General features: G+C 71.6%; 96 protein-coding genes and 1 pseudogene. 65 read left to right on the top strand and 32 right to left on the bottom strand.

Going from position 1 to position 115,343, the window contains the following annotated elements:
- Positions 1–265 precede the first annotated feature (265 nt).
- From ACZ4LX_RS21830 to ACZ4LX_RS21765, 14 genes are all read left to right on the top strand, one after another.
- Positions 266–1,927, top strand: a complete 1,662-nt coding sequence (locus tag ACZ4LX_RS21830; protein ID WP_467647285.1) for a CTP synthase — start codon at positions 266–268, stop codon at positions 1,925–1,927.
- 88 nt (positions 1,928–2,015) lie between these two features.
- The gene (locus tag ACZ4LX_RS21825; protein ID WP_467647283.1) at positions 2,016–2,642 is read left to right on the top strand and encodes an NUDIX domain-containing protein; all 627 of its coding nucleotides are present in this window, start codon (positions 2,016–2,018) and stop codon (positions 2,640–2,642) included.
- Positions 2,643–2,861: 219 nt separating this feature from the next.
- Positions 2,862–4,925 (top strand): tetratricopeptide repeat protein, encoded by a 2,064-nt coding sequence (locus tag ACZ4LX_RS21820; protein WP_467647278.1) that lies wholly within the window; start codon positions 2,862–2,864, stop codon positions 4,923–4,925.
- Positions 4,926–5,068: 143 nt separating this feature from the next.
- Entirely contained in the window at positions 5,069–6,184 is a 1,116-nt protein-coding gene (gene ald, locus ACZ4LX_RS21815; RefSeq protein ID WP_467647343.1) for an alanine dehydrogenase, read from the top strand.
- A 367-nt stretch (positions 6,185–6,551) separates the two neighbouring features.
- Entirely contained in the window at positions 6,552–7,670 is a 1,119-nt protein-coding gene (locus tag ACZ4LX_RS21810; protein ID WP_467647277.1) for a ParA family protein, read from the top strand.
- Positions 7,667–8,278 (top strand): hypothetical protein, encoded by a 612-nt coding sequence (locus ACZ4LX_RS21805; protein ID WP_467647339.1) that lies wholly within the window; start codon positions 7,667–7,669, stop codon positions 8,276–8,278. Before ACZ4LX_RS21810 ends, ACZ4LX_RS21805 begins: the two co-directional genes overlap by 4 nt.
- A gap of 109 nt (positions 8,279–8,387) precedes the next feature.
- On the top strand, positions 8,388–9,638 hold the full coding sequence (locus tag ACZ4LX_RS21800) for a segregation and condensation protein A (RefSeq protein ID WP_467647274.1): 1,251 nt from the start codon (positions 8,388–8,390) through the stop codon (positions 9,636–9,638).
- Positions 9,635–10,282 carry an SMC-Scp complex subunit ScpB gene (scpB, locus tag ACZ4LX_RS21795; RefSeq protein ID WP_467647269.1) on the top strand — a complete coding sequence of 216 codons (648 nt, stop codon included), beginning with the start codon at positions 9,635–9,637 and terminating at the stop codon, positions 10,280–10,282. Before ACZ4LX_RS21800 ends, scpB begins: the two co-directional genes overlap by 4 nt.
- On the top strand, positions 10,282–11,478 hold the full coding sequence (locus tag ACZ4LX_RS21790; RefSeq protein ID WP_467647264.1) for a pseudouridine synthase: 1,197 nt from the start codon (positions 10,282–10,284) through the stop codon (positions 11,476–11,478). Before scpB ends, ACZ4LX_RS21790 begins: the two co-directional genes overlap by 1 nt.
- Positions 11,479–11,625: 147 nt before the next feature.
- Positions 11,626–12,279 carry a nicotinamide riboside transporter PnuC gene (gene pnuC / locus ACZ4LX_RS21785; protein ID WP_467647261.1) on the top strand — a complete coding sequence of 218 codons (654 nt, stop codon included), beginning with the start codon at positions 11,626–11,628 and terminating at the stop codon, positions 12,277–12,279.
- Positions 12,276–13,355, top strand: a complete 1,080-nt coding sequence (locus tag ACZ4LX_RS21780; RefSeq protein WP_467647258.1) for an AAA family ATPase — start codon at positions 12,276–12,278, stop codon at positions 13,353–13,355. The genes pnuC and ACZ4LX_RS21780 overlap by 4 nt, the downstream gene beginning before the upstream one ends.
- On the top strand, positions 13,352–14,086 hold the full coding sequence (locus tag ACZ4LX_RS21775) for an NUDIX hydrolase (RefSeq protein WP_467647254.1): 735 nt from the start codon (positions 13,352–13,354) through the stop codon (positions 14,084–14,086). Before ACZ4LX_RS21780 ends, ACZ4LX_RS21775 begins: the two co-directional genes overlap by 4 nt.
- Complete coding sequence (locus ACZ4LX_RS21770; protein WP_467647251.1) at positions 14,083–15,105, top strand: ADP-ribosylglycohydrolase family protein; 1,023 nt, start codon at positions 14,083–14,085, stop codon at positions 15,103–15,105. The genes ACZ4LX_RS21775 and ACZ4LX_RS21770 overlap by 4 nt, the downstream gene beginning before the upstream one ends.
- Before the next feature lie 3 nt (positions 15,106–15,108).
- Positions 15,109–15,888, top strand: coding sequence for a nucleotidyltransferase domain-containing protein (locus ACZ4LX_RS21765; RefSeq protein WP_467647247.1), 780 nt, complete (start codon positions 15,109–15,111; stop codon positions 15,886–15,888).
- Here ACZ4LX_RS21765 and ACZ4LX_RS21760 read toward each other — a convergent pair.
- Complete coding sequence (locus ACZ4LX_RS21760) at positions 15,885–16,598, bottom strand: nucleotidyltransferase domain-containing protein (protein WP_467647243.1); 714 nt, start codon at positions 16,596–16,598, stop codon at positions 15,885–15,887. The two genes, ACZ4LX_RS21765 and ACZ4LX_RS21760, sit on opposite strands and share 4 nt — an antisense overlap.
- A gap of 157 nt (positions 16,599–16,755) precedes the next feature.
- Here ACZ4LX_RS21760 and aroH point away from each other — a divergent pair, with 157 nt between their 5' ends.
- The 5 genes from aroH to der all read left to right on the top strand — a co-directional run bounded on the left by aroH (position 16,756) and on the right by der (position 21,379).
- Entirely contained in the window at positions 16,756–17,118 is a 363-nt protein-coding gene (gene aroH / locus ACZ4LX_RS21755) for a chorismate mutase (protein ID WP_467647240.1), read from the top strand.
- The gene (locus ACZ4LX_RS21750; RefSeq protein ID WP_467647237.1) at positions 17,115–18,200 is read left to right on the top strand and encodes a prephenate dehydrogenase; all 1,086 of its coding nucleotides are present in this window, start codon (positions 17,115–17,117) and stop codon (positions 18,198–18,200) included. Before aroH ends, ACZ4LX_RS21750 begins: the two co-directional genes overlap by 4 nt.
- Positions 18,201–18,424: 224 nt before the next feature.
- The gene (gene cmk / locus ACZ4LX_RS21745; RefSeq protein WP_467647233.1) at positions 18,425–19,141 is read left to right on the top strand and encodes a (d)CMP kinase; all 717 of its coding nucleotides are present in this window, start codon (positions 18,425–18,427) and stop codon (positions 19,139–19,141) included.
- Entirely contained in the window at positions 19,138–19,845 is a 708-nt protein-coding gene (locus ACZ4LX_RS21740) for a lysophospholipid acyltransferase family protein (protein WP_467647230.1), read from the top strand. Before cmk ends, ACZ4LX_RS21740 begins: the two co-directional genes overlap by 4 nt.
- 64 nt (positions 19,846–19,909) lie before the next feature.
- Positions 19,910–21,379, top strand: a complete 1,470-nt coding sequence (gene der / locus ACZ4LX_RS21735) for a ribosome biogenesis GTPase Der (RefSeq protein ID WP_467647228.1) — start codon at positions 19,910–19,912, stop codon at positions 21,377–21,379.
- Positions 21,380–21,581: 202 nt separating this feature from the next.
- On the opposite strand, the gene ACZ4LX_RS21730 is transcribed toward der, so the two are convergent.
- Both ACZ4LX_RS21730 and ACZ4LX_RS21725 read right to left on the bottom strand, forming a co-directional pair.
- Positions 21,582–21,911: a hypothetical protein gene (locus tag ACZ4LX_RS21730; RefSeq protein ID WP_467647225.1), complete on the bottom strand. Its 330-nt coding sequence runs from the start codon at positions 21,909–21,911 to the stop codon at positions 21,582–21,584.
- A gap of 137 nt (positions 21,912–22,048) precedes the next feature.
- Positions 22,049–22,831: a hypothetical protein gene (locus ACZ4LX_RS21725; RefSeq protein ID WP_467647221.1), complete on the bottom strand. Its 783-nt coding sequence runs from the start codon at positions 22,829–22,831 to the stop codon at positions 22,049–22,051.
- A 710-nt stretch (positions 22,832–23,541) separates the two neighbouring features.
- Here ACZ4LX_RS21725 and ACZ4LX_RS21720 point away from each other — a divergent pair.
- Complete coding sequence (locus ACZ4LX_RS21720) at positions 23,542–23,757, top strand: I78 family peptidase inhibitor (RefSeq protein WP_467647218.1); 216 nt, start codon at positions 23,542–23,544, stop codon at positions 23,755–23,757.
- Positions 23,758–23,881: 124 nt separating this feature from the next.
- Here the strand turns inward: ACZ4LX_RS21720 and ACZ4LX_RS21715 are convergent, their stop codons facing one another.
- Positions 23,882–25,015 (bottom strand): phosphatase PAP2 family protein, encoded by a 1,134-nt coding sequence (locus tag ACZ4LX_RS21715; RefSeq protein WP_467647214.1) that lies wholly within the window; start codon positions 25,013–25,015, stop codon positions 23,882–23,884.
- Between the two features lie 554 nt (positions 25,016–25,569).
- Here ACZ4LX_RS21715 and ACZ4LX_RS21710 point away from each other — a divergent pair.
- Positions 25,570–27,291, top strand: coding sequence for an MFS transporter (locus ACZ4LX_RS21710; RefSeq protein WP_467647211.1), 1,722 nt, complete (start codon positions 25,570–25,572; stop codon positions 27,289–27,291).
- A gap of 93 nt (positions 27,292–27,384) precedes the next feature.
- Positions 27,385–28,596: an acyl-CoA dehydrogenase family protein gene (locus ACZ4LX_RS21705; protein ID WP_467647209.1), complete on the top strand. Its 1,212-nt coding sequence runs from the start codon at positions 27,385–27,387 to the stop codon at positions 28,594–28,596.
- A 40-nt stretch (positions 28,597–28,636) separates the two neighbouring features.
- On the opposite strand, the gene ACZ4LX_RS21700 is transcribed toward ACZ4LX_RS21705, so the two are convergent.
- The gene (locus ACZ4LX_RS21700; protein WP_467647205.1) at positions 28,637–29,080 is read right to left on the bottom strand and encodes a cell division protein SepF; all 444 of its coding nucleotides are present in this window, start codon (positions 29,078–29,080) and stop codon (positions 28,637–28,639) included.
- A gap of 308 nt (positions 29,081–29,388) precedes the next feature.
- On the opposite strand from ACZ4LX_RS21700, the gene ACZ4LX_RS21695 reads away from it, so the two are divergent.
- Positions 29,389–30,621 carry a DUF5685 family protein gene (locus tag ACZ4LX_RS21695; RefSeq protein WP_467647336.1) on the top strand — a complete coding sequence of 411 codons (1,233 nt, stop codon included), beginning with the start codon at positions 29,389–29,391 and terminating at the stop codon, positions 30,619–30,621.
- 34 nt (positions 30,622–30,655) lie between these two features.
- Here the strand turns inward: ACZ4LX_RS21695 and ACZ4LX_RS21690 are convergent, their stop codons facing one another.
- Complete coding sequence (locus ACZ4LX_RS21690; protein WP_467647202.1) at positions 30,656–31,597, bottom strand: ABC transporter substrate-binding protein; 942 nt, start codon at positions 31,595–31,597, stop codon at positions 30,656–30,658.
- A 488-nt stretch (positions 31,598–32,085) separates the two neighbouring features.
- Here ACZ4LX_RS21690 and ACZ4LX_RS21685 point away from each other — a divergent pair, with 488 nt between their 5' ends.
- The 8 genes from ACZ4LX_RS21685 (at position 32,086) to ACZ4LX_RS21650 (ending at position 40,994) form a co-directional block, all read left to right on the top strand.
- A complete protein-coding gene (locus ACZ4LX_RS21685) occupies positions 32,086–32,952 on the top strand; it encodes an amino acid ABC transporter permease (protein ID WP_467647199.1) in 867 nt (288 codons plus the stop codon).
- Positions 32,949–34,793, top strand: a complete 1,845-nt coding sequence (locus tag ACZ4LX_RS21680) for an FAD/NAD(P)-binding protein (protein WP_467647195.1) — start codon at positions 32,949–32,951, stop codon at positions 34,791–34,793. The genes ACZ4LX_RS21685 and ACZ4LX_RS21680 overlap by 4 nt, the downstream gene beginning before the upstream one ends.
- Positions 34,794–34,905: 112 nt before the next feature.
- A complete protein-coding gene (locus ACZ4LX_RS21675) occupies positions 34,906–35,658 on the top strand; it encodes an amino acid ABC transporter ATP-binding protein (RefSeq protein WP_467647333.1) in 753 nt (250 codons plus the stop codon).
- 210 nt (positions 35,659–35,868) lie between these two features.
- Positions 35,869–36,936 carry an LLM class flavin-dependent oxidoreductase gene (locus ACZ4LX_RS21670; protein ID WP_467647191.1) on the top strand — a complete coding sequence of 356 codons (1,068 nt, stop codon included), beginning with the start codon at positions 35,869–35,871 and terminating at the stop codon, positions 36,934–36,936.
- Positions 36,933–38,315 (top strand): LLM class flavin-dependent oxidoreductase, encoded by a 1,383-nt coding sequence (locus ACZ4LX_RS21665; protein ID WP_467647187.1) that lies wholly within the window; start codon positions 36,933–36,935, stop codon positions 38,313–38,315. Before ACZ4LX_RS21670 ends, ACZ4LX_RS21665 begins: the two co-directional genes overlap by 4 nt.
- A gap of 4 nt (positions 38,316–38,319) precedes the next feature.
- Complete coding sequence (locus ACZ4LX_RS21660; protein ID WP_467647183.1) at positions 38,320–39,120, top strand: DUF1684 domain-containing protein; 801 nt, start codon at positions 38,320–38,322, stop codon at positions 39,118–39,120.
- A 264-nt stretch (positions 39,121–39,384) separates the two neighbouring features.
- Complete coding sequence (locus ACZ4LX_RS21655) at positions 39,385–40,284, top strand: S1 family peptidase (protein ID WP_467647180.1); 900 nt, start codon at positions 39,385–39,387, stop codon at positions 40,282–40,284.
- A gap of 230 nt (positions 40,285–40,514) precedes the next feature.
- Positions 40,515–40,994 (top strand): hypothetical protein, encoded by a 480-nt coding sequence (locus ACZ4LX_RS21650; protein ID WP_467647175.1) that lies wholly within the window; start codon positions 40,515–40,517, stop codon positions 40,992–40,994.
- Positions 40,995–42,158: 1,164 nt separating this feature from the next.
- Here ACZ4LX_RS21650 and ACZ4LX_RS21645 read toward each other — a convergent pair.
- Complete coding sequence (locus ACZ4LX_RS21645; protein ID WP_467647171.1) at positions 42,159–43,055, bottom strand: DUF4231 domain-containing protein; 897 nt, start codon at positions 43,053–43,055, stop codon at positions 42,159–42,161.
- A gap of 255 nt (positions 43,056–43,310) precedes the next feature.
- Between ACZ4LX_RS21645 and fxsA the strand changes: the two genes are divergently transcribed.
- The 4 genes from fxsA to fxsT all read left to right on the top strand — a co-directional run bounded on the left by fxsA (position 43,311) and on the right by fxsT (position 51,288).
- On the top strand, positions 43,311–43,478 hold the full coding sequence (gene fxsA, locus ACZ4LX_RS21640; RefSeq protein WP_467647168.1) for an FxSxx-COOH cyclophane-containing RiPP peptide: 168 nt from the start codon (positions 43,311–43,313) through the stop codon (positions 43,476–43,478).
- 75 nt (positions 43,479–43,553) lie between these two features.
- Positions 43,554–45,800 (top strand): radical SAM/SPASM protein FxsBH, inactivated beta-hydroxylase extension form, encoded by a 2,247-nt coding sequence (gene fxsBH, locus ACZ4LX_RS21635; protein ID WP_467647166.1) that lies wholly within the window; start codon positions 43,554–43,556, stop codon positions 45,798–45,800.
- 213 nt (positions 45,801–46,013) lie between these two features.
- Positions 46,014–47,369, top strand: a complete 1,356-nt coding sequence (gene fsxC, locus ACZ4LX_RS21630; RefSeq protein WP_467647330.1) for an FxsC protein — start codon at positions 46,014–46,016, stop codon at positions 47,367–47,369.
- A complete protein-coding gene (gene fxsT / locus ACZ4LX_RS21625; RefSeq protein WP_467647164.1) occupies positions 47,353–51,288 on the top strand; it encodes an FxSxx-COOH system tetratricopeptide repeat protein in 3,936 nt (1,311 codons plus the stop codon). Before fsxC ends, fxsT begins: the two co-directional genes overlap by 17 nt.
- 53 nt (positions 51,289–51,341) lie before the next feature.
- Here fxsT and ACZ4LX_RS21620 read toward each other — a convergent pair whose 3' ends face one another.
- Positions 51,342–52,217 carry an alpha/beta fold hydrolase gene (locus tag ACZ4LX_RS21620; protein ID WP_467647162.1) on the bottom strand — a complete coding sequence of 292 codons (876 nt, stop codon included), beginning with the start codon at positions 52,215–52,217 and terminating at the stop codon, positions 51,342–51,344.
- 175 nt (positions 52,218–52,392) lie between these two features.
- Here ACZ4LX_RS21620 and ACZ4LX_RS21615 point away from each other — a divergent pair, with 175 nt between their 5' ends.
- A complete protein-coding gene (locus ACZ4LX_RS21615; RefSeq protein WP_467647159.1) occupies positions 52,393–52,545 on the top strand; it encodes a hypothetical protein in 153 nt (50 codons plus the stop codon).
- 66 nt (positions 52,546–52,611) lie between these two features.
- Here the strand turns inward: ACZ4LX_RS21615 and ACZ4LX_RS21610 are convergent, their stop codons facing one another.
- Positions 52,612–53,109, bottom strand: a complete 498-nt coding sequence (locus ACZ4LX_RS21610) for a phospholipase (RefSeq protein ID WP_467647155.1) — start codon at positions 53,107–53,109, stop codon at positions 52,612–52,614.
- Positions 53,110–53,330: 221 nt separating this feature from the next.
- A complete protein-coding gene (locus tag ACZ4LX_RS21605; protein ID WP_467647153.1) occupies positions 53,331–54,377 on the bottom strand; it encodes a DUF3533 domain-containing protein in 1,047 nt (348 codons plus the stop codon).
- A 164-nt stretch (positions 54,378–54,541) separates the two neighbouring features.
- Here ACZ4LX_RS21605 and ACZ4LX_RS21600 point away from each other — a divergent pair, with 164 nt between their 5' ends.
- The 4 genes from ACZ4LX_RS21600 (at position 54,542) to ACZ4LX_RS21585 (ending at position 61,877) form a co-directional block, all read left to right on the top strand.
- Positions 54,542–58,009 (top strand): DNA polymerase III subunit alpha, encoded by a 3,468-nt coding sequence (locus ACZ4LX_RS21600; RefSeq protein WP_467647150.1) that lies wholly within the window; start codon positions 54,542–54,544, stop codon positions 58,007–58,009.
- Between the two features lie 37 nt (positions 58,010–58,046).
- Positions 58,047–59,075 carry a DNA polymerase Y family protein gene (locus ACZ4LX_RS21595; RefSeq protein WP_467647146.1) on the top strand — a complete coding sequence of 343 codons (1,029 nt, stop codon included), beginning with the start codon at positions 58,047–58,049 and terminating at the stop codon, positions 59,073–59,075.
- Positions 59,076–59,263: 188 nt separating this feature from the next.
- Positions 59,264–60,157: an esterase/lipase family protein gene (locus tag ACZ4LX_RS21590; RefSeq protein WP_467647143.1), complete on the top strand. Its 894-nt coding sequence runs from the start codon at positions 59,264–59,266 to the stop codon at positions 60,155–60,157.
- Between the two features lie 241 nt (positions 60,158–60,398).
- Complete coding sequence (locus ACZ4LX_RS21585) at positions 60,399–61,877, top strand: methyltransferase domain-containing protein (RefSeq protein ID WP_467647141.1); 1,479 nt, start codon at positions 60,399–60,401, stop codon at positions 61,875–61,877.
- Between the two features lie 105 nt (positions 61,878–61,982).
- Here the strand turns inward: ACZ4LX_RS21585 and ACZ4LX_RS21580 are convergent, their stop codons facing one another.
- Together ACZ4LX_RS21580 and ACZ4LX_RS21575 are read right to left on the bottom strand one after the other, a co-directional pair.
- The gene (locus ACZ4LX_RS21580; protein WP_467647138.1) at positions 61,983–62,480 is read right to left on the bottom strand and encodes a ribonuclease FAU-1 family protein; all 498 of its coding nucleotides are present in this window, start codon (positions 62,478–62,480) and stop codon (positions 61,983–61,985) included.
- A complete protein-coding gene (locus tag ACZ4LX_RS21575; protein WP_467647134.1) occupies positions 62,461–63,381 on the bottom strand; it encodes a GNAT family N-acetyltransferase in 921 nt (306 codons plus the stop codon). Before ACZ4LX_RS21575 ends, ACZ4LX_RS21580 begins: the two co-directional genes overlap by 20 nt.
- 69 nt (positions 63,382–63,450) lie before the next feature.
- Here ACZ4LX_RS21575 and ACZ4LX_RS21570 point away from each other — a divergent pair, with 69 nt between their 5' ends.
- A complete protein-coding gene (locus tag ACZ4LX_RS21570; RefSeq protein ID WP_467647130.1) occupies positions 63,451–63,825 on the top strand; it encodes a GntR family transcriptional regulator in 375 nt (124 codons plus the stop codon).
- A 96-nt stretch (positions 63,826–63,921) separates the two neighbouring features.
- Here ACZ4LX_RS21570 and ACZ4LX_RS21565 read toward each other — a convergent pair whose 3' ends face one another.
- Positions 63,922–65,037, bottom strand: a complete 1,116-nt coding sequence (locus ACZ4LX_RS21565) for a DUF5925 domain-containing protein (protein WP_467647127.1) — start codon at positions 65,035–65,037, stop codon at positions 63,922–63,924.
- A 310-nt stretch (positions 65,038–65,347) separates the two neighbouring features.
- On the opposite strand from ACZ4LX_RS21565, the gene ACZ4LX_RS21560 reads away from it, so the two are divergent.
- From ACZ4LX_RS21560 to ACZ4LX_RS21550, 3 genes are all read left to right on the top strand, one after another.
- Positions 65,348–66,157, top strand: a complete 810-nt coding sequence (locus ACZ4LX_RS21560; RefSeq protein WP_467647121.1) for an SGNH/GDSL hydrolase family protein — start codon at positions 65,348–65,350, stop codon at positions 66,155–66,157.
- Between the two features lie 311 nt (positions 66,158–66,468).
- On the top strand, positions 66,469–66,732 hold the full coding sequence (locus ACZ4LX_RS21555; RefSeq protein WP_467647113.1) for a hypothetical protein: 264 nt from the start codon (positions 66,469–66,471) through the stop codon (positions 66,730–66,732).
- A 195-nt stretch (positions 66,733–66,927) separates the two neighbouring features.
- Positions 66,928–67,536 (top strand): TetR/AcrR family transcriptional regulator, encoded by a 609-nt coding sequence (locus ACZ4LX_RS21550; RefSeq protein WP_467647108.1) that lies wholly within the window; start codon positions 66,928–66,930, stop codon positions 67,534–67,536.
- Between the two features lie 42 nt (positions 67,537–67,578).
- Here ACZ4LX_RS21550 and ACZ4LX_RS21545 read toward each other — a convergent pair.
- From ACZ4LX_RS21545 to hmgA, 4 genes and pseudogenes are all read right to left on the bottom strand, one after another.
- Positions 67,579–68,025: pseudogene (locus tag ACZ4LX_RS21545) on the bottom strand (ABC transporter permease); the annotation flags it as partial.
- A gap of 181 nt (positions 68,026–68,206) precedes the next feature.
- The gene (locus ACZ4LX_RS21540) at positions 68,207–69,424 is read right to left on the bottom strand and encodes a type ISP restriction/modification enzyme (protein WP_467647102.1); all 1,218 of its coding nucleotides are present in this window, start codon (positions 69,422–69,424) and stop codon (positions 68,207–68,209) included.
- Positions 69,425–69,631: 207 nt separating this feature from the next.
- Positions 69,632–70,417 (bottom strand): GntR family transcriptional regulator, encoded by a 786-nt coding sequence (locus ACZ4LX_RS21535; RefSeq protein ID WP_467647096.1) that lies wholly within the window; start codon positions 70,415–70,417, stop codon positions 69,632–69,634.
- A gap of 41 nt (positions 70,418–70,458) precedes the next feature.
- Complete coding sequence (gene hmgA / locus ACZ4LX_RS21530) at positions 70,459–71,787, bottom strand: homogentisate 1,2-dioxygenase (protein ID WP_467647090.1); 1,329 nt, start codon at positions 71,785–71,787, stop codon at positions 70,459–70,461.
- Between the two features lie 142 nt (positions 71,788–71,929).
- Between hmgA and ACZ4LX_RS21525 the strand changes: the two genes are divergently transcribed.
- The 8 genes from ACZ4LX_RS21525 to ACZ4LX_RS21490 all read left to right on the top strand — a co-directional run bounded on the left by ACZ4LX_RS21525 (position 71,930) and on the right by ACZ4LX_RS21490 (position 84,032).
- Complete coding sequence (locus tag ACZ4LX_RS21525; protein ID WP_467647083.1) at positions 71,930–74,083, top strand: right-handed parallel beta-helix repeat-containing protein; 2,154 nt, start codon at positions 71,930–71,932, stop codon at positions 74,081–74,083.
- A gap of 86 nt (positions 74,084–74,169) precedes the next feature.
- Positions 74,170–74,940, top strand: a complete 771-nt coding sequence (locus ACZ4LX_RS21520) for a hypothetical protein (RefSeq protein ID WP_467647327.1) — start codon at positions 74,170–74,172, stop codon at positions 74,938–74,940.
- Positions 74,941–74,963: 23 nt separating this feature from the next.
- Entirely contained in the window at positions 74,964–76,247 is a 1,284-nt protein-coding gene (locus ACZ4LX_RS21515; RefSeq protein ID WP_467647078.1) for a hypothetical protein, read from the top strand.
- Between the two features lie 96 nt (positions 76,248–76,343).
- A complete protein-coding gene (locus ACZ4LX_RS21510) occupies positions 76,344–76,964 on the top strand; it encodes a TetR/AcrR family transcriptional regulator (protein WP_467647072.1) in 621 nt (206 codons plus the stop codon).
- 263 nt (positions 76,965–77,227) lie between these two features.
- Positions 77,228–79,480: a molybdopterin-dependent oxidoreductase gene (locus ACZ4LX_RS21505; RefSeq protein ID WP_467647069.1), complete on the top strand. Its 2,253-nt coding sequence runs from the start codon at positions 77,228–77,230 to the stop codon at positions 79,478–79,480.
- Between the two features lie 508 nt (positions 79,481–79,988).
- The gene (locus tag ACZ4LX_RS21500) at positions 79,989–81,347 is read left to right on the top strand and encodes an ABC transporter ATP-binding protein (RefSeq protein ID WP_467647065.1); all 1,359 of its coding nucleotides are present in this window, start codon (positions 79,989–79,991) and stop codon (positions 81,345–81,347) included.
- Positions 81,348–81,500: 153 nt separating this feature from the next.
- Complete coding sequence (locus ACZ4LX_RS21495) at positions 81,501–82,895, top strand: aldehyde dehydrogenase family protein (protein ID WP_467647061.1); 1,395 nt, start codon at positions 81,501–81,503, stop codon at positions 82,893–82,895.
- Positions 82,896–82,952: 57 nt separating this feature from the next.
- Complete coding sequence (locus tag ACZ4LX_RS21490; protein WP_467647058.1) at positions 82,953–84,032, top strand: Zn-dependent alcohol dehydrogenase; 1,080 nt, start codon at positions 82,953–82,955, stop codon at positions 84,030–84,032.
- An 87-nt stretch (positions 84,033–84,119) separates the two neighbouring features.
- Here ACZ4LX_RS21490 and ppk2 read toward each other — a convergent pair whose 3' ends face one another.
- The 3 genes from ppk2 to ACZ4LX_RS21475 all read right to left on the bottom strand — a co-directional run bounded on the left by ppk2 (position 84,120) and on the right by ACZ4LX_RS21475 (position 86,718).
- A complete protein-coding gene (gene ppk2, locus ACZ4LX_RS21485) occupies positions 84,120–85,049 on the bottom strand; it encodes a polyphosphate kinase 2 (RefSeq protein WP_467647055.1) in 930 nt (309 codons plus the stop codon).
- A complete protein-coding gene (locus ACZ4LX_RS21480; protein ID WP_467647052.1) occupies positions 85,015–86,001 on the bottom strand; it encodes a DMT family transporter in 987 nt (328 codons plus the stop codon). The genes ppk2 and ACZ4LX_RS21480 overlap by 35 nt, the downstream gene beginning before the upstream one ends.
- A 66-nt stretch (positions 86,002–86,067) precedes the next feature.
- Complete coding sequence (locus tag ACZ4LX_RS21475; RefSeq protein ID WP_467647048.1) at positions 86,068–86,718, bottom strand: TetR/AcrR family transcriptional regulator; 651 nt, start codon at positions 86,716–86,718, stop codon at positions 86,068–86,070.
- Between the two features lie 95 nt (positions 86,719–86,813).
- Here ACZ4LX_RS21475 and ACZ4LX_RS21470 point away from each other — a divergent pair, with 95 nt between their 5' ends.
- From ACZ4LX_RS21470 to ACZ4LX_RS21460, 3 genes are all read left to right on the top strand, one after another.
- Positions 86,814–87,965, top strand: coding sequence for an acyl-CoA dehydrogenase family protein (locus ACZ4LX_RS21470; protein WP_467647044.1), 1,152 nt, complete (start codon positions 86,814–86,816; stop codon positions 87,963–87,965).
- A 125-nt stretch (positions 87,966–88,090) separates the two neighbouring features.
- Entirely contained in the window at positions 88,091–88,381 is a 291-nt protein-coding gene (locus ACZ4LX_RS21465) for a YiaA/YiaB family inner membrane protein (RefSeq protein ID WP_467647041.1), read from the top strand.
- A gap of 111 nt (positions 88,382–88,492) precedes the next feature.
- Positions 88,493–89,116: a TetR/AcrR family transcriptional regulator gene (locus ACZ4LX_RS21460; RefSeq protein WP_467647038.1), complete on the top strand. Its 624-nt coding sequence runs from the start codon at positions 88,493–88,495 to the stop codon at positions 89,114–89,116.
- 180 nt (positions 89,117–89,296) lie between these two features.
- On the opposite strand, the gene ACZ4LX_RS21455 is transcribed toward ACZ4LX_RS21460, so the two are convergent.
- Positions 89,297–89,758, bottom strand: coding sequence for a MaoC family dehydratase (locus tag ACZ4LX_RS21455; protein WP_467647035.1), 462 nt, complete (start codon positions 89,756–89,758; stop codon positions 89,297–89,299).
- A 120-nt stretch (positions 89,759–89,878) separates the two neighbouring features.
- Between ACZ4LX_RS21455 and soxR the strand changes: the two genes are divergently transcribed.
- A complete protein-coding gene (gene soxR, locus ACZ4LX_RS21450; protein ID WP_467647030.1) occupies positions 89,879–90,361 on the top strand; it encodes a redox-sensitive transcriptional activator SoxR in 483 nt (160 codons plus the stop codon).
- Between the two features lie 126 nt (positions 90,362–90,487).
- On the opposite strand, the gene ACZ4LX_RS21445 is transcribed toward soxR, so the two are convergent.
- Complete coding sequence (locus ACZ4LX_RS21445; protein ID WP_467647027.1) at positions 90,488–91,099, bottom strand: hypothetical protein; 612 nt, start codon at positions 91,097–91,099, stop codon at positions 90,488–90,490.
- 230 nt (positions 91,100–91,329) lie between these two features.
- Between ACZ4LX_RS21445 and ACZ4LX_RS21440 the strand changes: the two genes are divergently transcribed.
- Positions 91,330–94,176 carry a penicillin acylase family protein gene (locus ACZ4LX_RS21440; RefSeq protein ID WP_467647023.1) on the top strand — a complete coding sequence of 949 codons (2,847 nt, stop codon included), beginning with the start codon at positions 91,330–91,332 and terminating at the stop codon, positions 94,174–94,176.
- Positions 94,177–94,286: 110 nt separating this feature from the next.
- Here ACZ4LX_RS21440 and ACZ4LX_RS21435 read toward each other — a convergent pair whose 3' ends face one another.
- Entirely contained in the window at positions 94,287–95,564 is a 1,278-nt protein-coding gene (locus ACZ4LX_RS21435) for an exo-beta-N-acetylmuramidase NamZ family protein (protein WP_467647020.1), read from the bottom strand.
- Between the two features lie 184 nt (positions 95,565–95,748).
- Between ACZ4LX_RS21435 and ACZ4LX_RS21430 the strand changes: the two genes are divergently transcribed.
- From ACZ4LX_RS21430 to ACZ4LX_RS21420, 3 genes are read left to right on the top strand one after another with little or no spacing between them, the layout of a single operon-like run.
- Entirely contained in the window at positions 95,749–96,513 is a 765-nt protein-coding gene (locus tag ACZ4LX_RS21430) for an SDR family oxidoreductase (RefSeq protein WP_467647016.1), read from the top strand.
- Positions 96,510–98,177, top strand: coding sequence for a class I adenylate-forming enzyme family protein (locus ACZ4LX_RS21425; RefSeq protein ID WP_467647011.1), 1,668 nt, complete (start codon positions 96,510–96,512; stop codon positions 98,175–98,177). Before ACZ4LX_RS21430 ends, ACZ4LX_RS21425 begins: the two co-directional genes overlap by 4 nt.
- A gap of 28 nt (positions 98,178–98,205) precedes the next feature.
- A complete protein-coding gene (locus tag ACZ4LX_RS21420; RefSeq protein ID WP_359136016.1) occupies positions 98,206–98,799 on the top strand; it encodes a TetR/AcrR family transcriptional regulator in 594 nt (197 codons plus the stop codon).
- A gap of 19 nt (positions 98,800–98,818) precedes the next feature.
- Here ACZ4LX_RS21420 and ACZ4LX_RS21415 read toward each other — a convergent pair whose 3' ends face one another.
- Entirely contained in the window at positions 98,819–99,697 is an 879-nt protein-coding gene (locus ACZ4LX_RS21415) for a LysR family transcriptional regulator (RefSeq protein ID WP_467647007.1), read from the bottom strand.
- A gap of 74 nt (positions 99,698–99,771) precedes the next feature.
- On the opposite strand from ACZ4LX_RS21415, the gene ACZ4LX_RS21410 reads away from it, so the two are divergent.
- Together ACZ4LX_RS21410 and ACZ4LX_RS21405 are read left to right on the top strand one after the other, a co-directional pair.
- Positions 99,772–99,936 carry a hypothetical protein gene (locus ACZ4LX_RS21410; RefSeq protein ID WP_467647004.1) on the top strand — a complete coding sequence of 55 codons (165 nt, stop codon included), beginning with the start codon at positions 99,772–99,774 and terminating at the stop codon, positions 99,934–99,936.
- 72 nt (positions 99,937–100,008) lie between these two features.
- Positions 100,009–104,763, top strand: a complete 4,755-nt coding sequence (locus tag ACZ4LX_RS21405) for a HEAT repeat domain-containing protein (protein WP_467647001.1) — start codon at positions 100,009–100,011, stop codon at positions 104,761–104,763.
- Between the two features lie 115 nt (positions 104,764–104,878).
- Here ACZ4LX_RS21405 and ACZ4LX_RS21400 read toward each other — a convergent pair whose 3' ends face one another.
- Positions 104,879–106,093: an acyl-CoA dehydrogenase family protein gene (locus ACZ4LX_RS21400; RefSeq protein ID WP_467646998.1), complete on the bottom strand. Its 1,215-nt coding sequence runs from the start codon at positions 106,091–106,093 to the stop codon at positions 104,879–104,881.
- A gap of 8 nt (positions 106,094–106,101) precedes the next feature.
- Positions 106,102–107,130, bottom strand: a complete 1,029-nt coding sequence (locus ACZ4LX_RS21395) for a phosphotransferase family protein (protein ID WP_467646995.1) — start codon at positions 107,128–107,130, stop codon at positions 106,102–106,104.
- Positions 107,131–107,284: 154 nt separating this feature from the next.
- Here ACZ4LX_RS21395 and ACZ4LX_RS21390 point away from each other — a divergent pair, with 154 nt between their 5' ends.
- Positions 107,285–108,574: a glucarate dehydratase family protein gene (locus ACZ4LX_RS21390; protein WP_467646992.1), complete on the top strand. Its 1,290-nt coding sequence runs from the start codon at positions 107,285–107,287 to the stop codon at positions 108,572–108,574.
- 59 nt (positions 108,575–108,633) lie between these two features.
- Complete coding sequence (locus ACZ4LX_RS21385; protein WP_467646989.1) at positions 108,634–109,578, top strand: NADP-dependent oxidoreductase; 945 nt, start codon at positions 108,634–108,636, stop codon at positions 109,576–109,578.
- A 57-nt stretch (positions 109,579–109,635) separates the two neighbouring features.
- On the opposite strand, the gene ACZ4LX_RS21380 is transcribed toward ACZ4LX_RS21385, so the two are convergent.
- The 6 genes from ACZ4LX_RS21380 to ACZ4LX_RS21355 form a co-directional block, all read right to left on the bottom strand.
- Positions 109,636–109,947, bottom strand: coding sequence for a DUF202 domain-containing protein (locus ACZ4LX_RS21380; RefSeq protein ID WP_467646986.1), 312 nt, complete (start codon positions 109,945–109,947; stop codon positions 109,636–109,638).
- Positions 109,944–110,339, bottom strand: coding sequence for a YidH family protein (locus tag ACZ4LX_RS21375; protein WP_467646981.1), 396 nt, complete (start codon positions 110,337–110,339; stop codon positions 109,944–109,946). The genes ACZ4LX_RS21380 and ACZ4LX_RS21375 overlap by 4 nt, the downstream gene beginning before the upstream one ends.
- Before the next feature lie 43 nt (positions 110,340–110,382).
- Positions 110,383–110,895: an NUDIX domain-containing protein gene (locus ACZ4LX_RS21370; protein ID WP_467646977.1), complete on the bottom strand. Its 513-nt coding sequence runs from the start codon at positions 110,893–110,895 to the stop codon at positions 110,383–110,385.
- Between the two features lie 33 nt (positions 110,896–110,928).
- Complete coding sequence (locus ACZ4LX_RS21365; RefSeq protein ID WP_467646974.1) at positions 110,929–111,702, bottom strand: glucose 1-dehydrogenase; 774 nt, start codon at positions 111,700–111,702, stop codon at positions 110,929–110,931.
- A 71-nt stretch (positions 111,703–111,773) separates the two neighbouring features.
- Positions 111,774–112,412: a TetR/AcrR family transcriptional regulator gene (locus ACZ4LX_RS21360; RefSeq protein WP_467646971.1), complete on the bottom strand. Its 639-nt coding sequence runs from the start codon at positions 112,410–112,412 to the stop codon at positions 111,774–111,776.
- A 70-nt stretch (positions 112,413–112,482) separates the two neighbouring features.
- Positions 112,483–113,376, bottom strand: coding sequence for a DMT family transporter (locus ACZ4LX_RS21355; RefSeq protein WP_467646968.1), 894 nt, complete (start codon positions 113,374–113,376; stop codon positions 112,483–112,485).
- 220 nt (positions 113,377–113,596) lie between these two features.
- Here ACZ4LX_RS21355 and ACZ4LX_RS21350 point away from each other — a divergent pair, with 220 nt between their 5' ends.
- A complete protein-coding gene (locus ACZ4LX_RS21350) occupies positions 113,597–115,252 on the top strand; it encodes an FAD-binding dehydrogenase (RefSeq protein WP_467646965.1) in 1,656 nt (551 codons plus the stop codon).
- Positions 115,253–115,343: the final 91 nt, after the last annotated feature.

The following is a 115,343-nucleotide window of genomic DNA, read 5'->3' as shown; positions in this document are numbered from 1 at the left end:
GGGTGATCCGCGCGACGCACTTGACAACAGAGCTGAGCCGAATGAGTGGGGCGTGAGGAACGTGCGGCGATCGTGTGTGGTGGCTGTGCCGGGAGTGGCCGGAAGCAGGCTCCCCTCGTCGCTGTTACCCTGGTAGCCCGTGGACCGGTGGTCGTCCGCAACAGCAGACGAGGCCCCCGAACCGCAGCGACGGCACCTCCGGACTCTCCGGACGGGAACGCCGGTACGCACCTCACGATCGCGACCACGGGAGCCCCCTTTGGCTATGCAGCCCACATCCACGACGACCAAGCACATCTTCGTCACCGGGGGTGTCGCCTCTTCCCTCGGCAAGGGTCTGACTGCCTCCAGCCTCGGTGCCCTGCTCAAGGCGCGTGGCCTTCGGGTCACCATGCAGAAGCTCGACCCCTACCTGAACGTCGACCCGGGCACGATGAACCCCTTCCAGCACGGTGAGGTGTTCGTCACCAACGACGGCGCCGAGACCGACCTGGACATCGGCCACTACGAGCGCTTCCTCGACGTGGACCTCGACGGTTCCGCCAACGTCACCACCGGCCAGGTGTACTCGCAGGTCATCGCCAAGGAGCGGCGCGGCGAGTACCTCGGTGACACCGTGCAGGTCATCCCGCACATCACCAACGAGATCAAGCACCGCATCCGCCGCATGGCCACCGACGACGTCGACGTCGTCATCACCGAGGTCGGCGGCACGGTCGGCGACATCGAGTCGCTGCCGTTCCTGGAGACCGTCCGCCAGGTCCGCCACGAGGTCGGCCGGGACAACGTCTTCGTCGTGCACATCTCGCTGCTGCCCTACATCGGGCCCTCCGGCGAGCTCAAGACCAAGCCCACCCAGCACTCGGTGGCCGCCCTGCGCAACATCGGTATTCAGCCGGACGCCATCGTGCTCCGCGCCGACCGCGAGGTGCCGACCGCCATCAAGCGCAAGATCTCGCTGATGTGCGACGTCGACGAGGCCGCCGTGGTGGCCTGCCCGGACGCCAAGTCGATCTACGACATCCCGAAGGTGCTGCACTCCGAGGGCCTGGACGCCTACGTCGTGCGCAAGCTCGACCTGCCGTTCCGCGACGTCGACTGGACCACCTGGGGCGATCTGCTGGACCGCGTCCACAACCCCGACCACGAGGTCACCGTCGCCCTGGTCGGCAAGTACATCGACCTGCCCGACGCCTACCTCTCGGTCACCGAGGCCATCCGGGCCGGCGGCTTCGCCAACAAGGCCCGCGTCAAGGTCAAGTGGGTCGCCTCCGACGACTGCAAGACCCCGGCCGGAGCCAAGAAGCAGCTCGGTGACGTCGACGCCGTCTGCATCCCCGGCGGCTTCGGCGAGCGCGGCGTCATCGGCAAGGTCGGCGCCATCCAGTACGCTCGTGAGAACAAGGTGCCGCTGCTCGGCCTCTGCCTGGGCCTCCAGTGCATCGTGATCGAGGCGGCGCGCAACCTCGCCGAGATCCCCGACGCCAACTCCACCGAGTTCGACGCCGCCACCGCCCACCCTGTCATCTCGACGATGGAGGAGCAGCTGGCGTACGTCGAGGGCGCGGGCGACCTCGGCGGCACCATGCGGCTCGGCCTGTACCCGGCGAAGCTCGCCGAGGGCTCGCTGGTCCGTGAGGCCTACGACGGCCAGCCGTACGTGGACGAGCGTCACCGGCACCGCTACGAGGTCAACAACGCCTACCGCGCCGAGCTGGAGAAGAAGGCCGGTCTGGTCTTCTCCGGCACTTCCCCGGACAACAAGCTCGTCGAATACGTCGAGTACCCGCGCGAGGTCCACCCCTACCTGGTCGCCACCCAGGCGCACCCGGAGCTGCGCTCCCGCCCGACCCGCCCGCACCCGCTCTTCGCGGGCCTGGTGAAGGCGGCCGTCGCGCGCAGGACGGGCACCGCGCCGGGCAAGTAACGGCATCCCCGCAGGCGTTACGGTTGACCGGGGTACCCGTCCTTCGAGGACGGGTACCCCGGTCACTGCTTTTTGTGGGAGGACGTAGATGGGTTTCCAGGACACGCCCGAGGAATGGCCGGTCACCGCGACCGAGACTCCGTTCCGGGGCAACAAGACCAGCGTCCGCACCGATGAAGTGGAGATGCCCGACGGCACGGTCGCCCGCCGCGACTACCAGGTCCACCCCGGCTCGGTCGCCGTGCTCGCGCTCGATGACGAGGACCGTGTCCTCGTGCTGCGCCAGTACCGTCATCCGGTGCGCCAGAAGCTGTGGGAGATTCCGGCCGGACTCCTCGACATCCCCGGTGAGAACCCGCTGCACGCCGCGCAGCGCGAGCTCTACGAGGAGGCGTACGTCAAGGCCGAGGACTGGCGGGTGCTGACGGACATCTACACGACGCCCGGCGGCTGCGACGAGGCGGTACGGATCTTCCTCGCCCGGAACATCTCCGAAGCGGACGGCGAGCGCTTCGAGGTCTCCGAGGAGGAGGCCGACATGGAGCTGGCCCGGGTACCGCTCCAGGACCTGGTACGAGGTGTCCTCGCCGGGGACCTGCACAACAACTGCCTGGTGGTGGGCGTGCTCGCGCTCACGGCGGTGCTCGGGGGCGACGGGGCCGACTCACTGCGGCCCGCCGAGGCGCCCTGGCCCGCCCGGCCGTTCGAGGCCTGACGGCCTGACGGCCTGACGGCCTGACGGATCCGCGGGGGAGCGGCGCGCGCGGCCCCGCGCCGTCACTCCCTTGCATCCCCCGATCGGAAAAAATGCTGATCCGATCGGAGGATCTTCCCGCCGCGCTCCCCCTGATCCGCCCACCCGCCTGAACTACGCTCGGAACGCCCTGACCGGAGTCCCGGCGGGCGACGCGTGCAGCGAAGTGGAGCGTGGCCCGTGACGGATCAGGCGGTGGACACCAGCGACCCGGCCGAGGCAGCGGGGACCGAGGGGCCGGCCGCCGTCGAACCACCCCGATTCTTCGGGCGCGAGCGCGAGTTGAAGGAACTGCGGGCCGATATCGAACGGGCCGGTCTTGACACCATGGCCGGTCGCAGGAGCGGCCGGGCCCGGGTCCTGCTGATCGCCGGACGCCCGGGCTCCGGCCGCAGCGCACTGGCCGCTGAACTCACCCGCCGGCTGCTCGGCACGGGCGACTATCCCGACGGGCTGATCCGTGTCCGGCTCACCGAGCCCGGCGGCACCCCCGTCTCCGCCGAGTGCGCCGCGCGCGAACTGCTGCGCGGGCTGGATGTGACCGGTCCACCCGGCGCCGACGCCGACGAACTGTCCGAGATGGTCCGCGAGGCGCTCGCCGTCCGCCGCGTCCTGCTTCTGCTCGACGACGCGTCCGACGCCGAGCAGGTCGACCCGCTGCTGCCGGACAACCCGGACTGTCTTGTCGTCGCCACCGCACAGGGACCGCTGACCGGCATTCCCGGTGTCCGGCCGTGCACCATCGGCGGCCTGGACGCGGGTTCCGCCGTGGAACTGCTCGCCCGTGTGATCGGCCAGGTCAGGATCACCGTCGACCCGCTGACGGCCGAGACCCTGGCGGAGGAGTGCGGCGGGCAGCCCGCCGCACTGGTCATGATCGGGGGCTGGCTGGCCGCCCACCCGATGGCCTCGGTCGCCGATGTCACCAAGCAGCTGCGGGAGCTGCCGGAGGACACCGAACAGCCCGCCGGCGCCCGCCCGCTGGCCCGCGCCTTCCGGCTGGTCCACGACTCGCTGCCGCCGACCGCCGCCCGGATACTGCGGCTGCTCTCCCTCGCCCCGGCCGGGCTCGCCGACGCCCACACCGCGTCGGCCCTCGCCGGCTGTTCCGTCTCGGCGGCCCGGACCACCCTCGACGACTTCGTACGGCTGGGGCTGCTGCGCGGCGACGGGGCCGAGCAGCAGCAGTACGAGGTGCCCGGCTGCCTTGCCGCGCTGCTGCGGGCACTGCTGGAGGACCGGGACCGGCAGGCCGAGATCCAGCTCGCCAGGGCTCGGATGCTGGAGCGCACCGTGCGCCTGCTCCAGTCCTGCCGCGCGGTCACCGAACCCGAGGGCTCCCCGGCACGGCGCAAGCTCGCGGGGCTGCCGCGGTCCTTGCGCTTCCCCGGCCCCGAGGCGGCGGCGGCCTGGCTGCGGATGCGCAGGCCGGCTCTGGTCGCCTCCGCCCGGATCGCCGTAGAGGACGGTGAACTCGACACCCTGGCAAGGCGGTTGGTGGCCGCTCTGGTGCGGGCACTGGCGGTGCACGAGGGCACGGAGGCGGCCGCTCCCGAGCTGTACGGACTGCACAGCCTGGTGCTGGCCGTCGCGGAGCGGCGTGACCTGCCCCGGGAGCGGGCGGCCGCGCTGCTCAACCTCGCCGATCTGGACGCCGGGACCGGACGGACCCGCGAGGCGCTGGCCCGCTACCGGGCCGCGCTGGACGCGGGCCGGGCCGCCAGGGATCCGTACGCCACCGGCCGTGCCATGGAATCGGTGGGCGGCGCCTACGCGGAGCTGGGCGACTTCCAGCGGGCCTCGGACTGGTACGGGCGGGCGCTCGCCCAGCGGCTCACCCAGGGGGAGCGGGCCGACGAGGCGCGGCTGTACGGGCGGCTCGGCACCGTTCACACCTACGCCGGACGGTACGGCGAGGCGCTGCGGAACTGGCGGGCGGCCGCGGCCGGCTACCGCAGGCTCGGCGATGTGCCCGCGCAGGCGCGGGCGCTCAGCGAGGCCGCCAGGGTCCAGGAGTACGCGGGCCGTCCGCAGGAGTCGCTGCGGACGTGCCGGGAGGCCGTGGAGTGGGCGCGCCGGGCGAAGGACGTGCGGCTCCAGGCCGCGCTGGAGCTCCGGCTGGCCGACACCCTCGACCGGCTCGGCGACCCGGCGGCTGCGGGTCTTCACAGGGGTGCGGCCGAGAGACTGCTGGGCGAGGAGAGCGCAGCCTACGAAATCCGTAGTGCGACGACAGAAAAATAATGCTTTGTAAGGCTAGACAGCGAGAAGTCCTTCATTAAACTGGCTGTGCCGCGGGTCTTCGCGGTGTCTCCATTTATGCTGTGTTTGTCCGGGTATCTATCGCTATGCCCGGATGCCCCTCCGAGCCAAGGACCGTGATCGACGTGAAGGTCGGCATCCCCCGCGAAGTCAAGAACAACGAGTTCCGCGTGGCGATCACGCCTGCCGGTGTGCACGAGCTCGTCCGCCACGGCCACCAGGTCGTCGTCGAAGAGAACGCCGGTGCCGGCTCCTCCATCGCGGACGAGGAGTACCTCGCCGCCGGGGCGCAGATCCTGCCCACCGCCGACGAGGTGTGGGCCACCTCGGACCTGCTGCTGAAGGTCAAGGAGCCCGTCGCCGAGGAGTACCACCGCCTCCGCAAGGACCAGACCCTCTTCACGTACCTGCACCTCGCCGCCTCCCGCGCGTGCACGGACGCCCTGCTGGAGTCCGGTGCCACCGCCATCGCCTACGAGACCGTCGAGACCGCGAACCGCGCTCTGCCGCTGCTCGCCCCGATGTCCGAGGTCGCGGGCCGGCTAGCCCCGCAGGTCGGCGCCTACCACCTGATGCGTTCGGTCGGCGGCCGCGGTGTGCTGCCCGGCGGTGTCCCCGGCACGGCCGCCGGCCGGGCCGTCGTCATCGGCGGTGGCGTCTCCGGCTGGAACGCCACACAGATCGCCGTCGGTCTCGGCTTCCACGTCACACTGCTCGACAAGGACATCAACAAGCTCCGCGAGGCCGACAGGATCTTCGGCACCAAGGTGCAGACCGTCGTCTCCAACGCCTTCGAACTGGAGAAGGCCGTCGTCGAGGCAGACCTCGTCGTCGGTGCCGTGCTGATCCCCGGCGCCAAGGCCCCGAAGCTGGTCACCAACGAGCTCGTCGCCAAGATGAAGCCCGGAAGTGTACTTGTCGACATTGCAATTGATCAGGGTGGCTGCTTCGAGGACTCGCACCCGACGACGCACGCCGAGCCGACCTTCATGGTTCACGACTCGGTCTTCTACTGCGTCGCGAACATGCCGGGCGCGGTCCCGAACACCTCGACGTACGCCCTCACCAACGCGACGCTGCCCTACATCGTGGAGCTCGCGAACCGGGGCTGGGCCGAGGCGCTGCGCCGTGACGCCGCACTCGCCAAGGGGCTCAACACCCATGACGGGCAGGTCGTTTACCGTGAGGTGGCCGAGGCGCACGGCCTCGACCACGTCGAACTGGGCACGCTTCTCGGCTGACGGGTCAACGCTTTCCGTCAACCTTGTGCGAACGGCCGGACCTTGCCTGCGAGGTCCGGCCGGACGTATGCCTGGACCCCTGCGGGGCCCGTGCAACTCGCCTCGAACGTAACCCTTTAACCGATTCGTGCACCCGCGAAAAGTGTGCCCGAGGGGCTGCGCACCCTTGACAGCGGGGTGTTCGATTGCCGACACATCGGGCCGGGTCCGTCGGATTGTGTTGCTGCGGACCGGTGACACGCCATAGAGTCGCCAATCGTCGGCATGGTGCCACGCTGACCTATCGATAAGTTTCCTGGTCACGTCCAAGGAGGTAAGACGACTTGTGAATGAGTCGACATTTACTCCCGGGGGTGTTCATCCAGGGATGCCGGCGCGGGGCCAGAGCCCGAACGGGCTGGAGGCTGTCGGCTCCGTCGCTGTCCGCACCTTCACCACCCACCAGCACATGACGACAGCCCCCCAGATGATGGACGGCCTACACGTGAACGCCATGGCCGGCAACGAGAGTGGCCGGGACACCGCCCACTTCGCCGACTTCGACGAAGCGCCCCAGGGGCACTTCTACGACCCAGACGCCGAGTACGAGCCCGATCCGGAGTACGCGGCCACCCTCGCGCCCGACGCCGCACGGCAGCGCCGCGAGCGGATCGGCCCGACCGGCCGGCCCCTGCCCTACTTCCCGATCCCGGGCCCGCTGACCGATCACGGTCCCGCGAAGATCATCGCGATGTGCAACCAGAAGGGCGGCGTCGGCAAGACCACGTCGACCATCAACCTGGGTGCCGCGCTCGCGGAGTACGGCCGCCGCGTCCTGCTCGTCGACTTCGACCCGCAGGGAGCCCTTTCGGTCGGCCTCGGTGTGAACCCGATGGAGCTCGACCTCACCGTCTACAACCTGCTCATGGAGCGGGGCATGGCGGCCGACGAGGTGCTCCTGAAGACCGCCGTGCCCAACATGGACCTGCTGCCGAGCAACATCGACCTGTCGGCCGCCGAGGTCCAGCTGGTCAGCGAGGTCGCCCGCGAATCCACGCTCCAGCGTGCCCTGAAGCCGCTGATGGCCGACTACGACTACATCGTGATCGACTGTCAGCCCTCGCTCGGCCTGCTGACCGTGAACGCCCTCACCGCCGCGCACAAGGTGATAGTGCCGCTCGAGTGCGAGTTCTTCGCGCTCCGCGGTGTGGCACTGCTCACCGAGACCATCGAGAAGGTCCAGGAACGGCTCAACCCGGAACTGGAGCTGGACGGCATCCTCGCCACCATGTACGACTCCCGTACGGTGCACAGCCGCGAGGTCCTCGCGCGAGTCGTCGAGGCCTTCGACGATCACGTCTACCACACGGTCATCGGCCGCACGGTCCGCTTCCCGGAGACCACGGTCGCCGGTGAGCCCATCACCACGTACGCCTCCAACTCGGTCGGTGCCGCCGCCTATCGCCAGCTCGCCAGGGAGGTGCTCGCCCGGTGTCACGCCGAGTGAGTCTGCCCGGGGCCGACGAACTGTTCCGTACCACCGGAGGGATGGGGCTTCAGTCCTCGTCTCCGGCGGAGCGGCGGCGCAAGGCGAACGGCGAGACCCGGGTACCGGCTCCGGCCGGCGAGGGGGACTCCGGGGACGGCACACCGGGGGAGGGCGCCGGCTCCGGCGGCGCCTCCGAAAGTGCGGCACCCTCCTCGCAGGAGGAGCACTCCGCGGCGGACACCGACTCCGGCGCCGCCGGCTCGCGCAGCCGCGGCGGTGAGAACGACCGCGTCGCGGTGGCCGCACAGGCCGGCCGCCGCCCGCAGCCGCCGTCCTCGCAGGAACCGGTTCCCGCCCCCGTCGTGCAGCAGCAGCGCCGACGGGGCGGCGGACGCGGCGCCAACCGGCGGCCCAGCGGCCGGGAGCGGCACGACGAGAAGATCACGGTCTACGTCTCCGCCGAGGAGCTGATGGACCTCGAACACGCGCGTCTCGTGCTGCGCGGCGAGCACGGCCTCGCCGTCGACCGGGGACGCATCGTCCGTGAGGCCGTCGCCGTGGTTCTCGCGGACCTGGAGTCACGGGGCGACGCGAGCATCCTCGTACGGCGGCTGCGCGGCCGCTGAGCGGTGCGGCGCCGGTAGCCTGCCCGGAGGGCGGCCGCCGCCGGGCGGCGCGGCCCGTCCCGAACGGGCCGCCGCCCGCTGCCCGATTCCCGTCGCACCCTGGATCTCCATGCCCCCACCCGACCGCCCCGCCCGCACGTCCCGCCGCCCCCTGGGCCGTGGGCCGGGCGGCGGACCCGTTCCCGGGGACGGGCCGCCGGACGCGGTGGGTGTCTCCCCGGCTCCCGTGGCGTCAAGGATCTCCGCGGACGGTGTTCCCGCTGTCGGGGCCCCCGCGGTGGGCGAGGGGCCGGCTGCGGACGCGGGCCCGGCGGTGGACGAGGGCGTGGCGGCGGAAGGGGATGTGGCGGCGGATGAGGCCCCCGCTGCCGCATGCGATGCCGCGGACCCCGCCCCCGAGCCCGGCACCCCCGCTGCCGGCACCCCTGCTCCCGACGACGGGCGCTTCACCGTTCGGCTGGCGAACTTCGAGGGGCCGTTCGATCTGCTGCTCCAGCTCATCTCCAAGCACAAGCTGGATGTGACCGAGGTCGCCCTGTCCAGGGTCACCGACGAGTTCATGGCGCACATCCGGGCCATGGGACCGGACTGGGACCTCGACCAGACCACGGAGTTCCTTGTCGTCGCGGCGACGCTCCTGGATCTGAAGGCCGCCCGGCTGCTGCCCGCCGCCGAGGTGGAGGACGAGGGCGACCTGGCGCTCCTGGAGGCCAGGGACCTGCTCTTCGCGCGGCTGCTGCAGTACCGCGCGTACAAGCGCATCGCCGAGATCTTCAGCGCCCGCCTCGCATCGGAGGGCCGCCGCTTCCCCCGTACCGTCGGGCTGGAACCGCACCACGCGGAGCTGCTGCCCGATGTCGTCATCAGCATCGGGGCCGAGGGCTTCGCCCGGCTCGCCGTGAAGGCCATGCAGCCGAAACCCAGGCCGCAGGTCTACGTCGACCACATCCACGCCCCGTTGGTGAGCGTGCGCGAGCAGGCGGCGATCGTGGTGGAGCGGCTGCGGGAGGCGGGCGAGATCAGCTTCCGGGAGCTGACCGGGGACGCCCCGGACACGCTCACCGTCGTCGCACGGTTTCTCGCCCTGCTGGAGCTCTACCGGGAGAAGGCCGTCGTCCTGGACCAGGACGAGGCGCTCGGTGAGCTCACGGTGCGCTGGGCGGGCGGAGAAGGGGCCGGGCCCACCGTGACGGACGAGTTCGACCAGGAGGCACAGAACGTGCACGACGGGCAGCAGGACGTAAAGGCACAGAGCGTGCGGGACACACAGCGGGACGTGAGGGCGCCTGACGTGCGGGACACGCAGCGGGACGTGAGAGCGCAGAACGTGAACGATGCGCAGCGGGACGTGAAGGCATGAGTGAGCAGGACGCCACCGGCTCCGCCGTCGCGGGTCTCGAACTCAAGCCGGCCCTGGAGGCCGTCCTCATGGTCGTGGACGAGCCCGCGACCGAGGAACACCTGGCCAAGGTGGTGGAGCGGCCCCGGCGGGCCGTCGCCGACGCGCTGCGGGAGCTGGCCGACGAGTACACCGTGCAGCGCCGGGGTTTCGATCTCCGGCTGGTCGCGGGCGGCTGGCGCTTCTACACGCGCCCCGAGTACGCGGCCGCGGTCGAGGGCTTCGTCCTGGACGGCCAGCACGCCCGGCTGACCCAGGCGGCGCTGGAGACCCTGGCGGTGGTCGCGTACCGCCAGCCGGTGAGCCGGTCGAGGGTCTCCGCGGTGCGCGGCGTGAACTGTGACGGGGTCATGCGGACCCTGTTGCAGAGGGGGCTGGTAGAGGAAGCGGGCGCGGAACCCGAAACAGGTGCGATCCTGTACAGGACGACGAACTACTTTCTGGAGCGGATGGGCCTGCGTGGCCTGGATGAGCTCCCGGAGCTCGCGCCCTTCCTCCCCGAGGCGGACGCGATCGAGGCCGAGACGCTAGAGGGTGTGCCGTCGTTCGATCCGGACGCACCGGACACCCCGGATACTCACGCAGACGACAAGACGGACTTTTGATGCGAAGCAGTGGCAGGAACAGCGGCAGCAGCAGCGGTGGCGGCGGCAGGAGCGGCGGCAACAGCGGCGGCAGGAACAGCGGCGGCGGCAGGAGCGGCGCCGGCAGGAACAACAGCGGCACCGGCCGGAACAGCAACCCGAACGCCCGGGTTCCCGGATCCGAGCGCGACGACAAGCAGGACCAGCGCCCCCGCCGCCCCAGGCCCGAGGAGCGGCGCTACGACGTCGGCAACGACAAGCCCGGCGGCGACGGCGGCACCCGCAAGGGCCGCGGCGCGTCCGCCCGCGGTGGCGCCAAGGGCGGCCCGAAGGCGGCGACGCCCGGCTCCGCCAGGAGCGGCGGCCAGCGGCGTGCACCGTACGGCGCCGCGTCCCGCCCGCGTGAGCTCGACGCCAAGATCGAGCAGCGCAACCGCGACAGGTACGCGGACAAGCCCTCGGTCAGCACCCCCAGGACCCACCCGGGCGCCGAGCAGGAGGGCGAGCGGCTGCAGAAGGTCCTCGCCCGGGCCGGCATGGGCTCGCGCCGCGCGTGCGAGGAGCTCATCGAGCAGTCCCGCGTCGAGGTGAACGGCCAGATCGTCGTCGAGCAGGGCATGCGTGTCGACGTGCACAAGGACGAGATCAAGGTGGACGGCCTCACCGTCGCCACCCAGTCGTACCTCTTCTTCGCGCTGAACAAGCCCGCCGGTGTCGTCTCCTCCATGGAGGACCCGGACGGCCGTCAGTGCCTCGGTGACTACGTCACCAACCGTGAGACGCGTCTCTTCCACGTCGGCCGGCTGGACACCGAGACCGAGGGCATCATCATGCTCACCAACCACGGCGAGCTGGCCCACCGTCTCACCCACCCGAAGTACGGCGTGAAGAAGACCTACCTCGCGGCGATCCAGGGTCCGCTCCCGCGCGACCTGGGCAAGCGGCTCAAGGACGGCATCCAGCTGGAGGACGGGTACGCCCGCGCCGACCACTTCCGCGTCGTCGAGAACACCGGCAAGAACTACCTCGTCGAGGTGACCCTCCACGAGGGCCGCAAGCACATCGTGCGCCGGATGCTGGCCGAGGCCGGCTTCCCCGTCGAGCGGCTCGTGCGCACGTCGTTCGGGCCGATCCCGCTGGGCGACCAGAAGTCGGGCTGGCTGCGCCGGCTCACCAACACCGAAGTGGGCATGCTGATGCGCGAGGTCGGTCTGTAGGCCACCCCGCCGGGTCCGAGGACCCCGCACACCGCTCACGGCCCGCGGCCGGTTCCTGGATTTCGATTTTCGGACAGGAACCGGCCGCGGGTCTTTCGCTGTCCCCGTTCCTTCTTTATAGTCAGAGTGACTATTAAGGAGGCGGGCGTGAGCCTCGCGGACATACTCGATCCCCTGCGGCAACCCCTGGTGACGGTGCTGGACACCCCGGTCAGCTGGACCGAGGTGCTGGGCTTCGGCAGCGGGGCGCTGTGTGTATGGCTCGTCGCCCGCCAGCACCTCGCCAACTGGCCGATCGGCATCGCCAACAACGTCTTTTTCATCCTGCTGTTCACCCAGTCCGGTCTGTACGCCGACGCGGGCCTCCAGATCGTCTTCATCGCCCTTGCCGCGTACGGCTGGTGGACCTGGACCCACGGGGGCGGACCAGGAGCCGACGGCCTGCCGGTGCGTCACACCACCCGCGCCGAATGGACCGCGCTGCTCGCGGCGGGGCTGGTGGGGACTCTCGCGCTGACCGCCCTGCTCGACCGGGCCACCGACTCGACGGTGCCCTTCTGGGACGCCCTGACGACCGCGCTGTCGCTGGCGGCGACGTACGGGCAGTGCAGGAAGCTCGTCGAGTCCTGGTGGCTGTGGATCGCGGCCGACGTGGTCTACATCCCGCTGTACGCGTACAAGGAGCTCTATCTGACCTCGCTGCTGTACGCGGGCTTCCTGACGCTGTGCCTGATCGGCCTGCGCAACTGGAAACGGGATCTCACCGTCCGTCACCCGGAGCCTGTGGAGGCCACGGCATGAAGCGATTCGCCCACGGGCTGGTGCTCGGGAAGTTCTATCCGCCGCACGCCGGCCACCACCACCTCGTCCGTACCGCCCGGGACCGCTGCGAGCGGCTCACCGTGCTCGTCTGCGCCGCCTCGGTGGAGTCCGTGCCGCTCGCCGACCGGGTCGCCTGGATGCGTGAGGCGCACCCGGACGTGACGGTGGTGGGCGCCGTCGACGACACCCGGATGGATCTCCACGACCCGGCGATCTGGGACGCCCACATGGCCGTCTTCACCGGGGCCGTGCCCGAGCCCGTGGACGCCGTCTTCACCTCGGAGCCGTACGGGGACGAACTCGCCCGTCGCTTCGGTGCCGAGTCCGTCTGCGTGGACCCGGGCCGCACGGTCTTCCCGGTCTCCGGTACCGCCGTCCGCGCGGACCCCGTCGCCTGCTGGGACTTCCTCGAACCCCCGGTCCGGGCCGCCCTCACCCGCCGGGTCGTCGTCCTGGGCGCCGAGTCCACCGGCACCACCACCCTGGCCCGCGACCTCGCCGGTCACTACCGGCGGCGCGGCGGCGTCTGGGCGCACACGGGCTACGTCGCCGAGTACGGGCGCGAGTTCAGCGAGCGCAAGCTCGCCGGTCTGCGGGCCGAGTGGCCCGGGGCCCAGTGGGAGGACGTCTCCTTCACCACCCACGACTTCCCCCTCATCGCCGAGACCCAGAACACCCGCGAGGAGGCCGCCGCCCGCACCGGCTCCCCGCTCCTCGTCTGCGACACCGACTCCTTCGCCACGACCGTGTGGCACGAGCGGTACGTCGGCGGCCGCAACCCGCTGGTCGAGCGGATCGCCGACCGGGTCACCCATCACCTGTGGCTGCTCACCGACCACGAGGGCGTCGCCTTCGAGGACGACGGGCTGCGCGACGGCGAGGAGCTGCGGCCCTGGATGACGGACCGTTTCCGGGCCGAACTCACCCGCACCGGGCGCACGTTCACCGAGATCACCGGCAGCCGCCGGGACCGCCTGACCGCCGCTGTCACGGCCGTCGACGCGCTGCTCGCCACCGGCTGGGACTTCGCCGCACCGCTGCCGGAGCGACGATGAGCGATGCCGCCCCCGAGGGGTACGACCCGCACGCCTTCGAACCCTTCGCCGTCACCGTGGACCTCGCCGTCTTCACGGTCCGCGACTCACGCCTGCACGTCCTGCTCGTCGAACGCGGCGAGGACCCGTACAAGGGCCGCTGGGCGCTGCCCGGCGGATTCGTGCTGCCCCGGGAGTCCGCCGGGACCGCGGCCCGCCGGGAGCTGGCCGAGGAGACCGGGCTGACCGAGGACACCGTCTCGGCCCTCCATCTGGAGCAGCTGCGTACCTACACCGACCCGGACCGCGACCCGAGGATGCGGGTCGTGTCCGTCGCCTACGCCGCCCTCGTGCCGGATCTCCCGGAACCGCACGGCGGCGGCGACGCGGCCAGCGCCCGGTGGTGGGACACCGGGCGGCTCGGCGCGCTCGCCTTCGACCACGACCGCATCCTCGCCGACGCCCGCGCCAGGATCGGCGCCAAACTCGAATACACCTGCCTGGCCACCGCGTTCTGCCCGCCCGAATTCACCCTCGGAGAGCTCCAGCAGGTGTACGAGACGGTCTGGGGCGTCGAGCTGGACCGGCCCAACTTCCGGCGCAAGGTCCTCGCCACGCCCGGCTTCGTCCAGGCGGCGGAGGGATCACCGCGCCGCACCGGCGGACGGGGAAAACCCGCCGCCCTCCACCGGGCGGGCGCCGCCACCGCTCTGCACCCTCCCCTGCTGCGACCGGAAGGAAGAAGCACATGATCGTGACCAGGACCCTCACCAAACACGCCGCCACCGGCGCGCTCACCGGGCTGGCGCTCGGCGACGCGCTGGGCTTCCCGACCGAGTTCAACAATGTGCCCTCGATCCTCGCCAAGTGCGGTCCGTGGCGCCAGATGCGGCTGCCGAAGCCCGCGATCGTCACCGACGACACCCAGATGACCCTGGCCCTCGGGCGCGGTATCCGCACCGCCATGGACCGCGGGCTGCTCACGCCGCTGCGGCTGGCACGGCCGGTGCGCGAGGAGTTCGTCGACTGGTACCACTCACCCGACAACAACCGTGCCCCCGGCCGCACCTGCATGACCGCCTGCCGGCTGCTCGACAGCGACCGTCTCTGGCAGGAGGCCAGCCAGACCGGATCCAAGGGCTGCGGCGCCAACATGCGGGTCGCGCCCGTCGGACTCGTCCCCGGCCTCAGCGAGGAACAGCGCGCCGGCGCCGCCCAGCTCCAGGCGGCCCTCACCCACGGACACCCGACCGCCCTGGCGGCGTCCGACCTCATGGCCCGCGCGGTGTACCTGCTGGCCCAGGGCACGGAGCCGATGGGCCTGATCGGGCAGCTGCGCAGCTACGCCTACGAGAACAGCCACCGCTACCTCACCCGCTGGCTCGGCGACCTCTGGCGCCACGCGGGCGACTCGTCGCCGGAGCTGTACATCCAGCGCGGCTGGGACGAGTGCCTCACCGCGCTGGGCCGGGTCCAGGACGCCCTGAGCCACCCGTCCCCGGAGACCGACCCCTGCGAGACCACCGGCGACGGCTGGATCGCCGAGGAGGCCCTCGCCACCGCCCTGCACTGCTTCCTGCTCTTCCCCGACGAACCCGTCACCGCCCTGCGCCGCGCCGCCTGCACCCGGGGCGACTCGGATTCGCTCGCCTGTCTGACCGGTGCGCTGGCCGGGGCACACCTGGGCTCGGCGGCCTGGCCCAAGGAATGGTCGGAGCGGATCGAGTACCGGAGCGACCTGCTGTCCCTGGGGGCGCTCTGGGACGCTTGAGCCATGCCCACACACGCCACGCTCCTGCGGGAAGCCGGACTGCCGGTCACCGACCTCGGCCCGGTCGTCGCCGGCGAGACTTGTCCGCTGCTGTTCGCCACGGTCTCCGGGGCGCACCTGTACGGGTTCCCTTCCCGGGACTCCGACGTGGACCTTCGGGGGGTCCATGTCCTGCCTGCCGAGGACCTGCTGGGGCTCCGGCAGCCCGAGGAGACGCGCTCGCGGATGTGGGACGGCGACGACGGGGTGGAGATGGACCTCGTCACCCATGATCTGCGCAAGTTCGTCCGGCTGATGCTGAAACCGAACGGCTACGTCCTGGAGCAACTGCTCTCGCCGCTCGTCGTGCACACGACCGATCTGCACACCGAACTGGTGGCCCTCGCCCCGGCTGTCCTCACCCGTAACCACGCCCACCACTACCGGGGATTCGCCAACACCCAGTGGCGGCTCTTCGAGAGGAGCGGCGAACTGAAGCCGCTCCTGTACACCTTCCGGGCGCTGCTCACCGGCGTCCATCTCATGCGCTGCGGTGAGGTGCTGGCCCATCTGCCGTCGCTGCTCGACCGGGTTCCCGCGCCCGCGTATCTCCCCGGCCTGATCGAGGCCAAGGCCGCTGCCGAGCACGGGGGAGCGGACGGGACGGACCCGGCGAGGGCGGCCCGGGACGTGGAGTCGCTGCACCGGGCGCTCGACGCGGCGCAGGCGGAATCGGGGCTCCCGGACACTCCGGGCGGCTTCGACGCACTCCATGAACTGGTGGTACGCGCCCGGCTCGCCTAAGCCGCTCCGTCCGGCGGCGAGGCCAGGGCCGAGGCCCGCCGGGCGCGGATCAGGAAGTCCTCGATCCGTGCCCGGTCGGGGTGCGCAGGCAAGGGCGAGCGGGGGGCCGCCTCGTCGTTCTCGGCGGCCAGCCGGTCCATCCGCCGCTCCACCTCGGACCAGGGCACCTCGCCGCGCCTGACCGACAGCAACGCCTCACGGTCCGCTCCCACGTCGATGGCGAGCTCCCCGGTGCGCAGCAGGTCCCGGGCGGACGTCAGCAGCCGCAGCAGATGCATGGCGTGCTTCCAGCGCGGCGCCCCGTGCGTCCGGACATCGGCCTCCAGCTTGCGGCGCTGCCCCAGCGCGTACCGGGCGAACGTCTCGTGGACCCGCCGGGACAGGAACGCCCCGCGCAGTGCGAGCAGCTCGCGCCCGGTCGCGTCGATCCGCTCCACCAGGGGCGAGTGCAGGCACTCCAGCACGTTGGGGTTGGCCCGCAGCGCCAGTTCGCAGAACCGCTCCAGCTCCCAGGAGAACTGTTCGTCCGCCGGGCCGTCGATGTGCGTCGGGGGCTTGTCGAACCGCCAGAACAACGGGGTCGGGGCCAGGAACACCCCGCGCCGGTCGGTGTCGCTGCCCTCCGTGGCCAGCCCGAAGGCCCGCGAGCCCATCACACAGGAGTAGACCGTGTGGTCGCGGACCAGTGCCTCGTCGCCGGGGGAGATCATGCGGGGAGGGTACGCCCGTCCGTCCGGCGGCTCCGGTCCGGGCCGGGGGTACGCCACCGCCCCGTCTCACGGACAGGGCGGCCCGGCGGCGCACGCCCCGGTCCCTCTAGGCTGAAACGCAAGCGCAGACGCGGCAGGCACAGGCAAGGAGCACGACGTGGCGGTACGAGCGGTCCGCGGAGCCGTCCAGCTGGAGCGGGACGAGGCCGGGCACATGGACGAGCAGGTCAGCGCCCTGCTCACCACCGTCCTGGAGCGCAACAGCCTGGTCGCGGACGATCTGATCAGCATCTGGTTCACGGCCACACCTGACCTGCGCTGCGACTTCCCGGCCGCCGCGGCGCGCGGGATCGGTATCGTCGACGTACCGCTGATCTGCGCGCAGGAGCTGGACATCGAAGGGGCCATGCCCCGGGTGGTCCGGATCCTCGCCCACGTGGAGACGTATCTCGCCAAGTCCGAGATCGCCCACGTCTACCTCGGCGCCACCGCCTCCCTTCGCAAGGACATCGCCCAGTGAGAACCGCCGTCGTCATCGGAACCGGCCTCGTCGGCACCTCCGCGGCCCTCGCCCTCGCCGGGCGCGGCATCAAGGTCCACCTCGTCGACCACGACCCGGAGTCGGCCCGCACGGCGGCCGCGCTCGGCGCCGGTACGGACGAGCCGCCCGAGGGCCGCGTCGATCTGGCGATCGTCGCCGTGCCGCCGGCCCACACCGCTGCCGTGCTCGCCACCGCCATGAACGACGGCGTCGCCCGCGGCTACCTCGACGTCGCGAGCGTCAAGGGCGGACCGCGCCGCGAGCTGGAGGCGCTCGGCACCGACCTCACCCCGTACATCGGTACGCACCCCATGGCCGGCAAGGAGCGCTCCGGCCCGCTCGCCGCCACCGCCGACCTCTTCGAGGGCCGCCCCTGGGTCCTCACGCCCACCCGCGACACCGACACCGAGGTCCTCAACCTCGCGCTGGAGCTGGTCGCGCTCTGCCGGGCCGTTCCGGTGGTCATGGACGCCGACGCCCACGACCGGGCCGTCGCACTCGTCTCCCACACCCCCCAGCTGATCTCGTCGATGGTCGCCGCCCGCCTGGAGGAGGCCGACGAGACCGCGGTACGCCTGTGCGGCCAGGGCATCAGGGACGTCACTCGGATCGCGGCATCCGATCCCCGGATGTGGGTGGAGATCCTGTCCGCCAACCCCGGACCCGTCGCCGATGTCCTCGCCGGCGTCGCCGCCGACCTCGACGAGACCGTCACCGCGCTGCGCGGGCTCCAGTCCGCCGACGAGGACAAGCGCCGCGCGGGCACCGAAGGCATCCAGGACGTCCTGCGCCGGGGCAACGCCGGCCGGGTCCGGGTGCCCGGGAAGCACGGCGCCGCCCCCTCCGCGTACGAGGTCGTGGCCGTCCTCATCAGCGACCGCCCCGGCGAGCTGGCCGGGATCTTCGCGGACGCGGGCCGGGCCGGGGTCAACGTCGAGGACGTACGGATCGAGCACGCCACCGGCCAGCAGGCGGGGCTCGTCCAGCTGATGGTCGAACCGAGCTCCGCTCCGGCCCTGAGCGCGGCCCTGCGCGAACGGGGCTGGTCGATCCGGCCGTAGCCGCAGCTGTAGTAGCAGCTGTAGTAGCCGCAACGGCCGGCCCGCCTCCCCGGCCCATGGGGCGCCTCGCGGTCTCCGCGGTCCTGGCCGTCGTCCGCGGCCCTTGGGGCGCCTGGCCGGGAGGCACTTGTCCACAGGGGTGGTCGGGCTTGCCCCGGCACTCGGTAACCTTGTGCGGGGCGGGTTTCACGCGCCCCGTCCCGCCAGCCCCGTGTACCAGGAAGGTGTCCACCACCGTGGAAACCGTAAGCGCCGCCGCCCGGACCGCCCCGGCCGCAGTGATCGTCGCCATCGACGGCCCCTCCGGCACCGGCAAGTCGAGCACGTCCAAGGCCGTCGCCGCCCAGCTCGGCCTGAGCTACCTGGACACCGGTGCCCAGTACCGTGCCATCACCTGGTGGATGCTGAACAACGGCATCGACGTGCACGACGCGGTGGAGGTGGCGACCGCGGCCGCCAAGCCGGTCATCGTCTCCGGGACCGACCCCGCCGGCCCGACGATCACCGTCGACGGCGAGGACGCCTCCGGCCCGATCCGTACGCAGGAGGTCACCTCCAAGGTCAGCGCCGTCAGCGCCGTCCCGGAGGTGCGCACCCTGATCACCGAGCTGCAGCGCTCCATCGCCGCCGGAGCGGAGCGGGGCATCGTGGTCGAGGGCCGGGACATCGGCACCACCGTGCTGCCCGACGCCGACATCAAGATCTTCCTGACGGCGTCGCCCGAGGCACGTGCCGCCCGCCGCAGCGGCGAGGTGAAGGGCTCCGACCTCACCGCCACCAAGGAGGCGCTGATCAAGCGGGACGCCGCAGACTCCGGCCGCAAGACCTCGCCGCTCGCCAAGGCGGACGACGCGGTCGAGGTGGACACCACGGAGCTGACCCTCCAGCAGGTCATCGAGTGCGTCGTCACCCTCGTCGGGGAGAAGCAGGCCGCGAAGTGACACCTGCCACGGGCGCGCCCACGCTGCGCGGAGCGGCGGTCGGGCGCTCCATCGGGATCGGGCTGATGTACGGGCTCTTCAAGCCCCGTGTCCTCGGCGCATGGCGGGTCCCCGCCTCCGGACCCGTCATACTCGCGGTGAACCACTCGCACAACATCGACGGGCCGATGCTGATGGGCACCGCGCCCCGGCCCGTCCACTTCCTGATCAAGAAAGAGGCGTTCGTCGGCCCCCTGGACCCTTTCCTGCGCGGAATCGGTCAGCTCAAGGTGGACCGTTCGATCGCCGACCGCACCGCCATCACCCACGCCCTCGGCGTGCTGGGGGACGGCGGGGTGCTCGGGATCTTCCCCGAGGGCACCAGGGGCGAAGGAGACTTCGCCTCGCTGCGCGCCGGACTCGCGTATTTCGCGGTACGGAGCGGGGCGCCGATCGTGCCCGTGGCGGTACTGGGAAGCACCGAGCGCCGCGGACGGTTGATATCAGCACTGCCGCCGATGCGCAGCCGTGTCGATGTCGTCTTCGGGGAGGCGTTCGCCGCGCAAGAGGGCGTGCGAAGCTCGTATACGGGTGACGGCGGGCGATGGACGGGCGGCAGCGGCCGCCGGACGCGAGCCGCGCTCGACGAGGCGACCGCGCGGATCCAGGGACGGCTGACCGGCCACCTGGAGCAGGCCAGGCGCCTCACCGGGCGCACCGGGTAAGACATGAGTAGTGGACCGCGTGCTGCGTGGTCCATCGATGATGATGCAAAGAGGAACGGACTTCATGAACGACCAGATTCACTCCGGCGGCTCGGACCACGAGCACGGAGCGCTTGGCGATGCCGAGTACGCGGAGTTCATGGAGCTCGCCGCGCAGGAGGGGTTCGACCCCGAGGACGTCGAGGGTGCCATCGGTGAGGCCGGTCACGGCCCGCTCCCCGCGCTCGCCGTCGTCGGCCGTCCCAACGTCGGGAAGTCGACGCTGGTGAACCGCATCATCGGCCGTCGCGAGGCCGTGGTCCAGGACAAGCCAGGCGTCACCCGTGACCGTGTCAGCTACGAGGCCGAATGGGCGGGCCGCCGCTTCAAGGTCGTCGACACCGGCGGCTGGGAGCAGGACGTCCTCGGTCTGGACGCCTCCGTCGCGGCCCAGGCCGAGTACGCCATCGAGATGGCCGACGCGGTCGTCTTCGTGGTCGACTCCACGGTCGGCGCCACCGACACCGACGAGGCCGTCGTCAAGCTGCTGCGGCGGTCGGGCAAGCCCGTCGTGCTCTGCGCCAACAAGGTCGACGGACAGAGCGGCGAGGCCGACGCTGCCGCGCTCTGGTCGCTCGGTCTCGGCCAGCCGCACCCCGTCTCCTCGCTGCACGGCCGAGGCACGGGCGACATGCTGGACGCCGTGCTGGAGGCGCTTCCCGAAGCCCCGGCCCAGTCGTTCGGCACGGCGGTCGGCGGCCCGCGCCGCATCGCGCTGATCGGCCGTCCGAACGTCGGCAAGTCCTCGCTGCTGAACAAGGTGGCCAACGAGGACCGGGTGGTCGTCAACGAGCTGGCCGGCACCACCCGTGACCCGGTCGACGAGCTGATCACCCTCGGCGGCATCACCTGGAAGTTCATCGACACGGCCGGTATCCGGCGCCGGGTCCACCTCCAGGAGGGCGCGGACTACTACGCCTCGCTGCGCACCGCGGCCGCCGTGGAGAAGGCCGAGGTCGCCGTGATCCTGATCGACTCCAGCGAGTCGATCAGCGTCCAGGACCAGCGCATCGTCACCATGGCCGTCGAGGCCGGGCGTGCGATCGTCGTCGCCTTCAACAAGTGGGACACCCTCGACGAGGAGCGCCGCTACTACCTGGAGCGCGAGATCGAGACGGAGCTCGCGCAGGTCGCGTGGGCCCCGAGGGTCAATGTCTCCGCCCTCACGGGCCGCCACATGGAGAAGCTGGTCCCGGCGATCGAGACCGCGCTGGACGGCTGGGAGACCCGCGTTCCGACAGGCCGGCTGAACGCGTTCCTCGGCGAGATCGTCGCGTCCCACCCGCACCCCATCCGTGGTGGCAAGCAGCCGCGCATCCTCTTCGGCACCCAGGCGGGCACCAAGCCGCCGCGCTTCGTGCTCTTCGCCTCCGGCTTCCTGGAGCACGGTTACCGCCGCTTCGTCGAGCGCCGGCTGCGTGAGGAGTTCGGCTTCGAGGGCACTCCCATCCACATCTCGGTGCGGGTCCGCGAGAAGCGCGGCCGCAACAAGTAGGCAACCGAGCGGCCGCCGTCCCGCGCGTGAGGCGCCGGGACGGCGCCCTGGCGCCTCCCGGGAGTCCCGGGGGTTCCTTGGGAGGCCCTTGGCTCCCCTTGGGGGCAGGGCAACGACGACGGCTGTTCCTCGGAGCCCTGGACTGTACGACGGAGCCCCGGACCACTCGCCTGAGTGAGTGGTCCGGGGCTCCGTCGTACAGTCAGGCGTCCCGTGAGCCGGGTGGCAGTGCCGCAGGCGGTACGCGGCCCGCGTGCCGGCCGACCCGCTGCCACGAGCCCAGGCTGCCGCTGTGCCCGCTGGGACCGCTGCTGGCCGTACTTCCCGCCCCGCCGTGCCCGGAGTGCGTCGAGTGGACGCTCAGCGGGGTGCGTGAGCCGAAGAAGCCGGCACCGAAGGACGGCAGGCCCAGACTCTCCTCGCCGCTCCGATCGCCCGGCAGCGCCCTGAACGACCTGCGGTACTCGGAGTACAGCGCGTCGTAGATCGGGGTGTTGGACGGGCCGCCCGAGGGGTCCTGCGCGGGACGCATGGCAGGGATCGGGCTCGGACGCTGGTGGGAGGGGTCGTATGAGTGCACGTATGTGCCAACGACCTCGCCCTCTGTCGGATGCGGGCGCGCGGGAGAATTAGCTGTTCGCCGCGGGTGCGCCGGGTGTCCGGACATGATCAGGTCCCGGCCAGCGGCATGGCCGCGGCGACCAGGAGACCACCGGCGGCGGCCTTCTCCAGGGCGTCGCGCAGCAGGTCCTCCCGGGGCTGCTGGCCGATCGAACCGGCCGGAGCGGCGTAGACCAGCACGGTCTGGGACTTGTTGGCCGCGGTCCGCCAGCCCTCTGTGACCTGAAGGGGCGCGTGCGCCTGCCACCAGGCCACCGGGGCGCCGCCACCCGTGCCCGGCTGAAGCACCGCGTGCAGCTGCCCCATGGCGAGCAGGATGGACCAGCCGTGCAGCACCTCCGGGACCTGGTCCATCCGGTGGACCGGCCGGAAACTCTGCTCCAGGAGCAGCTGGAGGAACTCGTCGCCGCCGCTGCCGTCGGTGCCGGGGCGGGCGATCGCCCCGGTCGGCTCGACGACCAGGGCGGGGTGGAGTTCGTCGTCGATCAGGACGAGGCCGCTGGTGATGCCGAGCACCGCCTGTTCCGGGACCGCCCGGTCCAGGGAGTCCTGCTCACTGCCGGTGATGCTGCGTACGGCCCCCTGCAGCTGTTCCTCGGCCACCTGGACCACCTGTGACGGGATGCAGGTCGCGTGGGCGAAGGCGAGGACGGCGGTCTCGTCGCCCACGAACAGCACCGTGCTGGTGCGTTCCTGGTCGGAGTCGCCGGGGGTGCGGCAGGAGGTGCAGTCGTAACTGCCGGGGGTGTTGTCGCCGACGAGCAGCCGGTCGGCTTCGGCGTCGCCGATCTCGGCGCGTACGTCCTCGCTGACGTCGAGCATGCGCGGCACGGGGTGGCTCCTCGAACTCGGTACGTGCGCCGGGGCGGTTCCCGGCTCCTGAAGAGACAACGGGTGAGCCGCTGCCGGGGTCACGCGAGAAGGGGAACGGAATCGAACCGCGCGGGACGGCAGGGGCTGGCTATATCCGGGCAAACGCGGCAATGGCGAAACGTGCCCTGTGCATCCCGGCCGCTTGCCGCAAGGGGGTCCGGTGGGCGGTGGTCGTGCTCCCGTGGGCCCCGCGGAGGAGTGGTGGTCATGGATACGGAGGGGTGGCGGCTCCGGACGTCTCCTCGCCGCACGGGCCGGAATGCGGTCGGCCCGGATGTCCGCTATACGGGCAGAAGGGGGGCAGGGGCAGGTTGGTGGTGGGATGGTGTGGATATCATCACCTCCGGATAAGTCCGCGATAAGGAGGGATTAATTCCCGGTGGTGTGTTCATTTGCGAGTGGCCGTTCCGGTGTTGAATCGACGTCACTCGGTAGTGGGTATTCCGCTTGATTCCTCGGATATTTCGGCCCGTTTTGGCGATTGTTTTCGCCCCTGTGTGATTACTGTGCGTCCGATGCCGAATCGTGCGTCCGAACGAATGACTTCGACGGGAACACCTGTGGTGATCCTGTGACACAAGCGTGACCGGCGAGGTACGTGAGGATGCGGTGTGACCGGGTGGTGCCCGGGCTTCCGCCGCTGCTCGGGGCCACCTACGGTGGGAGACATGGCACCTGTACCGACTCCCCCCGCCCAGCCGGACGACACCCCCGCCGCCTATGTCGGCCTCGCCGCCGAGGCCGCCGAACGGCGTGCGCGGGAGCGTGGCTGGGCCACCGTCAGAGCCCTGCCGCCGGGCATGGTCATCACCATGGAGTTCCAGAGCGGCCGGATCAACTTCGAGGTCGACGTCGGCGTCGTCAGGCGCTGCTGGACCGGCTGAGGTCCCGTACCGCCCTACCGTCCTGCCGCGCATCCCGTGGACGGCTGAAGGCCCCGACCTCGGTCGGGGCCTTCAGCCGTCCACGGGATGCGGCGGTGCGCGCCGTTACGGCTGCTCCGGGGGGTCAGCCGCCGGCCACCGGCCGGGCCGGAGCCGTACCGCTGCGCGGTGTGCGGTCCGCGTGCGGGCGGCGGCTGCCGGCCGGGGTGACCGGGGTCCGCTCCGAGCGTGCCGGGTGACCCTGGTGGGAGGCCGGTGCCGGATGGGCGCGCGGGCGGCCGCCGGCGCCCGTGGCCACCGCTGTCTGGTGCCCGTTCACCCCGGCAGCGGCCCCCGACGCGGTCCCGGACGTCGCTCCTGAAGCGACTTCGGGTGTCGCCCCCGACGCGGCCCCGGACACCTCGCGGGCCGGGCTCCGGGCCGTTTCGACGGCGGCCTGCCGGCCTGCTGCCACGGGCTGGGGGGTGTCGCCCGCCACGGGCTGGGGAGCACCCTCCGTGACGGGCGTCGGCGGTGCCGGGGTCCTGCCGCGCGCGCTCAGCCACTCGCGGGCGGCGAAGATCCAGTTCTCGGCCCGGGTGATCAGCGGCTCGACCCAGGGCAGCCCCAGGAGGATCAGCAGCCCGGCCGCCCAGCCGAGGACGACATCGCTGAGCCAGTGCGTGCCGAGGTAGACCGTGGTCAGGCCGACCCCGAGGGAGACGATCGCGGACATGGCCGACAGATAGCGCCTGGCTCGCGGGGTGGCGGCCAGGTAGGCGAGGATTCCCCAGGTCACGACGGCGTTGGCGGTGTGTCCTGACGGAAATATATCGCCGCCGGCGAAGAGCTCCGCCGATCCGATCTGCGTCGCGTAGTGCGGGCCCAGCCGGCCGAGGCCGATCTTGACCGCACCCACCGTCACATTGAGCAGCAGGAGTGAGGCGCCCAGCGTCAGCAGGGGCCGCAGGGTGTGCTGCCGCCAGGAACGCCAGCCCAGCCAGCAGGCGACCATGACCGCCGTCGGTCCGCGCTGGCCGAGGACGACGTAGTAGTCGAGGAAGGCGTGGACGCTGGGCCACTGCTGGTACGGCCGGAAGAGCATGACCTTCCAGTCCAGGGTCACCAGCCAGGACGACATGAGCACGGCAATGACGATGGCCAGATAGAACGCCAACGTCCCGCCGAAGAGAGCGATGCGGTGAGGACTCATCCGCGGTGTCTCTATCTTCGGCGGCTCCGGCTCCCGGTCCAGACGGGCAAAGATGTCGGTACGCACACAATCGACGTTACAGCGAGTGAGTGGGTGCCCCGGCCGATCCAGCCGCTTTGTGATGACGATGTGATGTGGACTATGTCTCAGCGCGGCCCTTTCTTCTGCGCGTCCGGAGCCTCCGGGGTTCTTCTTGTTCCATTTTCTCGGCGGATATTCCGCAAGCCCATTCGCATATCGCTGGGAAAGTGCGCCGAATGGCGGAGTCCATTTGCCGCGAGCGCCCGAGGGGTCGAACGGACGGTATCGGTCCGGTTACTGGATGGCGCCGGCCGGTGTGTCGCGGAGGGGGCGCGCGGCCGTCCGGGTGCACTGCCCGTGCGGCGGGACGGCCGGTTGTCGCAGGTCCGGGTCGAGTCCGGAACGGACCCGGCGCGGGTGGTCGCAGTGGCGTACGCCACACTCGACGGCCTCGGCGGGTATGAGATGGGCCACGTGTGGCCCTGTCGAACTCGCGTACGCTGACGGATCACTCGCCCGTCGATGCCGGGCCCGGAGGGACAGCGACGCTGAATCCCCGGGGGCCCGCCGAGCGCGAGGGACTTTTGGGAGGCAGCTGCATGTCCGGGACGACCACAGCCCGATTCCGTCTGCGCGAAGCCGCCGGCGGGGCCAATCGATGGGTCGTCCTGGTCGTCCTCTGCCTCAGCCTGCTGCTCGTGGCACTCGACGCGACCGTCCTCCATGTCGCTGTCCCCGCCGTCACCGAGGATCTGCGGCCCAGCGCCGTCGGTCTGCTGTGGATCGTGGACGTCTACCCGCTGGTCTGCGCGTCCCTGCTGATCCTCTTCGGCACGCTCGGTGACCGGGTCGGGCGCCGGCGCATCCTGCTGCTGGGCTACGCGCTCTTCGGGATCGCCTCCGCGGTCGCCGCCATGGCCGACAGCGCGGGCGTACTCATCGTGGCGCGGGCCCTGCTCGGCGTCGGCGGCGCGATGATCATGCCGGCCACCCTGTCGATCCTCCGGCAGGTGTTTCCCGACCGCCGCGAGCGGGCCGTGGCCATCGGAGTGTGGTCCGCGGTCGCAGCCGTGGGCGCGGCCACCGGACCGGTCATCGGCGGCTTCCTCGTCGAGCACTTCTGGTGGGGCTCGGTCTTCCTGATCAACATTCCGCTGATGGCCCTGATCCTGCCGTTCGGCCGTCTCCTGCTCCCGGAGTCGCGTGGCAGCAGCGACGGGCCCTGGGACGTGCTCGGTGCGCTGATGGCCGCCGCCGGTGTGCTCGGTGTCGTCCTCGGCGTGAAGCGCGCGGGCGCCGGTGAGGGGCTGCTCGAACCGGCCACGCTCGTGCCGCTGCTGGCCGGGGCCGCGCTGCTGGTCGCTTTCGTCCGCCGTCAGAAGCGGCGGACGCATCCGCTGATCGACATCGGGATGTTCTCCAGAGCCGCCTTCACCACCGCGGTGGGCTGCATCGTTCTCGCCATGCTGGCCCTGGTCGGCCTGGAGCTGATCGCCGTCCAGTACCTCCAGCTCGTACTGGATCTCAGCCCGCTGGAGACCGGCCTGAGGCTGCTGCCGCTCACCTTCGCCGCCATGGCCGCGGGCGCCACCGGTTCGTACACCCTGCGCCGGGTCGGCCCCCGCCGGATGGTCGGCTGGGGCTTCGTGCTGACGGCGGCGGCGGTGCTGACGCTGACCGTGATGGGGCAGCACGACCGGCCCGGTCTGCTGACCGTGTCCTTCGTCCTGCTGGGCTTCGGCCTGCAGTCCACGCTCTTCGGGGCGTACGAGTCCATGCTCAGCGAGGCACCGGCGGAGCGGGCCGGAGGGGCCGCCGCGATAGGCGAGACCTCCTATCAGCTGGGTGCCGGGATGGGCATCGCCCTGCTCGGCAGCGTGATGAACGCCGCGTACGTTCCCGGCCTGGCCGGACTCCCCGACAAGGGGGTCCCCGCCTCCGCCGGTGCCGCGGCCTCGCACTCCCTCGGTGAGGCGTACCAGGTCGCCTCGCGGCTGGGCGGTCCGCTCGGCGCCGTACTGCGCGACACTGCCCGGAACGCCTTCGTCGACGGGCTGCACGTCACCCTGCTGGTCAGTGCGGGCCTGCTGCTGCTCGGCGCCCTTGCCGCGCTGAAGCTGCCGCGTGCGATGGACTGCCCGCCGCTGCTCCGCGAACCCCACGAGCCGCCGGACGGCCCCGAGGTGCCCCGGGTCCGGGACCCGCAGGAGCCCTCCGGCCCCTGCGAGGTCCCGGCCCAGGAGCGGCCCGAGGTGCTGCTCCGGCTGCCCGCGCGGCGCAGGCCGGCGGAGGCCACGGGCTCTGGACGCGCGGCACACTGAGTCGTAACGTCGGCACGACGCCGTAACTAACACTGCTAGTTTTCGGCCCCCCACCGACATCGGTACCGTGCGAGCCGCCGGAGGCAATCCCTCATGTCCACCGCTCCGTCCCCGAAACTCCCGCCCTTCGACCCCCGCGACCCGATCGGCATCGACGACCTCCTGGGCGCCGACGACCTCGCGATCCGGGACACGGTCCGGGTCTGGGCCGCCGACCGGGTCCTGCCGCACATCGCCGAGTGGTACGAGAACGGCGAGCTGCCCGGTATCCGCGAGCTGGCCCGTGAACTCGGCGCGCTCGGCGCGCTCGGCATGTCCCTCCAGGGGTACGGCTGTGCCGGCGCCACCGCGGTCCAGTACGGACTGGCCTGCCTGGAGCTGGAGGCCGCGGACTCCGGGATCCGCTCACTCGTCTCCGTACAGGGCTCCCTCGCCATGTACGCGATCCACCGCTTCGGCTCCGAGGAGCAGAAGCGGCAGTGGCTTCCCGGCATGGCGGCGGGCGAGATCATCGGCTGCTTCGGCCTCACCGAGCCGGACCACGGCTCCGACCCGGCCGGTATGCGGACGCACGCCAAGCGGGACGGCGACGACTGGGTGCTCAGCGGACGCAAGATGTGGATCACCAACGGTTCTGTCGCCGGTGTCGCCGTCGTATGGGCGCAGACCGACGAGGGGAGCGCGGGCAGCGGCATCCGCGGATTCGTCGTGCCCACCGACGCCCCCGGCTTCTCGGCGCCGGAGATCAGGCACAAGTGGTCCCTGCGCGCCTCGGTCACCAGCGAGCTGATCCTGGACGAGGTGAGGCTGCCGGCCGACGCCGTGCTGCCGGGCGTCACCGGACTGCGTGGCCCGCTCAGCTGTCTCAGCCATGCCCGCTACGGCATCGTCTGGGGGGCCATGGGGGCGGCCCGGTCCAGCTTCGAGGCGGCCGTCGACTACGCGAGGACGCGTGAGCAGTTCGGGAAGCCGATCGGCGGCTTCCAGCTCACCCAGGCCAAGCTCGCCGACATGGCCGTGGAACTGCACAAGGGCATCCTGCTCGCGCACCACCTCGGCCGCCGGATGGATGCGGGCCGGCTCCGGCCGGAGCAGGTCAGTTTCGGGAAGCTGAACAACGTACGGGAGGCGATCGAGATCTGCCGCACCTCGCGCACGGTCCTCGGCGCCAACGGGATCTCGCTGGAGTACCCGGTGATGCGCCACGCGACGAATCTGGAGTCGGTGCTCACCTACGAGGGGACCGTGGAGATGCACCAGCTGGTGCTGGGCAAGGCGCTCACCGGTCTGGACGCGTTCCGGTAGTTCCGGAGGGGCCGCGACCGGACCGCCGTGAGCGCCCCGCTCAGCTCTGGTTGAAGAAGCCGTCGGCCGGCCGGCCGACGGCTTCGCCGGTGACGACCTGGGTGTCGGCGGGGCTCAGCAGGAAGACCCGGGTGGCCACGCGCTCGATCGAGCCGCGCAGTCCGAAGATCAGTCCTGCGGCGAAGTCCACCACGCGCTTGGCGTCGGCGGAGTCCATGGACGTGAGGTTCATGATCACCGGGACGCCGTCCCGGAAGAGCTCTCCGATAACGCGGGCGTCCCGGAAGCTGTCCGGGGTCACGGTGGCGATCCGGCGGCCCGTCTCCTCGGCCGTCTCCGTGGCCACCCGCACCCGCGGATCGGTCACCCAGGCCTGACCGGTCCCGGTCCGTGCACCCTCGGCGTACTCGTCGTCGTCGTAGTACCGCTCGTCGTTGTCCTCTACGAGGCCCAGCCAGGCACTCGCCTTGCGCACCGATCCCATGGACGCCTCCTCTCACCGCGGTTCCTTGGTGTTCCGCATGTCTTTCGTATCCCTATGGTCGTCCATGATGCGGATCGTGCGCCAAGGGGATAGGCGGCGCGCAGGGCATTCGTGACGGTACTGGTGCAGAAGAAGTGGCGATTCGTCAAGGTTCCTCCTGCATAAGGGGGCTGATGGCAAGAAAATGCGCACCTCCGGTCCGTACGGGTGACATGGGGGACGTACGGGTGAACGAGTCACTCGATACGATGCACACCGCGCAGGCGTCCGAGTGCCGCGCACAGCTGAACGACTCCCGGGGGATGGCCGTGTTCGGAATCGTCAGGCCCTGCACGCACCGATTGTCGGAGGGGCTGAAGGCCGAGTGGATGGCCCATCTCTGCGGGCTCTGTCTGGCACTTCGCTCCGACCACGGGCAGTTCGCCCGGATCGTCACGAACTATGACGGTCTGATCGTCTCGGTCCTGACGGAGGCTCAGACCGAACGCACCCCCGGGCAGCGGCGCACCGCCGGGCCCTGCCCGCTGCGCGCCATGCGCACCGCACCCGTCGCACGCGGTGAGGGGGCCAGGCTCGCGGCCGCCGTCTCCCTGGTGCTGGCCTCCGCCAAGGTGCGGGACCACGTGGCCGACCGGGACGGGCTGTTGGCCCGCCGCCCGGTGGCCGCGGCTGCCCGCCGGGTGGCCGCGGGCTGGGACCGGGCAGGGGCGCGCACCGGCGCGCGGCTCGGCTTCGACACGGCCCTGCTCGTCGACGCCGTCGACCGGCAGACCGGCATCGAACTGCTCGCGGGGCCCGGCACCCCGCTGCTGACGGTCACCGAGCCCACCGAGACCGCCACCGCCGCGGCCTTCGCGCACACCGCCGTACTCGCGGGCAGGCCGCAGAACGCCGAGCCGCTGGCGGAGGCCGGACGGCTCTTCGGCCGCCTCGCGCATCTGCTGGACGCCGTGGAGGACCAGGAAGCTGACGCCGCGTCGGGTGCGTGGAACCCGCTCACGGTGACCGGCACCTCGCGTGCCGAGGCCCGGCGGCTGTGCGACGACGCACTGCGCGGCGTGCGGCTGGCGCTGCGCGACGCGGAGTTCGCCGACGACCGGCTCGCCCATGTGCTGCTGGCACACGAACTGCGGCGCTCGGTGGACCGGGTGTTCGCCACGGACGTCTGTTCGCATCGGAGTGGCGGGCTCCTGACGGAAGCCGGCCATCCGTCAGGAGAGGGACACACAGCGGCCTTCGGGCCGCAGCCGGGTCATCCGTACGCCCCCTCGGGCCCGTCGGGCCCCTTCGGTCCGCCGCAGCCGCCGGAGCCCCCGCGCAACCGGCGGGGGCTCGTCATGGGATGCCTGGTGTGGGCGGGTCTCGCCTGCACCTGCCAGATGTGCTGCGGCACCTTCGAGGACCCGTGGAGCCGTCAGCGCCGTGAGGGACTGTGCAGTCAGTGCGACTGCGGGGACTGCTGCGACGCCTGCGACTGCTGCAGCGACTGCGGGGACTGCTGTGACGGCTGCGACTGCTGCGGGTGCGACTGCAGCTGCTGACCCGGCCGTGCGTGCCGCCGGAACCTGCCCTGTGTCACTTGATCTCCGGCGGCGAGATCTGTGAGGTCTCGACCGCCGAGGCGGAGACGCCCCACTTCTTCAGGATCCGGTCGTAGGTGCCGTCCGTCCTGAGGCGGTTGACGGCGGCCTGGAAGGCCGGTGCCAGCGGGGTGCCCTTCCTGAAGGCGAATCCGACGTCCAGACGCTTGAACTCGTTGAGGAAACGCACACCCTCCTGCTGGGTCACGGCATACCGCAGTCCGTTGATGGTCGACATCACGACATCCGTCCGCCCCTGCTGGAGCGAGCTCCAGACCGCGGCCGGATCGGAGTACGTCTTCACGTCGTACGCCTTCTTGCCGGCCTCGGCGCACCGGTGCTTGTTCTCCTCCAGCGTCACCTCGAACGTGGTGCCCGCCGCGGTGCCCACCGAAAGCCCGCAGAGCTGGGTCAGATCCGTGACCTCGCGCAGGTCGCTGTCGTCGCGGACCGCGAAGCCCTGGCCGTCGTTGAGGTAGGTGACGAAGTCGATCGTCCTCCTGCGTTCGTCGGTCACGCCGAAGTTGCCGGTGCCCACCGCGTACTTTCCGCTGCCGAGCGCGGGCAGGATCGCCTCGAACGCGGCGACCTCCCGCCTCGGCCGGAGTCCGAGCACCTTGGCCACGGCGTCCCCGAAGTCGATGTCGGTGCCGGCCAGGGTCCTGCCGTCCGCGAGGTAGGTGGCACTGGGCGGGGTGCCGACACTGGAGGCGATGTCCAGCGTGCCGGAGGAGCGGACGTCCGCGGGCAGCAGAGCGGCCGCGGCCTCGTCCTTCTTCACCCCTGACACGACGTCGGTGGTGGGGACCGCCCCCTTCACGGCGGAACCGGCCGCACCCGCGGGGGCGGCCGCCGGATCGCCGGACCCGCACGCGGTCAGCGTCAGAGCGGCGGCGGTGATCAGTGCGAAGGCAGCGGTGTGCCGGGTACGGGGCATCAGGGATCGTTCTCCAGTTTCGTCGGCCGTGGACGGGCGCGGGACAGCGCGCGACGGCCCACGGACGGGGCGGAGGAAGGCGGAACACGACGGGAAGACCGGTGCGAGGGGAGGGGTGGTGCGGCGTTGTGTACGCGAGGGCACGCGGGGAAGAGCTCAGACGCCGTTCGCGGCGCGAGCGGGAAAGCGGGGCGGAGCAGGGCGTCGGCTCAACAGGAACAGGACCACACGCGACCGAAGTCGATGTGGGAGCGCTTGACCAGCCACTGCTGCGAATACATGGCCCAAGTGGAACAGGCATCCGGTGGTCCGTCAACTGACTTGAGACGTAAGGCTCACAGTGTGGACAGGGTTGACAAGCCGGAGTGAACAGCGCTTACCTCGGAGGTGTGACCGGGCTGAGGGGCCCGGTTCCCGTTGTGTTCCATGGTTGTGTTCCGTGCCGAGGGCGCGCCCGTGTTCGATCGCCGCATCCACGGAGCCCTCGCATGTCCGCTCAGACAGACACCCTCCCGTCGGCCGCCCCGGCCGAACCCCTTCAGGACAACGACGCCGGCCGGCTGCGGATCGTCCCCGTGCGCCGGACCGGCCAGTGGACGGCTGCCGTCGCCGTACTGATCCTGCTCGCCCTCGCCCTGAACTCCGTCGTCCGCAACGAGGCCTTCCAATGGGGCGTCGTGGGCGACTACTTCACCACCACCGCGGTCCTGCGCGGCCTCGGGCTCACGCTCTGGCTCACCGCGCTCGTGATGGCGCTCGGCTTCGCGCTGGGGACGCTGCTCGCCATTCTCAGACTCTCCGCCAACCGTGTGCTCCAGGCGGTCGGCTGGGGGTACGTCTGGCTCTTCAGGTCCACCCCGATCCTGGTCCAGCTGCTGTTCTGGTTCAACATCGGGGCGCTCTACCCGGAGATCCTGGGCGTGCGTACGGTGAACCTCCTCGGCCCCGTCACGGTCGCCGTCATCGGGCTGACACTCCACGAGGCCGCGTACGCGGCGGAAGTCGTCCGCGGCGGCATCCTGTCCGTGGAACGCGGACAACTGGAGGCGGCCCAGTCCCTCGGCCTCGGTCCGTGGCGACGGCTGTACCGGATCGTGCTGCCGCAGGCGATGCGCTCCATCGTGCCGCCCGCCGGGAACATGCTCATCGGCACCCTCAAGGGCACCTCGATCGTCAGCATCATCGCCGTGCAGGACCTGCTCTACTCGGTCCAGCTCGTCTACCACCGCACCTACCAGGTGATCCCGCTGCTGCTGGTCGCCACCCTCTGGTACGTCGTCGTGACCTCGCTGCTCAGCGTCGGCCAGCACTACGTCGAGCGGTACTACGCACGCGGCACCGGGGACCCCCGGTGAGCGCCGCGCCCGCACTGGTCGTGATCGGGGCCGGACCGCGCGGTACCGGTCTCATCGAACGCATCGCCGCCAACGCTCCCTCGCTCTACGGCGACCGGCCGCTGGACATCCATCTCGTCGACCCGTTCCCGCCGGGCGGCGGCCGGATCTGGCGCCACGACCAGTCGCCGCTGCTGTGGATGAACTCCATGGCCGAGGACGTCACCATGTTCACCGACGACACCGTCCGCCTGGACGGCCCCGTACGGCCGGGGCCGGCGCTCGACGCCTGGGCGGCCGAGGTGCGCGAGGGGCGGACCGATCCCGGCCCGGAGGCCGCCGGTGATCCCGGACTCCACCGTGAGATAGAGGAGTTGTCGGGGGATGACTTCCCGAGCCGGCGGCTGCAGGGCGCCTATCTGCGCTGGGTGTACGAGGAGTCGGTGGCCGCACTCCCGCCCACGGTGAACGTCCACGAACACCGCGGCCGGGCCCTGCGCGTCACCGGCCCCCGAGGCGGCCGCCAGTCCGTCCATCTGGAGGGCCGCGCCGAACCGCTCACCGCCGACCTCGTGGTCCTCACCCTCGGCCACCTCGACGCCGAACCGGACGACGAACAGCGCCGGCTGTCCCGCTTCGCGGACCGGCACGGCCTTCTCCACCTGCCGCCCGACTTCACCGCCGACAGCGACCTCAGCGCCCTGCCCGCCGGTGAACCCGTCATCGTCCGGGGCTTCGGACTCGCCTTCATCGATCTGATGGTGCTGCTCACCGAGGGCCGCGGCGGACGGTTCGAGAACGGTGCGTACCTGCCCTCCGGGAAGGAACCCGTCCTGTACGTCGGATCGCGGCGTGGCGTCCCGTACCACTCCAAGATCGGATACGTACGCCCCGGCGAACGGCCGCCGCTCCCACGCTTCTTCGGTCCCGAGCGGGCCGAGGAGCTCCTGAACCGGCCCGAGCCGCCCGATTTCCACCGCGACGTCTGGCCCCATATCGACAAAGAGCTCGGCTACGCCCACTACCACCGCCTCTTCGCCTCCCGCCCCGAGCGCACCACGGCCGACTGGACCGCCTTCGAGGAGAAGTACGCGGCCGCCGAACCGGGCAGTGCCGAACTGCGGGCCGTGATCGCGGCCGCTGTCCCCGACCCCGCCGACCGGCTCGACCTGGCCGCGCTCGACCGCCCGCTGGACGGGGTACGCCACACCTCGTCCGCCTCCTTCCAGGAGGCGACCCGTGCCTACATCACCGCGGACCTGGCACGCCGGCACGATCCCGGACACAGCGAGGACCTCGCCGTCTTCCTCGGACTGCTCTCCGTATACGGCCAGTTGACCCGGTTCGGCGATATCGGCGACTGGTGGAACGGCTTCTTCAGCTACCTCGCCTCCGGGCCGCCCGGCCCCCGGCTGCGGCAGCTGCTCGCGCTTTCCCGGGCCGGGGTCGTCCGCTTCCTCGGCGCGGGGACGACGGTCGAGACCGACGAGGAGCGGGGCCTCTTCCGGGCGGGCGGTGCCACCGTGCCGGAGGAGCGGATCGAGGCCCGCGCCCTCGTCGAGGCCCGGCTGCCGGACCCCTCACCGGTACGCACCCGCAGCACCCTGCTCCGGGCGCTGTACGAGGACGGGGCCGCCGCCACCGTCACCGGACTGCTCGCGGTCGACCCCGGCGACGGCCGCGTCCTGGACCGCGACGGGGTGCCGCACCCCCGCCGCTTCGCCCTCGGCCCGCACACCGCCGCGCGCACCAGCGGGGCCTTCACCCGGCCACGCACCGGAGGCCCGGCCTTCGGGCAGAACGACGCCACCGCACGCGCCGCCCTCACCTTCCTGAGCGGCCTCGACGGCACCCATGACTGACCGGCCCGCGCCCTTCCGATCCGAACCGTCCGAGGACATCACCATGAAGACGACCAGCCGTTCCCCGAAGAGTGAACCGGCCACCACGCCCGTCCCCGTGCCCGCCGCGCCCATGGTGGAGATCCGGGGCCTGCACAAGAGCTTCGGCTCCCTCGGCGTACTGCGCGGCGTCGACCTGTCCGTACGCACCGGCGAAGTGACCGTGATCCTCGGCCCCTCCGGCTCGGGGAAGTCCACCCTGCTGCGCACCGTCAACCACCTGGAGAAGCCGGACCGGGGCTCGATCACCGTGGACGGGGACTTCGTCGGCTACCGGAGGAAGGGCGACAGGCTCTACGAGCTTCCCGAACGTGAGGTCCTGCGCCGGCGCACCCGTATCGGCTTCGTCTTCCAGAACTTCCATCTCTTCCCCCACCTCACCGTCCTGGACAACGTCACCGAGGCCCCGGTCTCCGCGCTCGGACGTACGAAGCGTCAGGCCGCCGACACCGCGCACCGGCTGCTGGCCCGCGTCGGACTCGACGACAAGGCGACGGCGTATCCGAGACAGCTCTCCGGCGGCCAGCAGCAGCGCGTCGCCATCGCCCGCGCCCTCGCCGTCGAACCGAAACTGCTGCTCTTCGACGAGCCGACCTCCGCGCTCGACCCCGAACTGGTCGGCGAGGTCCTGGACGTGATCAAGGACCTGGCGCAACAGGGGACCACGATGATCGTCGTCACACACGAGATCGGGTTCGCCCGCGAGGTCGCCGACACCGTCGTCTTCATGGACGAGGGCCGGATCGTCGAACAGGGCCAGCCCGCCGACGTACTCGACCGGCCGCGCCACGCACGCACGCGCGCCTTCCTCTCCAAGGTGCTGTGACCCGCCCGCCCTCCAGCCCGTCGGGCCCGCCGTCCCGCCCGTCGGGCCCGCCGTCCCGCCCGTCGGGCCCGCCGTCCCGGAACTTGTTGTTCCACACGGGTCTCGCGCCCCGGGACCCGCTGTTCCCTACAGGTCTCGCGTCCCGGATCCCGGGGCCTGCCCCGTCCGGGCCCCGAAGCCCGCTCCCGAACTCGTCCGAAAGAGCCCCCCATGTCTTACCTCCGCCCACTTCACCTGGCAGCAGAGATCGGCGGCCCACCCCGCTACGACCCCGCTCACTACACCGGCCTCGCCCGTCTCGCCGAGCGCGGGGCACTGGACTTCGTCACCCTCGGCGACTCGTTCGCCCGGCCCGGACCGGACGCGCTCGCCGTGCTGTCCCGGGTCGCGCCGGACACCCGCAGGATCGGGCTCGTGCCGACGGTCACCACCACCCACACCGAGCCCTTCCACGTGTCGTCCGCCGTGGCCACCCTGGACTGGGTCAGCGGTGGCAGGGCCGGCTGGTGTGTGGATGTGTCGAGGACGGCGGCCGAGGCCCGGCTGTTCGGGCGCCGCCCCGCCGCGCCCCCCGCCGAACTGTGGCAGGAGGCCTCCGAGGCCGCCGACGTGGGAGCGCGGCTCTGGGACAGCTGGGAGGACGGGGCCGAGATCCGGGACGCGGACACCGGGCGCTTCCTCGACCGCGACAAGGTGCACCGCACCGACTTCGAGGGCGCCGCCTTCGGCGTCCGCGGACCCGCCGTCGTGCCCCGCCCCCCGCAGGGCCGCCCGGTCACGGTCGTCGACGGTACGGCGGACCCGGCCAGGGACACCGCCGCCCGCCACGCCGACGTGGTGCTCGTCCGGGCCACCACACCCGAGCGGACCGCGGAGATCCGCGACGACGTGCACCGCCGCGCGGTGGCGCACGGACGCGACCCCGGGGCACTACGGGTGCTCGCCGCGCTCACCGTCGACCTCGGCGACGCCGAATCGGCCCCGGAACCGGGGCTGGCGAGCGGACCACCGCTCGCCGGGCACGGCACGTACTACCGCGGCGGTCCGGTCGACCTCGCCGACCTGATCACCCAGTGGCACCGGGCCGGAGCGGTCGACGGCTTCCACCTCACCCCGATCACCCCCGGGCGCGACCTCGAACGAATCGTCAACGGCACGGTGGCCCTGCTTCAGCACCGCAGCCTGTTCCGCACCTTCCACCCCGGCGGCACCCTCCGCGAGCACCTGGGCCTGGCCCGGCCCGCGAACCGGTACACCCCGCGAGGAGCACGGGTATGAAGGCCGCGCCGAAACAGCTGCATCTTGCCGCGCACGTCACGGGTTCGGACGGGACCACCGTGTGGAACGACCCCCGCTCCGGCAGCCAGATCGAGTTCTCCTCCTTCGAGCACCTCGCGCGGACGGCCGAACGCGGGCTCTTCGACTTCCTTCTCCTCACCGAGGAGTTGCGGCTGCGCGAGCACAACGGTCTGATCCACGATCTGGACGTGGCCGGCCGTCCCGAGCCCCTCACCGTGCTTGCGGCGCTGGCCGCCGTCACCGACCGGATCGGCCTCGCCGCCACCGTCGGCGCCACGTTCAACGAGCCCTGCGAACTGGCCCGCCGGCTCGCCACCCTCGACCACCTCAGCGCCGGCCGGGCCGCGTGGGACATCGCTTCCTCGTCCGACGACTCCACCGGCGGCTCGGCAGGCGACAACTTCCGGCGCGGCGGCCGACCGGACCGGGCCGGCCCTTTCCCGACTCCAGGCCCTGGTCCAGGTCGCGGCCGAGCAGAGGGGACTTCACCGGCGCGCGCCGCCGAGTTTCTCGCCACCGCCCGCGGACTGTGGGACTCCTGGACACCCGACGGCACCCCACGCCCCTTCGCCCGTCGCGGCCGGTACTACTCGGTCGAGGGCGAGTTCACCGTCCCGCGCTCGCCGCAGGGGCACCCCGTCATCATCCGGACGGGGGACTCGCCGCAGGACCGCGAGTTCGCCGCGTCCGCCGCCGACATCGTCCGCACCCGGCACGGTTCCCCGGAGGAGGGCCGCGCCTTCTGCGCCGACATCAAGGGACGGCTCGCGAAGTACGGCAGGGAGCCCGGCGAACTGAAGGTGATGCCCGGCGTCGGCGTGGTGCTCGGCGACAGCGATGCCGAGGCGCGGGAGCGGGCGGCCGGTATCCGTCGTCAGCAGGTCTCGCCCCAGAACGCGATCCTGGCACTGGAGCGGGTCTGGGGCCGCGACCTCTCCTCGTACGACCCCGACGGGCCGCTGCCCGTGATGGACCCGGACCCGAACTCGGCCCCGGACCTCGCGCCGTCCCCGGGCCGGCCCCGGCCCGGGGACGGCGACTGCCACGCGGTCGCGGCGCGCTGGCGCGCACTGTCCCGGGAGAAGGGCCTGTCCATCCGGCAGACCGTCATCGAGGCGACTGGCCGGCAGACGTTCGTCGGCAGCCCGCACACCGTCGCGGCCGAGATGGCCGAATCCTTCGCCACGGGAGCCGCCGACGGCTTTGTTCTCGTTCCCCATCTCATCCCCGGCGGCCTCGACGAATTCGTCGACCAGGTCGTTCCGCTCCTCCAGGAACGGGGGGTGTTCCGCAGCGCGTACACCGGCTCCACATTGCGGTCGCACCTCGGGATCGCCGAGCCGGTATGGAAAGGTTGACCACATGAGCACGGACGCGCAGCAGCAGGCAGCACGGGACTGGAACCACTGGCACCAGGAGCGGACCGCCACGGTCGCCGCACCGTACGGGCCGCTCTCCCTCACCGGCACCCACTGGCTCTCCGACTACCCGGACGGTCGAATTCCGGCCGTTCCCGGCCACTGGCAGGAGGACGGCGACGAGGTCGAGCTCACCGCCGGCCCCGAGGACGGTCTGAGCATCGACGGGAAGCCGTTCACCGGCCAGGTCCGGCTCGGCGCCGACCGGGGCCCGATCGACGAGTCCCGGGTGACCGCGGGCGCACGCCGGCTCGTCGTGCTGAGCCGTGAAGGTCTGTGGGCGGTACGGGACTTCGACCCGGATTCGGCGGCGCGGCGCGCCTTCCGCGCCATCGAGGCCACCCCGTACGACCCGCGCTGGGCCGTGCCGGGAACCTTCCGTGCGTACGACACCTCCCGCACCGTCCGGGTCGAGAACGCCGACGGGGTCGAGCGCGGGCTGGGGCTCGGCGGGGAGATCGCCTTCGAGCTGGACGGCGCCCGGCACACCCTCCAGGTCGCCGTCGAGAGCGACGGCTCGCTCTGGGCGGTCTTCGCCGACGCGACCAGCGGGGACACCAGTTACCGCTTCCGGTTCCTGCGGCCCGCCGCCCCGGCGGACGACGGTTCGGTGACGGTGGACCTCAACCGTGCGCTGCTGCCGCCCTGCGCTTTCGCCGACCACTTCATCTGCCCCTTCCCGCCGCCCGGCAACACCCTTCCCGTCGCCGTCGCGGCAGGGGAGCGCCGGCGGACCGACAGCTGAACCGGTACCTCCGCCCGCCCGCGTCCGGCCCCGGCAGACCCTTCCGCACCGGGGCCGGACGCCTGCCCGCAGTCACCCGGGCCCGGGGGAGCTCAGGCCAGAAGGCGGTCTTGCGCGAGAAGTTGACGCCTTGAATACTCCCGAGCAGCGCTTGTCAGGGGCACGGCACATCCGCACTGCGGACACGCGTCTGTGTCCCTGACTGCGCCTCACGGGTCCGACCACCCCACAGGCGGACCCCCGACCCCCCTCGGGAGGGAACAAGTGAGGATCAAGCGCACCACCCCCCTCAGCACGGTCGCGAGACGTACCAGGGCCGTCGCCATTGCCGCAGGTCTTGTGGCGGTTGCCGCGCTGGCCGTCCCCAGTGCCCAGGCCAGCTCCACCGGAACGTACAGCGCCAGCAGGCTTGCCGCCGCGAGCGACGCCGTCCTCGGCGCCGACGTGGCCGGCACGGCCTGGAACATCGATCCCGTGACGAACAAGCTCGTGGTCACGGCCGACAGCACGGTCTCAGCAGCGGAGATCCAGCAGATCAAGGACTCCGCGGGCGTCAACTCCGGCGCCCTGCAAATCGAGCGCACCCCCGGGAAGATCAGCAAGCTGCTCTCCGGCGGTGACGCCATCTACGCGCCCGGCTGGCGCTGCTCCCTCGGATTCAACGTCCGCAGCGGCAGCACGTACTACTTCCTGACCGCCGGTCACTGCACCGACGGCAACCCTCCCTGGTACACCAACTCCTCGAACACCACCTACATAGGCCCGACGGTCGGCTCCAGCTTCCCGACCAACGACTACGGCCTGGTGCGCTACGACAACGCCGCCGTCTCCCACGAGGGAACCGTCGGCAGCGTCGACATCACCAGCGCGGCGAACGCCACGGTGGGCATGTCCGTCACCCGCCGGGGCTCCACCACCGGCACGCACAGCGGCACCGTCACCGCGCTCAACGCCACGGTCAACTACGGCAACGGTGACATCGTCTACGGCATGATCCAGACCAACGTGTGTGCCGAGGGCGGTGACTCCGGCGGTCCGCTCTACTCCGGCTCCCGGGCGATCGGGCTCACTTCGGGCGGCAGCGGAAACTGCAGCTCCGGTGGGACGACCTTCTTCCAGCCGGTCACCGAGGCGCTCAGCGCGTACGGCGTCAGCATCTACTGACGTACGGGGTGGCCGGATCTGACCCCCGGATCCGGCCCGCCTCTCGAAAGCGCGGCTCGAACATGCCGAGCCCCCGCCCGAATTACGGGCGGGGGCTCCCGCTGGGGCCGCGGCTTTTGAGAGGATGTGACACAGGACGGTCACGCAGGAGCAACGGGGGCGGACGCTGCGTCTTCCGGAGGGGCGCCCTCCGGTAGCCCCCGGCAGACACCCCAGGGGGTTCCAGGTCCGTGAAACGCATCGGAGTGACCGGTCACCGCAGCATTCCGCAGGAAGTCCATGACCATGTGCTGGCGTCGATGCGCGCGGCGTTCCGGGGATTCGACGGCTCGGTGGAGGCACTGTCCAGCCTGGCCGTGGGGGCGGATCAGCTCTTCGCGGATCTTGCCCTCGCCCACGGCGCCCAGCTGACCGCGGTCATCCCCAGCGGCGACTACGAGGAGTGCTTCGCCGACGGAGCCGAACTGGCCCGCTACCGGGCACTCAAGGCCCGCGCCGTGCGCGAGGTCAGACTGGACTACCCGCACTCCACCGACGAGGCGTACTACGCGGCCGGCGCCTACATCGCCGACAACTGCGACCGGCTGCTCGCCGTGTGGGACGGCCACCCCGCCCGCGGCCTCGGCGGCACGGGCGACATCGTGACGTACGCCCGCGGCCTCGGCCGCCCGGTCACGGTGATCTGGCGCGAAGGGGTGGAGCGCGCCTGACCAGCCGTCATGGAGGGTTGCCGACCATACGCGTGTGGTCCACCGGGGCACTTTCAGGCACCTGCGGTACCAGCTCCGCTGTTCGTCCGGCCGGTCACGCCCAAGGTGTCCGGGTGCGGTGTGCCGGCATTGAAGAGGAGCCGTGCACACGGAGGAGCGCCAGCTCATCAACTTGTTGAACTCTGCTGTTCAGCAGTCGAGTTGCCAATGCATCTGTGCTCCCCGCAGGGAGATGGGGTAGGTGGCGACCGGGATGCCTGGTCAGGCCGGCACGCCCTGTTCGCACTGGAGTGTGTCCACGGGCTCCGTACATCAGGGCGGTGCGGCTGTGACGTGCCTTTGACGAGCAGGATGAGCTGACGGCGGGTGATGTTCACGGCCTCGCGCTGACGGGCGACCGCGATGGCGTCCGTGTGGCGAGTTCGGGCAGATCGGCCTTCCTGAAGACCATGCTCTGCAGCGGTCCGGGAACCGCCGTCATGATGATTCCCATCTGCGGTTATCTCGCTGCTTCCTGATGGCAGAATCCAGTGTTCCGTTCGATCGGGCCACCCATGTGGCGCTCTCGTTCCAAGTGGGCGTCAGTCAGTTGCGTGCCGAGTTCATGAGAGTAAAGTCGTGCCGCCGGACACTGCAACGGACTGTCCAAGGTCTTTTTCTGCGCCAACTGACCTCTCAGCAAAGAAGTTGAAGGTCAGTCAGCCTTGTCCTAGGTATCAGTCACCGGTGTGGCGCATGAGGCGTTCGGGCTCCGATTTCCAGCTGGGCGCCGAGTAGAATCCCGGTAACGCGAAAGGAGCTCTGCCTCGACTCCGGTTCCTAGGCCAAATGAGTCGAGGCGAGCTCCTCGCGCGGTGCCATGTCAAGCGGAAGCATGAAAGGACACCACGTGAAGAATAGCTCGGAAGGCGAGGAGCGCAGTGCTGTTTGGGAGAGGGTGTCCCGGCGCGCCCGCCACTACCTGCGGGTTTGCCGGAAGTGTCGTGGGCGCCGATCCCTCGATCTGGGGTACGAAGCCCTCCGCGGGGCGGCCTACAAGGCGGGAAGCGGGCTGGTGACAGTGCTCGTCCTCTGGATGAGCACTCGCCGCTGATCCCTCGCGAAGAGAGCGATGGGCACGCCACCCTTCCGGTGGCGGGCCCGTCTCCGCTTCGGGAAGCGGCGTCACATCTGGTGCCGGGCAAGCCAGTCGGTGTGCTGGGGGGAGACGATGCGCTCGGTCTCGAACACCGCACGCGGCCACTGGCGCTCGTTCAGTGTGGTCTCCATCGCTATCTGCATCGACTCCAGATCCTTCTCCACCAGGGAGTGGGCGGAGATCAGCGGGTGGTGCCGGCGCATCTCGCACCAGGCGAGACAGGCGGCTGCCGCTGCGGAGAGCACTCCGGTCAGCGCGAACGACTGGCCGACGGAGAAAGCCCTGAGGAGGGCGAGGATCAGAGCGAGTGCCGTCAGCGCGGCGATGGTGGTCGACCAGACCAGGGTGGCTCGCCGGGATACCTCCTGGCGCCTGCGGTACCAGCTCCTTTGTTCGATCAGCCGGTCGCGCACATAGGTTTCCTTGCGCACGGTAAAGGCCTTGTCCCGCAACGCGCGCATGGAATCGGTGATGAGCCCGCCGGAATCGGCCGTCTGATCCCTGGGGTCCGACCAGCCCACCTTGCGGAGCTCCTGAAGCCCTTCTTCGAGCCGGTTGGCGAACACAGCTTCGGGGTGCTGGGTGCCGGTATCGAAAGGTGAGCCATGCACGGAGTAGCGCCAGCACATCGACTTGATGAACTCTGCCGCGGAGCGGTTGAGCTGCCAGTGCGACTTCGCTTTGCGATGCGACGCGAGGTAGGTGGTGACCAGGACGCCGAGGTAGGCCAACACTGCGACACAGTCCGTGAGTTGGAGCGTACCGGCAACCTCCGGACGCCAGGGCAGTGCGGCAGGGACCGTGCCCGCAACGAGTAGGATGAGCTGCCAGCGGGTGGTGTTCACCGCCTCCCGCTGACGGGCGACCGCCACGGCGTCCGTGTGATGAAAGAGTTCGGGCAGATCAGCGTTCCTGAAGACCATGCTCTGCAGTGGCCCTGGAATCGCCGTCATGTTCACTCCCATCTGCGGTTATCTCATCACCCTGATGGTGGAATCCAACATTCCGCCATCAGTGCAGGTCCCATGTGACGCTCTCGTTCCAAGTGGGCGTCAGTCAGTTGCGCACCGAGGTCATGAGAGTAAAGTCGTGCCGCCGGACACTGCAATGGTGCAGGTACCGGCGATGGTTTCCTGTCTGGAACCATTCCATTGGAACGAATCCCCTCAAGGATGGCCGTGAAGACCACTGAATCCTCCCTCTCCTTCTCCGGCACGAAGAAGAGCCGTGTGCCGCTCGCCGCGATCGACGCGCGTGGTGGCGAAGCAGCCAGGAAGCTCGGTCGGGTGCATGTTGCCTCCGCCGGTCGCCCCAGCCAGGCATCCACCTTCAACTCGTCTCTCTGATCCCGCGTTACGGATCACTCCTCCGAGAAGGCCGGTTTGTCGGATCACCCCCTCCGTGCTGGCTAGACTGGTGGAATGACAGGACCCCTGGTCCCTTTCCGTGAAGTAGTCCTCAAGGTTCACAGCAGGTGCGATCTTGCCTGTGACCATTGCTATGTCTATGAACATGCCGATCAGAGCTGGCGAACCCGTCCAAAAACAATCTCTGACGAAGTCATCTTCCGGACTGCTCAGCGCCTGGCTGAGCATGCCAAGACACACGCACTGCCCTCCGTGTCAGTAATCCTGCACGGAGGGGAGCCTCTGCTGGCGGGCCCCGCCCGGCTGCGGCGCATCTGCGAAGAGCTCACCTCCGCCTTCGACGGCATCGCCGCCCTCGATCTCCGGATCCATACCAACGGCCTGCAGCTCAGCCCGCGCTATCTCGACCTCTTCAGCGAGTACGACGTCAAGGTGGGCATCTCCCTCGACGGCGACCGCGCGGCCAACGACCGGCACCGCCGATTCGCCGACGGGCGCAGCAGTCACCCCCTGGTGCTCAAGGCCGTCGAGCTGCTCCGGCAGGAGCGCTACCGCCATCTCAACCTCGGCCTCCTGTGCACCATCGACATCGAGAACGACCCGGTCGCGGTCCTCGACGCGCTCACGGAACTCGAACCGCCACTCATCGACTTCCTGCTGCCTCACGCCACCTGGGACGACCCGCCGCCGCGGCCGGACGGCTCGCCCACCGCCTACGCCGAATGGCTCCTCGCGGTCTTCGACCGCTGGCAGGAGCAGGGGCGTCCGGTGCCGGTGCGGATCTTCTCCTCGGTTGCCTCCACGCTCAACGGCGGCCCCAGTCTCACCGAGTCGCTGGGCCTCGCGCCCACCGACCTCGTTGTCGTCGAGACCGACGGCCGGCTGGAGCAGGTCGACTCACTGAAGAGCGCGTACGAGGGCGCGGCAGCCACCGGATTCGACGTCTTCGCGCACGCCTTCGACGAGGTGGCGGCGCACCCCGGGGTGCGGGCCAGGCAGCTCGGCCTGGAGGGCGTCAGCGAGACGTGCCGCCGTTGCCCCGTCGTACGTTCGTGCGGGGGAGGTCTGTATACCCACCGCTACAGCTCCGCGGGTGACGGCGAAAGATTCGACAATCCGTCCGTCTACTGCCACGACCTCGCCGCCCTGGTGCGCGGCATCGAGGCCCGTACGCCGGTGGACACCGTGGCGCCCGAGGTGGCCGATCCGGCCGAACTGCTCGCGGCCCAGGAGGACCTCACCCGCACCCTGTTGGCCCGGCTGCACGCGGATCTCGACGGCAGGGGCGGTGAGCGGTGGGCGGCGGCGTGGGAGCTGGCGGCCGCTCTGGAGGGCTCGGAGGAGGGTGCCAGGGGGCTGGACGGCGTACTCGCCCATCCGTACACACGTACCTGGCTGCTCGGCGCGCTGGACGCCCTGCACGAGGACCGGACGGGAGCGGCCCCCGCGGCCGCGGACGGTCTGCGGACCCTTCTCGCCGCGGCCGTCGTGCGGGCGGGCCTCGATCTGCGGGTGCCGGTGCCCTACCGGGACGGCGGGCTCGTCCTGCCCACCCTGGGGCGGCTGACGGTCGCCGGGCCGGGGGAGCACGGCACCGTGCTGGTGCGTGCGGCCGGGGACGGGTTCCTGGCGGGTCCAGCCACCGGATCGGCCGAGCGGCGGATCCGGCGGTCCGGGGCGGCGGAGCCCGGCTGGCTGCCGGTGCGCGGGTTCACCCTGCCGGATGCTCCGTTCCCGGGCCACAGCTTCGTGATCGACGATCTCGACCCGTACCGGGACTGCTTCGACGCACCCGCCGCCGCCAGGCTCGACGCGGCGAAGGCCGGCCGTCTGGGCGGCGCGCTCACCGAGGCCTGGGCGCTGATCGAGCAGCGGGCTCCCGCTTACGGAGCGGCGGCGGCAGACGGCCCGTTCACCCTCACCCCGCTCACCGGCGTGGCACCGGGCGAGGCCTCGGTGGGGCGGCACGGATACGGCGCGCTCGGCATCGGGGCGGACGAGAACGCCGGCACGCTGGCCCTCGCGCTCCTGCGTGGAGTGCGGCGGGCAAAATTCCGGGCACTTGTGGACGTCGCGGATCTTTACGCGGCGGACGGCTCCTGGGAACATCGAATGCCCTGGCGGGAAGAATTGGTTCCGTTTTCCCGTCTGCTGGCCGACGTCTTCGAGCGGTTGGCGCTCGCGGCATTCGATTCCCGGTACCGGGACGGTGTGGCGCAGGCGCTCGATACGCTCGAAGGGGCGGCCGAACTCACCGTCGGTGGGAAACGCCTGCTGGCTCTGATGCGAAAAGAGTTCTGAATCCAGAATTCCGGTTCGATGGCGAAGTGGGCTGCCGACCCGGGTCAACCGGGAGGAACGGCGGCAGTCCGCATGCGCGCAGAAGTTCGATCGACGGGTTCCGGGAACAGATGACTGAAAAGTGACGTTGATTGACCGAACGTCATGGGGGTGGAGCAAGGTCCGCTCCGGAATGATGAATTCGCTCGCATTCTCTTCACTCCTCGGGTGCGGGTGCTCACACAGGACGGGGGTCGTGTGCACGCGACGACGCAGCAGCGAGCGGCGGACCATCGGCCGTACTTCTTCTTGAGTTACGCCCATACACCGGGGTACGGCGGTGGCACGGACCCCGATATGTGGGTCGAGCGGCTCTTCCAGGATCTCTGTGGCCATGTGATGGCCATGACCGATCTGCCCGCGGGCGCTCCCGCAGGCTTCATCGACCGCGAGATACGTTCCGGCGAGGGCTGGTCGGAACGGCTCGGCGAGGTGCTCGCCACCTGCCGGGTGTTCGTACCACTGTTCTCGCCGCGTTACTTCGCCAGCGAGATGTGCGGCAAGGAGTGGTACGCGTTCGCCCAGCGCGCCATCCACCACCGGGCCCGCTCCAACCAGCCCGCCGAAGCGATAGTCCCGGCGCTCTGGGTGCCGGTGCCACCCAGCCAGCTGCCCGGGCCGGCCGAGCGATTACAGTTCAACCACCGTGATTTCGGGGACCGTTACGTCAGCGACGGGCTGTACGGGCTGATCAAGCTCAAACTCTTCAACGAGGAGTACGAGCGTGCGGTGTACGAGCTCGCCAAACGCATCGTCAGCGTCGCCGACTCGGTAAGGATCGGCACCGGCCGGCCTGTCGACTACCGGCTGGCCCCCAGCGCCTTCGGCTCGACGGGAAGCGTGGCCGGCGGCCCCCGCCCCATGCAGGTGACCATCGCCGCCGCCACCCGGCACGACCTGCCGGACGGGCGCAACGCCGACTACTACGGCGACAACCCGCAGGACTGGAACCCCTACCACCCGGACGCCGCACGGCCCCTGGCCTATGTCGCCGAGGACCTGGTGCGCTCCCTCAACTACCAGGCCACCGTGACCTCCTTCGACGAGGAGGCCGGCCTTCCGGTCGGAAAACAGCCCACCACGCCGGAGATCCTCCTCGTCGACCGCTGGGCGCTCAGGGACGAGGACCGGTGCAGACGGCTCGCCGCCTTCGACGCGGAGCACCGACCCTGGGTCACGATGGTCGTTCCGTGGAACCGTGACGACCACGAGAGCAGAGCAGCGGAGGCCGAACTGACCGCCAAGCTCGAACAGACCATGCCGACCAAGATGCGCCAGGGCCGGGCCTACTGCCGGGCCGCCGCCAAGGGCGTACCGAGCATGGAGGCCTTCGGCCAGATCCTGCCGCAGGTGGTCGAGGTGGCCGCCCAGCAGTACCTGAGACACGCGGCCGTCTATCTGCCCGCCACCGGCGGCGGCGGACCCACCGAACGGACGCGCCTGATGGGACCGATGGCGCAGACCCAGTACATCCCCCGAACACTCGACGCTGCGACGGATGCGGAGGACACGGATGACGGCCAGTCGTGACGGGCGCATCGTCACCTTCTACTCGTACAAGGGCGGCACCGGGCGCACCATGGCCCTTGCGAACACCGCCTGGATTCTCGCCGCCAACGGCAAGCGGGTACTGGCTGTCGACTGGGACCTGGAGGCGCCGGGACTCCACCGGTTCTTCCACCCGTTCCTCGACCCGTCGACCCTCGGCGCCACCACCGGTGTCATCGACCTGATCACCGAGTACGCCTGGGCCGCGACCAGCCCGGTGCAGCGGGCCGACGACTGGCACCGGGAGTACGCCCGGATCCAGCCGCACGCGGTCTCGCTCACCCCCGAGGCACTCGGCTGGGAGTTCCCGCAGGGCGGAACGCTCGACTTCGTCTCCGCCGGACGGCAGAACCGCGAATACTCCGCGACCGTCTCCACCTTCGACTGGGACAACTTCTACGACCGGCTCGGCGGCGGCCACTTCTTCGACGCCCTGCGCGACGACATGAAGGCCAACTACGACTACGTCCTCATCGACAGCCGCACCGGCCTCAGCGACATCGCCGACATCTGCACCGTCCACCTGCCCGACGTGCTGGTCGACTGCTTCACCCTGAGCGACCAGTCCATCGACGGCGCCGCCTCGGTCGCACGGCAGATCTCCGAGCGGTACACCGGCCGTCCCATCTCCATCTTCCCCGTCCCGATGCGGATCGACGAGGGTGAGAAGGAGAAGGCCGACGCCGGCCGGGCCCTGGCCCGGCTGAAGTTCGACCGGCTGCCGCGTGACCTGTCGGGGGACGAACTCACCGCCTACTGGGGCGCGGTGGAGATTCCGTACCGTCCCTACTACGCGTACGAGGAGACCCTCGCGACCTTCGGGGATGAGGCGGGGCTCACCAACTCCCTGCTCTCCGCCTTCGAACGGCTCACCTCCGTCATCACCGACCGGCAGATCACCTCGATGCCGGCGGTCGGCGAAGAGGTGAGGCTGCGCATCCGGGACGCCTTCACCCGGCGCAGGCCCGCGCTGCCCGCCGATCTCCTGCTCAGCTATGTGGCCGAGAACCGGATGTGGGCCGACTGGATCGAGTCCGTCCTCACCCGGGCCGGGTTCCGCGTCGTGCCCCGCGACGTGTCCGCCGAGCGGGGACCCGATGACGCGGCCACCATCACCTCGGAGAACGCGGTCCGCACCGTGGTCCTGCTCTCCAGCGCGTACCTCAAGTCGCAGCGTGCGGTGAACCTCTGGGACCGGGCCGTCGCCGAGGACCCGGGCGGCGGGCGACGCCAGCTGCTGCCGCTCAGGGTCGGTGACGTACGGCTGTCCGCAGCCTTCATCGACCGCAACCCCGTCGATCTGTTCCGGCTCGACGAGGTCCACGCCACCGCCGCACTGTTACGCGCCCTGGACCGGCCCGTGCAGCTCACCGACGCTGTCTCGCCCGGCCCCCGCTTCCCCGGCACCGTCCCCCGCATCTGGAACGCGCCGCCGCGCAACCCCGGCTTCACCGGCCGCTCCCTGGTCCTGGAGCGGATGCGCGACCAGCTCGGCGGCGGCATGGCCGTCGTACTGCCGCAGCCGCAGACCCTGTACGGACTCGGCGGCGTCGGCAAGACACAGGTCGCCCTGGAGTACGTGCACCGGTTCATGGCCGACTACGACCTGGTCTGGTGGATATCGTCCGAACAGACCGACGACGTCGTCGCCGGTCTCGCCGAACTCGCCGTCCGGCTCGGCGCCCAGGGCGGCGACGACATGGCCGCCGCGTCGCAGGAGGCCGTCGACCTGCTGCGCCGCGGTGTGCCCTCGGACCGCTGGCTGCTGGTCTTCGACAACGCCGATGATCCGGAACGCCTCCGGCGCTACTTCCCGCAGGGCGGCTCCGGGCACATCCTGGTCACCTCCCGCAACCAGGCCTGGTCCCAGCACGGCGACGCACTGCCGGTCGACGTCTTCCTGCGTGAGGAGTCCATCGAGCACCTCCAGCGCCGGGCGCCGGGGCTGAGCGACGAGGACGCGGCCCAGGTGGCCACCGCGGTGGGTGACCTGCCGCTCGCCGTCGAACAGGCGGCGGCGTGGATCGCGGAGACCGCCACTCCGATCGACACCTATCTGGAACAGCTGGCCCAGCAGGCCCCGGAGGTCCTGGCGCTCAACCAGCCGGCCGGATATCCCGAGCCGGTCGCCGCGACCTGGAACATCTCCATCGAACGGCTCAAGGAGCGCTCGCCCGCCGCGGTGCGCCTCCTCCAGCTCTGCGCCTTCTTCGCCCCTGAGCCGATCTCGGGGAACCTGCTGTACAGCAAGGAGATGATCGAGGCACTGAAGCCGTACGACGCCTCGCTCCAGGAGAAGCTGGTGCTGGGCCGCGTCATCCGGGAGATCGGCCGGTTCGCCCTCGCCAAGGTCGACCAGGTCTCCAACTCCATCCAGGTGCACCGGCTCGTCCAGGCCGTCATCCGGGCCCAGCTCACCGAGGAGGAGCAGCGGGATGCCCGGCACGCCGTCCACCGGATCCTCGCGGGCGCCAGGCCCGATGACGACGAGCCGATCGACAATCCGGCCAACTGGCCTCAGTTCGCGACGATATGGCCGCACCTGGGCCCGTCCGACGCCCGTAACTGCAAGGAGCCGGAGGCGCGCAGGCTCCTGATCGACCGGGTGCGCTACCTGTGGAAGCGCGGTGACTTCAGGACGGCGACCACGCTCTGCGAGGAGCTGCGTGAGATCTGGCGCGAGACGCTGGGGGAGCGGGACATCCAGTACCTGTACCTCTGCTTCCACCTGTCCAACATCTACCGCTCGCGCGGGCGCTACGTGGAAGCCATGGATCTCGACGAGATCACCCTGGCGACGCAACGGGAGGTGCTGGGACCGGAGCATCCGCACACGTACATGAGCACCAGCAGCCTGGCCACCGACCTCGGCACGCTCGGCGAGTACACCAGGGCGATCGAACTGGCGACGGAGGCCACCGACGGGTTCAACCAGATCTTCCACGAATCGCACCCCAGGGCCCTGGCCGCGGCCAACAACCTGGCGTTCACCCTGCGGTCCATCGGCCAGTACGCCAAGGCCCGCGAGATCGACCAGGACGTCTTCGACCGGCGCCGCGAGGTGCTCGGCGAGGAACACCCGTACAGCCTCTCCTCGGCCATGAACCTGGCCCGTGACCTGCGGGACGTCGGCCGGTACGAGGACTCGGTCGGCATCCTCAGCCGTACGTACGACAGCTACAAGGCGACCCTCGGCCGCTCCTTCCCCGGCACGCTCAGCGCGGCCAAGAGCCTCGCGGTCTCGCTGCGCAGGGCGGGAAGGCTGGAGGACGCCCGTCGGCTCACGGTGGCGACCAGGGCCCGGTACCGGGCGAAGTACACCTCCGCCAACCCGGAGTGGCTGGCCTGTGACCTCAATCTGGCGGCCGACCTGTTCGCCGCGGGCGAGACGTCCGAGGCCAGGGACGCGGCCCAGGAGGTCGTCGACCAGTATGTGAAGGTGCCGGGGGAGAAGCACCCCTACACCCTGGCGGCGCTGAACAACCTGGGGGTCTACCTCTGGGGGACAGGCGCGGCCGAGGAGGCGGAGCAGGTGCTGACCCGGGTCGTCGCCCTGATGCGCGAGGTCTACGGGCGGAACCACCCCAACACGCTGTTCAGTGTGATGAACCTGGCCAACGCCACGGCGGAGCGGGGCGATTTCGACCTGGTGCTGAAGACCGAGCGGGGGCTGGCGGTGCAGTTCCGGGACGTACTGGGCGCACACCATCCGGAGACGCTGGCCATGAAGTCGAACATGGCGGTCACGCTCGACGCGATGGGGCGCAAGGACGAGGCGCTCCAGGTCAGAGTGGAGACGGTCGAGGAGCTGTCCCGGCAGCTCGGTGACGACCATCCGCTCACCCGGATCGCCCGGGACGAGCGGCGGTTCCAGCGCGAACTGGAACCGCAGGCGGTGTGAGACACCGTACGGGGAGTGCCCGGCAGGCGCCGGACGCTCCCCGTACCCGCTGCTCAGCCCTCGGAGTCGTCCAGCAGCCAGTTGAGGATGCGGGGGAGCGCGTGCAGCGCGTCGAAATGCGCGGCCGCAGGTTCCACCACGACGGTGGCGCCCGGAATCCGGCTCGCCAGCCAGCGGGTGTGCCCGACCGGTGAGAAGACGTCCTTCTCGCCGTGCCACAACAGCACCGGACCGGTGATGTCGGCCGGATCGAAGCCCCACGGGTGACTGAACGCGAGCGCGTCGTCGATCCAGCCGTATGCCGAAGTGCGCAGTCCCTCACTGTAGTTGCGCAACAGCATGGTGCGGAGGCCTGCGTCGTTGACCACCATCCGGTCGGATTCGGTGAGCTCCCGGCGCAGATCGTCGATCAGACGTACCGGATTTCTTCTGATCACCGCGGACCGCGAGATGAACGACTGCGCGAGCCCGTCGGGATCGGACGTTGCCGTGGTGTACGCCAGTACGTTGGACGGGGCCATCCCCTCGAACCAGTCGAGGCCCTCGGCGTCCCGTGGGGCCAGCCCGACCAGGGCGGCGGTACGGGTGACCCGCTCGGGCATCAGCGCGGCGCAGGCCAGGGCGTGTGACGCGCCGCCCGACCGGCCCACGACGGCGAACCGTTCGATCCCGATGTGGTCCGCGATGGCCCGTACGTCCTGGACGGCGTCGGCCACGCTTCTGCCCGGCAGGCGGTCGGAGTCGCCGTATCCCGGCCTGTCGTAAGTGATCAGCTGCGTCTTGCGCTGGTACAGCACCATGCCCCGCGGCGCCGGACCGAGCCTGCTGCCGGGCATCCCGTGCAGCAGGAAGACCGGTCTGCCGCGCGGATCCCCCAGTCGCTCCACCACCAGTTGCCGCCCGTCGACCCCGCGCACCCGACTGCGCACTCCGTGCCTCCTCGCGATTCCTGCGGACACGATGTGTCCGGCTTTCCCCGTACCATTCGATGATGACCCATCAGAGCCGTTACGGGGATGGCGCGTTGAGAGAATTCGGGAGGCTCCGGGAGTAGTGTTCCGGAGTGGGCGTCCCGGGGATGCGCCGGGAGGGGGATCCGCAGAGGTGAATCCAGAGCAGGGCCGGTTCCCGCAGGCTGCCGACGACTCCCCGCTGCTCTGTGTCGAAGGCATGATGAGCTGTGGCGCCACGCACGCGGAGGCCTTCGGCGGCTACCCCGGTCGCCCCGGTTGCGACCGGCCCGGCGGCGGCCGCTGAGCGTTCGCTCCCAGGACGGGGGAAGCCCGGGCCGCGACACGGCCCGGGCCTTTGAGCGGAGGCCGGTCAGGCGGACCGGGACAGTCCGGCGGTGCCCGCCTTCGCCGGTGCGACTCCGAAGATGTCCACCGCGTGGTAGTACGTCCAGGCTGTGGCGTTGCACGAGGTCAGCTTCGCGCCGGAGTAGGCGGCGCAGACGCGCTTGAGATCCGCGTAGAGGGCGGAGTCCAGGCGGGCCTTGTTGGCGGAGAACGTGCCGGCGGCCTTGTAGTTGCGGTAGCCGAAGTCATGGCGTGCGCAGGCCGTTTGGAAGGGGAAGCCGAACGGGTTGTCGGGCGAGCTGCTGCAGTAGTCGGTCGTCCAGTCGAAGCCGTACGCGGTCCAGGCGCCCCGGTTGTTGCGGGCGGCGTTCCAGGAGTTGTAGCTGGCGGCGCTCGTCTGGGTCCATGAGCTGAGGACCTGGGGCTTGTCCGCGGGGGCGGCCGAGGCGGATGAGGCAGGCAGCAGGGCGAGCGGGAGCGAGAGGGCGACGGTACCGAGCAGCATGGCGGCGTGGCGGCGCATGGCGATTCTCCGTGGGGTGAGAAGGAGCTGGGGCGGCCGGGCACCTCGTGGGTTCATGAGGTCGCCCCAGAATGCCGCCATGCACCTGCCATGCATAGCCGTTGCGCCGACTGAACGCCGGGAGTTGAAGCGTTGGTCGTGCGACGGTCATGAGAACGCGCCGCTGCCGCCCCCCTCTCGTGGGCGGGGCGGCAGCGGAGAGTTGCGGGGCCGTCCCGCCGTCACGCCATGGCCGAGCCCTCGCCGGCCGGCCTCGGGGCCGGGGCTTCCTCGGTGTCCGGCCTCCTTCGCATCGCCATCAGCAGGGTGATGACCGTGCCCACCACCGCCCACGCGGACAGCACCAGCAGCGGTCCGGTCACCGCGTTGCCCTTGAAGTAGGCGATCGAGCGCGCCACCCAGGTCCCGGCCCCCGGCGGCAGCGCGGGGCCGATCGCCCGCCAGAAGTCCGGGAGCATCGGGAGCGGGAAGGCGCCGCCCGCGCTCGGGTTGCCCGCGATCACCACGAGCAGCACGGCCAGGCCGATGCCGACGATGCCGGTGAGCGCCTCCAGGGCGAGGGTGATCATGCCGACCGCGAAGACGGTCAGCGCGCCCAGGCCGGACAGCCCCCAGAAGGATCCGGGGAGGGCTCCGAGGATCGGGCCGATGATGATCGCGCCGCCGATTCCGCCCGCGACCGAGTACAGCGCCATGACCCCGGTCCGGATCACCGCGCGCTGACGGTTGGCGGGGCGGGTGCCCGCGCTGATCGCCAGGATCGAGGCGCAGAGGTAGCCGCCCACGCACCAGCCCACGACCAGGTAGAAGGACGAGAGCCCGTCGAAGTCCTCGTCCGAGGCCGGGGCCACGTCCACGGTGCGTACCGAGCGCTGCTGGGTGAGGTCGGCCGCCGTGATGATCTTCGTCAGGGAGGTGGCCAGGACGGTGCCGCCGCCGGATGCCACCAGCAGGGTGTCGGTCGTGCCCCTGGGGGAGACGATCAGGGCGCCGTCGATGTCGCGGTCCAGGATCTGCTGCCGGGCGGTGGACGCGTCCTTGACCGCGCGGGGGTCCAGGGGGCCGCCGGGGAGGCCGTCCAGTTCGCTGACGAGCTGGGCGGACACCTGCTGGGGGGCGACGACACCGAAGGGGACGTCCGTCGGCTTCGGCTTGTGGAGCGCTCCGACATAGGACGCGATGAACAGCAGCTGCAGTGCCAGCACGCCGATGACGAGCAGTGCGGCCCGTGGAGTGACGGCGTTCTTCATCTCGTCGGCAAAAGTCATGACCCCACGGTCCGGGGTGTCCGTCGTTCACGCAGTCGGGACCGGGCCGAATGGCTGAGGGGCCCGGAGATGGCCCCCGCACTGGATATCGTACGAATGTTCGAAACTTGGTCTATGGTGGAGAGCGAGGGGGTGGTGAGTACGGATTGGTTCAGGAGGCGCGGGTGCCCGGGTTCACGCATCTGCATACCGTTTCCGGGTTCTCCCTGCGGTACGGGGCCTCGCACCCGGAGCGGCTGGCGGAGCGTGCCGCGGAGCGCGGGATGGGTGCTCTCGCGCTGACCGACCGCGACACCCTGGCGGGTGCGGTCCGGTTCGCCAAGGCCTGTGAGCGGGCGGAGATTCGGCCGCTCTTCGGGGTGGAACTCGCCGTGGCTCCCGCCGGGCGCCCGGAGGGTGACGGATACGCGCACCGGCCGCGGACCCCGGTCCGCGGAGGTGCCTTTGTCGATGAATCCGCACCCCGGGTCACCTTCCTCGCGCGTGACGGCGCCCTGGGCTGGGCCGGGCTGTGCCGCCTGGTCACCGCCGCCCACGCGGCCGTGCCCGACGGCGGCCGGCCCCTGCTCGACCGCTCCGCGCTGCCCGCCGAAGGGCTCACCGTGCTGCTCGGCCCCGCCTCCGAGGTGGGAGCGGCGCTGGCCGCGGGCCGCCCCGACCGGGCCGCCGCGCTGCTCGCACCCTGGCGGGAGGCGTACGGCGACGGCCTGCGGCTCGAAGCCGTCCACCACGGCCGGGACGGCACCGGGCCCGGTTCGCTGCGGCTCGCCGCCCGTACCGTCGGCTTCGCCGCCGAGCAGGGGGTACGGGCCGTGCTGACCAACGCCGTCCGGTACGCCGATCCGGGTCAGGGCCCCGTCGCCGATGTGCTCGACTCCGCCCGCAGGCTCGTACCCGTCGACCCGCGCCGCGCCCCGCTCGACAGCGGTGAGCGCTGGCTCAAGGACGCCCGCGCGATGGCGGAGACCGCTGAGCGGATCACCTCGGCCGCCGGGCTCGGTCCCGGCGCCGGGGCACGACTGATCGCGGAGACCGGGCACACCGCCGACGCCTGCGTGGTCGACCCCCAGGGCGACATCGGCCTCGGCTCCGTCCACTTCCCCGAACCGCACCTCGTCGGCGCGGACCGGCGCACCGCCCAGCGGGCGCTGGCCTCGCGGGCCGCCGCGGGCATGGTGCTGCGCGGCTACGACCGCAGGCGCGAATACTGGGACCGGATGCGTCACGAGCTGGACATCATCGCCCACCACGGCTTCGCCTCGTACTTCCTGACCGTCGCCCAAGTGGTCGACGACGTAAGGAAGATGAAGGTCCGGGTGGCTGCGCGAGGCTCCGGCGCCGGCTCCCTGGTCAACCATCTCCTCGGCATCGCCCACGCCGACCCGGTCGAGCACGGGCTGCTGATGGAGCGCTTCCTGTCCAAGCGCCGCTTCGTGCTGCCCGACATCGACATCGACGTCGAGTCGGCCCGCCGTCTCGACGTCTACCGCGCGGTCATCGGCCGCTTCGGCGCCGAGCGGGTCGCCACCGTCGCCATGCCCGAGACCTACCGGGTGCGCCACGCCATCCGCGACGTCGGTGCCGCGCTCTCGATGAACCCGGCCGAGACCGACCGGCTCGCCAAGGCCTTCCCGCACATCCGGGCCAGCGACGCCCGCGCGGCGATGGAGGAACTGCCCGAGCTGCGCGGGGTGGCGAGGGCGAAGGAGAAGTACGGACGGCTGTGGGAGCTTGTGGAGGCGCTGGACGCGCTGCCGCGCGGTATCGCCATGCATCCGTGCGGGGTCCTCCTCTCGGACGCCTCGCTGCTGCGCCGCACCCCCGTCGTGCCCACCAGCGGCGAAGGTTTCCCGATGGCGCAGTTCGACAAGGAGGACGTGGAGGATCTCGGGCTGCTCAAGCTCGACGTGCTCGGTGTACGGATGCAGTCGGCGATGGCGCACGCGGTTGCCGAGGTGAAGCGGGCCTCGGGCCGGGAGGTGGACCTGGACGCCGTGGAGCCGCGCGACCCGGAGACGTACCGGCTGATCAGGACCGCCGAGACGCTGGGCTGTTTCCAGATCGAGTCGCCCGGCCAGCGCGATCTGGTCGGCAGGCTCCAGCCGGCGGACTTCCACGACCTGGTGGTCGACATCTCGCTGTTCCGGCCCGGTCCGGTCGCCGCCGACATGGTGCGCCCGTTCATCGAGGCCCGGCACGGCCGGGCGCCGGTCCGCTACCCGCACCCCGACCTGGAGGGGCCACTGCGCGGGACGTACGGAGTGGTGGTCTTCCACGAGCAGATCATCGAGATGGTCGACATCATGACCGGCTGCGGCCGGGACGAGGCCGACCGCGTCCGGCGCGGGCTCTCCGACCCCGAGTCGCAGGGCCGGATCAGGGTCTGGTTCGCCCGGCACGCGGCGGCGCGGAAGTACGGCGCGGACGTGATCGCTCGTGCCTGGGAGATCATCGAGGCCTTCGGCAGCTATGGCTTCTGCAAGGCGCACGCGGTGGCCTTCGCCGTACCGACGTACCAGTCGGCCTGGCTGAAGGCGCATCACCCGGCGGCCTTCTACGCCGGGCTGCTCACCCATGACCCCGGGATGTACCCGAAGCGGCTGCTGCTCGCGGACGCGCGGCGCCGCGGGGTGCCGGTGCTGCCGCTGGATGTGAACCGGTCGGCGGCCGCTCATCGAATCGAACTGGTGTCTGATGGGGAAGGGGGGAGGGAATCCTGGGGGCTGCGGCTGGCGCTCTCCGACGTCCATGGGATCAGTGAGGCCGAGGTCGCCCGGATCGAGGCCGGACAGCCCTACACCTCACTGCTGGACTTCTGGCAGCGGGCCCGTCCGGGAAAGCCCGCCGCCGAGCGGCTGGCCCAGGTCGGCGCGCTGGACGCGTTCGGCGCCAACCGCCGTGACCTGCTGCTGCACCTGTCCGAACTCCACCGGGCCCAGCGCGGCGCGGGCTCCGGCGCCCAGCTTCCCCTCGGCGGCGGGCACCGCACCGGCTCCATCGGCCTGCCCGACCTCAACGAGGCGGAACGGCTCAGCGCCGAACTGGGCGTGCTGAGCATGGATGTGTCGCGGCATCTGATGAGCGATCACCATGCCTTCCTCGAGGAGCTCGGCGCGGTCTCGGCCAAGCGGCTGCGCGAGGCTCGGCACGGGGACACCGTGCTGGTCGCGGGCGCCAAGGCGGCCACCCAGACCCCGCCCGTCCGCTCCGGGCGACGGGTCGTCTTCACCACCCTGGACGACGGTACGGGTCTGGTCGACCTGGCCTTCTTCGACGACAGCCACGCCGCCTGCGCGTACACGGTCTTCCACTCCTGGCTGCTGCTGGTACGCGGAGTGGTGCAGCGGCGCGGGCCGCGGAGCCTGAGCGTGGTCGGCGCCGCCGCCTGGAACCTGGCCGAGCTGGCCGAACTGCGGCGCACCGGCGGGCTCGACGCGGTCGCGGCCCGGCTGGCGGAGGTGCCCGCCGAGCCGGCCGCTCCGGAGGAGAAGGCATCCGCTGCCGACGACGGCCGCCGGATCCGGATGCCCACCGGCTACGAGATGAACCCCTGGTCCGACCTTCAGCCGCCCGGCGAGGGAGTGCCCACCGGAAGGAAGCTGTGGCACCAGAGCCCGGGGAGCGCGGGATGAGCGGGTGAGCGGGATGAGCGGAGCGAGTGGGGTGATCATGACGACTGGGGTGAGTGGGGTGGCCGGGGTGAGTGAGCAGCCCGGAATCCTCTGCCTGCGGTTCCGCCGGATCGGTGGTGGCCTCCCGGACGGCGCCGGCTACGCGGGGCTGCTCGCCCTGCTCGGTTCGTTCACTCCGGTCGTCGAGGCGGCGCCGCCCGATGGTGCGCTCGCCGATGTGCGGGGCGCGCTGCGCTACTTCGGGCGGGATGTGGCGGGTCTCGCCTCGGTGATCCGGGTCCGTGCACTGGCCCTGCATGGTGCGGACTGCGCCATCGGGGCCGCCGAGAACCCGATGCTGGCCCGGATGGCTGCACGGCAGGCCGCGCCCGGGACGACCTTCGTGGTGCCCGTCGGAGGGGCCGCCGCCTTCCTCGCGGACCGGCCGGCCGCCGCACTGGACGGCGTCGGGGCGGCGACGGCCCGCACCCTGTGCGGATACGGGCTCGACTCCGTCGGCCGGATCGCGGCCGCCCCGCTCGGCACGCTCCAGCGGATCACCGGGGTGCGGACCGGGCGCGAGCTGTGGGAGCGGGCGCACGGCATCGACCGTACGGCGGTCGTGCCGAACGCCGCGGCCCGCTCGATCGCCGCCGAACGGACCTTCCCCCGCGACGAGCTGGACCGGGAGCGGCAGCGGCGTGCCCTCATGTCGCTCACCGAGGAGCTGGGGGCGAGGATGCGCGGCGAGGGGCGGGTGTGCCGTTCGCTCGCGGTCTCCGTGCGCTATGCCGACCGGACCGGCTACTCGACGCTGACCCGCAGCCGTACGCTCCGCGAACCCACCGCACACTCCGCGGAACTCACCGCGCTCGCCTACCGGATCCATGACTCGTTCGCCCTGCAACGGGCCCGGGTGCGAGGCATCGCGCTGCGGGCCGAGGGGATCGGCGACGCCGGGCGTGCCGCGCACCAGCTGACCTTCGACCCGGTCGACGAACGGGCGCGGCGGATCGAGGCGGTGGCGGACCGGCTGCGGGAGAAATTCGGGGAGCGGGCCGTGATGCCGGGGCGGCTCGCGGCCTGACCTGCCCGCCGGAGGCTGCCCCGGGGCTACGGTTGGTACCGCGTCAGTTTTTACCGACGCGTAACTTCCCACACAACATTACTCGTGCGTAAGTTGGCATGAGCACCTAGAAAGTCGTCAGAACTTGTGGTCCGGGCCGCAGGGTGCACAGACATCGCAACTCCCTTGAGCCGCAAGGAGACCCCACGATGCTGCCCTGGACCCGTGCGTCGCGCGCCCCACGTGCGCGGACAGCCCTCGCCGCACTGCTCCTCGCCGTAGCCGCAGCCGCCACCCCCACGGCCACTGCCGCTGCAGCCACCCCCACCGCCGCCACGGCCACCTCCCGTGGCTGGAACGACTACTCCTGCAAGCCCTCCGCAGCCCACCCCCGGCCCGTCGTGCTGGTCCACGGAACCTTCGGGAACTCGGTCGACAACTGGCTCGTCCTCGCTCCCTACCTGGTCAACCGGGGCTACTGCGTCTACTCGCTCGACTACGGGCAGCTTCCCGGAGTGCCGCTCTTCAACGGTCTCGGCCCGATCGACAAGTCGGCCGGACAGCTCGCCACGTTCGTCGACAAGGTGCTCGCCTCCACCGGGGCCCCCGAGGCCGACCTCGTCGGCCACTCCCAGGGCGGCATGATGCCGAACTACTACCTGAAGTTCCTCGGCGGAGCGGCCAAGGTGAACGCCCTGATCGGACTCGCGCCCGACAATCACGGAACCACCCTCCTCGGCCTGACCAAGCTGCTGCCGTACTTCCCCGGCGCCGAGGACCTGCTCGACGCCGCTACGCCCGGACTCGCCGACCAGGTCGCCGGATCGCCCTTCGTCACCAAGCTCAACTCGGTCCCCGACACCGTGCCCGGCGTGCACTACACCGTCATCGCGACCCGGTACGACGAGGTGGTGACCCCGTACCGGACACAGTTCCTGGACGGGCCGGACGTACGTAACGTGCTGCTCCAGGACCTGTGCCCGGTCGACCTGTCCGAGCACGTGGCGATCGGGACCATCGACAGGATCGCCTTCCACGAGGTGGCGAACGCCCTGGATCCGGCGCACTCCACCCCGACCACCTGCGCCTCGGCCGTCGGGTAGGGCCTCCCGGTCCGGTCCGGTCCGTGCCGGGCTGGCCGAAGTCCGTGCCGGGCCGCTGCGGCGGTCCGGCGCCGGACCGAGGCCGGCAGCGCGGCGGCGCCCACGGTGACCGCGGCCGCGCCGCCCATGGCCCGGTAACGCGTGGCGGCGCCGGCCCCGTCCCGGCGAGGGTGCCTGCTTCCGCGACCGCTTCTCCGCGACACCGCACACCACTGTCAGTGCCAGCTGGCACGATCGGTGCATGACGACGATCGACTGGGATTCAGCTGCCGGTTCCTTCGACGAGGAGCCGGACCACGGTCTGCTCGATCCCGTGGTCCGGCACGCCTGGGCGCGGCGCCTGGAGAGCTGGCTGCCCCGGGAGCGCTGCGAGGTGCTCGATCTCGGCTGCGGCACCGGAAGCCTGTCCCTGCTCGTTGCCGGTCAGGGGCACCGCGTCACCGCCGTCGACCGCTCGCCCCGCATGGTGGAGCAGGCGCGCGCCAAGCTGGCCGGTACCGGCACCGAGGTGCTGACCGGTGACGCCGCCGCGCCACCCGTCGGCAAACAGCGGTTCGACGTGATTCTGGCCCGGCACGTGGTGTGGCTGCTCCCTGATCCGGCGGAGGTCCTGCGCCACTGGTTCGGCCTGCTGCGGCCGGGCGGCAGACTGGTGCTGATCGAAGGCGTGTGGAACGGGGTGGGGCTGTCGGCCTCGCAACTCACCGCGCTGCTCGCCCCCTTCACCGAGCGCGTCCACCACGAACCGCTCTCCGGCGACCGCGATCTCTGGGGCAAGGAGGTCGACGACGAGCGCTACGCCCTGGTGGCGCGGGCCGAGCCCCCGCGCCGGCACACCGAGGTCGTCGACGTGCATCTGATCCTCCGCCGCGGCTCCGACGTCCTGCTCGCCCGCCGGGCCGGTACGGGGTACGCGGACGGACTGCTGCACGCTCCGTCCGGGCACGTGGAGGACGGCGAGGACGTCCGGGAGGCGGTGATCCGCGAGACGGCCGAGGAGATCGGTGTGATGCTCGAACCGGAGGAGCTGCGCATGGCCCTGGTCATGCAGCACCGGGGGCCGGGCGGCAGCCCCAGGACGGGCTGGTTCTTCGAGGCGGCGTACGACCCGGACCGCCCGCCGTACAACCGGGAACCCGACAAGTGCTCCGAGCTGGAGTGGTTCCCGCTGGACGCCCTGCCGGACGACATGGTCGCGTACTGCCGTGCGGGCCTCGACGGCTACCGGGCGGGGGAGCACTTCCTGATCCACTGGCACGAGGACGGCGACACCGTCGCGTTCGAACCGAGAGGGGTGCGACGCGCCGTCCCGCTGCCGGCCGGCGGAGCCCGCACCGGGCGGCTGCACCACATCGAGCTGTGGGTGCCCGATCTGACGGCGGCCGTGGCCGGCTGGGGGTGGCTCCTCGGAGAGCTGGGCCATGTCCCGTACCAGCAGTGGGCGCATGGGCGCAGCTGGCGGCGGGGCGAGAGCTATGTGGTGATCGAGCAGTCGCCCGATCTGGCCCCCGGGGCGCACGAACGACGGCGCCCCGGACTCAACCATCTCGCGTTCCACGTCGAGGACCGGACCGCTTTCGACGCGCTGGTGGCCCGCGCCCCGGAGCACGGCTGGCGGCTGCTCTTCGAGGACCGTCATCCGCACGCGGGCGGCGGCGGGCACGTGGCCGCGTATCTGGAGGACGCGGCGGGGTACGAGGTGGAGCTGGTGGCGAGCTGAGGGAGCGGGGAGCGAAGCGGGGCAACGGAGCGGAAGAGAGGGGCCGGAGAGCCGGGCGGGGTGCCGGGCGCCCTCGGCCCGGCAGCCCGGCACCAGCCCGGAGCCTCAGCCCAGCAGCCCGGCGAACCCCTCCGCCGTGCGGGCGATCCGTTCCAGCTCGTCCAGGGCCGCCACGGCGGCCCCCGCCGCCTCCGGGTCGCGTCCGGCCAGGCCGCTCTCCTCGAACTCGTCCTCGTCCAGCCGCAGTACGGCGGAGCGGTCCGCCGGCACCCACAGGTCGAGATCCAGGTCCTCGACGAGCAGTTCGCCGTCCCGCAGCACAGCGGGGCGGGTCACATCGCAGTACCAGCCCTTGAGCTGACCCGTGCCCGTGCGGACCTCCTTCACCGCGAACCAGGCATCGCGCCAGTAGTACTCGGTGAAGACATCGCCGGGCTCGAAGCGTTCGAAGCCGAAGTCGCGCACGCCGGGCGCCGCCCAGGGCGCCCGTACCGTCACCCGGGTGCCGTCGTCGGCGACCAGCGCGGCGGGATAGCGGATCTTGGTCTTTCCGGCCTTGACCAGGACGACGGTCAGTCCGGCGTCAGCCGATCCTGCGGACATGGCGTACCTCCGTGGCGCAGATCTCGTAGCCGAACCAGCGGTTGATCGCCAGCATCGGACCGTTGCCGGCGTCATTGCCGGTGTAGGCATCGGTGTACCCGGCATCGCGCGCCCGGTGCAGCGAGTCGTTCTTGGCGAGCTTCGCCAGCCCGCGATCGCGGTAGGCCCGGCGGGTGCCGGTCATCCCCGACCAGTAGCGGTTCACGCCGTCGGTCTCCGCCGCGCTGAACGCCGCCACCTCGCCGTCGGCGACCACGACCGTGGTGAGGCGGTGGTCGAGGCCGGGACTGCGCCAGGTCTCCGTCAGCCATTCCTCGTAGTCCGACAGCAGGGCCGGCGTGTCGCTGGGCTCGTCCGCGGTGGTCTCGGCATCCGCCTCGAAGAGCGGGCGCGGGTCGTCGTCGAAGTCGGCACCCGTACGCAGCTCGACACCGGCCGGGAGCTCCTGACGGGGCGGCAGCGTGCCGCGGGCCAGGTCGAGATGGAGGAAGTGGGCGGGCCGGCTCGGCTCATATCCGTGCTTCCCGGCGAAGGCCCGGTTGCCGGGGGTGTCCAGGACCCAGGTGTAGAAGGAGGTCGCGCCGGCGAGGGCCAGATATTCCTCGGCCGTGCGCAGCAGCAGCGTGCCCGCTCCCCGGCCGGTCCGCTCCGGGTGGGTGTACGGATTGCAGAACGCCTGGCCCGGCTCAGGACTCTCGTATGCCAGCCCCACCTGAGCCGTTCCGATGATCTCGCCGTCCTCCTCCGCGACCAGCAGCCGGTAGCGCTTGTCGGGATGGGCGGTGGCCAGATCGAAGAGGACCAGCTCCGGTGTGGTGACCATGTACGGGAGAGCCGCACGCCTCACCCGCACCCAGTCCTCGGCGTCGGCGGGCCGGAAATCGCGCACGATGACAGTCATGCGCCGGACCGTACCCGCAGGTCCGGCCGGGCCGCCCCCGAATTTCCGGCGGTGGGGCAGAATCGGCCCGTGACTCTGAAGATCGCCGTTGACCCGGATGCCGGCACCGCCCCGTACGAGCAGTTGCGCACGCAGATCTCCGAACTGGCCCGTTCGGGGACGCTGCCGGTCGGCTACAGACTTCCCACCGTGCGCGGCTTCGCCGAGGAACTGGGCCTCGCCGCCAACACCGTCGCCAAGGCCTATCGCGCGCTGGAGGCGGACGGAGTGATCGAGACGCGGGGGCGCAACGGGACGTTCGTCGCCGCCGCCGGCGACGCGGCCGAACGCAACGCGGCCTCCGCCGCACGCGAGTACGCGGAGCAGGCCCGGCGGCTGGGGGTGTCCCGGACACGGGCACTGGAGCTGGCCCAGGACGCGGTGCGGGCGGTGTACGCGGGGTGAGGTGAGGTCAGATGAGGAGACGGTGCGGGATGCCGGGTGCCCCGGTGGGCCCGCGCTCGGAGACACGGCCCGGGTCCGTCCCCTGGCGGTCCGCGCTCAGAGGTACAGTCCCGCATCCGCCCCCGAGTCCTGTTGGGGGACCGATGCGGGGCCCGTGCCGCGGCGCAGGGCGTACAGCTCCGCCAGAGTCGTTCCCTCACCGGCCGCGTCACGGCTCAGTCCCTCCGCCGTGCCGAGCCAGGCCACCGACTCGCTGCGGGTCAGCGGGCCCACATCGATCCGGGCCAGGCAGCGGCCGGGCCTGACGACCGCAGGGTGCAGCCGTTCCAGGTCCTCGTTGGTCGTCACGCCCACCAGTACGTTGCGGCCCTGGCCCAGCAGCCCGTCCGTCAGGTTCAGCAGCCGCGACAGCGCCTGGCCGGCCGTGTGCTTGGCCTCGCCGCGGATCAGCTCGTCGCAGTCCTCCAGGAGCAGCAGCCGCCAGCGGCCCTTCGCACTGCCGTCGTCCTCGCCGATCGCGATGTCCATCAGATAACCGACGTCGTTGAAGAGCCGCTCGGGGTCGAGCACGCAGTCGACCTGGCACCAGTCCCGCCACGACCGGGCCAGCGTACGCAGGGCGGAGGTCTTGCCGGTGCCGGGGGGCCCGTGCAGCAGGAGCAGCCGGCCCGCGATGTCGTCCGGGGTGACCTTCATCAGCCGGTCCATGGCCACGGCCACGGGCGCGGTGTAGTTGGGCCGGATCTCCTCCCAGGTGCCGGCCGAGATCTGACGGGTCGTGCGGTGCGGCCCCCGGTGCGGCGAGACGTACCAGAAGCCCATGGTCACGTTCTCCGGCTGGGGCTCCGGCTCGTCCTGGGCACCTTCCGTGGCCTCGTCGAGCACCTTCCTGGCGAGTTCGGCGCTGGTCGCGGTGACCGTGACGTCCGCGCCCCGGCTCCATCGCGAGACGAGCAGCGTCCAGCCCTCGCCCTCGGCGAGCGTGGCGCTTCGGTCGTCGTCGCGGGCGGCGCGCAGCACCCTCGCGGCTGCGGGGAGGAGGGTGGCACCCGTTCTGACACGGTCGAGGGACGAGCTGTGCGCGTACGGCTGCTCGCCCGTCGCGAAGCGGCCGAGGAGCAGCGCGTCGACGACGTCGGACGGGGAGTCGCTGTCGTCGACGGTGAGCCGGATCGGCAGAGCGGCCTCGGGGTTGGCAGACATGCCGCCCATGATCCGGCACCGGCGTAGGCGGCGCACCTGTGTTTCGGCAGCCGCCCTTGCCCGCCGGGGGCGGTCCACCCATGGCCCCGCCCGGGGTCATGGCCCGGAGTCCGCCACGGGGAGCGCCCTGCGCCGAGGTGATGTGTACGCGGATGTGACAGGTACTCCGACGGCACGCGTACCCCGATGTGACACGTTCTCAGCGCATTGCCGGCGAGACCGCGCCCGATGGACTTGGCATGCACACTTCCGAAAAGGCCTTCGCTGCTGCTACCACGGACGTGGCAGAGATCCTGCCGTTCGGTCCATGGGAGGTTCCATGAAAATTTCCAGAATTGTGGCGTTCTCGTCCTCGCTCCTGCTCGGTGCCGTCATCGCCCTGACCGGGGCGGCCACCGCGAACGCCGCGCCCTCCGTACAAGCCGTCGACTACGTCGCGCTGGGCGACTCCTACTCCTCGGGGGTCGGTTCCGGCAGCTACATCGGCTCCAGTGGTGACTGCAAGCGCAGCACCCTCGCCTACCCCTCCCTCTGGGCGGCCGCCCATGCGCCCGCCTCATTCGCCTTCACCGCCTGCTCGGGTGCCCGTACAGGTGATGTGACGGCGAACCAGCTCGGACCGCTCAGCTCCGCGACCGATCTCGTCTCGATCTCCATCGGCGGCAACGACGCGGGATTCGCCGATGTCATGACGACCTGTGTCCTCCAGTCGGAGGCCACCTGCCTCAACCGGATCGCCACCGCCCGCGGCTACGTGGACTCCACGCTCCCCGGCAAGCTCGACTCGGTGTACGACGCGATCAGCGCCAAGGCCCCGTCCGCCCATGTCGTCGTCCTCGGCTACCCGCGCTTCTACAAGATCGGCGGCAGCTGCGTCGTCGGTCTGAGTGACAAGGTGCGCACCGCCATCAACGGTGCCGCCGACTACCTCAACGCGGCCACCGCCAAGCGTGCCGCCGACCACGGATTCACCTTCGGTGATGTCGCCGGGCAGTTCACCGGCCACGAGATCTGCTCCGGGAGCGCCTGGCTGCACAGCCTCAACTGGCTCAACATCGGTGAGTCGTACCACCCCTTCGCCGCCGGGCAGTCCGGCGGCTATCTGCCCGTGCTCAACGCGCTCGACTGACCGGCGCGTACGTCCGTTCACCGCGTTCGCCCGCTGTATTCGTCCGCCGCTTCCGGGCGGCGTCCTGCCCGGCCGCCCGCCGGTGCGGGGCCTGCGGGCCGGGGTCCTGTCCGGCCGGCTGCCCCGACCGGCCTGCGGAGTCCGGACGCTGACGGTCTGTCCCGCTCGCCCGGGGGCGGGCAGCCGCACGGACAGATCGTCAACCTCCGTATGTGTGTGCTCAATCCTGCGCCCGGGATACACGTGTGTCGCCGAGGAGGGATAGGGTTAACCTGCCCGGGCCGGGTGCCCTCGTACGGGTGGGGAGTGACATGGAACAGATAACGGTGCGCAGCAGGGCTCGTGTGCCTGCCATTACCTGCGGAAGCAGCGCGACGAGTTCGCGCCTCGACCGCCATCTCGCAGTGCTGGGCGGTCCCGCCGTCCCGCAGCGTGAGTCCGCGGAGGCGACGTTGCTGATGCGTGAGCTGACCTCGCGCGATGCCGCGCACACCCGCCGGAGCAAGAGCGCGCGCGTCTCGCTCTTCGCCCCGCTGCGGCGACTGCGGCGCTCGCTCTTCGGCAGCCGCCACTGATCCGACCCCCGGTCCCGGCGCCGCGCCGCTGCCCGCTCTTCCGTCATCCCCGGAGCCGGCAGTGGCGCTTCGCCATGTCCGCGTGGATTCCCGGGCCTCTCACCCGGGGAAGGCCGGGTGCGTAGCCGCAGGTGTGATTTCTGGTGAAGTGGGTACCGAGGTAATTCGGCGCCGAAGTACTTCTACACTGTCGGCATGCCCGAGAAGCGAGCCGTGCGCCTGAGCCCCGACGAGCGAAGGGCGCAATTGGTCGCGATTGGCGTGGACATGCTTTCCGACTGCTCGCTGGACGAACTCTCCACCGACGATGTGGCGCGCCGGGCCGGCATATCCCGGGGGCTGCTCTTCCACTACTTCGACTCCAAGCGCGACTTCTACCGCTGCGTGGTGCGGCAGGAGTGCGACGACTTCGCCGCAGCCACGGAGCCGGACCCCTCGCTGGAGCCCGTTCCCTGGCTGCGGGCGTTCATTGCCGGCTTCGCGGCGTACGTCACGGAGCACCGCAGGGTCTATCTCGCCCTGGTCCGCGGTGCCGCCGGCAGCCATCCCGTCGTGGAGGACGTCGTCGAGTCCACCCGCGACATCCTGGCCCGGCGGGTGCGGGAGGGGCAGCGGCGTCTCGGGATGCCGGATGCGCCGAGGCCGCATGTCGCCGCCCGCGCCTGGATGGCCTTCGCCGAGGAGGCCGTCACCAGCTGGCCGCTCGACGGGCCGGACGCCCTCGACGAACTCGGCGCGTTCCTGGAGTCGAGCTTCGTCTCGCTGCTGGGCGCCCTGGACCGGCCGGTCGTGCTGCCCGGCTGAGTGCGGCACCCTCTTCTCGTCCGGGTGCGGTGCGCCCGGTTCTCATGCGCCGCCGCGCGAGTAGGGGCGTACGGACAGCGGGACGGCGACCGCGAGCAGCGGCGCCGACCAGAGCAGCGTCCCGGCCACCGGGTGGGCGACCGGCCATGCCGCGTCGGCCGCCGGTGCGGCGTTTCCGAAGAGATCCCGGACGGCCGCGGCGGCGGCGCTGATCGGGTTCCGTTCCGCCAGTGTGCGCAGCCATCCGGGCAGGTTGCCGGTCGGGATGTACGCGTTGGACAGCAGCGGCAGGATGAACGTCGAGGCGCCCAGCTGCCCTGCGGCCTCCTCGTTCCGGATCAGCAGTCCCAGCCGGCACCCCACCCACGAGGTGGCGAACCGGAACAGCAGGAGCAGCCCGAACGCGCCCAGTGCGGCGGCCGGACCGCCCTCGATCCGCCGGCCCACGGCGAGTCCGACCAGCATCAGGGGTACCAGGCCGGCCGCTGCCGAAGACGTAGCCGGATCAGGGCCGGGAAGTACCCGCGGATGGCGGCGGGGTTCGCCGAGGACCCCGGGCCGATCGACCTGGACGCCGTGTTCGACCGGGCGCCGGCCCGCGTGCTGGACTCCTCCGGCCGCTCGTAGGACGGTCCGCCCCCGCCGGGGCCGGGCCGGAGCCGGACGGGGGTCAGAGCAGCGCGAACTGCCCGTCGGGGCCCTCCTCCCGGTGGTCGAGCACGGAGGCGGGCCGCCGGGCGGCTGACGGTACCGGCAGCACGCCCGCCGCCCGCAGCTCGGGTACGCCGATCTCCGGTCCCTCCGCCAGTTCGTCCTGCCGGGGCCGTACTTCGGCGAGCAGGGCGAGCAGCGTGATCAGTTCCAGCAGCTCCGAGGTCCACTCCCGCGGCCAGGCGCGGGGGCGTACGGCCTCCAGTCCGTCCGCCCCGGCCACCGCGGTCCGGCGCCCGAACCACAGCTCCAGCATCCGCACCCCGCCCACCTGGAACTCCCACGCACCGGCGGGCACCGGGGAGATGCGGCCGGAGCCGATGGCCAGCACCTGCGCATCGGCGTCGTACGACAGCTCCGACGGGGCGGGCGGTACCGCGGCCCGCACATAGGGGCGGCGCCCGCCCGGCAGCCGAGGTCGCTCGCCGCCCCGAGCCCCGCGCAGCTGGAGCCGCAGCAGCTCATGCCCCAGCGCCACCCCCGCCGACCAGCGCGCGGTGTCCGAGGGAAGTGGCACGATTCGGCCGGCCGGGGAGTCGCGGGCCGCCGCGAGGATCCAGGCCAGGACCGACCCGGCCGTGACCGTGTCCCCGTGGCGGGCGCGCAGCAGGCCGAGCAGCCCCGGGGCCAGATTGGGTTCGGTGCCCAGGGGGCGCCGGTACAGCGGGCGGATCCGGCCGGGCCGGCCTGCGGGGGAGTGGCCGTCGGGGAGCAGCGCGGTCACCGAGAGGGCGGGGCCCGTGTCCTGGGGGACCCGGCCGTGCTCGACCAGGAAGAGCTGGTGGTCGTCGGCGACCCGCCACAGTTCGGGCCGGGCCACGTCGATCAGGCGGTGGTCGGGGAGCAGCCACTGCTCGTCGAACGGTCCGTGCAGGATCCGTACCGGATCGGGGCACGGCCCCGGCTCACGGGCGAACCGGCCGGTCCCGGTGGACTGTCCGGGCAGGGCCGCCACCGGAGTCTGCGGGGTACGCGCACGGGTGGGCCCGAACAACCGCTCGCGCTCGGGTTCCGGAGCGTGCGCCAGCCGCTCCCAGCGGGCCCTGAGCGATGCCGCGTCCGGGGCGGTCACCCAGGGGCGCCCGGTCCTGAGCGGCCGTACGGACCAGGGCATGAGGTCGTCGAGGAGCGGGCTGTGCGGGCCCTCACCGGAGCCGGCCGCCGCCGGAGCTGCCACCGTGTCGTCCTCCCCGTCGCCACACCTGCCGCTTCCCCCGGCATCGTAACGGCGACGCCGGGGCTGTCGGCAGGGCGCCCGCCGGGGCGTGCGGGGCGCAGCGGGCGCCCGCCCTCGCGGAGGCTGTTGGGGCGGCCGTCGCCCGGTGGGTCTCCACGATGGCGGTGGCCGTTGGCCGGGGGCCTTCCCCGTGACCGAGGCCGTTGCTCAGTGGGCCTCCAGCGTGACCGAGAAGGAGAACCGGTCGCCCCGGTAACGGATCTGCGCCACATCGACCACCCGGCCGCCCTCGTCGTACGTCACGCCCGTGTAGTACAGGATCGGGCTGAGCAGCGGGACCCGGAGGAGCTCGGCCGTGGACGGGTCGGCGAGCCGGGCCTCGACCGTGTCGGTGATCCGGGAGATGGGCACACCGACGCGGTCGCGCAGCACCTTCGTCATCGGCCAGCGTTCGAGGTCGGCGGGGTCGAGCCCGGCCGCGATCTCCGGATGGACCCAGTTCTGCGCCCAGTTGGTCGGCTCGCCGGATTCCTCCTCGCACCGCAGCCGCTGATAGCCGGTGACCTCGTCGCAGCCGGGAAAGTACTCCGCGACATCGCCCGGCACCGGGCACGGGCCGTGGCCGAGCACGGTGGTCCGCTCGCCCGACTGCTGGGCGACGATCGCGTCGACCGAGCCGAGCAGCCGCACCGGCGAAACGCGGCGGGCGCGCGGCTCGATGAAGGTGCCGCGCCGGCGGTGCCGGCTGATCAGCCCCTCCGTCTCCAGCTCCTTGAGCGCCTGGCGCATGGTGAGGACGCTGACGCCGTAGTGCGCGGCGAGTTGTTCCTCGGTCGGCAGCCGCAGCGTGGCGTCCGCCGTGCGGCCCAGTATCGAGGCCCGCAGCGACTGCGAGACCTGGTACCACAGCGGGAGCTTGCGGTTCAGGACCAGTGAGTCGGGTGCGAAGGCGGCCCCCGGGACCGTGGGGGGTTTCGGAGGGGACTGCGGCACCTGGGTCACCTGCGTTCGTCGTCGCTGCGGCACGGGGGCCGCTACGGCCTGAAGTTGCGGCTCAGACCCTGCCACACGTCGTCGTAGCCGTGCTGCAGATGGCCGGCCGTCGCCGCCTGACCGGTCGCGGTGACCGGCCAGCGGGTCTCGAACATGAAGGCCAGACCGTCGTCGATCTTCTGCGGCCTCAGCTCCGCCGCGCTCGCCCGCTCGAAGGTCTCCCGGTCCGGGCCGTGCGCCGACATCATGTTGTGCAGGGAGCCGCCGCCGGGCACGAAGCCTCCCTTGCCCGCCGTCTTCGCGTCGTACGCGCCCTCGATCAGGCCCATGTACTCGCTCATGACGTTGCGGTGGAAGTACGGCGGCCGGAACGTGTCCTCGCCCACCAGCCAGCGCGGCGCGAACACCACGAAGTCGACGCCCGCCAGTCCGGGGGTGTCCGTCGGCGAGGTCAGCACCGTGAAGATCGACGGGTCCGGGTGGTCGTAGCTGATCGAGCCGATGACATTGAAACGGCGCAGGTCGTAGACGTACGGCGTGTGGTTGCCGTGCCAGGCGACGACATCGAGCGGTGAGTGGTCGTACGTCGCCGACCAGAGGTTTCCGCAGTACTTGTTGATCACCTCGACCGGTCGCTCCACGTCCTCGTACGCGGCGACCGGCGCGAGGAAGTCCCGTGCGTTGGCGAGGCCGTTGGCGCCGATCGGGCCGAGATCGGGGAGGACGAACGGCTGGCCGTAGTTCTCGCAGACATAGCCGCGGGCGGTGGCGTCGAGCAGTTCGACCCGGAAGCGGACACCGCGCGGGATCAGGGCGACATGGCCGGGTTCGGCCCGCAGCAGGCCCAGTTCGGTGCGCAGCAGCAGGCCGCCCTGCTCGGGGACGATGAGGAGTTCGCCGTCGCTGTCGCTGAACACCCGGTCGGTCATGGCGGAATCGGCGGCGTACAGGTGCACGGCCATGCCGGTGCGCTCGGCGGCGTTGCCGTTTCCGCCCAGCGTCCACAGCCCGGACAGGAAGTCCGTGCCGGGCGCGGGCTCGGGGAGCGGGTCCCAGCGCAGCCGGTTGGGATCCGGGACGGTCTCGGTGAAGGGCGCGGTGCGCAGGGCGCCGTTGTCGGTCCGCGTGAACGGCGGGTGGGCGGCCGAGGGGCGGATCCGGTAGAGCCAGGAGCGGCGGTTGTGGGCGCGCGGCTCGGTGAACGCCGAGCCGCTGAGCTGCTCGGCGTAGAGCCCCAGCGGTGCGCGCTGGGGGGAGTTGCGGCCGTGCGGCAGTGCCCCCGGCACCGCTTCCGAGCTGTGCTGATTGCCGAATCCGGCGGAGTGCGCGAGCCCTTCCGCCGTCTTCCGTGCCTGCTCGATGCCGCTCATGTGTGTGCTCCCTGTGCATGAGGAAGAGTTCGGAATCCTGGAATCCTATGGTCAACCGTAGGAATTGGACCGTGGCGAGTCAACGGCATTCGTGCGGCACAGGGGGGTTCCAAAAGTTGAACAATGCTCTACTCTCCGGCACATGTCGTGGACACGAAGACTTCTGGTGGTTCTGGCGGCGCTCGCTGCCGCCCTTCTCGCGGCCCCGGCCGCCCAGGCGCACGAGGAACGGCCGGTCACCCTGCCCGACGGCACCGGCAGTGTCCCCGTGTACCGCGCGGGCGAGCCCGATCTGCTGGTCTGCAAGAGCGACCGGGCCGACTTCGAGCGCCGGATATCCGGCTTCCCGGACGCCCTGCGAACCAGGAACCTGAAGCTCTTCGACCGGTGCCAGAAGTCCGGCTACCGCCACCTCCAGCAGGCCGTCGACGCCGTCACCCGGCCCGGGAGGAACATTGCGATCCTGCCCGGCCTCTACGAGGAGGAGCCCTCGCTCCCCGCGCCGAAGGGGGAGTGCGCCCGGCTGAAGGCCCCCAACTCCCAGCTCGGCTACCAGATCCTGAGCTACGCCCAGCAGGCGAAGTGCCCGCACAACCAGAACCTCGTGGCGATCCTCGGCAAGAAGGACCTCCAGATCGAGGGCACCGGAGCCGAGCGCACGGACGTCGTCATCGACGCCAAGTACCAGAAGCTCAACGCGGTGCGGGCGGACGGCTCCGACGGGGTCTACTTCAAGAACTTCACCGCCCAGCGCACCACGTTCAACTCGCTGTACATCCTGGCCCAGGACGGATTCGTCATCGACGACGTCCTGACCCGGTGGAACGACGAGTACGGCTTCCTGACGTTCGCGAGCGACCACGGCCTGTACAAGAACTGCGAGTCGTACGGCAACGGCGACTCCGGCATCTACCCGGGCAGCGCGTCGAACATCAACGACGGGTACGGCTACCGGGTCCCGCGCTACTCGATCGAGATCACCGGCTGCCGCAGCCACCACAACATGGTCGGCTACTCCGGCACCGCGGGTGACTCGGTGTACGTCCACGACAACGAGTTCGACCACAACATGGGCGGCGCCTCGATGGACAGCGCCTTCCCCGGCCACCCCGGCCTGCCGCAGAACCACGCCCGCTTCGAACGCAACCTGATCCACGACAACAACGCCGACTACTACCCGTACGTCGCCGACGGCACATGTGCCAAGCCGCCCGTCGAGCGCGGTTACGAGGACGGGGTGGTCTGCCCGCAGATCTCCATGCCGCCGGGCTCCGGCATCATCACCGCGGGCGGCAACTGGAACCTCTACGAGAACAACTGGGTCTACGGGCAGAAGCGTGCCGCCTTCTTCCTGAGCGCCGTACCCGCCTTCATCCGGGGCGAGGACGCGCTCGGCAAGCAGACCGACACCTCGCACCACAACCGGTACGCGAACAACCACCTCGGCACGGACAAGCAGGGCAGATCGCGCCCCAACGGCGCCGACGTGTGGTGGGACGGCCAGGGGGCGGGCAACTGCTGGCAGTCGGACGCGGGCGCCTCCACACCGCGTTCGCTGCCCGCGTGCGGGTCGAAGCGGGGTGAGGTCACCGGCGGCACCGACCGGCTGGTGGGCGAGCCCGTCAAACTCGCCCAGCTGCTGGTCTGCGCCGACTACAACGTGCAGGCACGCCGCCTGCCGGCGGGCTGCGACTGGTACGGGGCACGCGGCATCGAGCGCGTCGAGGTGCAGGCGGCCCTCGGTATCGCGGTGGTGCTGGTGCTGGTCGGCGGGGTGCTGTGGTGGCGCCGGCTGCGGTCCAGCCGGCTCGCCGCGGCCGCCACGGTTCTCGGTCTCATCGGCCTCGGTCTGGACGTGGCCGGCTCGACCACGGGCCTCGCCTCCACCTACGTACCCGCCCTCGCGCTCCTGCTGACCGGAGTCTGGTGGACGGGCATCGGGCTGGTGCTGCGACGGGAGCGGCCGTGGCTGGGCTGGACCACGGTGGTGCTGGGCGGTCTGACCCTTCTCGACGCGCTGGACAAGGGCGTGTTCATGATCCCGTGGATCCCGCTGAGCCCGGCCTGGGTACGGGGGCTGCTCGGCCTGGTCTGGGTGATGTGGGCCGTGGTGGCCGCCGCCCGCCACGGAGAGCCCGAGAAGGGGACGCCGGGCGCGACGGGGGGCCGGGGAGGGGACGGGGCGTCCGCTCCGGATCCGGCCACCGGTTCGGACGGCGGGGCGGATCCGGAAGTCCCCGCTCGACCCGCCTCGTCCACCCCGCAGACCGCCGCCCCGGACGGAGAGCCGTCGTGAACCAGCACCTGCACCGGCATCAGCACCAGTACGAGCACCAGCACCGGAACCGGGGACCGGTCCGAGGGCGCAGGTCCGCCGCCGCCCTGCTCGTCGCCGCAGCTCTCCTGTTCGGCGCGGGTGCCTGCGGAGGGCGGGCCACCACGCACCACAAGCCGGGCACCAGCCATGAGCAGGCCACCGGCGGCAACGGCCGGCTCCTGAAAGCGGACGACGGTTCCGGGAACCGGCTGCGTCGGATCGACGCCCAGGGCGCGCCCGAGGTGGCCCTGGCCGTCCGGCCCGACTCGGAGGACGGCTGGAACGTCCACCTCTCGGTACGGAACTTCCGGTTCACCCCGGACAGCGTCGGCGGCGCCGCACTCCTGGGACGCGGTCACGCCCGCCTCTTCCTCGACGGTCACCCCCTGGCCCGTGTCTACGGCGCCTGGTTCCACCTTCCGCAGTCGCTCCTGCGCGGCGCCGGGGGCGGCACCCGGCTCACGGCCCGTCTCTACGCCGACGACCACACCGCGTGGGCCGTCGGCTCCACCCCGGTCCAGGCCACCGCCACGCTCGGCGGGGCCACTTCGGCCGGCCGCCCCACGCCCGGCTCCGCCACCACCGTGGAGATCTCCGTCCACGACGGCAAGGTCAGCCCCGCCCCCGGGCGCACCGAGGTCAAGAAGGGCCGCACCGTGCGCCTCCAGGTCCGCAGCGACCGCGCCGACACCCTTCACGTACACGGCTACGACAAGGAGGCGCGGCTGCCCGCAGGAGAGACCGTCACCCTCACCTTCACCGCTGACCGCACCGGGCTCTTCGAGGTCGAGACACATGAGTCCGACCTGCTCCTGACCCAACTCGTCGTACGGTGAAGGGCGTCGGCGATCCCGGCGCCGTGAGCGTCCTCGCCCACGGCATCGGCGCCCAGCACGACCTGCCCCTCTCGCCCTTCTACGCCTTCGCCGGGGCCTTCGCCGCGCTCTTCGTCTCCTTTCTCGCGCTCGGCCTGCTCTGGTCCGCCTCCCGGTTCCGAGGCGACCGGGCGGGCCGGCCGCTGCCGACGGCCGTCCAGCGCGCGGCCGACGCCCGCCCCATCCGCCTCGCTGCCCGCGCGCTCGGCCTGGGCGCCGCGCTCCTGGTCGTGGCGTACCTGCTCCTCGGGCCGGCCGGCCCGGACCGCAACCCGGCCCCCGGCGCCGTCTACGTACTCCTGTGGGTCGGGCTCGTCCCGGCCTCGCTGCTGTTCGGGCCCGTCTGGCGGCTGCTCAACCCGCTGCGCACCCTCCATCTCCTCGGCTGCCGTGCGCTCGGACGTGATCCGGCCGCAGGCCGCGCCCTGCCCGCACGCCTGGGGATGTGGCCCGCTGCCGCCGGGCTCCTCGCCTTCACCTGGCTCGAACTCGTCGCCCCCGACCCCGCCTCGCCCACTGCCCTGCTGCTCTTCCTCGCCCTCTACTCCGCCGCTCAACTGGCGGGCGCCGCCGCGTACGGCGCCCGCTGGTTCGACCACGCCGATGCCTTCGAGGCCTACTCGGGCCTCCTCGCCCGGCTCTCCCCGCTCGGCCGCCGCCCCGCGGACCGCCGCCTCGTCCTGCGCTCCCCGTTCAACGGACTCGACGCGACGCCCCGGCTCGCCGGTCTCGTCGCCACCGTCTGCGTGATGCTCGGCTCCACCGCCTACGACGGCTTCTCCGACGCGCCGTCCTGGATCAACACCGTCCAGACCTCGGCCCTGGGCCGTACCACCACGGCCACGCTCGGCCTGCTGGGCGCCGTCGCCCTCGTCGCCGGGCTCTACGGCCTCTGCGCCGGTGCCGCCCGGCTCATCTCCGGTCAACTGCCGCACCCCCTCACCGCCTTCGCGCACTCCCTGGTTCCGATCGCCCTCGGCTATCTCGTCGCCCACTACTTCACACTCTTCGTCACCGAAGGTCCGCGCACGGTCATGGTGGCACTCGGCGCCGACAATCCCGTACCGCCCGAACCGCCGCTGGGGCCGGGCGGCATCGCCACACTCCAGGTCGTCGCGATCGTTCTCGGCCATGTCCTCGGTGTCATTGCCGCCCATGACCGTTCCGTCCGGCTCTTCCCGCCCGGGCGTGCCGTCGCCGGCCAGCTTCCGCTGCTGGTCCTGATGGTCGCCTACACGACCGGCGGACTGGCCCTGCTCATCGCCTGAGACCGAGCGGGGCGGCGCCCGCACCGGCAGAGCCGGGCACCGGGCCGGGGCGGCGGACCCCGGCCCCCGCTCCCGGCGGAGGAGCCCCACGGCATCATGGAACCCGTGCCCCACGCGAACACGAACCTCCGCCGCGCCCCCGTGCAGCAGCGCAGCGCCGAGCGCCTCGCCCGGATACTCGACGCCTGCGCCGAACTCCTCGACGAGACCGGTTACGAGCAGCTCTCCACCCGGGCGGTGGCCGTACGCGCCGGGGTGCCCATCGGTTCCGTCTACCGGTTCTTCTCCAACAAGCGGGCGCTGGCCGACGCACTGGCCCGCCGTAACCTGGACCGGTACGCCGAGCGGATCGCCGCCCGGCTGGCCGCCATCCCGGCGGGCGACTGGCGCCGCGCCATCGACGCCGTGCTCGACGAGTACCTGGCGATGAAGACCTCCGTCGCCGGCTTCTCCCTCATCGACTTCGGTGCCCCCGCACCCGGCGACGACCCGGCCGACGATGCCAACCAGCGCGTCGCGGGCCGGCTCACCGATCTGCTGGCCCGCCATCTCGACCGGGACCCCGACGAGGACCTTCTGCGCGCCATCCTGGTCTGCGTGGAGGCCGCCGACGCCCTGCTCCAACTCGCCTTCCGCACCGACCCGTCCGGCGACCGGGCGATCGTCGCCGAGACCCGGGTGCTGCTTCAGGCCTACCTCGCGCGCGTGCTGGGCTGACCCCGAGGAGGACCCGAAAGCAGGCCTTGGGAAAGGGTCTTGAGGGGACGGGGCGGGCCTTGGGGGCGGGCTTTGGGGGCAGGATCCGGGAACGGAGTCCGGGAACAAGCCCTGGGAACAGGCCCTGGGAACAGGCCTTGGAAACAGGCCCTGGGAACAACCATCTTCGCCGCGCGCCTCCCCAGCATGCGTACCGGTCGGTATGCTCGGCCGTGCTTGCGCATGCCCGCGTGTCACCGCTGCCGCCGCCCCGGGAGGGCCCCATGCCGCACGACCCCAGCAGCTCTCGTACCGCCCTGCGCATCTGCCCCCTCTGCGAGGCCACCTGCGGGCTCAGCCTCACCATCGAAGGGGGCAGGGTCACCGGCGCCCGGGGGGACCGGGAGGACGTGTTCAGCAAGGGCTTCATCTGTCCGAAGGGTGCGTCGATCGGCGGTCTGGACGAAGACCCCGACCGGCTGAGCACCCCTCTCGTCCGGAAGGGCGGCGTGCTGACGGAGGCGAGCTGGGGCGAGGCGTTCGAAGCGATCGCCCGCGCCCTTCCCGCCGTCGCGCGGGAGCACGGGCCGCAGGCCGTCGGCGTCGTCCTCGGCAACCCCAATGTGCACACCATGGCCGGAGCGCTCTACCCGCCCGCTCTGCTCGCGGCCCTCGGCACCCGGGCGCTGTTCACCGCGAGCACCCTGGACCAGATGCCCAAGCACGTCTCCAGCGGGCTGCTCTTCGGCGACCCGAACACCATCCCGGTGCCGGACCTCGACCGCACCGGCCATGTGCTGATGCTGGGCGCCAATCCGCTCGAATCCAACGGCAGTCTGTGCACCGCCCCGGACTTCCCCGGCAAGCTCAAGGCGCTGCGCCGGCGCGGTGGCAGCCTCACCGTCGTCGACCCGCGCCGCACGCGCACCGCGCGCCTGGCCGACCGGCATGTGGCCATCCGGCCCGGCACCGACGCCCTCCTGCTCGCCGCGATGGCCCACGTTCTCTTCGAGGAGAAGCTCACCGATCCCGGCGTGCTCGCGGACCACGTCGAGGGGATCGGTGAAGTCGCCGACGCCGTAAGTGACTTCACGCCCGAGGCCGTCGCCGCGGCCTGCGACGTGGACGCCGGCACCATCCGTACCCTCGCCCGCGAACTCGCGGCCGCCCCCACCGCCGCCGTATACGGCCGCATAGGCAGCTGCACCGTCGAACACGGCACCCTCGCCAGCTGGCTCGTCGACGTACTCAACGTCCTCACCGGCAACCTCGACCGCCCCGGCGGCGCCCTCTTCCCGCTCTCCGCGACCGCCCGCGCCCCCCGCCCCGCCGCCCCCGGGAAGGGGTTCACCCTCGGCCGCTGGGCGAGCCGCGTCTCCGGCCACCCCGAGGCCAAGGGCGAACTGCCCATCTCCGCACTGGCCGAGGAGATCGGGACGCCGGGCCCGGACCGGATCCGCGCCCTGATCGTCCTGGCGGCGAACCCCGTGCTCTCCGCACCCGACGGCAACCGGCTCGACGGTGTGCTCGCGGACGGGCTCGACTTCATGGTGAGCGTCGACCCCTATCTCAACGAGACCTCCCGCCACGCGGACGTGGTGCTGCCCCCGCCGCCGCCCTCGCAGAGCGCCCACTTCGACTTCGCGTTCAACACCCTGGCCGTGCGCAACCAGGTCCGCTACACCCGCCCCGCCCTCCCTCTGGACGACGGCCGGATGGACGAGGCCGAGATCCTCGCCCGGCTCGTCCTCGCCGTGTCCGGGATGCACGGTGCGGAGCCGGACGCCGTGGACACCATGATCATCGACCGGGCCCTCGGCAAGGCGGTGGCCGACCCGCTGTCGCCGGTGCACGGCCGGGACCCCGTCGACGTCTCCGCCGCGCTCACCGGCCGCACCGGGGCGGAGCGGCGCCTCGACCTGATGCTTCGTCTCGGCCCGTACGGTGAGGGCTTCGGTGCCGACCCCGGCGGCCTGACCCTGGAGCGGCTGCTCGCCCACCCGCACGGCATCGACCTCGGTCCCCTCGCTCCGCGCGTCCCCGAGGTGCTCACCACCCGCAGCGGGCGCGTCGAGCTGTTCCCGGCCCCGATCGCGGCCGACCTGCCGAGGCTGCGCCGCGCCCTCGAAGGCCGCGGGGACCCCGGGGCGCTCGTCCTCGTCGGCCGCCGGCATCTCCGTTCCAACAACAGCTGGCTGCACAACGTCGCCGCACTGCGTGGCGGGTCGAACGTCTGCACCCTCCAGATCCATCCCGAGGACGCGGCACGGCTCGGACTGGCCGACGGGGCGTCCGCCACGGTCACCGCGGACGGCGGTGCGCTCACGGTCCCGGTCGAGGTCACCGACAGCGTGCGCTCCGGCGTGGTGAGCCTCCCGCACGGCTGGGGGCACGACCGCCCCGGCACCAGGCTGTCCGTCGCCGCCGAGCGGCCCGGCGTCAACGTCAACCAGCTCCTCGACGGCAGCCGCCTCGACCCGCTGTCCGGCACCGCCGTGCTCAACGCGATCCCCGTCACGGTGACACCGTCCCCTTGAGCGGGGGCGGTTCCGCGCGTATCGCCGCTATGCCGACGTCCCGCTGACGCCACCCGGCACGCCCCCGGCGCCGGCCCGGGGGCATTCCGTACGTTCCGGCGCCGGCCCGGCGTCATTCGGTACATTCCGGCGCCACCCGCCACCCGCCACCCGCCACCCGCCACCCGCCACCCGCCACCCGGCACGCGCTGCCGCCTGCCCGGCGCGCCCTGACGCCGTTCGCTGCGCCCTGACGTCATCCGGCGCGCCCCGAAGCCGTCCGCCCGGCCGGCAGGGCTGCCGCCGCACACCGCCCCGCGACCGGGCTGCGCGACGGGATCCAGCCGTCCCCGGTGCGGGCCCGGCGCGAGCCGGCCCGACCGGAATCCCACCTGACACTTACGTCTCCGCAGCCCCTGTACGGTGCAACCTTTGCGCGAGTCATTCCCTCACCCTGCGCAGTGGGTTAATTTCAGGCCATTGCTGCCGCTCCCCACCGCTCCACCTTCTTCCTTCCAGGCGGAACCACATGACTCGCGCCATCACGCTCAACAACGTAAGCAAGGCCTACGGACGCTCCTCGCGTGCTGTCGACCGCCTCTCGCTCTCCATCGACCCGGGCGAGTTCGTCGTCCTGCTGGGACCGTCGGGGTGCGGCAAGTCGACCGTGCTCCGCATGATCGCCGGTCTGGAGGAGGTCACCGACGGCGAGATCCTGCTCGACGGTGAACCGGCCAACGACCTCACGCCCCGCGAACGCGGCATGGCCATGGTCTTCCAGAACTTCGCGCTCTACCCGTCCATGACCAACCGGGCCAACATCGGCTTCCCGCTGAAACTGGAGAATCCGCGCCAGGACCACAACGAGCGCATCGAGAACACGGCCAGGATGCTCGGCATCGAGAGTGTCCTGGACCGTCTGCCCGGCCAGCTCTCCGGCGGTGAGCGCCAGCGGGTCGCGATGGGACGGGCTATTTCGCGCCAGCCCTCGGCCTTCCTGATGGACGAGCCGCTCTCCAACCTCGACGCCAAGCTGCGCAACCACCTGCGGGCCGAGATAGCCCTGCTCACCAAGGAACTCGGCGTCACCACGGTCTACGTGACACACGACCAGGCCGAGGCGATGTCCCTGGGGCACCGGGTCGCCGTGATGCGCGGGGGAGTGCTGCAGCAGGTCAGCCCGCCGCGCGAGGTGTACTCGCTGCCGGAGAACGTGTTCGTCGCCGCCTTCATCGGCACCCCTCGGATCAATCTGCTCCAGGCCGTCGTGCACGCGCCGCTGGACGGGCGGATGTCGATCGACCTCGGCCGCCAGCGCCTTCCGCTGCCCGAGCCCCTGAGCCCCGACCATCAGTTGCTGCGCATCCAGCAGGGCCGGCACATCATCGTCGGGCTGCGCTCGGAGGCGGTCCGGATCGCCCCGCCCAGCCAGGCCCGTCCCGGCGAGGTCGCGCTCAGCGGCATCGTCGAGCATGTCGAGTACCAGGGGCACGAGGCACTGGTCCACCTCAACACCGGGTCCCGGCCCGCCGTGGTGCCGGACCTGGAATCGGCCCGCCCGGACCGGGGCACCCAGCGCAGACGCCGGGGCGCCGGGGGCGCGGCCGGCGTCCTGGAGCGGCTCAAGGGGCGGGCCACCGGACAGGCCGGCGCATCCGTCGCGGTCCTCGACGAACCGGGACTCGACCCGTTCCCGCCGGGCGTGCACAGCCCCGACCGCCCCGCGGTCACCTCCAGCGACCTCGTCGTACGCACCGGACCCGACATGCGGCTGCGCACCGGGGGTCAGGTTCCGCTCCTGGTCGACCTGGCGCACCTGTACGTCTTCGACCACCAGGGCCGCAGGATCTGCCCGTTGCCGAAGGACGTGCCGGGCCTGGAGGTGTAGTACCCGGAGACGCCGGGGCCCGTCCGCCGCTCGCCTCCCCCGGGCGGCGGACGGGCCCCGGTACGTGACCGACGTCTCTGGCGCCAGAAAACTAACGGCGCTAGTTTAGGCGGCGGACGACCTCGTCCGTCACCGCGTCCGGGAGGAACAGCCATGAAGGCCCATGACGGTATGTACATCGGCGGCGCATGGCGGCCCGCCGCCGGAACGGACACCGTCGCGGTGGTGAACCCGGCGGACGAGCAGATCATCGCGCAGGTCCCGGCGGGCACGGCCGAGGACGTCGACGCCGCGGTACGCGCCGCACGCGCCGCCTTCCCGGGCTGGGCCGCGACCCCGCCCGCCGAGCGGGCCGCCCGGATCGGCGCCCTGCGCGACGTGCTGGCCGCGCGCAAGGACGAGATCGCCGAGACGGTCACGGCCGAACTGGGTTCGCCGCTGCCGCTGTCGCAGACGGTGCACGCGGGTGTGCCGGTCCTGGTCGCCGGTTCGTACGCCGAACTCGCCGCGACGTACGCCTTCGAGGAGCGCCACGGCAACTCCACCGTGTTCCTGGAGCCCGTCGGCGTGGTCGGCGCGATCACCCCGTGGAACTACCCGCTGCACCAGATCGTCGCCAAGGTCGCCCCCGCGCTCGCCGCCGGCTGCACCGTCGTCCTCAAGCCGGCCGAGGACACCCCGCTCACCGCGCAGCTGTTCGCCGAGGCCACCGAGGAGGCCGGGCTGCCCGCCGGTGTCTTCAACCTCGTCACGGGCCTCGGCCCGGTCGCCGGACAGGCGCTCGCCGAGCACGAGGACGTCGACCTCGTCTCCTTCACCGGCTCCACCGCCGTCGGCAGGCGGATCGGAGCCACGGCGGGCGGCGCCGTCAAGCGCGTCGCACTCGAACTCGGCGGCAAGTCCGCCAATGTCATCCTGCCCTCGGCCGACCTGGCCAGGGCGGTCAACGTCGGCATCGCCAACGTGATGTCCAACTCCGGCCAGACGTGCAGCGCCTGGACCCGGATGCTGGTGGACGCCGAACGGTACGAGGAGGCCGTGACCCTCGCCGCCGCGGCCGTCGCCAAGTACGTTCCCGGCGAGCGCGTCGGTCCGCTCGTCAACGCCAAGCAGCAGGAACGGGTGCGCGGTTACATCGAGAAGGGCATCGAGGAGGGCGCCCGCCTGGTGGCCGGCGGTCCCGAGGCGCCGCTCGCCACCGGCTACTACGTCAGCCCCACCGTGTTCGCCGATGTCACCCCGGAGATGACCATCGCCCAGGAGGAGATCTTCGGGCCGGTCGTCTCGATCCTGAAGTACGAGGACGAGGCGGACGCGCTGCGCATCGCCAACGGCACCGTCTACGGGCTCGCCGGCGCCGTCTGGGCGGCCGAGGACGCGGAGGCCGTCGCCTTCGCCCGCCGGATGGACACCGGCCAGGTCGACATCAACGGCGGCCGCTTCAACCCGCTCGCCCCGTTCGGCGGTTACAAGCAGTCCGGCGTCGGCCGCGAACTCGGCGAGCACGGCCTCTCCGAGTATCTGCAGACCAAGTCCCTCCAGTTCTGAACCGCCCGCCTGAACCGCCCGCCGATTCCGCGTCCCCGATCAGCAAGGAGCCGTTCCGTGATCCGCGCCGCCGTACTGCCCGCCGTCGGAGCTCCGCTGGAGATCACCGACATCAGCCTGCCCGAGCCCGGCCCCGGCCAGGTCCGGGTCCGCCTCGCCGCCGCCGGGGTCTGCCACTCCGACCTCTCGCTGTCCAACGGCACCATGCGGCTGCCCGTCCCCGCCGTCCTCGGCCACGAGGGCGCGGGCACCGTCGTGTCGGTCGGTGAGGGCGTGGGCCACCTCGCCCCGGGCGACGGTGTCGTGCTCAACTGGGCGCCGTCCTGCGGCAGCTGTCACCACTGCGGGATCGGCGAGGTATGGCTCTGCGTCAACGCCCTGGCCGGAGCGGCGAACATCCACGCCCGTACCGCCGACGGCACCGAACTGCACCCAGGACTCAACGTCGCCGCCTTCGCCGAGGAGACCGTGGTCGCCGCGAACTGCGTCCTGCCCGCCCCGGACGGCATTCCGCTCACCGACGCGGCCCTGCTCGGCTGCGCGGTGCTGACCGGGTACGGGGCGATCCACCACAGCGCCCAGGTCCGCGCGGGCGAGTCCGTCGTGGTGTTCGGTATCGGCGGCGTCGGCCTCGCCGTGCTCCAGGCCGCCCGGATCGCGGGCGCCTCGAAGATCATCGCGGTGGACGTCTCCCCCGAGAAGGAGGAGCTGGCACGCGGGGCCGGTGCCACGGAGTACGTGATCGCCTCCGCCACCACGCCCCGCGAGATCCGGGCGCTCACCGGCGGCCAGGGCGCGGATGTGGCCGTCGAGTGCGTCGGCCGGGCCGACACCATCCGCGGCGCCTGGGAGTCCACGCGGCGCGGCGGGCGCGCCACGGTCGTCGGCATCGGCGGCAAGGACCAGCAGGTCACGTTCAACGCCCTGGAGATCTTCCACTGGGGCAGGTCCCTCACCGGCTGTGTGTACGGCAACAGCGACCCGGCCCGCGATCTGCCGGTGCTGGCCGACCACATCCGGGCCGGCCGCTTCGATCTCTCGATGATGGTCACGGAACGGATCGCGCTGGACGGTATCCCGGCGGCGTTCGACAACATGATCGCCGGCAAGGGCGGCCGGGCCCTGGTGGTCTTCTAGGACCTTTCGTCCGGATCAGGCGCGAGCCCGCCACGATCCGGACGAGAGGTCCTGAGGGCTGTCCCGCCAGGAACCGCGGGACGGCCCTCAGGCACGTTCCGGTCCGTTCTCCGACCGGAACGAGGTGAGCAGCCGGGCCTCCGTCTCGCCCTCTTCGAAGAGCCGCGAGGCCGGGCCCACTATCAGCGGGTCCGGCTCCCCGGCCACCGTCGCGTCCTTGTCCGGGTAGTCGAACCGGTGCAGGACGTGCCGGATCGCCTCCAGACGGGCCCGCTTCTTGTCATTGCTCTTCACCACGGTCCACGGAGCGTCCGCCGTGTCCGTGTGGAAGAGCATCAGCTCCTTGGCCTCGGTGTACGCGTCCCACTTGTCGAGCGAGGCCAGGTCGACCGGGCTGAGCTTCCACTGCCGCACCGGATCGGTCTGTCTGCGCACGAACCGGTTGCGCTGCTCGTCGCGCGAGACGGAGAACCAGAACTTCACCAGGTGGATGCCGTCGCGCGCCAGCATCCGCTCGAAGCCCGGGGCCTGGTGCATGAATTCCAGGTACTCGGGGGTCGAGCAGAAACCCATCACCCGCTCCACACCCGCCCGGTTGTACCAGGACCGGTCGAACAGCACGATCTCCCCGGCGGCCGGCAGATGTGCCACGTACCGCTGGAAGTACCACTGGGTGCGCTCGCGCTCGGTGGGCTTCTCCAGCGCCACCACCCGCGCACCACGCGGATTGAGGTGCTCGGTGAACCGCTTGATGGTGCCGCCCTTGCCCGCCGCGTCGCGCCCCTCGAAGAGGATCACAAGCCGTTCGTCGTGCTCCTTGACCCAGTGCTGGAGCTTCAGCAGCTCGATCTGCAGGGCACGCTTGGACTTCTCGTACGCCTTGCGGCCGAGCTTGGACGTGTACGGATAGTCCTCGCGCCAGGCGTCACGGGCCCGGATCTCGGGCGTCACCAGGACCCGGGCGCCGGCTCCCCCCGGCTTCTTACGGCCGGTCCGCCGCTTGGCGCTCCGCGTCATGAGAGGGTCCTTCCGTCTGCGGGGCAGGATTCTTGCGCGTCGCACCAGTCTGCGGACGCATCCGGGAGACCGCCACCCCGGCCAGGCAGAGCAGTCCGCCACCGACGGTGAGCGGCGCGGGAACCTCGTCCAGCAGCAGCCATGCCATCAGCACGACCAGCGCGGGCACCGCGTAGGTGGTGGCGCCCATCCGGCCCGCCGTGGTGCGGGCGAGCGCGTACCCCCAGGTGGTGAAGGCCAGCGCGGTCGGGAAGACGCCCAGGTAGACCATGTTCAGGGTGGCCGGCAGGGGTGCGTCGGCCGCGTCGGAGACCAGCGCACCGGCGAACGGCAGGCACGCCACCGTGCCGGTCAGACAGCCGAACGTGGTGATCTGGAGCGCCGAGCCGTGCCGCAGCGCGGGCTTCTGGCCGACGACTCCGCCCGCGTACGCCACCGCCGCCAGCAGGCAGAGCAGCACGCCCAGCACCGAGGAACCTCCGTCCCCGGACATGGAGAGGCCCACCACCGCGGCGCCCGTGAAGGACACCCCCATGCCCAGCATCAGCCGCCGGGGCAGCCCCTCACCGAGCAGCCGGGCACCGAGCAGGGCGATCAGCAGGGGCCCGATGTTCACGACCATCGCGGCGGTGCCCGCGTCCACCTGCTGCTCGCCCCAGTTGAGCACCACCATGTACAGACCGAACCACAGCAGTCCCGACCAGAGGATCCCCGGCCAGGCGGCCCGCGAGGGCAGCCCCTCCCGTCGTACGAGCAGGAGGGCGCCGAGCACCAGGGATCCGGCGAGCAGCCGCCCGAGAGCCAGCGCGCCGGGGGAGTAGGCCTCGCCCGCGCTGCGGATGGAGACGAAGGCGGAGGCCCACAGCACCACGGTGGTGCAGGCGGCGGCGGTGGCGCGCCGGTCGCGGTGGAGCAAAGGCGCGGCCGGGGAGGGGAGCGGGAGTGTCGTCATGGCCCTGACCGTAGGGCCAGGACGGTTCGGTGCCCACCGAATAGTCGGCGGTCGGGCCGGGCGGCCCTATCGCGCGTTCTGCGCGGGAGGGGCGTACTGGAGGGCGAGCCCGTCGATCAGCGCCCGCAGGCCCGTCTCGAAGGCTCCCTCGTCGACCTGCTGGCGGCGCTCCGCCAGCAGGTGCGCCTGGCCCAGGTGCGGATAATCGGCCGGGTCGTACGCCGTCTCGTCGTCGACGAAGCCCCGGGCGAACGAGCCGAGAGCCGATCCGGTGATGAAGTAGCGCATCAGGGCGCCGATGTAGGTGGCCTGGGCAGGGGGCCAGCCCGCGCGGACCATCGTGCCGAACACCGCGTCGGCGACCCGCAGACCGGCCGGGCGGCGGCCGGGGCCCTGGGCGAGCACCGGGACGATGTGCGGATGTGCGCTGAGCGCCGCACGGTAGGAGACGGCCCAGTCGTGCAGCGCGGCCCGCCAGTCCCGGGTGTCCGCCTCGTCGAACATCGACAGATCGACCTGTGCGGAGACGGTGTCGGCGACCGCGTCCAGGATCTCGTCCTTGTTCCGGAAGTGGTTGTAGAGCGACGGCCCGCTCACCCCGAGCTCGGCCGCCAGCCGGCGGGTCGAAACGGCGTCGAGCCCCTCGGCGTCCACGAGGGCGCTCGCCGTCTCGACGATGCGGTCTCTGCTGAGGAGGGGCTTGCGCGGGCGGGCCATGCCGCACATAGTAGGCCCTGCGCAACTAAAACTAGCAGTGCTAATTAAAGTCGGCCGCCCCCCGTGCCGGCCGGTCTGAAGTGGAGAGTCGAAGGATGAACCTCGAACTCAGCGAGGAGCAGGAAGCCGTCCGGCGGCTCGCCAGGGACTTCGTCGCCCGGGACATAGCCCCGCACGTCGTCGAGTGGGACCGAGCCGAGAACGTCGACAAGTCGATCGTCAAGAAGCTGGGCGCCCTCGGCTTCCTCGGGCTGACGGTTCCGGAGGAGTACGGCGGTTCGGGCGGTGACCACCTCGCCTACTGCCTGGTGACGGAGGAGCTGGGCCGCGGTGACTCCTCGGTCCGGGGCATCGTCTCGGTCTCCCTGGGGCTCGTCGCCAAGACGATCGCCGCCTGGGGGGACGAGGACCAGAAGCGGCAGTGGCTGCCGAGGCTGACCTCCGGGGACGCGGTGGGCTGCTTCGGCCTCACCGAACCGGGCACCGGGTCGGACGCCGGCAGCCTGACGACGAAGGCCGTCCGGGACGGCGGCGACTACGTCATCAACGGCAGCAAGATGTTCATCACCAACGGCACCTGGGCCGATGTGGTGCTGCTCTTCGCCCGTACCGGCGACACCCCCGGCCACAAGGGCGTCTCCGCCTTCCTGGTGCCCGCGGACACCCCCGGCCTCACCCGGCGCACCATCCACGGCAAGCTCGGGCTGCGCGGCCAGGCGACCGCCGAGCTGGTCCTGGAGGACGTCCGGGTCCCCGCGTCCGCCCTCATCGGTCCCGAGGGCAAGGGCTTCTCCCTCGCCATGTCGGCGCTGGCCAAGGGGCGGATGTCGGTCGCCGCCGGCTGTGTGGGCATCGCACAGGCCGCGCTGGACGCGGCCGTCGGCTACGCGGCCGAGCGCGAGCAGTTCGGCAAGTCCATCGCGAGCTACCAGCTCGTCCAGGAGCTCATCAGCGACATCGCCGTGGACGTCGACGCCGCCCGCCTGCTGACCTGGCGGGTGGCCGACCTGATCGACCGGGGCGAGCCCTTCGCCACCGCCGCGTCCCAGGCGAAGCTCTTCGCCTCCGAGGCCGCCGTGCGCGCCGCCAACAACGCGCTCCAGGTCTTCGGCGGCTACGGCTACATCGACGAGTACCCGGTCGGCAAGCTGCTGCGCGACGCCCGCGTGATGACGCTCTACGAGGGCACCAGCCAGATCCAGAAGCTGATCATCGGCCGCGCCCTGACGGGGGTCTCCGCCTTCTGAGACGGGCGCGCGGACCCGGGTCCGGACCTGACCGGTTGCCGGGCCCGCCCCGGGTGGGCGTCTGAGTACCTGTCTGAGTACGCGCACGGATGTGGTGTGTGTCACCCCGTCGGACGCTGAGCGGCATGAGTGAGACGACATCGGTCAAACAGCAGAACACCGCGGCCTTCTACGGTCAGGCCGTCGCGTCCTTCGGGGTCGCGCTGGGGGCGGTGGCCGTCGGGATCTACTCCCTCGACGCCGACGCCTGGGTGCGCGGATTTCTCGCCATCTGCGTTCTCTACCTTGTCACTTCCGCCTTCACGCTGGCCAAGGTGATCAGGGACCGGCAGGAGGCCGGGCAGATCATCAGCCGGGTCGACCAGGCCCGGCTGGAGAAGATCCTCGCGGAACACGACCCCTTCCAGAAGCTCTGACGTCCTCGGACGCCCGGCCTGCCCCGCGTGATCTGCGCGAAAGAGCCCCTAAGCGCTTGCTCAGGGTCGGGGTATGGTGTTCGTCCTGCCGACTGAGAGGGGCGACCGACGATGAGCACGGCGGAGGAGACCGACGGCGAGAACACGCCGTGGGCCGAAGTGACGCCCGAGGCCGCCCGGCGGCTTCTCGTCGCGGCCGTCGACGCCTTCGCCGAGCGCGGGTACCACGCGACCACCACCCGGGACATCGCGGGCCGCGCCGGGATGAGCCCCGCCGCGCTGTACATCCACTACAAGACGAAGGAAGAGCTCCTTCACCGGATCAGCAGGATCGGCCACGACCGGGCCCTGGCGCTCCTGGAGTCGGCGGCCGACGCCGAGGGCACGGCCACCGAGCGGCTCGCCGGTGCTGTGCGGGCCTTCGTCCGCTGGCACGCCGAGCGGCACACGACCGCGCGCGTGGTCCAGTACGAGCTCGACGCGCTCGGCGAGGAGCACCGCACGGAGATCGTCGAGCTGCGCCGCAGGAGCGACGCGGCGGTACGCCGGATCATCGGCGAGGGCGTCGCGGCGGGGGAGTTCGACGTCCCCGACGTGCCCGGCACCGCGCTCGCCGTGCTCTCGCTCTGCATCGACGTGGCGCGGTGGTTCAACGCGCAGGGCAGCCGTACGCCGGACGAGGTGGGCGAGCTGTACGCCGGGCTCGTGCTGCGGATGGTGGCGGCCGGGCGCTGACGGTGCCCATGGTCCCGGCTGTCGTACGGGTGTTGGCTCCCGGCCCGAGGGGGTCGGGGGCCAACACCCTTGTACGGGGCAGGACATGAAGCTCCGGCCCGGAAAGGAAGCCCCGGCGGGAAGAGGCGCCGGCCCGGAACGGGAAGCGCCGGCCCGGAACCGTGGCCCCGGAACCCCGGCTCAGAAGTAGAAGCGGGACACCGACTCGGCGACGCACGCCGGCTTCTCGCTGCCCTCGCGCTCGACCGTGACGACTGCCGTGACCTGCACGCCGCCGCCCGCTTCCTCGACGCTCTTCAGGACGGCCGTGGCCCGCACCCGGGAGCCCACGGGCACGATGGTGGGGAAACGGACCTTGTTGGTCCCGTAGTTGATCCCCATCGTCGTGTTCTCGACCTGCATGACCTGCGGTACGAGCGTCGGCAGCAGTGAGAGCGTGAGGTAGCCGTGCGCGATCGTCGCGCCGAACGGCCCGGCGGCGGCGCGCTCGGGGTCCACATGGATCCACTGGTGGTCGCCGGTGGCGTCGGCGAAGAGGTCGATCCGCTTCTGGTCGACCTCCAGCCAGTCGCTGTGCCCCAGCTGCTCGCCCACTCCGTCACGCAGCTCCTGCGCGGACGTGAAGATCCTCGGCTCTGCCATGTCCCTGGTCCCTGCCTTCCCGTTCTCGACCATCTGTCTAAGCGCTTGCTCAGCATGGTTGGCGGGTGCGTTCCTGTCAACGACGGACCGGCCGCGAGCGGGCCACGTAGGGTTCGATGAGTGCCCCAGATCCCACAGACACTCCATGAACTCACGGTCGGCCAGCTCTCCGCGCGCAGTGGCGCCGCCGTCTCGGCTCTGCACTTCTACGAGACCAAGGGCCTGATCACCAGCACTCGCACCAGCGGCAACCAGCGTCGCTACACCAGGGACGCGCTGCGCCGGGTCGCGTTCGTCCGCGCGGCGCAGCGGGTCGGCATCCCGCTGGCCACCATCCGTGACGCGCTGGCCGAGCTCCCGGAGGAGCGCACCCCGAACCGCGACGACTGGGCCCGGCTCTCCGCCGCCTGGCGCTCCGAGCTGGACGAGCGGATCCATCAGCTGGCCAGGCTGCGCGACCACCTCACCGACTGCATCGGCTGCGGCTGCCTGTCGCTGGACACCTGTGTGCTCTCCAACCCGGACGACATCTCCGGTGACCGGATCAGCGGTTCGCGTCTGATGCCCGAGGGTGAGGCCGCGCACCGGCCCGCGGGGAGCTGACGGGCGTCCGGGCCGCCGCGCAGGTCCGTCCGGCCGCCGCGTCGGTCATCCGGCTCCGTCATCCGGCTCCGCCGTCCGGCCGTCCGCCGGACGGCCGGGGCCGGACGGGCCGCTCCGCCCCGCCTCTCAGGCGACCGACGCCAGGTCGCCGAGCCGGTTCTGCCGGGCCTTCGCCAGTGCGCCCGGGGTGAGTACGGGCTGCGGGACCACGATCCCGCACGCCGCGCAGACCGGCCCGGACCAGGGTTCGCTGCCCAGGTCCTGCCGCCACACGATGCGGGCCTGTGCGCACACCGGGCAGTCCGTGCCCGGCTCCGACTCCAGGGCCGAGATCAGCCGGGTCAGTACGTCCGCGAGCGGCGCCGCCGGATGGACCGCCGGGTCCTCGCACCGCGCCACCCCGTTCCCGCCCCAGGTGCGCAGGTGCCAGTCGTCGAAGGCGGCGGGACGGCGCAGTCCCTCGTGCTTCTCCCGCCTGCGCCGCTCGGCGAACCCCGCTTCGTAGCCGAGCCAGACCGCCCGGGCCGTCTCCAGTTCCTCCAGCGCGCGCATCAGCCGCGCCGGGTCGGGTGCCCGGTCCTCCGGCCCCATCCCGTGCCGGGCGCACAGGTGGTCCCAGGTCGCCCGGTGACCGTACGGTGCGAAGCGTTCCAGGCACTTGCGCAGCGAGTACCGCCGCAGTGCCAGATCGCTCCTCGGATCGCGGACCTGTCTCGCAAGACTCCGGAAACCGGCCATGGCGGCGCCACCTCCGTCGCTCGTACTCCGTCGCCCGTAGTTCGGCGTCAGTGAGTGGACGTACGACTGCCCGGATCGGCTCCATCCAAGGCCTCATTGGTCCATCCGGTGAGATGACGAGCCGTCACGTGACGGGATGTGGTGATTCGGAAAAGGTGACCGATGTTCACCTTACTCACGGGTCATACCGCCGGTAACGTCCGGCGCACCGGCCTCCCCGAGGAGCACGCATGCCCCCACGCACCCGCATGTCCGTACGTACCGGCAGGACAAGAGCCGTCACCGTCGCGGCCGTTCTCGCCCTGGGTTCGTCCCTGCTGGCCTCCGCGCCCCACGCGGGCGCCGCCGAGGCGGACCCCGCCCCCGTCGTCGACTACTGCCAGGGGCAGTGCGACGACATTCTGCCGCCCGGCGAGAACGGCAACGCCACCCTCGTCGAGATCCTCGGCAACAAGGCGTTCGGCACCCATCCCGCGCACAGCGACGACCAGCTCGACCGTTACGACGGACTGGTGGCCGGGCACACCGGCCTCACCGACCAGAAGCTGAACGACTTCTTCAACGACGCCTCCTTCGGCGTCGCGAAGGACCAGGTCGAGTCCGTGACCTCGCCGCGCGACGATGTCACCATCACCCGCGACAAGGTGTCCGGCGTCCCGCACATCAAGGGCACCACCCGCTACGGAACCGAGTTCGGGGCCGGCTTCGCGGCCGGCCAGGACCGGCTCTGGCTGATGGACCTCTTCCGCCACATCGGACGCGGCGAACTGACCTCGTTCGCCGGCGGCGCGCTCGCCAACCAGGGGCTGGAGCAGCAGTTCTGGCCGCAGGCCCCGTACACCGAAGCCGACCTGGAGGCCCAGGTCGAGTACATCAGGACCCATGAGGGCGCCCGCGGCGAACAGGCCATGGCCGACGCGCAGGCGTATGTCGACGGCATCAACTCCTACCGTGAGAAGTCGAAGAAGGGCCGTTACTTCCCGGGCGAGTACGTGCTCACCGGCAAGATCGACTCCATCACCAACATAGGTGAGATCCAGCCGTTCAAGCTGACCGACCTGATCTCGATCGCCTCGGTCGTCGGCGGCCAGTTCGGCGGCGGTGGCGGCGGTGAGGTGCAGGCGGCGCTCTCGCTGCTGTCGGCCCAGCAGAAGTACGGGGTCGTGGAGGGGACGAAGGTCTGGGAGTCGTTCCGCCAGCGCAACGACCCCGAGGCCGTGCTGACCGTCCACGACGGCACCTCGTTCCCCTACGCGAACAAGCCCGCCAAGGCCGTCGGAACGGCCCTTCCCGATCCGGGATCCGTCACCCCCGAACCACTGATCCACGACCGCACCGGCTCCGCGGGCACCGATGCCAAGGCCCCCGTCAAGGCCCCGGCCACGCTCAAGAAGGCCCAGGGCATCTACGACGACGGGGTCATCCCCGAGGGCTCGCTCCCCGGCTCCGGCTCCGGCGCCCAGAAGCGTGGCATGTCCAACGCCCTGCTGGTCTCCGGCAGGAGCACCGCGAGCGGCAACCCGGTCGCCGTCTTCGGCCCGCAGACCGGCTACTTCGCCCCGCAGCTGATGATGCTCCAGGAACTCCAGGGCCCGGGCATCAGCGCCCGGGGCGTCTCCTTCGCCGGCGTCGGCATGTACATCCAGATGGGACGCGGCCAGGACTACGCCTGGAGCGCCACCTCGGCGGGCCAGGACATCACCGACACGTACACCGTCGACCTGTGCGAACCCGACGGCTCGGCCCCCACCAAGAACTCCACGCACTACCTCTACCGGGGCGCCTGCACCGCCATGGAGAAGCTGGAGCGCTCCAACTCCTGGAAGCCCACCGTCGCCGACTCCACGGCGAAGGGCTCCTACCGGATGCAGGTCTGGCGCACCGGCTACGGCATCGTCACCCACCGCGCCACGGTGGACGGCAAGCCGGTCGCGTACACGACGCTGCGCACCACCTACCGGCACGAGGCCGACTCGATCATCGGCTTCCAGATGCTCAACGACCCGTCGTACGTCACCGACGCGGCCTCCTTCCAGCAGGCGGCGAGCAACATCGACTACGCCTTCAACTGGTTCTACGCCGACTCCCGCACCACCGCCTACTACAACAGCGGCATGAACCCGGTGCGCGCCCCGGGCGTCGACCCGGCGCTGCCTATCAGGGCGGAGAAGGCGTACGAGTGGCAGGGGTACGACCCGGCGGCCAACACCGCCGCCTACACCCCCTTCGCCGAGCACCCGCACTCCAGCGGCCAGGACTACTACATCTCCTGGAACAACAAGCAGGCCGAGGGGTACGCCTCCGCCGGCTTCGGGCTCAGCGCGGTGCACCGGGGCGATCTGCTCGACGACCGGGTGTCGAAGCTGGTGGCGGAGGGCGGCGTGACCCGTGCCTCCCTCACCCGGGCGATGGCGGACGCCGCACTCACCGACCTGCGCGGGGAGCAGCTGCTGCCCGAACTGCTCAAGGTGATCCGCTCCCAGCCGGTCACCGACCCGGAGCTGAACGCGGTGGTCCAGCAGCTGGACGCCTGGCGGGCATCGGGAGCCCAGCGCAAGGAGAGCAGCCCGGGTTCGCACGCGTACGGCTACGCCGACGCGGTGCGGGTCATGGACGCGTGGTGGCCGAGGCTCGTCGAGGCGGAGTTCAGGCCGGGGCTCGGCGACGACCTGTACGGGGCGCTGACCGCGAACCTGGCCACCGACGAGTCCCCGGCGGCCAGCCACGGACCGAGCGGCGCGCACAGCGGTTCGGCCTTCCAGTACGGCTGGTGGGGCTTCGCCGACAAGGACCTGCGCCAGGTGCTGGGGCAGCCGGTCAAGGGCCCGCTGGCCAGGTCCTACTGCGGCAACGGCGATCTGAGCAGCTGCCGCGCGGCGCTGCTGTCCACGCTGAAGCAGGCGGCGGCGGTTCCGGCGGCGGAGGTGTACCCGGCCGACGACAGCTGCAAGGCCGGTGAGCAGTGGTGCACCGACTCGATCATCCACCGGGCCCTGGGCGGGATCGGGCAGAAGGCGATCCACTGGCAGAACCGCCCGACGTACCAGCAGGTGGTGGAGTTCCCGGCCCACCGGTAGGCGGTGGACGGCCGGCGGGGACCGGCCGGGCGGGTCCGCACGCGCGGGTCCGCCCGGCACACCTCAGCGGTACCGGGCGGGTCCGCACGCGCGGGCCCGCCCGGCACACCTCAGCGGTACTGGAGGTAGCGCCTGCGCACCGCGCGGAACGCGCCCAGGTCCTCCGCCCACGCCCCCACGACCTCATCCGTGTCCGCGCCCGCGTCGATCATCGTGCGGACCCGGGTGTTGCCGGTGAGCTTGTCGATCCAGTTGTCCGGCCGCCAGGCGAACCCGCTCCAGGTCTGCTTCGCCGTCACGAGCAGCGCGATCCCGGTGCGTACCGGATCGAAGACCTCGCGGTCCTGGACGTGTACCTGGACGCCGCCCACCGTCCTGCCCTGGAACTTGGAGAACGTCGGCGCGAAGTACGCCTCGCGGAAGGCCACTCCGGGCAGCTCCAGGGCGTTCGCCGCGGCTGCCCAGGTGTGGTCGACGCCCTCCGCGCCCAGCAGTTCGAACGGGCGGGTCGTTCCGCGCCCCTCCGAGAGGTTCGTGCCCTCGAAGAGGCAGGTGCCCGAGTAGACGAGCGCGGTGTCGGGCGTGGGCATGTTGGGGCTCGGCGGCACCCACGGCAGCCCGGTGTCGTCGAAGAAGTCCGAGCGCGACCACCCCGACATCTTCACGATCTCCAGCTCGGCGGGACGGCCGGCCAGGAACTCGCCGTTGAAGAGCAGCGCCAGCTCGGTGACCGTCATGCCGTGGGCCTGGGAGATCTCCCGGCGTCCCACGAAGGTGCCGAACGCGGGATCGAGCACGGGCCCGAGCGCGGCCCGCCCCGTCACGGGGTTCGGCCGGTCCAGCACGACGAACCTCTTCCCCGCGAGGGCCGCCGCCTCCAGGCAGTCGTACAGCGTCCAGATGTACGTGTAGAAGCGGGCGCCCGCGTCCTGGATGTCGAAGACGATCGTGTCCACGCCGGACGCGGTGAACACGTCGGCGAGCGCCTGGCCGCTCTTCAGATAGGTGTCGTAGACCGGCAGCCCGGTCGCCGGGTCGTCGTACCGGCCCTCCGAGCCGCCCGCCTGCGCCGTGCCCCGGAAGCCGTGCTCGGGACCGAAGACCGCGGTCAGGTTCACCCGGTCGTCGGGGTGCATCACATCGACGATGTGCCGGACATCGGAGGTGATCCCGGTGGGGTTCGTGACGACACCGACCCGCTGCCCCTTCAGCAGGGCGTAGCCGTCCGCCGCCAGCCGGTCGAAACCGGTGCGGAGCCGGCCGTGTCCGCCGCCGTGGCCCTTGGCGGGCGAGGGGAGGGCGGCCGCGGGGCCTGCCGCCGCGGCCGATGCCGCGAGAGCTCCCACCGCACCGCCGGCGGCCAGCAATCCACGTCTGGACAGGCTCATTCGGCTACCTCCATGATCGCGACGTCTGTCATGGTCACGCACGCTAGCGCGCGTGAGGGCCGCAGGGAACGAGCCGGACGGGACGGCTGTGCCCGGAGTGACGGATGGGGAGCGCCGACCCCTTCCCCGGCGACATACCGACCGGTTAGTCTGCCGGTGCTGTCGGCTGAGAGAGGCGGGACCGATGAGTACGGTGCAGGGCGCGGGCGTAGTGGTCACGGGGGCCGGAGGCGGCATCGGAGCCGCCCTGGCCCGCAGATTCGCCGCCGGGGGCGCACGGGTCGTGGTCAACGACCTCGACGAGAACCGGATCAAGGCGCTCGCCGAGGAGATCGGCGGTATCGCGGTCGCCGGTGACGCCTCACAGGTCGTCGACGCCGCCCGGGACGCGCTGGACGGCACCGTGGACGTCTACTGCGCCAACGCCGGTCTTGCCTCGCCCGGCGACGTCTTCGCCGACGAGGAGGTCTGGGCCGCCGCCTGGGACGTCAACGTGATGGCTCACGTCCGCGCCGCCAGGGCGCTGTTGCCGGACTGGCTGGAGCGCGGCAGCGGCAGGTTCGTCTCCACGGCCTCCGCCGCCGGACTGCTGACGATGATCGGCGCGGCGCCGTACAGCGTCACCAAGCACGGCGTGGTCGCCTTCGCGGAGTGGCTCTCGCTCACCTACCGCCACCGAGGCATCAAGGTCCACGCGATCTGCCCGCAGGGCGTACGGACGGACATGCTCACCGCCGCCGGGTCGGCCGGGAAGCTCGTCCTCGCCCCCAGCGCGATCGAGCCGGAGGCTGTCGCCGACGCCCTCTTCGACGCCATGGCCGAGGACCGCTTCCTCGTCCTGCCGCACCCCGAGGTCGCCGGGTACTACCGGGCCCGTGCCAAGGACACCGACCACTGGCTCGGCAGCATGAACCACCTCCAGCGGAAGTGGGAGGAGGCAGAGGCATGAGCGAGTCGGTCTACGCGGCCAAGCCCTGGCTCCAGCTGCTGAGCGAGGCCCAGCGGGCACCCGTCAGCCCCGCCGTGACCCTGGTGCACGCCTTCCGTGACTCGGTGGCCCGGACCCCGGACCACCCGGCGCTGGCGTACTTCGACGGACGCCTCACCTACCGCGAGACGGACGCGCTGTCCGACTCCGTGGCGGGCCACCTGGCCGCCCGCGGCCTGGCACGCGGCGACCGGGTCGCGATCATGCTCCAGAACTCCCCGCAGTTCGTCCTCGCGCTGCTCGGCGCCTGGAAGGCGGGCGCGACGGTCGTCCCGCTCAACCCGATGTACAAGTCCGCCGAGGTCGGCCACGTACTGAAGGACGCCCAGGTCACGGCGCTGATCTGTTCCGACCGGGCCTGGGAGGCGTATCTGCGGGACACCGCCGCCGGTGTGCCCTCCGTCGGTATCGCCGTCACCGCCTGCGAGCTGGACCTCCAGACGGAGAACGACGAGCGGGTCCTCGGCTTCGACCGGCTGCCGCCCTCCGGCGACGCCGACGACCTGGTGGCCGTCGCCCACATGGGTCTCGCGGCGCCCGTCGGCCGGGACCTCGCCGCCACCGACGTGGCGCTGATCAGCTACACCTCCGGGACCAGCGGCACCCCCAAGGGCGCCATGAACTCCCACGGCAACATCATGGTCAACGCCGAACGCCAGCGCACGGGCCACCCCATCGCCGAGGGCGCCGCCTACTTCGCCCTCGCCCCGCTCTTCCACATCACCGGAATGGTCTGTCAGCTCGCCGCCTGTCTCGTCAACGCCGGCACCCTCGTCCTGGCCTACCGCTTCCACCCGGGCGTCGTCCTCGACGCGTTCGCCCGGCACCGGCCCGCGTACACCGTCGGACCGTCGACCGCCTTCATGGCGCTCGCCGCGACCCCCGGCGTCACGCCCGAGCACTTCGCCTCCTTCCGGGTGATCTCCTCCGGCGGCGCACCGCTGCCGCCCGCGCTCGTCGAGAAGTTCCGGGCGGGCTTCGGCCCGTACATCCGCAACGGCTACGGCCTCACCGAGTGCACCGCTCCCTGCGCCTCCGTACCGCCCGAGCGCGAAGCGCCCGTCGACCCGGTCTCCGGCACCCTCTCGGTCGGCGTGCCCGGCCCGGACACGGTCGTGCGGATCATCGACGAGAACGGCGCGGACGTGCCCTTCGGCGAGCAGGGCGAGATCGCGGTGCGCGGCCCGCAGGTCGTCTCCGGCTACTGGCGGCTGCCCGAGGCCACCGCGGCCGCCTTCCCGGACGGTGAGCTGCGCACCGGTGACATCGGCTTCATGGACCGAGAGGGCTGGCTCTACGTCGTCGACCGCAAGAAGGACATGATCAACGCCTCCGGGTTCAAGGTCTGGCCGCGCGAGGTGGAGGATGTCCTCTACACCCACCCGGCCGTCCGCGAGGCCGCGGTCGTGGGCGTCCCCGACACCTACCGGGGGGAGACGGTCCGCGCCTACGTCAGCCTGCGGCCCGGCGCCTCGGTCGAACCCGGCGAACTGGGTGTGTACTGCAAGGAAAGGCTTGCCGCGTACAAGTACCCGCGCGAAGTCGAGATCCTGACGGAACTCCCCAAGACCGCGAGTGGGAAGATCCTCAGGCGGGAACTGCGTTCACCCCGTGGAAACAGCTGAACCACAGCACGGAAGGAAGGTGGCGGCTATGGCCAAGGCGACGGACGGGAGCGGTACCCCCGTTCCCCAGCGGCTGCTGGCCGCCGCCACCCGGCTCTTTGCCGAGCAGGGGTACGACCGCACCTCGGTCCAGGAGATCGTCGAGGCGGCCGGCGTCACCAAGGGCGCCCTGTACCACTACTTCGGTTCCAAGGAGGACCTTCTCCAGGAGGTCTACGCCCGGGTGCTGCGGCTCCAGCAGGAGCGCCTCGACGCCTTCGCCGAGGCCGACGCGCCCGTCGAGCAGCGGCTGCGCGAGGCCGCCGCCGACGTGGTCGTCACCACCATCGAGAACCTCGACGACGCCTCGATCTTCTTCCGCTCCATGCACCATCTGAGCCCGGAGAAGAACAAGCAGGTACGGGTGGAGCGGCGCCGCTACCACGAGCGCTTCCGGGCGCTCGTGGAGGAGGGCCAGCGCAGCGGGGTGTTCTCCACGGCCACCCCGGCGGACCTGATCGTCGACTACCACTTCGGCTCGGTCCACCACCTGTCGACCTGGTACCGGCCCGACGGCCCGCTGACCCAGCAGGAGGTCGCCGACCACCTCGCCGACCTGCTGCTGCGCGCGCTGCGGCCCTGAGCGCCGGGCCCGGGTCCGCTCAGCCGGCCCCGGGCGCCAGCCGTACCAGCAGTGCCTCGGCCGCCGGGTTGCGCGGCCGGGGCGCCCGGCCCACCAGCAGGACCGTCCGGCCCGGCTCCGGCTGGCGGATGCTCACGCACGGCAGCCCGGCGTCCTCGCCGATCCGGCGCGGCACGATCGCCACGCCGATGCCCGCCCGCACCAGGTCGACCAGCAGCCGGATCTGCGTGACGTCACAGGTGATCCGGCGCTCCAGACCGCAGTGCGCGGCCAGCCGGCGCACCGCCGTCTCCAGACCGGTGCCCGCGCGGAAGTCCACGAACGGCTCGTCGGCGAGGTCCTTGACCAGGGTGCGTCCCGCGGTCGCCAGCCGGTGGCCGGGTGCCGTGATCAGCACCAGGTCCTCCTGCCAGGCCGCGAACGCGGCGATGCCTTCCGGAAGTTCGGCGGCGTCCGGCGCCAGATAGGCGAGATCCAGCTCACCCGCGCGCACCGCGGCGACCAGATCAGGCATGGTGGCCTCGCGGAGCGAGATCTGCACGCCGGGCCACAGCCGGTGGAACGAGGCGAGTTCGGCGGCCAGATCCACACAGGTCAGCGTCTGGATGGTGCCGATCCGCACCCGACCGGTGTCCAGGCCCGACACGGCGGCGACCGCGTCGCGGGCCGCGTCCGTCCCGGCCAGTACCGTGCGGGCCGACGGCAGCAGGGCCCTGCCCGCCTCGGTCAGCACCACGCGGCGGCCGGTGCGCTCGAACAGGGCGGCCCCCAGCTCCCGTTCCAGGTTGCGGACGGAGGTGCTGAGCGCGGACTGCACGATCAGTTCGGCACGGGCGGCGGCGGTGAAGCTGCCATGGGTGATCACCGCCATGAAGTGGCGGAGCTGACGAATCTCCATCCATCTACGGTAGCGATCGCAGCCAGCGAATCCATCTGTTGGACCGAACGTGACAGCAGGGTGAAGCTGGATACATGGCGCACATCCAGACGTCGACGCGTGTTCCCGTCCTGTGGGCGGTGGCTTACGGACCGCACCGGCCCCGAGCCGTCCGGGTCCTGGCACGATGCCTGCTGCGGGTGCGGGCGTTCGCCCGTGAGCTGGCGCTCGCCGACCACGTTCCGTACGGCGGCTACTGAACCGGCTGCCGGAGGGGCGAACCGCCCGAAACGCGCTGGTGGAGCCGAGGAGCCCCCGGCTAGCATCCGGGCATGCGGAGACCGGTCGACGAAGAGTTCCGTGCCCTGGGCCGACCGACCGGGCACGAGGACCCTGGGCGGAGCTGGGCCGCACTGGTCCGGCTGGCCGGACGCATCAGTGAGCGCCCGCCCTCCGACGACCGCGAGAGGGACGAACTCGCCGCACTGCTGCCCGTGTCGCTCAGCGGAGTGCCGGAGTCCGACCTCCTCCTGGCCGGGCTCTACGAGCGACTGGGCCACCGGCTGACGGACCGCCCCAGGCCGCCGTGGCGCACGGCCGGAGATCTGCCGGCGACGGTACGGACCGCCTGGCTGCGCGCCGATGTGCTCCACGATCCCGGTGTGCTGCGCGACGAGGCCCCGGGCGAGCTGCTGTACCAGGCCGTGCGAGGGGCGGGGATCACCGGCACGTCCCGTCCGGTGGAGCTCGTGAAGGCACTGGCCCGCAGCGGTGATCCGGTGCTCGGGGCCCAGGCGCTGCGGCTGGCCGGAGAGGGCCTGCGTGCCGGAGTGCTGGCCCCGGCACTGGTCCGGGAGACGCTGATCGCCCTGCTGGGCGCCCCCAGCAGCCGAGTCGTCGCCGGAGCGCTGGCCGCACTCGCCGAACCATGGGCGGCGACCGACCCGCTGCCGCCCGCCCTGCTGGCGCCGTTCCTCTTCCCCGGTCGGGCAACGGAGCGGGACGGGGGGCGGCTCGGCGGAGATCCTGTGCCGGGGCGGCCGGGGGAGCCCGGCGGGGGGTCGGTGCCGGAGCGGGCGGGGGCGGACAACGCCGTGCGGGAGCGGCCCGAGGTGGCCGACGCGGCCCTGGCCGCCGCCGCGCGCCACGGTCACCGCGAGCTGCTGCGCCAGGTCGTCGCGGACCCGTGCATCGCGCCGGGCCTGCGACGAAGCGGGCTGGAACTGCTCGGTGAACTGGCCGGGCGCGAGGACATCGGCGAGCTGACCGCGGTCGCCGCCCGCGATCCCCTGCTGCTCGGCGGCCCGGCCGTGGCCTGCCTGCGCGGGCTCCACCGGCGCGGCCACTTCCCCGACGGCACGCATGTCCGCGCCGTCATCGGTCTGGCCCTGTCCGATCACTCGATCCCGCCCCGCGACGTGGCGACGATCCTCTTCACCACCAGGCAGGAAGCGCTCCAGGCCCTGACGGACGCGTCCGCCGGCGATCCGGGGTGGCCGCGACGGCTCGCCCTGCTCGTCGCCCTGGCCGGACAGGGGGCCGGCGATCTCCCGGCCGGAGAAGCCGTCGCCCGCGCACTCTCCTCGGCCCCCGAACCCGCCCCCTTCCTCGACGCGATCCGCGAACTGCGCCACACGGATGCCGAGGAGGCCGTGATCGCCCTGCTCCCGGCGGCCCCGGCCGCCGCCCTGGACGCGCTGGAGGCAATCGGCGGCGACCTGACGGTGCGGGCCCTGTGCGAGGGGCTGGGCCTCCCCGCCGACGGGACGGCCGAGGGGACGGGTCTCTCCGTCGGTGGGACGGCGCCCCACCTTCGCGCCGTACGCGACCGGGCCCTCGGGCTGCTGTGGCAGCTCAACCGTGACCCGGCGCGGCGCCGCGACCTCCTCGCCCGGCTCGACCCCCTCGATCTGCCGCCCCGGATCGCGGCGGACCTCGGCGGACCGGACCCCCGGGAACTGGCCCTGCTCCGCTCCCATCTGGACCCGGACGCGCCGGTGGCGGCGCTGTGCCGGCTGGCGGCCCACGGCGACGCCACGACCCTCCCGGCCATCGCCGACCTGCTCCTGCGCGTCGTGGCCGAAACCGCCGTGTCCAGGAGCCCGGACGCGGCACCCAGGACCGGTGAGTACGGACAGCCGGCCGGTGAGCCCGCGGTGCCGCAGGAGGTTCTGGACGCGGTGAGCGCCCTGGGCCGCCGGCTCCACGGACGCGGCGCGATCCGCCCTGTCTGCCTGCTCGGTGCCGAGGACGCGGACCGGGCCGGGCACGCGCTGGTCGCGAGCCTGGCGCTGGATCTGCTGGACCGCCCCGGACTCACCGACGACGAGCAGGTGGTCCTGCTCGAACTGCTGCTCAGGGCCCCCTGGGCGGGCACCCGCACGCGGGTCCACCGGCTGCTGCGCCACCGCGACCGGCACATACGCAAGCACGTCATCGCCCTGCTCGCCCACGACACCACGGGCGAGGACGCCCAGGCGCTCTCGGCGACGCTGATCGCCCTGACCAGGGCCGAGGACATCCAGACCGTCCGGCAGGCCCTGCTCGCCCTGGGCCGCTCCCGGGCCCACTGGGCGGCCGCCGCGATCTCCGCCTGTCTCGGCCACCCGAGCATGAACATCCGGAAGACGGCGGCCGAGGCGCTGGTTCAGGCCGGTTCACCGGCGGCGCTCCCCGGACTCCTCGCCCGGCTGGGCCGGGAGTCCAACCCCGGTCTGCGTACCGCCCTCGTCGCAGCCCTGCGCGCCGTACTCGGCGACGCCTGCGCGGCCACCCTCCTCGCCGCCGCCGAACACGGCCGGGACGACGCCGCCCGCCGGCTGCTGCTGGAGGGCCTGGACGGTGCCCTCGCCGCACGCTCGGTCCTCGCACTGGACGAGCAGAAGTCGCCGGTGGCCGTTCCCCTGCTGACCCTGGCGGCGTCCGGACGGGTCGCCCTCGCCTCCGGCACCGTACGGGATCTGGCGCCGGCCATGGCCCGGCACGGGATCACCGTGACGGCCGCCGAACCGCCGGAGCCCGGCGGGACGGACCGTGACGTCGAGACCCTGGTGACCGGGGGCTGGGACTCCGAAGTCGCGCTGCGCCTCGTCGCACGGGGCGAGGTGCTGGGCCCCGCCCGGTCGGGACGGCTGCGGCCGATGCTGGCCGACTGGCTCGCGCTGGCGGGCTCCCGGCCGAAGCCCCGCAACACCCGGCCCCTGGGCAAGGAGCCCTTCGGACGCGCGCCCTCCGGGAAAGAGCCCTTCGAGCACGCGCCCTGCGGGATGGAGCCCCTTGGTGAGGAACTGTTGCGGTTCGCGCTGGGGCTGTGCGCCGCGCCCCGGAGCCGCCCGGAGCTCATGGTGCTCGCCCGTTCCGCCCCGCTCCTGCTGGACGCGCTGGCCGGTGCGCATGACGCGGACCGCAGCGAACTGATCACCTTACTCGAAGAGGTCGCACCGCTGCTGACGGCCACCGCGAGACCGGACGCCGTCGCCGCCGTACGGGCCCTGGCTCCCGCACCCGGCCGGTCCACGCTGACCCTGCTCCGGCGCCTGGGCGCGGTGACGGTCCGCGCCGATCTCGACCGGGCCCTCGCCGGGGCCGGGACGGGAGCCGACCCCTGGCGGGCCGTGCCCGTCGTGCTCAGGGAGGCCTTCGGCGTACCGGAGCCCGACCCTGCCGCACCCGTGGACGCGGGGACCCGGGAATGGCGGTCCGCGCTGGCCGTTGCCGTCCGGGCACCCGGGGCACTGGCGGAGTTCCGCGACGCGGACGACAGCGGTGTCCCCTCGCGGGACCGGCTGGCCGCCCTGACGGAGGCATACCAGGGCGCCGCGCCCGGGGTACGGGCCGCACTCGTCGACTGGATGACATGGCTCCAGCCCCTCGACGCGCCGCCCTGGACCGTCGCGGAGACCGCCCGAACCCCGGAACCCGCACCGCGCCGGGTCCGGGACGAGGACCTGGACCAGCCGCGCTCGTCGGCCCTGTGGCAACGGCTGGTCGCCCAGCTGGAATCCGCCGGGGCGGAAAGCGGACAGGCCGCAGCCGAGGCGCTCGCGCGATGGCCCGAGCCGGAGGCCGGTGCGGTGGTGCTCCGCGCCTACCTGCGCGGCCGCGTCGCGCTGCCCTCAGGTCCGGGACCCGCCCGCGCGCTCGCCTCCGTCGGTGAGGCGGAGCTCCGGGGCGACGGGATCCTGCCCGACCGGGTGGCCCACATGGCGGCGAGGCTCGGCCCGGGGGAGATACAGCGGCTGGTACCGCTGCTGGTCGAGTGGTGGGAACACGCACCACCCGCCCTGGCCGCCGCTCTCAGCGAGGCCCTGCGCCGCTGCCCCGCCGACGTGCTGGCCGAGGCGCTGGCCGGGCGTCTGGACGCCGGGGCGTGGGGTTTCCTGGACCTGCTCGCCGGCCGCCCGCTCCTGCGCACCCCGGCGTTGACGCGGACCTTCCGCCGTCTGCGTACCGAAGGCCGTGACGAACTCGCCGACCGGCTGCGGCTCGTGGCGGGACCCCTGCGGGGGCCGGACGCCGGGACCGGGGACGCGGCGGCACTGACAGCCCTGCGGGACCGCGAAGCCGCCGCTCCCGACGGGGCCGGCCATCGCACGACCCGGGGAGAACTGCTGGACCTGGCCGCGGCCGGCACACCGGAGCAGATCTGCCGGGCGCTCACCCGACTCGCCGAGGCGCACACCGGCCCCGAACCGGACCGGGACCGGCGACTCCAGGACCTGTTGGACGCGTTGCTCACGCACCCCCGGCCCAGGGTCCGGCTGCGCGCCCACCGGACCTCACGGGTGATGCTCGAACGGCCGGCCCATCTGCGCCACACCGCACTCCTGCTGGACGACCCCCGGCCCGACGTGGTGCGCATGGCGGTCCGGACGCTCTGCCGGGCGGGCTGGCAACCAGCGGTCCCCGCGGTCATCGGACTGCTCGGCCACCCGCACGCCGTCGTGCGCGAGGCGGCGGCCGAGGGGCTCACCGGGATGGGCGGGGCGGCGGTCCCGGCACTCCGCCACGCCGCCGCCCGCGCCCGGCCCGACCGGCGCTCCGTGTACACGGATGTGCTGGACCGGATCGCGGCCGGTGGACCGTGAGGTGACCCGAGGGACCGGCCCACCGACCGGCCACCGCGAGCCCGGCCCGGTCCGAGGCACCGGCAAGGCCCTGCGACCGGCCACCCCGAGCCCGGCCCGGTCCGAGGCAAAGGCCCTACAGGTACTTCTTGATCTCCCGCCGCGCCAGCGAACGCTGGTGGACCTCGTCCGGACCGTCCGCCAGCCGCAGCGTCCGCGCCGCCGCCCACAGCTCGGCCAGCGGGAAGTCCTGGCTGACCCCGCCCGCGCCGTGCAGCTGTACCGCCTGGTCGAGGATGGCGACCACCGCGCGCGGGGTGGCGATCTTGATGGACTGGATCTCCGTGTGCGCACCGCGGTTGCCCACGGTGTCCATCAGCCAGGCCGTCTTCAGCACCAGCAGCCGCAGCTGCTCGACCGTGACCCGGGCGTCCGCGATCCAGTTCTGGACGACCCCCTGCTGAGCGAGCGGCTTGCCGAAGGCGGTACGGGCCACCGCGCGCCGGCACATCAGCTCGATGGCGCGCTCGGCCATCCCGATCAGCCGCATGCAGTGGTGGATACGGCCGGGGCCCAGCCGCGCCTGGGCGATGGCGAAGCCGCCGCCCTCCTCGCCGATCAGGTTCGAGGCGGGCACCCGCACGTTGTCGAAGACCACCTCGGCGTGACCGCCGTGGTAATGGTCCTCGTAGCCGTACACCTTCATGGCGCGCTTCACCGTCAGACCCGGTGTGTCGCGCGGCACCAGGATCTGCGACTGCTGACGGCGGATGTCCTCGCCGTCGGGGTCGGTCTTGCCCATCACGATGAAGATCGCGCAGTCCGGGTTCATCGCCCCGGAGATGTACCACTTGCGCCCGTTGATGACGTAGTCGTCGCCCTCCCTGGTGATCCGGGTCTCGATGTTGGTCGCGTCCGACGAGGCGACCTCCGGCTCCGTCATCGCGAACGCGGACCGGATCTCCCCGGCCAGCAGCGGCTCCAGCCACCGCTTCTTCTGCTCCTCGGTGCCGAACTGCGCCAGCACCTCCATGTTCCCGGTGTCCGGCGCCGCGCAGTTCAGCGCGGTCGGCGCCAACTGCGGGGAGCGGCCCAGGATCTCCGCCAGCGGGGCGTACTGGAGATTGGTGAGCCCGGCGCCGTACTCGGCGTCCGGCAGGAAGAGGTTCCACAGTCCCTGCTTGCGGGCCTCGGCCTTGAGGTCCTCCACCACCTGCGGGGTGTCCCACGGCGACGCGAGCCGCGCGCGCTGCTCCTCCGTGGTCCGCTCGGCCGGATAGACGTGCTCGTCCATGAAGGCGAGCAGCTTGGCGCGCAGCTCCTCGGTACGGGCGTCGAATGCGAAGTCCATGGGGTGGATCAGCCTTCCTGGAGAGTGGTGAGGCCGTGCTCGATGAAGAGAGGGACGAGGTCGCCGATGCGGTCGAAACCGCCGCCGACCGTCTGGCCCAGGGTGTAGCGGTAGTGGATGCCCTCCAGGATCACGGCGAGCTTGAACCAGGCGAACGCCGTGTACCAGGAGATGCCGGAGGTGTCCCGGCCCGAGCGGGCGGCGTAGCGCTCGATCAGCTCGGCGGGGGACGGGTGGCCGGCCGCGCCGCTGGTGGTGGAGACGGGCGACTCGGGCAGCTCCAGGTCGGAGCTGTACATCACCAGCAGGCCGAGGTCCGTGAGGGGATCGCCGAGCGTCGACATCTCCCAGTCCAGGACGGCCTTGATCTCGTCGTCGGACCCGATCAGTACGTTGTCCAGGCGGTAGTCGCCGTGGATGACCGTGGGCGCGGGGGAGCCGGGCAGCTGCCGGCCGAGTGCCGCGTGCAGCTCGTCGATGCCGGGCAGTTCACGGTTGCGGGAGGCGTCCAGCTGCTTCCCCCAGCGGCGCAGCTGCCGGTCCAGGAAGCCCTCGGGACGTCCGAAGTCGCCGAGGCCCACGGCCCGCGGGTCCACGGCGTGCAGTTCCACCAGGGTGTCGACCAGGCCCAGCACCGCCGTACGGGTGCGTTCCGGGCCGAGCGGGGCGAGCTGCTCCACCGTGCGGTACGGGGTGCCCTCGACGTACTCCATGACATAGAACGGCGAGCCGATGACCGAGTCGTCCTCGCAGAGCAGCAGGGTCTCCGGGACCGGGACGGCTGTCGGGTGCAGTGCGCTGATCACCCGGTGCTCACGTCTCATGTCGTGTGCCGTGGCCAGGACATGGCCCAGCGGCGGCCGGCGGACGACCCAGCGGCCCGTCCCCTCCGTGTCCGTGACGACATAGGTCAGATTGGAGCGGCCGCCCTCGATGAGCCGGGCGTCGAGCGGTCCGTGCACCAGCCCCGGACGCTCGCGGTCGAGATGTCCGCGCAACCGGTCGAGGTCGAGACCTGGCGGGTGGACTGGGCTCATCGTGCGCACCTCCGGATGGGTAAGACGTCGGAGTTCATGATGCCGACCAGTCGGTATGTCGTCCAGTGAACTTCCGGAACGGAATGCGTGGACTCGGGCCCGAACAGAGGGCGGACCTCTGGTGTTGAGTCGTATCCCTGAATAGAGTTCACGTATGGATACCGCCTTGTTGATCGACGAAGTCCGGCTCACCCCGATCCTCATTGCCGACCCGCCCCTCCTCAACACCCAGGGCGTCCATCAGCCGTACACCCCGCGGCTCGTCGTGGAGGTCGTCACCCGGGGCGGTGTGACAGGGATCGGGGAGACCTACGGCGACGGCAAGTACCTCGAACTCGCCGAACCCCTCGCCGCCGCTCTGGCCGGACGTCCGGTCAGCGATGTGAACGGCCTCTTCGCCCTCGCCGACGAGGTGTGCGGAGATTCACGCGCTGCCGACGAGCGGGTCGACGCGGGCGGGCTGCGCGGTGTCCAGACCGCGGACAAGCTGCGGCTCTCGGTGGTCTCCGGCTTCGAGGTGGCCTGCCTGGACGCGCTGGGCAAGACCCTGGGCCTGCCCGTGCACGCGCTGCTCGGCGGCAAGGTCCGCGACAGGGTCGAGTACAGCGCGTACCTCTTCTACCGCTGGGCCGCGCACCCGGAGGGCGGCGAACGCGACGACTGGGGCGCGGCCGTCGATCCGGCCGGAGTCGTCGCCCAGGCGCGGCGCTTCGCCCGGGAGTACGGGTTCTCCTCCTTCAAGCTGAAGGGCGGCGTCTTCCCGCCCGAGCGCGAGATCGCCGCGGTCCGCGCGCTCGCCGACGCCTTCCCCGGGCAGCCGCTGCGCCTGGACCCCAACGGCGCCTGGTCCGTCGAGACCTCGCTGTACGTCGCCGAGCAGCTGAAGGACGTACTCGAATACCTGGAGGATCCGGCGAGCGGTACGGAGCTGATGGCCGCCGTCGCGTCAGGCACCGATGTGCCGCTGGCGACGAACATGTGCGTCACCACCCTCGCCGAGGTCCCCGACGCCTTCGCCCGGGACGCCGTCCAGGTCGTGCTCTCCGACCACCACTACTGGGGCGGGCTGCACCGTACCCGCGAACTGGCCGGGATCTGCCGCACCTTCGGCGTCGGACTCTCCATGCACTCCAACACCCACCTCGGGATCAGCCTCGCCGCCATGACGCATGTCGCGGCCACCGTCCCCAACCTCGACTACGCCTGCGACAGCCACTACCCCTGGCAGACCGAGGACGTCATCACCACCCGCCATGTCTTCGAGGGCGGCCGGCTCACGGTTTCCGACGCCCCGGGCCTGGGCGTCGCACTCGACCGGGAACGCCTTGCCGCACTGCACCGCCGCTGGCTCGACGACGACGGCACGATGCGCGAGCGCGACGACGCCGCCGCGATGCGCAAGGCCGAGCCTGAGTGGGTGACGCCTTCGATCCCGCGCTGGTGAGAGCCGGGCGGGCGCCGGTCCGAGTTGCGGGCGTTCCCGGCGGCCTTGAGGGTCGGTACATGAAGGCGATCAGTTACAGCAGGTACGGCGGGGCGGACGTCCTGGAGTACGGGGAGCGGCCCGACCCCAAGGTGGGTCCGGACACCGTTCTGGTGAAGGTGCGGGCCGCAGCCGTCAACCCGGTCGACCGGGTGGCCCGGGAGGGACACCTCGACGCCGCTCTGGACGCGGTCTTCCCGGTGATCCCCGGCTGGGACGTCTCGGGTGTCGTCGTCCAGCCGGGCGTCGCCGTCGACGAGTTCGCCGTCGGCGACGAGGTCATCGGATATGTGCGGGAGGACTTCCTCAGCCGCGGCACCTTCGCCGAGTACGTGGCCGCGCCGGTGCGCACCCTGGCGCGCAAACCGCTCAGCCTGAGCTTCGAGGAGGCGGCGGGCCTGCCGCTGGCCGGCCTCACCGCCTACCAGGTGCTGTACCGCTCGCTGCGCATCCGCAACGGCGACACCGTTCTCGTCCACGCGGCGGCGGGCGGAGTCGGCTCGTTCGCCGTGCAGATCGCCCGCCACACCGGCTGCCGCGTCATCGGGACCGCGAGCGAGCGCAACCACGAGCATCTGCGGCAGCTCGGCGCGGAGCCCGTGGCGTACGGGGAAGGGCTCGCCGAGCGGCTGCGGGAACTGGCCCCCGACGGGATCGACGCGGCCTTCGACACCGTGGGCGGGGAGGCCCTGCGGGTGTCGGCCGAGACGCTCGCACCGGACGGGCGCCTGGCCTCCGTCGTGGACGACGAGGTGTTCTCGTACGGCGGCGTGTACGCCTTCGTGCGGCCCGACGCCAAGGACCTGGCGCATCTGGCGGAGCTGGCGGAGCGGGGCATCGTCTCGGTCCATGTGGACCGGGTCTTCCCGCTGTCCGAGGCCGCCGCGGCCCACCGCCTCAACGGCGAGGGCCGCACCCGGGGAAAGATCGTCGTCACCGTCGACTGGGACGCCCCGGAGAGCTGACCTCGGGGTTGCCGGTCCGGAGGAGCATCGCGTTCGGAAGAGCCCGCGTTCAGAAGCTCAGAAGAGCATCGCGGCGGCGAACACGGCCAGCGCGACCGTGCACGCCGCGGCAGTCAGGGCCTCCCGGGCCCCGAGCACCCGGGGACGTGCTGTCCCCATGCTCTGGACCCGACGGTTCGCCACCCGCAGAAACCCCAGCCAGGCGAGCACGCTCAACGACAGGGCGATGACGCCGGCCGGGGTGACCCCGACGTGCAGCGCCTGCTTGCCCGCCAGCAGCGCCACCACCGTGCAGGACAGCGTCGTACGCCGCCAGGCCAGCCGGGTCCGCTCGGGCTGGAGCCCCGGATCGCGCTCCGCCGCGGTCACCGGCCCTCCCAGCCGAACAGGACCACCACCACCATCGCCACGGCCACCACGGCGACGGCCAGACTCAGCAGCGTCGGGAAACGCGACACCGGCAGGTCCTCCCCGCGCCGCATCGCCCGCTCGCACCGCACCCAGTGGTTGACGGCCCGCAGGGCGCACAGCACACCGGCGGCCAGCAACGCGAGCGCCAGCCCCGCGCGGATGCCCCACGCCAGCTCCGGCAGGAACTGGTCGACGGCGAACCCGCCGCCGATCAGTGCGAGAGCCGTCCGGATCCAGGCGAGGAACGTCCGCTCGTTGGCCAGCGAGAAGCGGTAGTCGGGGGTGTCGCCCTCTTCGCGGATCCGTTGCGGCGCCCACCACAACCGCAGACTCTGCACAAATTCATTCACGTACGGACCCTATCTGCCGCTTTGGTGCGCATCCCCGGCCGGTTCAGGGTGATTCCCGGAATGCCTGGAGCCGCCGGTAGCTCTCCAGCCCGTCCGGCACCCACTGCCATGTGCCGAGCCGCCGCTCCAGCTCCGCATCGGTCAGAAAGGTGTGCCAGGCGACCTCCTCCACCTGCGGCGACACCGGCAGCTCGCACCGCACCTGGTAGACGTACGACCACCAGCTGTGCCCGCCGCCCTCGTAGAGGAACGTGAACAGGGGCTCCGGCCGGGGGAGTCCGGACACCCCCAGCTCCTCCTCGGCCTCCCGCAGCGCCGCCTCGTCGTAGGACTCGCCGGCGCCGACCACTCCGCCGACGAACATGTCGTAGTGGGAGGGGAAGACCAGCTTGGTGGCGGTCCTGCGATGGACGAAGATCCGGCCTTCGGCGTCCCGGGCCTCGATGAAGACACAGCGGTGGGTCAGTCCCCGCGCGGTCGCCTCGCCGCGCGGGGCCTGCCCCACCACCACGTCGTTCTCGTCGACGATGTCCAGGATCTCGTCAGAGGGATTCATACCCCTCATCCAACCCCAGACCTCCGGCGGCGTTCACTGCCCCATGACGTACCTGACGGTCGGACCGGTGGTCCAGCCGCCGTCCACGGCGAGTTCGGCGCCGGTGATGTACGAGGCCGCGTCCGAGAGCAGGAAGACGACCGCCTCCCCGATCTCACCGGCCTCGCCGACCCGGCCCATCGGGGTGTTGGGGTAGTTGCCCTCGCCCTGCTGGATGCCCACCGAGGACGTCATCGGCGTGTACACCATGCCGGGGTGCACCGAGTTCACCCGTATCCACGCCGTGCCGAGCTCCACCGCCCCCACCTTCGTCAGCCCGCGTACGCCCCACTTCGACGCGCCGTAGCTGGAGGTCAGGGCCAGGCCCATGAGACCGGCCGCCGAGGAGATGTTGACGATCGAGCCGCCGCCGTTCTCCTTCATCACCGGGATCACCGTCTTCATACCGATGAAGACGGCCGTCAGATTGATGTCGATGACCTTGCGGAAGTGCTCGACCGTCTCGGTCTCCAGCGGCTGGCCGGTGGAGACTCCCGCGTTGTTCACCAGACCGTCGATCCGCCCGAACTCGGCGAGGGCGAACGCGGCGACGCGCTCCCAGTCCTCCTCGGAGGTCACGTCGTGGTGGAGGAACCGGGCCTTCGGCCCGAGCTCGGCGGCGGTGGCCGCACCCTCCTCGTCCAGTACGTCGGTGATCACCACATCGGCGCCGGCGGCCACGGCCAGGCGGGCGGCCTCGGCGCCGAGGCCGCGGGCGGCTCCGGTGATGATGACGGTCCGGCCGGTGAGGCTGTTCTTCTCAGTCATGACATGTCCTTCGTGCTTCGTGCTTCTTGCGGTGCGGGTGGTTCACGTTTGCTTCGTGCGGTGCGGGTGGTTCACGCGCCGTGCGGCGCGGGAGCGTGCAGAAACGCGGTGGTGGTGCCGACGAGATCGGCGAGGAAGAGCTCCTGGCCGGTCAGCGGCCGCGTGCCGTCGAGCCCCTGGCGGGCCCGGTCGGCCAGCGCCGCGCCGATCAGGGTGAGCGCCAGATCGAGGCGCTCAAGCCGTACGGGCTCCGGCAGCGCGCTCAGGCGGTCCCCGATCCGGCCGATCAGCCGGCCGTAGGCGGTGCCGTCCAGCGCGGGGTGCGGGTCGCCGGTCCGCAGCCCGGTCTCATGACTGAGCTGCGCCGAGATCCGCAGACAGCGGCGGCCCCGGTCGTCGGCGAGCAGGCTCGCCTCCGCCGTCACCAGCGCGGTGAGCAGGTCCCGCACACCGCAGTCCTCGGGGAGCGAGCCGAGCAGCGGTGCGACGACCCGCTCGGTGCGCTCCTGGCGGCCGGCCATCACGGCGTCGAGCAGCCCGGCCCGGGAACCGAAGTGGTACTGCACCGCGGAGGGGTTGCTCTGGCCCGCCAGGGCGACGATGTCGCGCAGTTGCGCACCGTCCGTGCCCTGCGCGGCGAAGACCTCCTCGGCCGCACGGATCAGCTTGTCCCTGGTCTGTTGTCCCGACTGTCCCGACGTTCTCGCCATGGGACCAATGTAATGCTGGCCATTATTAATTGCCAGGCCGGACCGGCGACTGTGAGGGAGGGGACATGTCTCAGCGCGGCTGGAGGCTCTGCGTACGGCGTCCGCCCACCGGCCCCTCGGGCATCGCCGGGTGCAGCCCGAGCAGCACGATCCCCGCCACGATCGCCGCGAGTCCGGCCGCCTGCCAGGCCAGGGCGCCGGTGTCCGTACGCACCTGGTCGCCCAGGAACCCGATGCCGCACGCGATCCCGGCCAGCGGCTGGGCCGCGGTCAGCGCCGGCAGCGACATCCGCAGCGGGCCCGTCTCGAACGCGCTCTGCACGAGGATCAGCCCCGTCACCCCCAGCACCAGCACCGCGTACGGCTGCCAGCTGGTGACGAGCGCCGCCCAGCCCTCGTCCGAGAGCCGCTGTCCGCTGACCCGGGTGAGAGCGTCCTGGAGTCCGTACAGCAGTCCCGCCGCGACCGCGAGCAGTGCGGGGGAGACCCCCGAACGTGACCGCTTGGCGAAAGCGGTCAGCAGCAGGGCCAGGCCCACCACCACGCCGATCACCAGCCAGTGCCGCAGCGGACTGGACACCGCCTGCCCGCCCTTAGGCTCGCCCGCCACCAGGAACGCGGCGACCCCGCCGGCCAGCAGCCAGAGCCCGGCCCACCCCTGCCGTCCCAGCCGCTGGCCGGTGCGGTGCCGGGACAGGGCCATCGCGAAGAGCAGATTGGTGGCCAGGAGCGGTTCGACGACGGAGACCTCGCCCTTGCCCAGGGCCAGGGCGCCCAGCACCATGCCGCAGACCATCAGACCGATACCGGCCAGCCAGCTGCGCACCCGCATCAGGTCCAGCAGCAGCCGGGGCGAGAGGTAGTCGCTCCTCGGGGCGTGGCGGGCCGCGGCCTGCTGCAGCACGAAGCCGAAGCCCAGGCAGCAGGCGGCGCTCACGGCGAGCACGAGGACCAGCACCGACACGCGTCTCCACCCCAAGTCAGGCCGGAAGAGGGTGATTTGTTCCGACGATAGCGCCTGGGAACCGCCGGTGCGGCCGGAGCGCCGCCGACCGGGCGGTTGACGCCGGGGCGACCGGTGCCGAAGATCTGACGCACGAGTAACTTCGCGAGCGGCCGCACTGCGGTGACGTGCGGTCCTTCCGCCGGACGGCGGCCCGGTCGCCCCGAAAAGGATGGAACCCATGGCGTACGACGCAGATGTGATCGTGATCGGGGCAGGACTCGCGGGGCTGGTCGCCACCGCGGAACTCGTCGACGCGGGCCGTTCGGTCATTCTGCTCGACCAGGAACCCGAACAGTCGCTCGGCGGGCAGGCGCACTGGTCCTTCGGCGGTCTCTTCCTCGTCGACTCGCCCGAACAGCGCCGCATGCGGATCAAGGACAGCCACGAGCTGGCCCTCCAGGACTGGCTCGGCACGGCCGGCTTCGACCGCGAGGAGGACCACTGGCCCCGCAAGTGGGCCGAGGCGTACGTCGACTTCGCCGCCGGTGAGAAGCGCTCCTGGCTGCACGCCCAGGGCCTGCGGCTCTTCCCCGTCGTCGGCTGGGCCGAGCGCGGCGGCTACGACGCCAACGGCCACGGCAACTCCGTCCCCCGCTTCCACATCACCTGGGGCACCGGCCCCGGTGTCGTCGCCCCCTTCGAGCGCCGGGTGCGCGAGGGTGCCGCCAGGGGACTCGTCACCTTCCGCTTCCGCCACCGCGTCACCGGCCTCGGCCGGACCGGAGGCACGACCGACACGGTCACCGGCGAGGTCCTGGCACCCAGCGACGCGTCCAGGGGCACCGCGAGCGGACGGGAGACGGCCGGCACCTTCGAGCTCAGGGCCCAGGCGGTGATCGTCACCTCCGGAGGCATCGGCGGCAACCACGACCTCGTACGCAAGCAGTGGCCCGAGCGGCTCGGCACCCCGCCCGCGAAGATGCTGTCGGGTGTCCCCGCCCACGTCGACGGGCTGATGCTCGGCATCGCCGAGGAGGCCGGCGCCCACCACATCAACCGCGACCGGATGTGGCACTACACCGAGGGCATCGAGAACTGGAACCCGATCTGGGCCAAGCACGGCATCCGCATCCTGCCCGGCCCGTCCTCGCTCTGGCTGGACGCCCGGGGCAAGCGCCTGCCCGTCCCGCTCTTCCCCGGTTTCGACACGCTCGGCACCCTCGAACACATCATGCGCAGCGGCCACGACTACACCTGGTTCGTCCTCGACCAGAAGATCATCGGCAAGGAGTTCGCGCTCTCCGGTTCCGAGCAGAACCCCGACCTGACCGGCAAGTCCATCCGTGACGTGATCGGCCGGGCCCGCGCCGACGTGCCCGGACCGGTGAAGGCGTTCATGGACAACGGCGCGGACTTCGTCGTGGAGAAGGACCTCGGCGCCCTGGTCCGGGGCATGAACGCCCTCACCGGCGAATCGCTGATCGACGAGGACGACCTGCGCCGCGAGATCACCGCCCGCGACCGGGAGATCGCCAACCCCTTCACCAAGGACCTCCAGATCACCGCGATCAGAGGCGCCCGCACCTACCTCGGCGACAAGCTCATCCGTACGGCCGCGCCGCACCGCATCCTCGACCCGAAGGCCGGACCGCTGATCGCCGTCCGGCTCAACATCCTGACCCGCAAGTCGCTCGGGGGACTGGAGACGGACCTGTCCTCCCGGGTCCTCACCGCCGACGGCAGCCCGCTGGAAGGCGTGTACGCGGCCGGTGAGGCGGCCGGGTTCGGCGGCGGCGGGGTGCACGGCTACCGCTCCCTGGAGGGCACCTTCCTCGGCGGCTGCATCTTCTCCGGCCGGGCGGCGGGCCGCGCCGCCGCGAAGGCGGTCGGCTAGGTTCTGTCGTCAAATGATCTTGTGTGGTGGATCATGGTCGGGTGATACGTCGCCATGAACTGTCGGATGCCGAGTGGGAGTTCGTCCGCCC

The sequence above is a fragment of the Streptomyces sp. NPDC026062 genome (assembly GCF_055568375.1).
The sequence above is the reverse complement of the archived record's forward strand: the minus strand, read 5'-3'. Positions and strand labels throughout refer to the sequence as shown.

Coding starts and splice junctions, on each gene's coding strand:
- ACZ4LX_RS21830 (WP_467647285.1), top strand. CDS start 266: ATGCAGCCCACATCCACGACGACCAAGCACATCTTCGTCACCGGGGGT.
- ACZ4LX_RS21825 (WP_467647283.1), top strand. CDS start 2,016: ATGGGTTTCCAGGACACGCCCGAGGAATGGCCGGTCACCGCGACCGAG.
- ACZ4LX_RS21810 (WP_467647277.1), top strand. CDS start 6,552: ATGCCGGCGCGGGGCCAGAGCCCGAACGGGCTGGAGGCTGTCGGCTCC.
- ACZ4LX_RS21800 (WP_467647274.1), top strand. CDS start 8,388: ATGCCCCCACCCGACCGCCCCGCCCGCACGTCCCGCCGCCCCCTGGGC.
- scpB (WP_467647269.1), top strand. CDS start 9,635: ATGAGTGAGCAGGACGCCACCGGCTCCGCCGTCGCGGGTCTCGAACTC.
- ACZ4LX_RS21790 (WP_467647264.1), top strand. CDS start 10,282: ATGCGAAGCAGTGGCAGGAACAGCGGCAGCAGCAGCGGTGGCGGCGGC.
- ACZ4LX_RS21780 (WP_467647258.1), top strand. CDS start 12,276: ATGAAGCGATTCGCCCACGGGCTGGTGCTCGGGAAGTTCTATCCGCCG.
- ACZ4LX_RS21775 (WP_467647254.1), top strand. CDS start 13,352: ATGAGCGATGCCGCCCCCGAGGGGTACGACCCGCACGCCTTCGAACCC.
- ACZ4LX_RS21770 (WP_467647251.1), top strand. CDS start 14,083: ATGATCGTGACCAGGACCCTCACCAAACACGCCGCCACCGGCGCGCTC.
- ACZ4LX_RS21765 (WP_467647247.1), top strand. CDS start 15,109: ATGCCCACACACGCCACGCTCCTGCGGGAAGCCGGACTGCCGGTCACC.
- ACZ4LX_RS21760 (WP_467647243.1), bottom strand. CDS start 16,598: ATGATCTCCCCCGGCGACGAGGCACTGGTCCGCGACCACACGGTCTAC.
- der (WP_467647228.1), top strand. CDS start 19,910: ATGAACGACCAGATTCACTCCGGCGGCTCGGACCACGAGCACGGAGCG.
- ACZ4LX_RS21730 (WP_467647225.1), bottom strand. CDS start 21,911: ATGCGTCCCGCGCAGGACCCCTCGGGCGGCCCGTCCAACACCCCGATC.
- ACZ4LX_RS21720 (WP_467647218.1), top strand. CDS start 23,542: ATGGCACCTGTACCGACTCCCCCCGCCCAGCCGGACGACACCCCCGCC.
- ACZ4LX_RS21710 (WP_467647211.1), top strand. CDS start 25,570: ATGTCCGGGACGACCACAGCCCGATTCCGTCTGCGCGAAGCCGCCGGC.
- ACZ4LX_RS21705 (WP_467647209.1), top strand. CDS start 27,385: ATGTCCACCGCTCCGTCCCCGAAACTCCCGCCCTTCGACCCCCGCGAC.
- ACZ4LX_RS21700 (WP_467647205.1), bottom strand. CDS start 29,080: ATGGGATCGGTGCGCAAGGCGAGTGCCTGGCTGGGCCTCGTAGAGGAC.
- ACZ4LX_RS21690 (WP_467647202.1), bottom strand. CDS start 31,597: ATGCCCCGTACCCGGCACACCGCTGCCTTCGCACTGATCACCGCCGCC.
- ACZ4LX_RS21685 (WP_467647199.1), top strand. CDS start 32,086: ATGTCCGCTCAGACAGACACCCTCCCGTCGGCCGCCCCGGCCGAACCC.
- ACZ4LX_RS21675 (WP_467647333.1), top strand. CDS start 34,906: ATGGTGGAGATCCGGGGCCTGCACAAGAGCTTCGGCTCCCTCGGCGTA.
- ACZ4LX_RS21670 (WP_467647191.1), top strand. CDS start 35,869: ATGTCTTACCTCCGCCCACTTCACCTGGCAGCAGAGATCGGCGGCCCA.
- ACZ4LX_RS21665 (WP_467647187.1), top strand. CDS start 36,933: ATGAAGGCCGCGCCGAAACAGCTGCATCTTGCCGCGCACGTCACGGGT.
- ACZ4LX_RS21660 (WP_467647183.1), top strand. CDS start 38,320: ATGAGCACGGACGCGCAGCAGCAGGCAGCACGGGACTGGAACCACTGG.
- ACZ4LX_RS21645 (WP_467647171.1), bottom strand. CDS start 43,055: ATGGTCTTCAGGAACGCTGATCTGCCCGAACTCTTTCATCACACGGAC.
- fxsBH (WP_467647166.1), top strand. CDS start 43,554: ATGACAGGACCCCTGGTCCCTTTCCGTGAAGTAGTCCTCAAGGTTCAC.
- fxsT (WP_467647164.1), top strand. CDS start 47,353: ATGACGGCCAGTCGTGACGGGCGCATCGTCACCTTCTACTCGTACAAG.
- ACZ4LX_RS21610 (WP_467647155.1), bottom strand. CDS start 53,109: ATGCGCCGCCACGCCGCCATGCTGCTCGGTACCGTCGCCCTCTCGCTC.
- ACZ4LX_RS21605 (WP_467647153.1), bottom strand. CDS start 54,377: ATGACTTTTGCCGACGAGATGAAGAACGCCGTCACTCCACGGGCCGCA.
- ACZ4LX_RS21595 (WP_467647146.1), top strand. CDS start 58,047: ATGACGACTGGGGTGAGTGGGGTGGCCGGGGTGAGTGAGCAGCCCGGA.
- ACZ4LX_RS21590 (WP_467647143.1), top strand. CDS start 59,264: ATGCTGCCCTGGACCCGTGCGTCGCGCGCCCCACGTGCGCGGACAGCC.
- ACZ4LX_RS21585 (WP_467647141.1), top strand. CDS start 60,399: ATGACGACGATCGACTGGGATTCAGCTGCCGGTTCCTTCGACGAGGAG.
- ACZ4LX_RS21580 (WP_467647138.1), bottom strand. CDS start 62,480: ATGTCCGCAGGATCGGCTGACGCCGGACTGACCGTCGTCCTGGTCAAG.
- ACZ4LX_RS21575 (WP_467647134.1), bottom strand. CDS start 63,381: ATGACTGTCATCGTGCGCGATTTCCGGCCCGCCGACGCCGAGGACTGG.
- ACZ4LX_RS21565 (WP_467647127.1), bottom strand. CDS start 65,037: ATGGGCGGCATGTCTGCCAACCCCGAGGCCGCTCTGCCGATCCGGCTC.
- ACZ4LX_RS21560 (WP_467647121.1), top strand. CDS start 65,348: ATGAAAATTTCCAGAATTGTGGCGTTCTCGTCCTCGCTCCTGCTCGGT.
- ACZ4LX_RS21555 (WP_467647113.1), top strand. CDS start 66,469: ATGGAACAGATAACGGTGCGCAGCAGGGCTCGTGTGCCTGCCATTACC.
- ACZ4LX_RS21550 (WP_467647108.1), top strand. CDS start 66,928: ATGCCCGAGAAGCGAGCCGTGCGCCTGAGCCCCGACGAGCGAAGGGCG.
- hmgA (WP_467647090.1), bottom strand. CDS start 71,787: ATGAGCGGCATCGAGCAGGCACGGAAGACGGCGGAAGGGCTCGCGCAC.
- ACZ4LX_RS21525 (WP_467647083.1), top strand. CDS start 71,930: ATGTCGTGGACACGAAGACTTCTGGTGGTTCTGGCGGCGCTCGCTGCC.
- ACZ4LX_RS21510 (WP_467647072.1), top strand. CDS start 76,344: ATGGAACCCGTGCCCCACGCGAACACGAACCTCCGCCGCGCCCCCGTG.
- ACZ4LX_RS21505 (WP_467647069.1), top strand. CDS start 77,228: ATGCCGCACGACCCCAGCAGCTCTCGTACCGCCCTGCGCATCTGCCCC.
- ACZ4LX_RS21500 (WP_467647065.1), top strand. CDS start 79,989: ATGACTCGCGCCATCACGCTCAACAACGTAAGCAAGGCCTACGGACGC.
- ACZ4LX_RS21495 (WP_467647061.1), top strand. CDS start 81,501: ATGAAGGCCCATGACGGTATGTACATCGGCGGCGCATGGCGGCCCGCC.
- ppk2 (WP_467647055.1), bottom strand. CDS start 85,049: ATGACGCGGAGCGCCAAGCGGCGGACCGGCCGTAAGAAGCCGGGGGGA.
- ACZ4LX_RS21480 (WP_467647052.1), bottom strand. CDS start 86,001: ATGACGACACTCCCGCTCCCCTCCCCGGCCGCGCCTTTGCTCCACCGC.
- ACZ4LX_RS21475 (WP_467647048.1), bottom strand. CDS start 86,718: ATGGCCCGCCCGCGCAAGCCCCTCCTCAGCAGAGACCGCATCGTCGAG.
- ACZ4LX_RS21470 (WP_467647044.1), top strand. CDS start 86,814: ATGAACCTCGAACTCAGCGAGGAGCAGGAAGCCGTCCGGCGGCTCGCC.
- ACZ4LX_RS21465 (WP_467647041.1), top strand. CDS start 88,091: ATGAGTGAGACGACATCGGTCAAACAGCAGAACACCGCGGCCTTCTAC.
- ACZ4LX_RS21460 (WP_467647038.1), top strand. CDS start 88,493: ATGAGCACGGCGGAGGAGACCGACGGCGAGAACACGCCGTGGGCCGAA.
- ACZ4LX_RS21455 (WP_467647035.1), bottom strand. CDS start 89,758: ATGGCAGAGCCGAGGATCTTCACGTCCGCGCAGGAGCTGCGTGACGGA.
- ACZ4LX_RS21445 (WP_467647027.1), bottom strand. CDS start 91,099: ATGGCCGGTTTCCGGAGTCTTGCGAGACAGGTCCGCGATCCGAGGAGC.
- ACZ4LX_RS21440 (WP_467647023.1), top strand. CDS start 91,330: ATGCCCCCACGCACCCGCATGTCCGTACGTACCGGCAGGACAAGAGCC.
- ACZ4LX_RS21435 (WP_467647020.1), bottom strand. CDS start 95,564: ATGAGCCTGTCCAGACGTGGATTGCTGGCCGCCGGCGGTGCGGTGGGA.
- ACZ4LX_RS21430 (WP_467647016.1), top strand. CDS start 95,749: ATGAGTACGGTGCAGGGCGCGGGCGTAGTGGTCACGGGGGCCGGAGGC.
- ACZ4LX_RS21425 (WP_467647011.1), top strand. CDS start 96,510: ATGAGCGAGTCGGTCTACGCGGCCAAGCCCTGGCTCCAGCTGCTGAGC.
- ACZ4LX_RS21420 (WP_359136016.1), top strand. CDS start 98,206: ATGGCCAAGGCGACGGACGGGAGCGGTACCCCCGTTCCCCAGCGGCTG.
- ACZ4LX_RS21415 (WP_467647007.1), bottom strand. CDS start 99,697: ATGGAGATTCGTCAGCTCCGCCACTTCATGGCGGTGATCACCCATGGC.
- ACZ4LX_RS21410 (WP_467647004.1), top strand. CDS start 99,772: ATGGCGCACATCCAGACGTCGACGCGTGTTCCCGTCCTGTGGGCGGTG.
- ACZ4LX_RS21405 (WP_467647001.1), top strand. CDS start 100,009: ATGCGGAGACCGGTCGACGAAGAGTTCCGTGCCCTGGGCCGACCGACC.
- ACZ4LX_RS21400 (WP_467646998.1), bottom strand. CDS start 106,093: ATGGACTTCGCATTCGACGCCCGTACCGAGGAGCTGCGCGCCAAGCTG.
- ACZ4LX_RS21395 (WP_467646995.1), bottom strand. CDS start 107,130: ATGAGCCCAGTCCACCCGCCAGGTCTCGACCTCGACCGGTTGCGCGGA.
- ACZ4LX_RS21390 (WP_467646992.1), top strand. CDS start 107,285: ATGGATACCGCCTTGTTGATCGACGAAGTCCGGCTCACCCCGATCCTC.
- ACZ4LX_RS21385 (WP_467646989.1), top strand. CDS start 108,634: ATGAAGGCGATCAGTTACAGCAGGTACGGCGGGGCGGACGTCCTGGAG.
- ACZ4LX_RS21370 (WP_467646977.1), bottom strand. CDS start 110,895: ATGAATCCCTCTGACGAGATCCTGGACATCGTCGACGAGAACGACGTG.
- ACZ4LX_RS21365 (WP_467646974.1), bottom strand. CDS start 111,702: ATGACTGAGAAGAACAGCCTCACCGGCCGGACCGTCATCATCACCGGA.
- ACZ4LX_RS21360 (WP_467646971.1), bottom strand. CDS start 112,412: ATGGCGAGAACGTCGGGACAGTCGGGACAACAGACCAGGGACAAGCTG.
- ACZ4LX_RS21350 (WP_467646965.1), top strand. CDS start 113,597: ATGGCGTACGACGCAGATGTGATCGTGATCGGGGCAGGACTCGCGGGG.